Genomic DNA, 98,615 nt, shown 5'->3' on the forward strand with positions numbered 1-98,615 from the left:
CCCACAGCCCCACGAACCCGGAGGACCCACAGCCCCCTGACCAGCCCAAACCAGGCGTCCCCCATCGAACAGGACCCCCGACGCACACGCTACGACAAGGGTCCGACATTCCCCGGAACCCGACCCAGCCAGACGCCAACCCCCCGAACCACCCCCAAACACACCCGAACGCGCCACCGCACCACCAGAACCTTCCGCCAATTGCCCTATTGAGGGATTGTTCAACAATCCTCTACCGTGTGAGCCACAGCACAAACCCGTCCCCGGCTCACCGCTGCGAGGTGCCCATGAGCACGACACCCGTCACCCGAACAAACCCAGAGGGCTGGTTCCGATCACTCGGCCAGCGCGGCAAGCGCGCCTTCATCGGCGCCTTCGGCGGCTACGGCCTCGACTCCTACGACTACTGGATCCTGCCGCTGAGCCTGGTGGCGATCACGTCGTTCTTCGGCATCTCGAAGGGTCAGGCCGGGTTGCTCAACACGGCCACGCTGGTCCTCTCCGCCCTCGGCGGCGCGGTGGCAGGCGTGCTGGCCGACCGGATCGGCCGGGTGAGGACCCTGTTGATCACGGTCATCACCTACGCGGTGTTCACGGTGCTCTGCGGGTTCGCGACGAGCTACGAGATGCTGCTGGTGTTCCGCGGTCTCCAGGGCCTCGGGTTCGGTGGCGAGTGGGCGGCGGGGGCGATCCTCGTGGCCGAGTACTCGAAGCCGGAGTACCGCGGCCGGGCGGTGGCGTTCATCCAGAGCGCGTGGGCCGTCGGGTGGGGGCTCGCGGTGGTCGTCTACACGCTCGTGTTCTCGTTCGTCAGCGCGGACACGGCGTGGCGCGTCATGTTCTGGACCGGCGCGCTGCCCGCGGTGCTGATCCTCTACATCCGCCGCACGGTGCAGGACGCGCCGGGAACCGTCGAGCAGCGCGAGAGGAGCACCCGGAACTTCTCCGCGATCTTCACGGGCGGTCTCGGTCGGACCACGTTCTTCGCCGCACTGCTGGCGACCGGCGTCCAGGGCGGCTACTACACGCTGGCCACGTGGCTGCCGACGTTCCTGAAGACCGAGCGCGGGCTGACGGTCATCAACTCCACGGGCTACTACGCCTTCCTGATCTCCGGCGCGTTCATCGGCTACGTCTGCGGCGGCTTCATCACGGACCGCCTGGGACGCAAGAGGACCTTCGCGCTCTTCGCCGTCGCGTCCGCGATCCTGATCATGCTCTACACGCAGATCCCGACGGGCGCGAACACGGCCGTGCTGTTCCTCGGCTTCCCGCTGGGCTTCTGCGCCTCGGCCATCTTCAGCGGCTTCGGGTCGTTCCTCGCGGAGCTGTACCCGACGGACGTGCGCGGCACCGGCCAGGGCTTCACCTACAACTTCGGCCGCGCGGTCGGCGCGCTGTTCCCGGCGGGCGTCGGGTTCATGGCCGAGACGATGGGCGTGGGCGGCGCGATGATCTTCGGGGCCGCGGCGTACGGGATCGCGGTCGTGGCGCTGCTCGGCCTGCCGGAGACCCTGGGACGGGAGCTGACGTGACACCGGACGAGGTGCGGGCCCGCGCGAGCGGGCCCACCGCGGGACTGGCGGCGGGGTTCGCGCAGGCGAACCTGATCGCCGTCCCGGCGGACTGGGCGTACGACGTCCTGCTGTTCACCCAGCGCAACCCCAAGCCGTGCCCGGTGCTGGACGTGACGGACGCGGGCGGCCACCGCACCGTCCTGGCGCCGGACGCCGACCTGCGCACCGCGATCCCCCGCTACCGCGTCTGGCGGGACGGGGTGCTGACCGGCGAACCCACCGACGCGACGCCGTTCTGGCGCGACGACCTGGTGTCGTTCCTCATCGGGTGCAGCTTCACGTTCGAGGGCGCGCTCGTCGAGGCGGGCGTCCCGCTGCGGCACGTCGACCAGGACCGCAACGTGTCGATGTTCGTGACGAACCGCGAGTGCCGCGCGGCGGGCCGGGTGCACGGGCCGATGGTCGTGTCGATGCGGTGGATCCCGGCGGACCTGGTGGATACCGCCGCACGGGTGAGCGGACTGATGCCCGCCGTGCACGGGTCGCCGGTGCACGCGGGCGACCCGGCGGCACTGGGCATCGCCGACCCGTCCACACCGGACTTCGGCGACGCCGTGGTCCCCGAGGACGGCGACGTGCCCGTCTTCTGGGCCTGCGGAGTGACGCCGCAGGCCGCGCTGATGGCGTCGAAGCCGCCGTTCGCGATCACCCACGCCCCCGGCCACATGTTCGTGACCGACGTCCCGGACTCGACCTACCGCGTGGGCTGAGCGACCGTTTTGTCCTGGTACAGCACCGAAAATCCCCCTTGGACGACCGGTACCGGATGGTCCGACGGCCTGCCTGAGACGAATAAGGCAAGAAGGTTGCCTAATAGCGATCCAGTGGTCTACCGTGACCGCCATCACCCCCGGTCCCTGCCGGGTAGCTCACGGAAGACCTGAGACACCAGCCGCCGCAGCCGTGTGTCCCATCCCCTGTTTCGCGGAGGTTCTCGTGTTCATCTCAGGCAGGCTCCTGCGCCTGGCCGCGGTCACGACGATGTCGATCGCGCTCGTCTCCACGGCCACCAGCACGGCGGCACCGGCGAAACCGCTGACGGCGGACGGCGTCAGCGCCGCCGCGGTCGACCTGACCGACGCGGCGAAGAAGGAGATCGCGATGAAGCTGGTCTCCAGCGCCGAGAACTCCTCGCTGGACTGGAAGGCGCAGTACAGCTACATCGAGGACATCGACGACGGCCGCGGCTACACGGCCGGGATCATCGGGTTCTGCTCCGGAACGCACGACATGCTCGAACTCGTGACCGAGTACACCAAGCGGTCGCCGAACAACGTCCTGAAGAAGTACCTGCCCGCGCTGCGGAACGTGGACGGGTCGGACTCGCACGCCGGGCTGGACCCGAACTACACCAAGGACTGGAAGACCGCCGCGAAGGACCAGGTCTTCAAGGACTCGCAGAACTACGAGCGGGACCGCGTGTACTTCAACCCGGCCGTGAACCAGGGCAAGTCGGACGGCGTCCGGACGTTGGGGCAGTTCATCTACTACGACGCGATCGTGATGCACGGCGACGGCGACGACAGCACGAGCTTCCGCAACATCCGCAAGCGCGCGCTGAGCAAGGCCAAGCCGCCGGCGCAGGGCGGGAACGAAACGACGTGGCTGCACGCGTTCCTGGACGCTCGGGTGTGGGCCATGAAGCAGGAGGAGGCGCACTCGGACACCTCGCGGGTCGACACGGCCCAGCGGGTGTTCCTGAAGGCCGGGAACCTCGACCTCACCACCCCGTTGAAGTGGAAGGTGTACGGCGAGAGCTTCTCGATCAACTCCTGATCCCGGCGACGGACGAGCCCTCCCCGACTTCGGCCGGGGAGGGCTCTTTCCGTCCCGTGTAGACCGATCCGGCCCTGAGAACCGTTGCCGGTAAACATGTTGTGCTCACAGCGTTCTCATGGAAGGAAGGTTGCCCAACTCTGTGGAACGGGGTTACGGTGGCCGCCGCACGATCCGCCGCCGTGTCCCGTCCCCTGCTCCACGGAGGTGTGCGTGATGAGATCAGGCAGGTTCCTGCGCGTCGCCGCGGTCGTCGCCGCGTCGGTGGCGCTGGTGTCGGCGGGTACCGCGACGTCGTCCGCGTGGCCCGCGGCCGTCGGCGGTGTTCGCGCGCAGGCCGTCGATCTGGACGACCCCGCGAAGAAGGACATCGCGATGCGGCTCGTGTCCAGCGCGGAGAACTCGTCACTGGACTGGAGGGCCCAGTACGGGTACATCGAGGACATCGGTGACGGCCGCGGGTACACCGGCGGGATCATCGGGTTCTGCTCGGGGACGCACGACATGCTCGAACTGGTCGAGGAGTACACGGACCGGGCGCCGGGGAACGTGCTGGCGAAGTACCTCCCCGCGTTGAGGGCCGTCGACGGGTCGGACTCGCACGAGGGACTGGATCCGGGGTTCACCGGGGACTGGCGTGCCGCCGCCGGGGACCCGGTGTTCCAGGCCGCGCAGGACGACGAGCGCGACCGGGTGCACTTCGGGCCCGCCGTGGCGCGGGGTCGGGATGACGGGGTGCGGACGCTCGGGCAGTTCATCTACTACGACGCCATCGTGATGCACGGTGGGGGCGATGACGCCACGAGCTTCGGGGGGATCCGGGAGCGTGCCCTCGGGGTGGCTCGGCCGCCGTCGCAGGGCGGGGACGAGGGTGCCTGGCTGCACGCGTTCCTGGACGCACGGGTGTGGGCGATGCGGCAGGAGGAGGCGCACTCGGACACCTCGCGGGTGGACACGGCCCAGAGGGTGTTCCTGGATGCCGGGAACTTCGGGCTGGAGACGCCGTTGGAGTGGGCGGTGTACGGGGATGGTTATCGGATCGGGTGAGGGGGGTCTCGCCTCGACTTCGTCATCGGATGGGAGACCCCGCGCCCCCGCTCGCGTCATCGTCTCGATCGTTGATCGTGCTTGTCAAGGCGGGAAAGATGCCTTGACATGCACGATCAACGACGAGGGCGCTTCGGATCGGGGGTGCGGGAGGGGAGTGCGCTGGATCAGGTGGGTGGTCACGTTGTGCGGGCGCGTTCGGTTGGTGGCCAGCGCCGGGTGAGGGGCCGACCCCGGTTGAGTGCGTGAGTCCGGGTGGATGGGCGGAGCAGGTTGGGCGGGCCCGTCGAACGTGCGCGTTCAGTCGGGCTCGTCCAGTGGCAGGTGAGTCCAGCGGTCCCGGTGAGTCCAGCGGTCCCAGGGGTCAAGAGACCAGGGCCGGGGAGCCCAGAGGCCAGGTCCCAGAAGCCTGGGTGCTCAGCCCAGGCGGCGGCCCAGGTCGTCCAAGCCGTTCCACGCCGCCAGGCAGCCGTAGGCCAGTGCTGTTGCCATGGGCCAGGCGACCACGCCCCACCAGGTTTCCAGGATCGGTGCGGTCATGATGGTGTCGCCGATGGTGAGCTGGCCGGTGACGGCGTAGCGGTCGCCCGCCATGCCCGTGCCGGTCTTCTGGCCCAGGTAGGCCGCTAGGGCCGAGCCCGCCACCGCCGCCAGCATGACCACCGGGCCGCGGCGTTCGCGGAGCAGCCAGACCGCTATGCCGGTCAGCAGGCCCGCTCCCAGGCCGAGCATGACGAACACCATCAGCGCGTCTAGGGCGTGGTAGCTCTCGCCGCCCACCGGGATGAGCTTGCCGCCGTCCTGCACGACCTTGTTCTGGCCCGGCGCCAGCCTGGCCCACAGCCAGCCCAGCGGCAGGGCCAGGACGGAGAGTGCGCCCGCCAGGCAGAAGGACGGCAGGAGGTCGCGCTTGACGACCACCCGCGGCCTCCTCGGGTGGAAGTCGAGCACCCACTGCGGCAGCACTGGTGGGATGCGGGCCGGGACAGCCCTGTCGTCCACCGGTTGTTCCGCCACCCGCGACCTCCTCGTGCACCCAGAAGCTTGGGGCGAGGTTACCGCGCTGACGTGATCTCGCCGTGACGACTGCACCTGGCCGTCCACCCCGCCGGGGTGACCTGGACGACCATCCGGCGGGCGCACTCGGCGCAGTAGCGCGGCGGGTCGATCACGGTGAGGCGCTTCGCGCACACCTCGTGGTCGCCCTCCGCGCTCTTCCCGCAGTACGAGCAGTACGCCACGTCGACCGTCACAGGGTCTGGCTGAGCGCCTTGATGGGCATGCTCAGCTCGTCCAGCATCTCCAGGTCCTGCACGGCCGGGCGGCCCAGGTTGGTCAGGTAGTTGCCGACGATGATCGCGTTGATGCCGCCGAGCATGCCCTGCTTGGCGCCGAGGTCGCCGAACGTCAGCTCGCGACCGCCCGCGAACCGCAGGATCGTCCTGGGCAGGGCGAGCCGGAACGCCGCCACGGCGCGCAGGGCGTCCGCACCCTCCACGACCGGGTAGTTCTCGTACGGGGTGCCGGGGTTCGGGATGAGGAAGTTCAGCGGGACCTCGTCGGGCTCCAGCGACGCGAGCTGGACGGCGAACTCGGCGCGCTGGGCGAGGGTCTCGCCCATGCCGATGATGCCGCCGCAGCAGACCTCCATGCCCGCGTCGCGGATCATCCGGAGGGTGTCCCAGCGCTCCTCCCACGAGTGGGTGGTGACGACGTTCGGGAAGTGCGACCGCGCGGTTTCGAGGTTGTGGTTGTAGCGGTGGACGCCCATCGCCACGAGCTCGTCGACCTGCTCCTGGGTGAGCATCCCGAGCGAGCAGGCGATCTGGATGTCGTTGCCGTCGTCGCGGATGGCCTTGATGCCGTCGCGGACCTGCGAGAGCAGGCGCTTGTCCGGGCCGCGGACCGCGGCGACGATGCAGAACTCGGTCGCGCCCGTGTCCGCCGTCTGGCGCGCGGCCTTGACCAGGCCGGGGATGTCGAGCCACGCCGAGCGCACGGGCGACGGGAACTGGCCGGACTGGGAGCAGAAGTGGCAGTCCTCGGGGCAGCCGCCGGTCTTGAGGGACACGATGCCCTCGACCTCGACCTCGGGGCCGCACCAGCGCATCCGCACGTCGTGGGCCAGCGCGAGCAGGTCGGAGATGCGGTCGTCGGGGAGTTCGAGGACTTCCAGCACCTGTGCTTCGGTCAGCCCGACACCGCGCTCCAGGACCTGTTCACGGGCCACGTCCACGACGTCGGTGCTGCGGTCGACCTGCTCGGGTGCTGCGGTCACGACTTCTCCTTCGGCAGACGGGCGTTCGAGCAAGTGTGCCGCACGGCACGCATCGCGTCCGCGCGACGAACGTCACCCCCTACACGTAGTGCGAGGCGAACGCCTCCGGGTCGAACGTGCCGCCGAACCACGGCGACAGCGCGCCGCGCGCGACGTCCAGGAAATCGGCCGGGTGCAGGCTGGTCACGCCGTTGGGCAGCACGCCGAGCAGGGGGCCGCCCGCGGCTTCCGGCAGGTCGGTGAGGTTGCTGCGGGCCGCGAGGTCGGGTGCGGCGGGCCAGCGGCCGACCACGACGCCGAGCGACTCCAGGCCGCGGTGCAGGATCGCCTCGGCGGTCAGGGCGGTGGTGTTCAGCGTGCCCAGACCGGCCGCCGCGACGACGAGCACGGGGGCGTTGAGCGCCCACGCCGCGTCGGCGATGGTCGTGCCCTTCTCGTCGAACCGCACCAGCAGCCCGCCCGCGCCCTCGACCAGCACGAGGTCGTGGGTCGCGTCCAGCTCGGTCACGGCGGCGGCGATCTCCGACGGCGACACGGTGGGTCTGCCGGCGCGTCTGGCGGCCGTCACGGGGGCCAGCGGGTCGGGGTACCTGATCAGTTCACGGGTGGTGACGGGGCCCGCGAGGCGGACGACCTCGTCGACGTCGCCGGGTTCACCGGGCAGCAGACCGGTCTGCGCGGGCTTGAGCACGGCGACCCGACGGCCGTCGGCGGAGGCGACCGCGGCCAGCGCGGCCGTCACGGCCGTCTTGCCGACCTCGGTACCCGTACCGGTGATCACGAGGACGCTCACGGGGGAACACCCTACGGCGACGCGGACGGCCCGACCGGTCGGCGGGTGCTCCCCCTCCCAGCCATGCCCGGATCGTTATCCCGCTTCCGCCGCGGCGACGACGGCGGCGCAGATGGCGGACACGTCGTCGTCCGTGCAGACGAACGGCGGCATCGTGTAGACGAGGTCGCGGAACGGCCGCAGCCACACGCCGTGCTCGACCGCGGCGGCGGTCGCGGCGACCATGTCCACCTCGTGGTCGAGCTGCACGACCCCGATGGCCCCGAGCACCCGCACGTCGCCCGGCGCGTTCGCGAGACCCGCCACCAGGCCCGCCTCGATCCGCCGCACCTCGGCCCGCCAGTCCTGCGACAGCAGCAGGTCGATCGACGCCGACGCCACGGCCGACGCCAGCGGGTTGCCCATGAACGTCGGCCCGTGGGCCAGGACCGGCACCTCGCCCCGGCTGATGCCGTCCGCGACCCGCTCGGTGCACAGCGCGGCGGCCATCGTCAGGTAACCGCCGGTCATGGCCTTGCCGACGCACATCACGTCGGGGCTGACGTTCGCGTGGTCGGCGGCGAACAGCTCGCCGGTGCGGCCGAAGCCGGTGGCGATCTCGTCGAACACCAGCAGCACGTCGTGGGCCAGCGTCAGCTCGCGCAGCACGTGCAGGTAGCGCGGGTCGTGGAAGCGCATCCCGCCCGCGCCCTGCACGACCGGCTCCACGACCACCGCGGCCAGCTCGTCGGCGTGCTCCTCGATCAGGTCCGCGAGGTGCTGCACGTACGCGGTGTCCATCTCGGCGGGCGGCGCGTCGGCGAACACCTGCTCGGGCAGCACCCCCCGCCACAGCGAGTGCATCCCGCCCTCCGGGTCGCACACGGACATCGGCTGGAACGTGTCGCCGTGGTAGCCGCCGCGCCAGGTGAGCAGCCGCCGCTTGGCGGGCTTCCCCCTGGAGCGCCAGTACTGGAGGCACATCTTCACCGCGACCTCGACCGACACCGACCCCGAGTCGCACAGGAACACGTGCTGGAGCGGCTCGGGGGTGATGTCGACGAGCGTGGCCGCGAGGCGCACGGCGGGCTCGTGCGTGAGCCCGCCGAACATCACGTGGCTCATCCGGTCGAGCTGCCCGCGCACCGCCTCGTCCAGGACGGGGTGCCGGTAGCCGTGGATGGCCGCCCACCAGGACGACATGCCGTCCACCAGCTCCCGGCCGTCGTCCAGCCGGAGCCGGACACCCCTGGCGGACTCGACGACGAGCGGCTCGCGGGTGCCCGGCATCGGGCCGTACGGGTGCCAGACGTGGGCCTGGTCCAGTTTCAGCAGCTCATCGTGGTCCACGAGCCGACAGGCTAATCGGGAACCGCTCCAAGCCGTGCAGCAGCGTGCTGTCCTTCCACCGCAGCGCCCGTCCCGGTTCGCCCGCGAGGTCGACGTCGAACCGGTCCAGCAGCGACCCGATGGCGATGGCGCCCTCCAACCGCGCGAGCGGGGCGCCCAGGCAGAAGTGGACGCCGTGCCCGAAGGCGACGTGACCACCGGTCGCGCGGGTGATGTCCAGCTTCTCCGGCTCGGGGAACTTCTCCGGGTCGCGGTTGGCGCTGAGCAGCGACACCAGCACGAGTTCGCCCGCCGGAATCGTCACGCCACCCAGCTCGGCCTCCTCGGCGGTGTAGCGGAACGTCGCCAGGTTGATCGGCCCGTCGATGCGCAGGAACTCCTCGACCGCGTTGGTCAGCAACGACCGGTCGGAGCGCAGCAGGGCGAGCTGGTCCGGGTTGCGCAGCAGCCCCAGCACCCCGTTGCCGATCAGGTTGACCGTGGTCTCGTGGCCCGCGACCAGCAGCAGGAACGCCATCGAGATCAGCTCGGCCTCGTTGAGCCGGTCGTCGTCCTCGCTGGCGTGGATCAGCGCCGAGAAGATGTCGTCGCCGGGGTTCTCCCGCTTGGCCTGGATCAGCCCGGCCAGGAACGCGTACATCGACGCGGCGGCCTGGTTGATCTCCTCCTGCGTCGAGTCGGTGAGCAGCGTCCCCGACCAGATCCGGAAGTCGTCGCGCTGGTCCAGCGGCACGTCCAGCAGCTCGCAGATCACCGTGATCGGCAGCGGGAACGCCAGCGCGTCCAGCAGGTCGACCTCGGGCTTGCCCGCCATCGCGTCCAGCAGCTCGTCGGTGATCTCCTGGATGCGCGGCCGCAGGGCCTCCATGCGCCGCGCCGTGAACGCCTTGTTGACCAGCTTGCGCAGCCGCGTGTGGTCCGGCGGGTCCATGTTCAGCATGTGCGAGGCGAACGACTGGTCGAAGTCGCGCCGCGGCACGCCGGGCTGGAGGTGCCTGGCGAACAGGTCGTCCGCCGCGGCGAAGTTCTTGCTGAAGCGCGGGTCGGACAGCGCGATCCGCGCCTCCTCGTGCCGCGTCACCACCCACACCTTCAGGCCGCGCGGCAGCACCAGCTCGGACACCGGACCCGTCCGGCGCAGCCGCTCGTGCACCGCGTGCGGGTCCTGCTGGTACTCGCCCCCGAGTCGCTCAAGACCGGCCTCGGTCGTGTGCATGACACCCCTCCCGTGGTGAGTTAACTGTGTTAACTGAACGTCCGGGCATCCGTCCGTGTCCCGTGAACCCGACCTTGTCACTCGAATGGCGCAGCCACTTCCGACAAACCCGACCAAGCACCACCCGAGGTGTCCCGGAACCCCGGCACCTCACGCCCGGCCACCACCTGCTCCTCCTCCGCGCGGGGAGGCCGTCCCGCGCCCGGGGTGGCGGCCACACGACGATCACCCCGGACGGGTAGCGTTCGAAGCGTGGTATCGCCTGATCCCGTTGACGCCCGCCTCCTCGCCGTGATCGCGGAGATGGGCCGTGCGGCCGTGCACGAGGTAGCCGCGAGACTGGGCATGGACCCCCGCGAGGCCGCGTCGAGGTTGATCACCCTGTCGGGCAGCGGCCTGCCCCTGCTGGTCGGCGTCGAGTGCGACCCCAACGGCATCCGCCAGGCCCTGTCCAACAGCATGGTGTGGGGCTCCTACAGCGGTCCCCCGGCAGGCCCCAGGCCGTACCCGCCGTACCAGTCGCCCCCCAGCGTCCCGTTCCCGGCGCAGCAGGCCCCACCGCAGCAAACGTGGGGCCCGCCCCAGTCGGCGGGCTGGGCGAGGGGTGACCAGCAACCGGTGTTCGGCGGCTCGAAGGGGGCGACGGGCCAGCGCACCGGCAAGATCGGCACCTCGCTGGAGACGGAGGGCCTGGAAGGCGCCACCTTCTCCATCCAGCTGATCGAGGTGGTGGACCCGGCGGACTTCCTCTTCACCGCGGCGGGCTACAAGCTCGCGGACGGCGAACGCGCCGTGGTGGTGCACACGGAACTGACGAACACCGGCACCATCCCGTTCAACTCACTGCCGGACATGTACCTGGTGCTGATGGCCCGCACCGGAGAACCGGTGGCGAAGGCCCCCGTGTCCCTCTCGTCCCGCCCACCGCACAAGATCGGCGTGCAGCCGGGCGAGACAGCGGGCGGGCACACCGTCTACGTGCTGCCGGAGGACACCGCGATCACGGCGGTCCGCTGGAGCGCCAGACCGGAGATCGACCTCAACACCCTCGTCTGGACGATCGACGACTGACGAGCGGACCGCGAGCGAAACCGGCACGCGCCGCGGCCCCCGCCCACGACGAGCGGCCGCCGAGCCCCTACCCCTCGGCCCGCAGCAGCTCCAGGGCGTCGGCCAGGTCGGCCGGGTACTCGGACGTGAAGGACACCCACTGGCCGTCGGCGGGGTGGTGGAACCCCAGCGTCCGGGCGTGCAGCCACTGCCGGGTGATCTTCAACCGCTTGGCCAACGTCGGATCGGCCCCGTACGTCAGGTCCCCCACGCACGGGTGGTGCAGCGCCGAGAAGTGCACCCGGATCTGGTGCGTGCGCCCGGTCTCCAGGTGCACGTCCAGCAGCGACGCGGCCCGGAAGGCCTCCACGACCTCGTAGTGCGTGATGCTGGGCCGTCCGTTGGCCATCACGGCGAACTTGTAGTCGTGCTTGGGGTGCCGGTCGATCGGCGCGTCGATCGTCCCCTTGATCGGGTCCGGGTGCCCCTGCACCAGCGCGTGGTACAGCTTGTCGACCGTCCGCTCCTTGAACGCGTGCTTCAACGCCGAGTAGGCGTTCTCGGACTTCGCCACCACCATCACCCCGGTGGTGCCGACGTCGAGGCGGTGCACGACGCCCTGGCGCTCGGCGGCACCGGAGGTTGCCACGTGGATCCCCGCGCCTGCCAGGCCGCCGACCACCGTGGGTCCGGTCCAACCGGGACTCGGGTGGACGGCCACCCCCACCGGCTTGTCCACCACGATGATGTCGTCGTCCTGGTACAGCACGACGAGGCCCTCGACCGGCACGGCCTGGATCGACACCGGCCGAGGCGGCTCGGGCAGCGTCACCTCCAGCGTCGCCCCGGCGACCAGCCGATCCGACTTCCCGGCGGCCTGCCCGTCCAGCACCACGTCGCCGGACTCGGTCAACGCCGCGACCGCCGTCCGCGACAGCCCGAGCAACTTCGCCAACCCGGCGTCGACGCGCATCCCGTCGAGACCGTCCGGCACGGGCAGGGTGCGATACCCGCTCATCCTTTGTCCTTCTTCACGGCACGAGTGCCGTCGTAGTCGCGCTGGAGCAGCGCCATCGTCACGATGAGCACCCCGCCAACGCAGATCGCCGAGTCGGCGACGTTGAACACCGGCCACACCCGGCCGTAGGGGTCGAACAGGGACAGGAAGTCCACCACGTGCCCGCGCAGCGGCCCAGGGGCCCGGAAGATCCGGTCGCCCAGGTTGCCCAGCGCGCCGCCCAGCACCATCCCGAGCCCGAGGGCCCACGGGCCGGACCGCAGCTTGCGCGCGATCCACACGATGAACCCGACCACGCCGAGCGAGATCAGGGCCAGGACGGCCGTCCAGCCCTCGGCGAGGCCGAACGCGGCGCCGCCGTTGCGGATCAGCGGCAGGTACAGCGCGCCGCCCAGCAGCGAGACCGGCTCACGGCCCTCCAGGAGGGCCACCGCGACGATCTTGCTGACCACGTCGACGACGAGCACCACCACGGCCGCCGAGGCGAGCAGCGCCAGGCGCCGCCGGGGCAGCGCGGCAGGCGTCACGTCGACGTCGGGTTGGGTGGACACGCACCCATTGTCCCAGTCGCCGCTCAGGACAGGAACGGCGGGAGCGGACGCGGGTCGTTTTCCGGCTCCCAGCGCCCGTCGCGCTGGACGTAGCTCCACTTCGGCCCCTCCGACACGAGGGTGCGCAGGGCCGCGACCAGCCGGTCCACGTGGTCGACCGTGCTGCCGAGCCCCAGCGACGCCCGCAGCGCGCGGTGCTCGTGCGCCCCGACCCCGTCCAGCAGCCTGGTCACGGCGACGTGGGCGCAGAACGCCCCGTCCCGGACCCCGATGCCGTGCTCGGCGGACAGCGCGGCGGCGAGGTAGCCGGCGTCGTGGCCGCTGATCGTGAAGCTGACGACCCCGACGCGGTCGTGCTCGGCCCCGAACAGGCTCAGCTCGCTCAGGCCGGGGATGGTGGCCAGCCCGGCGCGGAGGCGGGCGAGCAGCACCCGCTCGTGCTCGACGGTCTGCTCCCAGTGGCGCCCGAGCACGTCGCAGGCGACGGCCAGCGCGTGCACGCCGACCACGTTCGGCGACCCGGCCTCGTGCCGCTCGGGCACGGCGGACCAGGCCACGCCGAGCCGGTCGCCGTGGTCGGTGACCAGCTTCGTGGCGCCACCGCCGACGAGGTACGGCTCGGCGGCCTGCAACCAGTCGGACCGGCCGACGAGCACGCCGGAGCCGAAGGGCGCGTAGACCTTGTGGCCGGAGAACACGGCGTAGTCCACGTCCAGCGCCCGCACGTCCACCGGGCGGTGCGGGGCGAGCTGCGCGGCGTCCAGGGCGATCCGCGCGCCGTGCCCGCGGGCGACCTTCGCGAGTTCGGCGACGGGCCACACCTCGCCCGTCACGTTCGACGCGCCGGTCACCACGACCAGCCTCGGTCCGACGGGGCAGGACGCGAGTTCCCGGTCCAGCACGGCGACGGCGGCCTCGGCGGAGGACGGGGTGGCGATCCGGCGGACGTTCGGGCCGCGCCACGGCAGCAGCGCCGCGTGGTGCTCGGCGTCGAACAGCACGACCGACGTGTGCCGGGGAAGGCTGCGCGCCAACAGGTTCAGCGCGTCGGTGGTGTTGCGGGTGAAGACGACGGCCTCGGTGGGGCGGGCGTTCACGAAGCGGCGCACGGAATCCCGCGCCTGCTCGTAGACCCGCGTCGACACCTGGGAGGCGAACCCGGCGCCGCGGTGCACGCTGGCGTACCAGGGCAGCAGCTCGTCGACCGCGTCCCGCACCTGCTCCAGGCAGGGCGCGCTGGCGGCGTGGTCGAGGTTGGCGTGCTCCACGCGCTCCCCGGTCACGAGCGGCACGCGCAGCGACGAGCCGACGACTCCGGGAACGGCGGGAGCGGTGCTGCGGGGGATGGCGATGGTCATGGTGACTGCCCTTCGGGTCCAGGACCCCGGCGAGGGCCCGCGCTTGCCCGGACGCGCTGCGCGCCGGACCAGGTCCTCACCGTGGGCACCCCACCGCGGAGGAGGGTTGCCGGCCAGCTAGCACGGGCTTCGCGCTGGCACTCATGACCTTTCGTGGACGACGCTAGCCGACGGGCACGCCGTCCGTCGAGCCCCGCTCAGATGCTGGGAAACGCCGGGCGCCCGCCGTCCTCGCCCTTCCAGCGGGCGTACCGGCCCGCCCTGTCGATCGACCGCAGCCGCTTCTCGGTCGCCTCCCGAGCCGCCTCGGTCGACACCACGAGCATCTGGTCCTCCACCTGGAGCCTGGTGGTCGGCTGGGGTGTGAAACCCTTGCCACCGCGGGAGATCAGGCTCACCACGGCCCCCTGCGGCAACCGCAGTTCCGACAGGTACACGCCGTGCAGCTTCGACCCCTGCTGGATGCGCACCTGGAGCAGCTCCGCCCCCAGCTCGTCCAGCGGCGCGGCGTCCACGTGCACCTCGTGCGCCTCACCCGTCCGCACCAGCCCGAGCAGCTTCGCCAGCGCGGGCAGCGTGCTGCCCTGCAGCAGGGTCAGCACCACGACGAGCACGAAGACCGCGTCCACCAGTTCCTGCGACCCCGGCACGCCCTGGATCACCGGGATGAGCGCGAACACGATCGGCACCGCCCCGCGCAGCCCGGACCAGGCGACGAACACCTGCTCCCGCCACGGCACCTTGAACGGGATCGCGGCCAGCGCCACCGACAGCGGTCTGGCCAGCAGCACCAGCACCGCCCCGGCGACCAGCGCGGGCACCAGCGCGTCCAGCACCCGCCCCGGCGAGGCGAACAGGCCGAGCAGCACGAAGAGGCCGATCTGCGCCAGCCAGCCGAGGCCCTCGGCGAACGACAGCGTGTCCGACCGGTGGGGCAGCCGGGAGTTCCCCAGCACCAGCGCGGCGATGTACACGGCGAGGAAACCGGACGCGTGCGCCAGGTCGCCCGCCGTGTAGGCGAGCACGCACACCGCGACGGTCGCCAACGGGTACAGGCCGGTGGCGGGCAGGGCGGCCCGGCGCAGCGCGGCGGCACCCATCCAGCCCAGCGCCACCCCGATCAGCCCGCCCACGACGAGTTCGTAGACGAGCAGCAGCGGGGCGGTCCACGTGATCGGGTCGGGCGAGGCGAGCAGCACGACGGCGATGTACACGGGCGCGTCGTTGATGCCGGACTCCAGTTCCAGCGCACCGGTCAGGCGTTTGCCGACACCCACCGCGCGCAGCACGCTGAACACGGCCGCCGCGTCGGTGGACGACAGCACCGCGCCCCACAGCAGCGCGATCCGCCAGTCCAGGCCGAGCAGGTGGTGCAGCGCCGCGCCGGTGACGGCGACGCTCACGCCGACGCCCACAGTGGACAGTGCGATCCCCAGTCCCAGGGCGGGTTTCACCGCCGACCACCGCGTGGTGAGGCCACCTTCGGCGAGGATGAGGACCAGCGCGACGGTGCCGAGCGACCGGGTCAGGTCGGCGTCCTCGAAGTCGATCCCGAGCACGCTCTCGCCCAGCACCACACCGATGCCGAGGTACAGCAGCAGCGACGGCAGGCCGAGTTTCGTCGACAACCTCACCGCGATCACCGAGACGAGGAGGACCGCCGCGCCTATGCCGAGGATGGCCGTGATTCCCAACGCGACCTCCCTGACGTGCTCGACGGTGACGCCATTGTTCCCCGTCACCACTGAATTGGACTAATCAGACAGCGGATCTTCCCGTGCTCCAGTGCTCAGGGTCACGGCCGATCCGGACACGAAGGCGTGAATCAGCCGAACGTACCTAGCGGCACGCGTCCGGGGCGGTGCAGGTTGGCCAGAGGGCCGCGCGCCACCCCCTGTCCGGTGCCGACCCGTTCCACCCACACCCCTGCATGGAGTTGAGAACGTGAAGCTGCGAACAACCCCAGGCCGGTCGATCCCGGCCCTGATGATCACCAGCGTGCTGATCGGCACCGGGTCCGCCACCGCGGCCCCCGCGCCCGCCGCACTGGCCGCGCCGAACATCTCGGTGGCCGCCGTCCAGGCCGACCTGAACCAGTTGCAGAGCATCGCGACCGCCAACGGCGGCAACCGCGCCCACGGACGGCCGGGCTTCAAGGCGTCCATCGACTGGGTCAGGGGCAAGCTGGACGCGGCGGGCTTCACCACCCAGGTGCAGACGTTCACCCGCAACGGCGCGACGGGCTACAACCTGATCGCGGACATGCCCGGTGGCGACCTGAACAACGTCCTGATGGTCGGCGGCCACCTCGACAGCGTCACCGCGGGTCCCGGCATCAACGACAACGGCACCGGCTCGGCGTCGATCCTGGAGGTCGCGCTGGCCGCGAGGGCGAGCGGGGCCGCGTTCACCAGGCACCTGCGCTTCGGCTGGTGGGGCGCGGAGGAACTGGGCCTCGTCGGCTCGACCTTCTACGTGAACTCGTTGTCCGCCGCCGAGAGGTCGCGGATCAAGACCTACCTGAACTTCGACATGACCGGTTCCCCGAACCCCGGCTACTTCGTCTACTCGGGCGCCAGTCAGCCCTCGGGCTCCGTCGCCGTGCAGCAGACGCTGGTCGCCTACTTCACCTCGATCGGCGTGCAGCCCGAGCTGACGGAGGTCGGCGGGCGCTCCGACCACGCGGCGTTCGCGCGGGCGGGCATCGCCACCGGGGGCACGTTCTCCGGTGCCGAGGTCGTCAAGACCGCGGCGCAGGCCGCCAAGTGGGGCGGCACGTCCGGGGTCGCGTTCGACCGCTGCTACCACCGCTCGTGCGACACCACGGCGAACGTCAACGCGACGTCGCTCGACCGGAACGCCGACGCCATCGCGCACGCCGTGTGGACGCTGGCCGCCTAGCGGTTCGGTGAGCCGTTCCACCGCGCCCGCCGGGGCGGGGTCGATCTCCACGACCCCGTCCCGGCCCGGTCGCCCCACCACCGGCACGTCCTGCTCGCGCACCCCGAAAGCCCTGGCCAGAGCCTTGCGCACGACCTCGTTCGCCTGTGCCCTCCGCAGCCGGTGCCGCGACCGGCGCGGCGTCGGCCCACCACCTCGCGCCGGGCGCCCGGCCCCACCCCGATGCCGAGCCGGAGACGCTCAGCCGTGCGCGCTCAGCGCGACGAGCGTGTCGTCGAGCAGCGTCAGGCTCCCGCTCACGACGTGCGGCGCCGTGGCGCGCAGCTGCGCCTGCCCGAGGTACACCGAGTACGCCAGCAGGGCCCGGCGGCAGCTCGCCTCCGCGGTGAAGCCGAGCGAGGAGAACAGGGCCTCCAGGTAGCGCAGGCGCCCGTCGGTGACCCGCTTGAGGATCGGCGCGACGATCGGGTCGTCCGCGGCGGCCAGCAGGGCCGCCTCGACCGCGCGGCCCCCGCCGCACTCGTCCAGCACGCGGCCGAAGATCAGCCTCAGCCTGGCGAGCGGGTCGTTCTCGCCGTTGACGAGCTGCCGCATCTCCGCGAGGTGCTCGCGCTCCCAGCGCTCGACCGTCGCCAGCAGCAGCGCGTCGCGGTTGGGGAAGTGCCAGTACGCGCTGCCCTTCGTGGCACCGACGCGGGCGGCCAGCGGTTCGACCGCGACGGCGGCCAGACCTCCCTCGGCCAGCGCCTGAAGCGCCGCACGGGTCCAGTCGTCCCGTGTCCGTCGTCTCCGCTCGGCCACGAGTCCATACGCTACCGTATGGTCGGCTCCGCACGGTGCCGTTCGGATGGTGGTGGACGTTGATCGAGACCCCTGACACCCCGTGGGAAGACCTGACCGGGATCGACCGGCACGCGGCGTGCCTCCAGGCCGCGCGCGGGGGCGACCGCAAGGCGCTCGACGCCCTCGTGGCCGACCTGACCCCGTTGATCTGGCACGTCGCCAGGGGCAACGGCCTCGACCGGCAGGCCGCGGAGGACGTCGCGCAGAACGTGTGGCTCGGCTTCCTGCGCCACCTGCACCGGATGCGGGAACCCCGCGCCCTCGTCGGGTGGCTCGTCGTGGCGGCCCGCCGCGAAGCCCGGCGCACGTGGCCCGAGTCGAAGCGCGTCACCACCGGGGAGACCGAGGAGGTGCCGTCGAACTTCGGCCTCCCCGAGGTCGAGGCGCTGCGCGACGAGCGCGACCGCACCCTGTGGGCCGCCTTCGCCCGCCTCCCCCGCCGCTGCCAGGAACTGCTCCGCCTCACCGTGCTGGAGGGGCGGGCGCAGTACGAGGCCGTGTCCCAGGCCCTCGTGATGCCGCGCGGCAGCATCGGCCCCACGCGGGGCCGGTGCCTGAAGAACCTGCGGGCGGAGCTGGAGCGGGGCTGACGCCCCGGAACGCCGAAGAGGGCGCCCGCCAGGCGGACGCCCTCCCCACGACGCTCGGGATCAGCTCCGGGTGACGTGCACCCGGACCTTCACGCCGTCGCCGACGACACCGTCGGACCCCTCGGCGACCTCACCGTGGACGACCACGTCCGCCAGCACCTCGCCCGCGAGGAACGCCTCGTGCGTGCGGACCGCACCGACGACCGACTCCGGCACCTGGAGGGTCAGCGCGATCCGGTCGGACACGTCCAGGTCGGCGTCCTTGCGGGCCTGCTGGACCACGCGCACCAGGTCGCGCGCCACGCCCTCGTCGGCCAGCTCGGGGCTGACGACGGTGTCGAGCACGACCAGGCCACCGCCACCCGGCAGCGCGGCCGTGGCGGCCGGGTCGGTGGCGACGAGCCGCTGCTCGTACTCCTCCGGGAAGAGTTCGATGCCCGCGGCGACGATCGCGCCGGACTCCGTCGTCGTCCAGTCCCCCGCCTTCACGGCCTTGATCACCGTCTGCACGTCGCGCCCGATCCGGGGACCGGCCGCGCGGGCGTTGACCGCGAGCTGGAAGTGGCCGTGCGCGTCGACGTCCGTGGTCAGCTCGACCGCCTTGACGTTGACCTCGTCGCGCAGGATCTCCGAGAACGGCTCCAGCGACGCGACCTCGTCGGCGGCGATGACGAGCTTCGCCAGCGGCAGGCGGACGCGCAGCTTGGCCGCCTTGCGCAGCGACAGCGCCGTCGACGCCACCTGGCGCACGCGGTCCATCGCCGTGACGAGCGCGGCGTCGGCGGGCAGGTCGGCGGCGACCGGGAAGTCGGCCAGGTGCACCGAACGGCCACCGGTCAGCCCCCGCCACACGACCTCGGTCGTCAGCGGCAGCAGCGGCGCGGCGACCCGGCTCACGACCTCCAGCACGGTGTGCAGGGTGTCGATCGCGTCGGCGTCACCGGACCAGAAGCGGTCGCGCGACCGGCGCACGTACCAGTTGGTCAGCACCTCCAGGAACTCGCGGATCTGCGCGCACGACCCGGAGATGTCGTACACGTCCATCGCGGCCTGCACGTCCCGCACCAGGTCGTGCGTCTTCGCGAGCACGTACCGGTCCAGCACGTTCTGCGAGTCGGTGCGCGAGGTGCCCTCGCGGCCCGCGGCGTTGGAGTACAGCGCCAGGAAGTACCAGGAGTTCCACAGCGGCAGCACGGCCTGGCGGACGGCGTCGCGGATGCCCCGCTCGGTCACCACCAGGTCGCCGCCCCGGAGGATCGGCGAGGACATCAGGAACCAGCGCATGGCGTCCGAGCCGTCGCGGTCGAACACCTCGTTGACGTCCGGGTAGTTCTTGCGCGACTTGGACATCTTCTGGCCGTCGTCGCCCAGCACGATGCCGTGCGCCAGCACGTTGGTGAACGCGGGCCGGTCGAACAGCGCCGTGGCCAGCACGTGCATCGTGTAGAACCAGCCGCGCGTCTGGCCGTTGTACTCGACGATGAAGTCACCGGGGAAGTGGTCGTCGAACCACTGCGCGTTCTCGAACGGGTAGTGCACCTGGGCGAACGACATGGACCCGGACTCGAACCAGCAGTCCAGCACCTCGGGGACGCGGCGCATGGTCGACTTCCCCGTCGGGTCGTCCGGGTTGGGACGGGTCAGCAGGTCGACGTGCGGGCGGTGCAGGTCGGTCGGGCGCGTGCCGAAGTCGCGCTCCAGCTCGTCCAGCGAGCCGTACACGTCGACGCGCGGGTGCTCGGGGTTGTCCGACACCCACACGGGCAGCGGCGAGCCCCAGAACCGGTTGCGCGAGATGTTCCAGTCGCGCGCGTTCTCCAGCCACTTGCCGAACTGGCCGTCCTTGATGTGCTCGGGCACCCAGTTGATCTGCTGGTTGACCTCGACCATGCGGTCCTTGAACTGCGACACGGCGACGAACCACGCCGAGACGGCCCGCTGGATCAGCGGGTTGTCGCAGCGCCAGCAGTGCGGGTACGGGTGGTCGTAGGTCTCGTGGCGCAGCAGCAGACCGGCGGCCTTGAGGTCGCGGATGATCGTCTTGTTCGCCTCGAACACGTGCACGCCCTGGTACGGCGGCACCTCGGCGGTGAACTCGCCGTTGGGGCCGACCGGGACGACGACCTCGATGCCCGCGGCGTCCGTGACGACCTTGTCGTCCTCACCGAACGCGGGGGCGATGTGCACGATGCCCGTGCCGTCCTCGGTCGTGACGTAGTCCGCCGCGAGGACCTGGTGGGCGTTCTCGCGGCCGACGAAGAAGTCGAACGGCGGCGTGTACCTCCGACCGACGAGGTCGGCGCCCTTGACCCGCGCGACGACCGGCGGCTCCTCGCCCAGCTCGCGGGCGTACGCGGGCACGCGGGCCTCGGCGAGCAGGTAGCGCTCGCCGTTCGCCTCGACGGTCACGTAGTCGACGTCCGGGTGCACCGCGGCGGCCAGGTTGCTCGGCAGCGTCCACGGCGTCGTCGTCCAGACCAGCGCCAGCTCACCGGTCTCCAGGCGCAGGCCGACCGTGACGGCCGGGTCCTGCCGGTCGCGGTAGACGTCGTCCATCTTGGTCTCGGTGTTGGACAGCGGCGTCTCGCAGCGCCAGCAGTACCAGAGCACCCGGAAGCCCTCGTAGACCAGGCCCTTGTCGTAGAGCGACTTGAAGGCCCACATGACGGACTCCATGTAGTCCAGGTCGAGGGTCGTGTAGTCGTTGTCGAAGTCGACCCAGCGGGACTGCCGGGTCACGTAGTCGCGCCACTGGTCGGCGTACTGGAGCACGGACGTGCGGCAGGCGTCGTTGAACTTCTCGATGCCCATCGCCTCGATCTCGCTCTTGTGCGAGATGCCGAGCTGCTTCTCCGCCTCGACCTCGGCGGGCAGGCCGTGCGTGTCCCAGCCGAAGCGGCGCTCGACGTGCTTGCCGCGCATGGTCTGGTAGCGCGGGACGACGTCCTTCACGTACCCGGTCAGCAGGTGGCCGTAGTGCGGGAGGCCGTTCGCGAAAGGGGGGCCGTCGTAGAAGACGAACTCGTTCGCGCCGTTGTCGCCCGCCGGGCGGGCCTCGACACTGGCCTGGAAGGTGCCGTCGGCCTTCCAGTACGCGAGCACGTCCTGCTCGACCTGGGGGAAGGACGGCTGGGAGGGGACTGCGCCCTCGCCCGCCTTGGGGTACGCCATCGTGCTGCTCCTCGCGCGTCGATCCGGCTCACGGGGACGACACGCCTGTTCGGCGCACCGCGGTACCACCCCGCTTGCCGACGCTCGCGCGACGGCCACTCTGTGACGGCTGTGACGGGCCGATCCCGTCCGGTTCTACTGAGGCCCTCGCGGGCCCGTTCTTCCGGAGGCTCCCCGGTGATGGCCGGATCGACGCCTGTTCTCGTCCAAGCCTAACGCCCGCGGGCAAGCGACTTGTTCCGGGCCGCTCGGAGTGGTCGTCCGACCACGCGGGGGCGGGGCACCGCACAACCCACGACCAACCACACGATCGAGTGAACCGTTCCGCGGTGCGGCTCGTGTTCCGGGTGTCGAGGGTGGCGAGCGGCTCGGAACCGGGCCGCGTGGGAACGGGCCTGGACCGGACCTCGGCGAGGGGTGGGGGTCGGGTCCGGGCCCGGCACGCGGGAGGAGGTGGCTCCGGTGACGTCAGGACCGCGCATCGGAGCGGTGGGCCTCGGCGAGGGTGTTGTCCGGGCGGCAGACGGCGCACGGGGTGAAGCCGAGCTGGCGGGCCTCGTTGACGGGCAGCCCCAGGGAGGGGCGCCGGTCCAGCCAGGCGCACGCGGCGAGGTGGTACCGGGGGCGCTCGTCGAGCACGCGGACCTCGGCCGTGAGATCGGTGACGATCAGCAGGTCGGCCGCGTCGGTGTCTTCCTCGACGGGCTCGGTGCCCTGATCGGGCGAAACGGGGGTGTCAGTTGGCACCCGGTCCAGGTGTCCTTGATCATCAGCGCTAATCTTCTGATCAAGGGACACCGGAGCGGCAGCCATCGGGGCGACCGCGGCCTCGTACCTCGACCGGCGGCGGAGCCACCAGTCGAGCACCAGGACGCACGCGGCCGCTCCGCTCGCTCCCACGGACAACCACGCCCAGACGTGCTCGGACGTGGTCAGCGCGGGAACGAGCAACCCGAGGGCTGCCAGCACCAGCAGCAGAACTATGTACAGCACGTTCCGCACCTTAGTTCAGCGCGGCACGACCGTTGTGGATCAGCCCGCCTCGGCGCGCGCACCGAACGAGTAGCCCTGCTGGCCACCTGCCCGACCGTCGGACGGCGCGGCGGGGCCGCGGTCCTGGAGGTCGCGCAGAGAGGACTCCAGCATGGTCTTGAGCCTCGTGCGGTACTCGCGCTCGAACGTCTGCAACTTGTCGATCTGCTTCTCCAGCGCGTTCTTCTCCGACGTGATGTTGCCCATCACCTCGGCGTGCTTGCGCTGCGCGTCCCGGTCGAGCGCACTGGCCTTCTCACGGGCCTGCCGCTCGAGCGTCTCCGACCGCGTGCGGGCGTCGTTCAGCATGGTCTCGGCACGCGTGCGCGCCTCGTTCACCATGGTGTCCGCCTTGGCCCGCGCCTCGGACAGCAACTGCTCGGACTTGGTCCGGGCCTCCGACAGCATGCCGTCGGCTTCGGCCTTCGCCTCACCGGTCAGCCTGTCGGCCATCTCCTGGGCCAGTCCGAGGACCTTGGCGGCCTGGACGTGGTGGTCACCACCGCCGCCGGGAGAGGTCTGCTCCATGACCGAGGGCGGTGGCACCGGCGCGAGACGCCGGGGCTCCTCCACGACACGGCTGGGGCCGACGGGACCGGCCGAGACCTTGGCGCGGGCGTCATCGAGGTCGGCACGCGCGGTCTCGACCTGCTGGTCGAGCTGTTCGACCTGCTGGCGCAGCTCGTTGTTCTCCTCGATCAGGCGGGCGAGCTCGCCCTCAACCAGGTCGAGGAACGCGTCCACCTCGTCCTCGTTGTAGCCCCGCTTGCCAATCGGTGGCTTGCTGAATGCAACATTGTGCACGTCAGCGGGGGTCAACGGCATCAGATCACCTCACGCACTCCTGGGCTGTTGGCATCCCTGGTCCCCGTCACCTGGGATCTGCCGTTCGCATCAGAATGATAACGAGCAGCAACAGCACAATAATGGACAAGTCCAGCCCGATGCCTCCGATCCGCACCGTCGGTATGACCCGGCGGAACAAGCGGATCGGTGGATCGGTCACTGTGTACACGGTCTCCAGGGCCACCGCGACCCCTCCAGCCGGACGCCACTCCCTGGCGAACGACCGGACGAGCTCCACCACGACACGTGCCGTGAGCAGCAGCCAGAACGAGAACAGCAGGTAGTACAGCACGAACAGGAGGACATCCACCCCTCAACTGTGCCACCACTCAGGTGAGACTTCCGAACCCACCCTCGGCTAGACGCCTGCGGTCCTCCGCCGTGACGTCGATGTTGGGTGGTGAGAGAAGGAACACCTTGTTCGTGACCTTGTCGATCGAGCCGCGCAGCGCGAAGGCCAAACCCGCCGCGAAGTCGACGAGCCGCTTCGCGTCCGCGTCGTCCATCTCGGTGAGGTTCATGATCACCGGGGTGCCGTCGCGGTAGTGCTCGCCGATGGTCCGCGCCTCGTTGTAGCTGCGCGGATTCAACGTCGTGATGCGCCCCAAGGGGTGGCCCGTCTGCTCTGCCGCAGGCCTCGGCCTGCTGATCGGCTCGCGCACCGGCTCGACAGCCAGTGCACCGTGGACGGGTGCGTCGGTGTTCCAGCTGCGGCGAGTGGTCCGCGACCGGGCCTCCGGCTCGAAGTCGTCGGACTCGTCGAGCTCCGACCGGTACTCCGACCTCGCCCCGCTGAACACGCGACGACGCCCTCCACGCTCAGGGTACGGGTCGTACTCCTCGGCCTCGGTGCCGTACTCGGACCGGTAGTCGGCTTGGTAGCGGCCTCGCTCGTCCTCGTAAGCCCCAGGGTCGTCCGCGTACTCGGCGGGAACCATCCCGAAGTAGGCCTTCAGCTTGTGAAATCCACTCATTGCCAGGGGACCCTTCCTCCGCGATTCCCACCACCAAGGACGGTGCGGCCACCCCTGAGGTTCCATACAGTTACGGCGAGGCTAGCGTTCGGCCTCCCAGCAGCGCCGTTCCGACACGCACGCAGGTACTTCCGTGCGCGATCGCATCTTCCAGGTCCCCGCTCATGCCCGCTGAGACAACAGTCGCAGCGGGATGATCACGACGCAAGCGGTATACCTCATCCGCGAGCACGGAAAACGCGCCTGCGGGGTTCATCCCGATCGGTGCGACGGCCATCACACCCCGCAGGAAAAGTTCACCCGTTCCAGCGACGTGGTCCGCGAGCGCCGACAGCTCGGGGACCGGACATCCGCCGCGGGCCGGATCGCCGTCGATGCTCACCTGGATCAACACGTCCAGCCGCCGCCCCCGCCGCGCCGCGGCCTTGGCCAGCGCGTCGGCCAACCGCACCGAGTCGATCGTGTCCACCCGGTCCGCCCACTCCACGACCGACCGCGCCTTGTTCCGCTGCACGTTGCCGACCATGTGCCACCGAGCGGCCACCTCCGGCCGGAGCCCGCCGAACTCGACGACCTTCGCGGCCGCCTCCTGGTCCCGGTTCTCCGCGAAGGCGGACAGGCCCAGGTCGCTCAGCAGTGCCACGTCGGACGCGGGGAAGGTCTTGGTGACGGCGAGCAGCTCAACCTCGGCCGGTGACCGCCCTGCGGCCCCGCAAGCCGCCTCGATGCGCGCGCGGACGTCGGCCAGGTTCGCGGCCAGCTCGTCACGACGGGTCAACCCAGATCACCCCTCCCAACCGACCGGTACCGGGCTCCCGCCGGTGGCTGAACAGCGTGCGCTCCTCGAAGGTGCACCGCGGGTCCACCCCCAGCTTGCCGACGCCGAGCCCGGCGAGCTGCGCCCAGAGGCCCGCCCGCAGGTCCAGCGCGGGCTTCGCGGCCCGCGACTTCGACGCGCTGCCGGGCAGGTGCTTCTCGACGTCGGCCATCATCGCTGCGGGCACCTCGTAGCACTTCCCGCAGACGGCGGGCCCGAGCAGCACCTCGATCCGCTCGACGGCGGCCCCCAGCTCGACCATCGCCTTCACCGCGGCGGGCACCACCCCGACCCGCGCCCCGACCCGCCCGGCGTGAACGGCCCCGACGACCCCGGCGACCGGGTCGCCGAGCAGCACGGGCACGCAGTCGGCGGTCAACACCACCAGCGCGAGCCCCGGCTCAGCCGTGACGAGCGCGTCGGTGGCCTCGGCGGGCGCGGCGAGCGGCCCGGACACAGCCGTCACGGTCCGCCCGTGCACCTGCTCCATCCACACCAGTCGTTCCCCGTCGAGCCCGATGCCCTCGGCCAACCGCTTGCGGTTGGCCGCGACGGCGGCCGGGTCGTCACCGACGTGGTCGCCGAGGTTGAAGGACTCGTAGGGCGGCTTCGACACCCCACCGTCACGGGTGGTCAGAACTCGACGGATACGCACGGGTACAGCTTTCCACGTGCCGGGGCGACGACGGCGACAGCGCCGGCCGAAGGGAACCCGCCCAAGGCGAGACACCACGCCAAGCAGACCACTCAAGCCACCTGACCACCGCAAAGCGGACCCCACAAAGCCACCCGACCACCGCAAAGCGGACCTGCTCAAGCCGCCCGACCTGCGCCCAAGCGAACCCGCTCAAGCCGCCTGACCACCGCAACGCGGACCCGCTCAAGCCGCCCGGCCACCGCAACGCGGACCCGCACAAGCCGCCCGGCCACCACCCAAGCGGACCCGCACAAGCCGCCCGACCACCACCCAAGCGGACCCGCACAAGCCGTGTGACCAGGGCAAAGCGGACCCGCCAAAGCCGACTGTCGCCCACACCCCACCCTGCCCCCCGATCCCCAGCGCCCTCATGGCCGGACGTGCCGGGTCAAGGCATCTTTCCCGCCTTGACGCGGTACGCCCGGCCATGACGACACTCGCGCATCGGGGGGACAGCCCCACCCAACAGCCCCACAGCCGCACAAACTCACCGAACCCGACCCACAACCCCGCGACCAGCCAGAACCAGGCGTCCCCCACCGAGCAGGACCCCCCGACACACACGCTACGACAGGGGTCTGACACTCCCGGGAAGCCAACGGAAGCCAACGGCGGCCAGCGGAGGCCAACGAATTCACCCGTGCCGCTCCCGCAGCCCCAACTCCGACCAGAACTCCCGCAACGACTCGTACCGGAGCGCCACGGCCTCCGAGTCCCCGGCCTCCAACGCGTCGATGATCGCGTTCACGTCCTGGGCCGACGTGTCCTCCAGCAGGTCCTTGTCCTCGACCAGCTGCACCAACCCGCCGTAGTCCAACTCCACGGCCGAGTGAGGGTGGAAGTTCTCCAGCCACCGTCCGGTGTCCGCCAGCACCCGAGCAGGCCCGTTCTCCCCGATCGAGCGCTTCACGATCGTGTGAGCCCGAGCGATCCGCCGCCGCGCGTCAGCCATCGCCACCCGCCAGGACAGCTGCCGGGCGGGATCGTTCTGCGGGGCCAGCACGATGCGCCTCGTGTCCGGGTCCACCAGCGCGAACCACGGCAGGGGCACGGTCCACGTCGTCGACACCACGTGGACGGCCCCGGCGTTCAGCTCGGCCATCACGAAGGCCGCTCGCGAGCGCGCCTCGTCGGCGCCCAGGTGCAGGGCCTCCTCGCGCAGCGGTCCGGTCGACTGGGCCAGGAAGCCGATGAGCCCGGCGGCCGACCTGGCCCGCAGGTCCAGGGGGCAGACCAGGGGCGGTGGCCCGACTCGGGCGGCGTCGCTGGTGGGCACCTCGGCCGGACTGATGGTCATCACGTCGAAGGGAGCGTTAGGGGCCGCGCCACGCCCGTCGGACCGATCTCCGGGCAGCAATCTCGGCGGCGTGGCCAACTGTGACCGCAACCACAGCTCGCGTTCGCGGTTCCCGGCGTCGGCTCGGCTCAGCGGTCCTTTTTCGAGCGCGCGACGCACCTGATCAGCCAACGCGGGTTCGAGTGCCGACAGCGGCTCGTACACCCGGAGGTAGGCGACGAACGGTCGAGGCACGTGTGCATCGTGCCATGGAGGCCCTCGGAGGAGATTGGGCGGTGCGTCTCACAACTCCCAGGGCCTACCGCGTCGCGAGGAACCCCATCGACACGGTACGGTAGTTACCAGGAACTAGTTGTCGAGACGAGTGGGGCCGCCGTTCCCCCGGCCGCCCCCGTCCCTGTCTGAGGGGGTCGAGCCATGGGGCGCGGCCGAGCGAAGGCCAAGCAGACGAAGGTGGCCCGAGAGCTTAAGTACAGCTCCCATTCCACCGACTTTGACGCCTTGCAACGCGAGCTGTCCAGCGGCGAGTCCGCGAATGGACACTTCAGCGACGAGCGACCAGACGATCCGTCGGAAGACGGATACGACGACTACCGTCGCTGAATCAACCTGGGACTCTCAAGGGTTGAGCTGCCACAAGCAGCTCAACCCTTGAAGTCTCGGGACCTTCTACAGCGCCCTCGCGTACTGCTTGGGTGCCCTCACCTCCGCCCCGAGCTGGCTTGCTGCGCGCAGCGGCCAGTACGGGTCGCGGAGCAGTTCGCGCGCCAGTAGGACGATGTCCGCCGACCCGTCGGCGAGGATCGTCTCAGCCTGCCGGGCGTCGGTGATGAGTCCGACGGCCCCGGTGGGCACTTCGGCCTTGTTCCGAACGGCGTCGGCGAACGGCACCTGGTACCCCGGTCCCAAGGCGATCTTGGCGTCCGGCACCAGGCCGCCGGTCGACGCGTCGATCAGGTCGGCGCCGACGTCCGCCAGGGCGCGCGAGAGCCGGATGCTGTCCTGCTCGTCCCACCCCCCGTCGACCCAGTCGGTGGCGGAGATGCGGACGAGCACGGGCACGTCCTCGCCGACCTCGGCGCGCACGGCCGCCGTCACCTCGACGGCCAGCCGGGTGCGGCCCTCGAAGTCGCCGCCGTAGGCGTCGGTGCGCTTGTTGGTGAGCGGCGACAGGAACTGGTGCAGCAGGTAGCCGTGGGCGGCGTGGACCTCGACGAGCTGGAAGCCTGCGTCGACGGCCCGCCGAGCGCCTGCGGCGAAGTCGCGGACGACCTGCCGGACGCCGTCCTCGTCCAGTTCGACCGGCGTGCGGTAGCTCTCGCTGAACGGCTCGGTGCCCACCCCGACGGGCGTCCAGCCGCCCTCCTCGTCCGGCACGCCGCCCTGCACGTCGTCGAACGGCGCGCGGGTGGAGGCCTTGCGGCCCGCGTGGGCCAGCTGCATCCCGGCGACGGCGCCGTGCTCGCGGATGAACCGGGCGATCGGCCGCCACGCCTCCCGCTGCTCGTCGTTCCAGATCCCGGTGTCGCCGGGTGAGATGCGGCCGACGTCCTGGACGGACGTGGCCTCGGTGATGACCAGGCCCGCACCGCCGACGGCACGGGAGCCGAGGTGGACCAGGTGCCAGTTGTCGGGCAGGCCGTCCACCGCCGAGTACTGGCACATCGGGCTCACGGCGATGCGGTTCGGCAGGGTCACCGACCGCAGGTCGAGCGGGGTGAACAGGAGGCTCACAGCGGGCTCCTTCTCTCGGGGACGCTGTGTCGTGCAAGGTTCGACGTCCGGCGTGTTGTTCCCCCGCGGACGCGGATCACACCTGGTGGGAGCAGCGGAATTCCAGTCCGTCCGGTATCCATTCCCAATAGAAGTTGATCATCAAATTGGTGATAAGCCGTATCACCTGCGCCGTGCGTCCAATTGGGTGTACTCTCCCCTGCACGTTCGGGGTCTCCGCCGCACACACTTACTCTCGGGTACGAGTGTGCGCTCACGATGAATTCGATTTTCACATCGCCCGCCGGTACCGACGAGTAACCAGGATCCAAATGCCATTGCCGACAGCAACACAGGATCTCGCGTGGCCGTCGAACAGCCTGCTGGGTCGCCTGCGCGAGGGCCCGAGACAGGAACTGCTGAACATCGGGACGGTCGTTCGCTATCCGGCGGACAAGGAAGTCATCGAGCAGGACGCGAAGGACACCCACGTCCTCCTGCTGCTGGACGGTGTCGTGAAGGTCCAGGCGTCGGACGAGACCGGCAACACGGCGCTGCTGGCCATCCGCGTCGCGGGCGACCTCGTGGGCGAGATGTCCGCGCTGGACCAGAAGCCGCGGTCCGCCACCGTGGTGACCTGCGGGGACGTGGTCGCCAAGATGATCAGCGCCGCCGAGCTGACCGCCTTTCTGCACCGCCGCAACGACGCGTTCCTCGAATTGTTCGCGATGACGAACGACCGGCTCCGGTGGGCCAATCAGCGCAGGCGCGATTTCCTCTCCCACCCCGCCGCCGAGAGGGTGGCCAGGGTGGTCTGCGAATTGGTGCAGACCTATGGCCGAGAAGAGACCGAGGGGTGGGTGCTGGGAATCCCGCTGACCAAAGTCGAACTGGCGTCGATCGCGGGCATGAAGCCGCGAACCGCCGAGAAGGCCTTCAGCGATCTGCGCAAGGCGGGCGTCGTGGTGAGCCACCTGAGGCGCAACGTGGTCGTTCCCGACCTGCGGCGTTTGCGTGAATTCGCGAGCTACTGAGACAAGACCGCACTTCTGCGGTTTTCCGTCCGATGCCGTACAGCACAGTGACTCTGCGCAGCAGCCTGTCGAATCCCCCGGAGGTCGTCCGCCATGAGCCAGGCCAACTTTCGGCGCAGTCTGCTCGTCTGCTGCGACCTGCGCAAGTACGGGGCGGCCGACGACCAGCTCCAGGGGATCCTCCAGGAACTGCTGGTCCAGAGCCTCGACCGGGCGGGCGTCGCGGCGGGCCTCGACCGCACCACGTGGCACCGCCAGCCCAAGGGCGACGAGGAGTTCGCCGTCCTGCCCCCCGACACCCCGGAGCGCCCCGTGGTGGACGACTACGTGCGGGCGCTGAACGCCGAACTCCGGTCGGTCAACCGCTACCGCGTCCCCGAGGCCAAGGTCCGCATGCGGATGGCCCTGCACCACGGCGCCGTCGTCGACGGCGCGAACGGCTTCCCCGGCAAGGACGCGGTCCTGGTCAGCCGCCTGCTCAACAGCGAGGCCGCGCACCAGGCGCTGGAGGACTTCCCCAACGCCGACCTCGTGGTCGTCCTGTCCGAACACCTCTACGACACGCTGGTCGCCGGGGGCCACACGTCCCTCAACCCGGCCGACTTCCGCAGGGTCGACGTGACCGTGAAGAACTTCAGCGGCCACGGTCGGATGTGGATCCCGGACGGCGACGTGCACGCGATGAACCTCGACGCCCCCGCGCCGCTCACCGAGCGGCCGCCCGCGCGAGCCGGCACGGTGAACCAGCACGCCGTGGCGAGCGGCGGCTCCACGGTCTACCAGGCGGGCAACGACATCCGCATCCCGCGAGCCGTGCAGAACGCGGACGTCATCCAGAACTTCGACCGCAACGACGTGAAGGGCTCGACCTTCGGCCCGAACTACCACGGGGGATCTGGCAAGAACTGATGGCGAGAACCAGGTTCGAGAGGAAACGGATGCCGGACGAAGGGCTCCGCCTGCTGGCGGGCACGGTCGCGGGCGCACTGGTCAAGGCGATGGACACGCACCTCTGGACGGGAGTCCGGACCGAGGTCGCGGGCGTGCTGGGCTCCGGCGAGCCGCGCAGGGTCGAGTTCGTCACGACCAGGCTCCAGGCCTCGCGCGACGAACTGGCCCTGGTACCGCTGGAGCGGCAGACCCAGGCCAGGGCCGAGTTCACCACGGAGTGGCGCGGCTCGATCCACGCCGTCCTCTGGGAGCACCCCGAACTGGAGGGTGAGCTGAGGGCCGTGCTCGGCGCCATCAGCCCCGCGCTGCCCCGCACCCCGGTCGACGCGGCCGTGCTGCACCCGGCCCCGCCAGGCCTCTAGCGACCGGGGGCCGCGGCGGGGTCACAGGTAGCGGACCTGCCGGGCCTTGTCCTGCCCCATCCGGTCGTGGGCGGCGTCGATCTCCTCGCGGTGCGAGACCGAGGGAACGGCGACCTCCCACCAGGCGCCCGCCTCGGTCCACGCGGCCGGGTGCGTCCGGATCACGACGACCGCGGGTCGCCGTTCACCGACGGCCGCCTCCCTGGCCCGCCGGTAGGCGTCGGCCAGGTCGTCCACCTCGTCGACCGCGAAGACCGCGCACCCCAGGGAAGCGGCGTGCGCGGCGAAGTCGGTGCGGGGCGGCGCGGCGTGCGCGCTCCGCACGTCCGCGTACATGTTGTTGAACCCGACCCCGCCCTGCCCGGTCTGCAACCGGTGGATCACCGCGTACCCGTCGTTGTCGCACACCACGGCCACGAACCCGTGCCCGGCGAACGCGGCCGAGAACAGCTCGGAGTTCAGCATCAGGTACGAGCCGTCGCCGACGAGGGTGGTGACGACGCCGGACGGCCGGGCGATGGCCGCGCCCCAGGCCCCCGCCAGCTCGTAGCCCATGCAGGAGAAGCCGTACTCGACGTCCATCGTGGACTCGCCGACGGCCCGCCACCCGCCGATCAGCTCGCCGGGCAGCCCGCCGGACGCCGTCATCACGTAGTCCTCGGGCGTGCTGAGGTCGTTGACCACCCCGACGACCTGGGCGTAGGTGGGCAGGTCCGTGTCCGGCGCGCGGAGCCCGTCGACGTGCTCGTCCCACCGGCACCGCTCGACCACCGCCTCGGCGGCCCACGTCGAGTCGGCCTGCCACTCGCCGAGGAGGTCGGTCAGCTCCCGCAGGCCCTCGTCGGCGTCCGCCAGCAGCGCCTGCGCGCCGTGCTTCACCGCGTCGAACCGGGCCGCGTTCAGCGTGAGCAGCGAGACGTCCGGGGAGAACACCGTCCACGACGCCGTGGTGAAGTCCTGCAACCGCGTCCCCACCGCGATCACGACGTCGGCCGCCGCGGCCAGCACGTTCGCCGACGTGGAGCCGGTGACCCCGAGCGGACCGGCGTTCAACGGGTGGTCGTGCGGCACCAGGGTCCGGCCCGCCGTGGTCTCCACGACGGGGATCCGGTGCTGCTCGGCGAACCTCAGCGCCCGGCCCGCCGCGCCGGAGTACCGGACTCCCCCGCCCAGCACCAGCAGCGGCTTGCGGGACCCCGTGATCAGCGCCGCCGCGTCGACCAGCGAGCGGAGGTCGGGGCGCTGGCGGACCAGCCTGTGCACCACGGGCCGGAACAGGGCGTCCGGGAAGTCGTAGGACTCAGCCTGGACGTCCTGCGGCAGGGCCAGCGTCACGGGCCCGCAGTCGGCGGGGTCGGTCAGCACCCGCGCCACCTGCGGCAGCGTCGACAGCAGCTGCTCCGGCCTGGTGATCCGGTCGAAGTACCGGCTCACGGCCCGGAAGGCGTCGTTGACGGTCGTGGTCGGGTCGTGGAAGTGCTCGACCTGCTGGAGCACCGGGTCGGGGGCGCGGCCGACGAACGTGTCGCCCGGCAGCAGCAGCAACGGCAGCCGGTTCGCGTGGGCGACACCGGCCGCGGTCACCATGTTCAGCGCGCCGGGCCCGATCGACGACGTGGCGACGCCGACCTGGCGCCGGTGCGTGGCCTTGCCGATGCCGACGGCGGCCAGCGCCATCCCCTGCTCGTTGTGGCCGCGCCACACCGGCAGCTCGTCGCGCACCTCTTCGAGGGCGTTGCCGATCCCCAGCACGTTGCCGTGGCCGAAGATCGCGAACACGCCGGGGAACAGCGGGGCCTCGGACCCGTCGAACAGCTCGGTCCGCTGCGCCGCCATCCACCGGACGAGCGCCTGCGCCGTGGTCATCCTCATGTCGTCCGTCCCTTCGCGGTCGTCACCGGGCACCGGGGGTCGAGCTGCTGGTCGGCCCAGCTCCCCCGCACCCACGTGTGCGCGGGGTCGTCGCAGAACGCCAGCGAGCGCTCCGCGCCGGGTCCGGCCAGGACGTTCAGGTAGTACATCGGGTAGCCGGGGGCGGCGACGCACGGACCGTGGTAGCCGCGGGGGATCAGGAACACGTCGCCGTCGCGCACGGCCACGTCCTCGTCCACCTCGCCGTCACCGGTGTAGGTCCTGTGCAGCCCGAACCCCTCGCGGGACGGCGTGACACCGTCGCGGCCCGCGATCCGGAAGTAGTAGACCTCCTCGTTCACGACCTCGCACGGCTCGGAGTCGTCGTGCTTGTGCGGCGGGTAGGACGACCAGTTGCCGTCGGGCGTGATCAGCTCGCAGGCCACGAGCTTGTCCGCGTGGTCCCACACGCCGGGCACGCCGAAGTTGGTGACCTGCCTGGTCGCGCTGCCCGCGCCGCGCACCTCGACCGGCACGTCCTCGGCCGGGCCGTACCTCGGGGCGAGCCGCCGGTCGCAGCGGGCCATCGGCAGCGCCACCTCGGCTCCCTCGGCGGACGTCAGCACGACGTGCGCGTCCCTCGGCACGTAGGCGAAGTCCGTGACCCTGGTGAACACCGACTCGCGGCCGGTCAGCTCGAACCGCTCGCCGTCGACCTCCACCGCGCAGCCGCCCGCGAGGGGCAGCACGAACGCCTCGAACCCGCCGGTGTCGACGGCGCGGCTCTCGCCCGCGGCGAGCACCAGCACGCGCAGGCCCGTGTAGGTCCACCCCGCCTCGGCCGGGCCGAGCCGGATCGGGTCGTCGCCGTCGGTCAGTGTCCCGAGTGGACGGTGCCAGCTCATGCCGTGACCTCCTCGTGCGCCGTGCGCAGCACGGCGGCGGCCGACGCGACCGCACCCGCCACGTCGCCGTCCGGTGGGTAGAGCAGGGCGCGGCCGACGACCAGCCCGCGCACGGCGGGGTGCCGCAGCGAGCGGCCCCAGGAGGCCAGGTCGTCCTCCGGCCGCGACGACGGCACGCCGCCGAGCACCAGCGCGGGCAGCGTCGTGCTGCCCAGCGCGACGTCCGGTTCGGCGGGCGCGGGGAGCTTGAGCCAGGTGTGCGCCGACGTCGTGCCCAGGCCGGCCGCGATGGCCGCGGCGCGGGCCAGTGACGCGGAGTCGTCGCGCAGCACCAGCTTCCCGGCGGCGTCCCGGTCGTACGGCAGCGGTTCGACCATCGCCATGAGCCCGAGCTGCGCCAGCGCGGACACGGCCTGCGCGCAGCCCTCCAGCGTCGGGGCGGTGCCCGCGTCGGAGTCGACCAGGCGCAGCAGCATCTTGCCGCCGTCGAGCCCGTTCGTGGCGATCGAGGGGGCGTCGTAGGCGGTGAACCGGTCGTCGACCTCCCAGTCCGCGCCCGCGAGGCCGCCGCGGTTCATCGACCCGATCACGACCCTCTCGTGCAGGCCGTCCAGCAGCAGCAGGTCCTCGACCACGTCCGGCGTGCCGAGCACGCCGTCCACCGCCGGGTCGGCCAGCGCGGTGAGCAGCCGGTCCAGCAGCGAGCGGCGGTCCGCCATCGCGAGCGGGTCCCCGCCCACGCCGAGCGCGCCGCGGGCGGGGTGGTCGGCCGCGACCAGGAACAGCGTCCCCCGGTCGGACAGCAGGGTCTTCCGGCGGCGACGGGCCTGGTAGGCCCGCCGGATCGAGCCGGGGTCGGTGGCGCGCGTGGTCAGCAGCTCCGCCCACCGCTGGTCGGTGATCACAGGTGCTCCTCGATCTCGTGCGGTTCGGGCATGGCGTCGGCGCACGCGAGCCGGGACGCCACCAGCGCGCCCGCGACGTTGGCGTAGCGGGCGATCCGCACCGGGTCCCAGCCCGCGAGCAGGCCGTGCGCCAGGGCTCCGCCGAACGCGTCGCCCGCGCCGAGCCCGCAGACCACGTCGATCGGGTGCGGCGGCACGGTCCACGACCCCTCGCGGGTCGCGACCAGCACGCCCTCCGCGCCCTTCTTCACCAGCGCCAGCTCCACGCCGCGGTCCAGCAGCCGCCGGGCCGCCTCGTCCGGGTCGGCGGTGCCCACGGCGACCTCGACCTCGGTCCGGTTGCCCACGGCCACGGTCACGTGGTCCAGCATCCAGCCGATCTCCCGGCGCGCACTGTCCACATCGGACCAGAACATCGGCCGGTAGTCGAGGTCCAGCACGGTGTGCGCCCGACGGCCGCGGTGCTCCAACACCCTGCGCTGGGTTCCCCGCGCGGGCTCGGTCGACACCCCGGTCCCGGTCACCCACAGCACCGGCACGTCCGCGACCACGTCCCACGGCACGTCCGCCTCGACCAGCGTCAGGTCCGGCGCGATCGGCGAGCGGTAGAACAGCAGCGGCGGGTCCTCCGGCGGGTTCAGCTCGCAGAACACCACCGGCGTCCGCAGGTCCGGCGAGGTGCCGACGTGGTCCGCCGACACGCCGAACCCCTCCAGCGCCTCCCGGACGTAGTCGCCGAAGCCGTCCGGGCCGACCTTGGTCAGCACGGCGGTCCGGCGGCCGAGGCGGGCCGCGGCCACGGCGACGTTGGTCGCGGTGCCGCCGAGCGACTTGGCGAACGTGCGCACGGCGGACAGCGGGACACCGCTCTGCTCGGGGTAGAGGTCGACGCCGACGCGGCCGACCGCGAGCACGTCCAGCGCCATCAGCCCGCGTCCCCCGTCCCGGCCGCCCGGAGTTCGTGGGACAGCGCGTCCAGCTCGGCGCCACCGGCCATCTGCCGGGTCAGCTCCTCGACGCCGATGTCGGCCTTGTCGTACGACCCGAGGGACCGACCCCGCTTGAGCAGCAGGAACCGGTCGCCGACCGGGTAGGCGTGGTGCGGGTTGTGCGTGATCAGCACGACGCCGAGGCCGCGGTCGCGGGCCCGTGCCACGTACTTCAGCACCACCCCGGCCTGCTTCACGCCGAGCGCGGCGGTCGGCTCGTCCAGGATCAGCACCTTCGCCCCGAAGTGCACGGCGCGGGCGATGGCGACGCACTGCCGCTCACCGCCGGACAGCGTGCCGACGGGCTGCTCGACGTCGCGCAGGTCGATGCCCATCTCCGCCAGCGCCTTCTTCGTGACGTCGCGGCCCTGCTTGCGGTCGAGCACCTTGAACGGCCCGACCCCCCTGGTGGGTTCGGAGCCCAGGAAGAAGTTGCGCCACACGCTCATCAGCGGCACCACCGCGAGGTCCTGGTAGACCGTGGCGATCCCGTGGTCGAGCGCTTCGCGCGGGGAGGAGAAGCTGATCTCCTCGCCCTCCACCCTCAGGCTCCCCCGGTCGTGCTGGTGCACCCCGGCGAGGATCTTGATCAGCGTGGACTTGCCCGCGCCGTTGTCGCCGAGCACGCAGGTCACCTCGCCCGCGTTGACGACGGTCGAGACGTCCCGCAGCGCGATGACGCTGCCGTAGGTCTTGCCGATCTCGGTGGTCTCGATCAGCGAGGTCATCGCCGCACCCTCTCCGCACGCCGCCGCAGGGCGTTGTTGACCAGCACCGCGGACAGCAGCATCACGCCGAGGAAGAGCTGGAACCAGTCGCTGTTCCAGTTGGCGTAGACGATGCCCTGGCGCGCCATGCCGAAGATCAGCGCGCCGATGGCCGCGCCCACCGCGGAGCCGAAGCCGCCGGTGAGCAGGCAGCCGCCGATGACCGCCGCGATGATGAACTGGAACTCCAGGCCGATGCCCTGGTTGGCCTGCACGCTGGTGAACCGCAGGATGTTGATCGACCCGACCAGCCACGCCGCGAACGCCGTGGTCATGAACAGGTAGATCTTCGTGCGCATCACCGGGACGCCGACCGCGCGGGAGCTGAGCGCCGACCCCCCGACCGCGAAGATCCAGTTGCCGAACCGCGTGCGCAGCAGGATCGTCGAGGCGACGACCGTGAACAGGACCCACCAGACGATCGAGATGTAGAACGACGTGCCGCCGAAGGTGAACGTCGAGGCGAACAGGAACCCGGCCGACTCGTAGCCGTCCGTCGTGCGCATCCCGGACACCTGCACGGTGCCGGTGACGACCCGCGTGATGCCGAGGTTGAGGCCCTGCAACGCGAGGAACGTGCCGAGCGTGACGATGAAGCTGGGCAACCCCGTCCGCATCACCAGCCACCCGTTGAGCGCACCGACGCCCAGCGCGAACAGCAGTGACGCGAACAGGGCCAACCAGACGTTCCAGCCGAGCTGGGTGGAGAGGATGGCCGTGACCAGGGCGGTGGACGCGGTCATGACACCGGCGGACAGGTCGAACTCGCCGCCGATCATCAGCAGCGCCACCGCCACCGCCATGATCCCCAGCGTGGACGCGTCGTCGAGCCAGGTCGCGACACCGCCGGGGCTCAGGAACTGCTCGGTCACGATGGAGAAGAACAGGAACACGAGCACCGCGCCGAGCAGTGACCCGATCTCCGGTCGGACGACCAGCCGGTCGAGCAGGCCGGGTCTGCGGACCCGCTCGTCGGCGCCGGACGACACCTCTGTTTGCGCTACCACTGCGTCCCCATCTCTCCCTTCCCGGCCGGTTCCTAGCGCGTTCCGCGCTTGGCGTACTCCTCGACCTTGTCCACGTTGGACTCGTCGACGAAACCGGGACCGGTCAGCACGGGCTGGCCGCCGCCGACGGTGTTCGCGTTGTCCTTGTAGAGCTTCAGCATCACGACCGGCAGGTAGCCCTGCTCGTACTGCTGCTGGTCGACGGCGAAGAGGACGTCACCGGCCTTGATGGAGGCGACCACGTCGCCGTTGAGGTCGAACGTCGCCACGGCGGCCTTGCTGGACGCGCCCTTGACCGCGCTCGCGGCGTTGACGGCGACCTGCGGGTTCAGCGCCAGCACGGCGTCGATCGACGAGTCGGTCTGGAGCGCGCCCTTGATGCGGGCCTCGATGTCGGTCGGGTTGTTGATGTCGACCTGGAGCGTCGACACCGCTCCGCCGAAACCGGTCTTCGCGCCGTCGCAGCGCTGGTTGAGGCCGATGTTGCCCGCCTCGTGGATCACGCAGAGCAGCTTGGCCTTGCCCGCTTCCTTGAGCTTCTTGCCCGCCTGCTCGCCCGCGATGCCCTCCTCCTGGCCGACGTGCGCGAGGGCGCCGAACGACGCGCTCCTGTCGCCACCGGAGTTGATGGTGATCACCGGGATGCCCGCCTTGACGGCGGCGTCGATCGAGGTCTTCAGCGCGTCCGGGTTCGCCATCGACACGACGAGGCCGCCGACCTTCTGCGACACCGCGTTGTCGATCAGCTTGGACTGCGCGGCCGGGTCGCCGTCGGAGTTGTAGTCGACGGTCACGCCGAGCGCCTTGCCCGCGTCGGTCGCGCCGTTCTTGACCACGTTCCAGAACGCGTCACCGGCGGAGCCGTGGGTGACCACGGCGACCTTGAGCGGCCCGCTGCTGGAGGCGGACCCGGTGTCCGGGCTGCCGGAACCGGTGGTGTTGCTCGCACCCGGCCCGCTGCACGCGGCCAGCAGGGCGGCCGCGGCGACGCCGAGACCCACGCGCAGAACACTTCGTCTTGCAGAGCGAACAGACGTCATCGTCCCTAGCCCTTTCCGATGATCTTGTTGAGGTGCGCCAGGCTGCGCGTGGTGTCCCGCACCGGGGTGTCGGTCGGACCGCCGTCACCGAGCGCGGTGTCCTGTTCGAGGACGAACCACCCGGTGTACCCCGCCTCGCGGACGAGGGTGACGAGAGCCTCCACGTCGACGTCGCCGTCGCCCAGCGGCACGTAGATGCCCCGCTGGACCGCGGTGGTGTAGCCGATCCTCCCGTCGCGCACCTGCTCCGCGATGTCGGCCCGCACGTCCTTGAGGTGCACGTGGCCGATCCTGTCCGGGTGGCGGCGGGCCAGGTCGACCGGGTCCGTGCCACCGATGAGCAGGTGGCCGGTGTCCAGGCAGAGCTGGAGTTCGGAGTCCGCGAGGAACCGCTCGACCTCGGCGGACTTCTCGACGTGCGTGCCGACGTGCGGGTGCAGCACCGTGCGCAGGCCGTGGCCCGCGGCGACGTCGGCGATCTTCGCGGAGGTCTGGACCAGCGTCCGCCACTGCTCGTCGGTCAGGGCGGGCCGCTCGTCGTACCCGTCGAGCCCGGTCGCGGCGGCCAGCACCAGCACCCCGGCGCCCGCGGCGGCCAGCAGCGCGGCGACCCGGTCCGCTTCCTCCACGGTGGCGGGCACCCGCGGCGGGTCGTGCAGCACGACCGCGAGGAACCCGCCGACCAGCCCGAGGCCGTGCTCCGCCAGCAGCGCCTTCAGCTCGGCCGGTTCGGACGGCAGGTAGTCGGGCGGGCCCAGCTCGGTCGCGGTCAGGCCGAGCGACGCCATCTCGCCGAGCACCTGGTCGGCCTCCAGCACCCGACCCCAGCCGGGTACCTCGCACACGCCCCAGGAGATGGGTGCGCCGGCGATCTTCGTCATGCGTCGACTCCTGTCAGGCGGACCGGTGCGCCCGAACGCCGGGAAGCCTCGCACGCCTCGGCGAGGCGGAGGCTGATCAAACTCTCCCGCGCGGGGGACGGGTTCGCCACTTCGCCCGCCACGACCTGCGTGAACACGGTCATCTCGTTGAGGTAGGCGCGGTGGAACCGCTCGGGGAAACCGGGGTACGCGTCGTCCGCGACGACGGGGCCGCCGGGTTCGAGCGAGGTCAGCGGGGTGCGGGCGTCGACGCCGACGGCGAGCGAGTCCTTGCTGCCGAGCACCTCGATGCGGTGGTCGTAGCCCAGCGGGTCGTGGCGGCCACCCGCCAGCGCGGCGTGCGCGCCGCCCGCGAACCTCAGCAGGACCACGGCGTTGTCCACGTCGTCCGCGTCGGCGAACGCCTGGTTCACCAGCACGGAGCCCGAGGCGTACACCTCGACGACGGGCTCGCCGACCAGCCACGGGACCGCGTCGAGGTCGTGGATCAGCAGGTCGCGGAAGATGCCGCCCGAGGCGGGCAGGTAGGCGAGGTCCGGCGGCTGGGCGTCGTTGCCGATCGCCCGCACCAGGTAGACGTCGCCGACCTCACCCGCGCGGATGCGGCGGTGCAGCTCGAACACCGCGGGGTCGAACCGGCGCTGGAAGCCGACCAGCACCTCCACCCCGGACGCCTCGACGTCGTCGACGAGGGCCCGCATCTCGTCCAGGTCGCTCGCGATCGGCTTCTCGCACAGGGCGGGGACCTTCGCGGCCAGCGCCGCCCGCAGCAGCGCCGGGTGCGTGTTCGTGGGCGTGGCGAGCAGCACTCCGTCACTCGCGGTGAGCAGGGCGTCCAGGTCGTCGACGGCCTTCGTGCCGGGCAGAGCGGCCGAGGCCAGCGCGGCACGGCCGGGAACGGGGTCGAAGAGGAGCACCTCGTCGACCTGGTCCAGCGCGGCGAGGTTGGTGGCGTGCATCGTGCCGATCCGGCCGACTCCAGCGACTCCGATCCGCATGCGGAGGGTCTCCGTCCTGGTAGGAGGTCTGTGGCGTTAGAGCGCTCTATTGGTTGGAGCGCTCCAATGCTGTAGCTTCCGTCACACGGGTGTCAAGGGGGCGTTTCCGGCTCGTGACCCGCGAACGAGGAGGTGGCGGTGGTCAGGCCAACCATGGAGGACGTCGCCAAGCGGGCGGGGGTGTCCCGCGCGCTGGTGTCGCTGGTGATGCGGGGATCACCGAAGGTGAGCGAGCAGCGACGCGCCGCCGTGCTGCGGGCGGCCGAGGAACTGGGCTACTCGCCGCACGCGATGGCGCGCTCGCTGGCCAGCCGCACCTCCACGGTGCTCGGCGTGATGGTCTCCGACCTCCACAACGCGTTCTTCGCCGAGGTGGTCGACGGCCTCGACGCCGTGGCGCGCGACCAGGGCTTCGAGCTCATCATCAACACCGGTGGCCGCAGCCCGGCGCGGGAGCGGCGAGCGCTGGACAGCCTGCTCTCGTTCCGCCCGGCGGGCCTGGCCCTGCTCAGCCCCGTGGTGCCGACGGCGGCGATCAGCAACGCCGCCGACCACCTGCCGATCGTGCTGGTCGCCAGGTCCTCGCGCGTGTCCGGCGTCGACACGGTCAACGACGACGGGGAGCAGGGCGCGGGCCTGGCCGTGGACCACCTGGTTTCCCTGGGCCACCGCGACATCGTCCACCTCGACGGCGGTGAGGGCAGCCAGTCCGGTCCGCGCCGCCGGGGCTACGTCAGCGCCATGGCGAAGCACGGCCTCGAACCGAGGGTCGTCGCCAGCGAGTACACCGACGCCGCCGGGGCGCGGGCGGTCGAGGAGCTGCACCGCGGCGGGCGCGTCCCGACCGCCGTCATCTCCTGCAACGACTTCAACGCCGTCGGCGCGATCTCCGCGCTGGAGGAGGCGGGCTTCCGCGTGCCGGGTGACGTCTCGGTCGTCGGCTACGACAACACGTCCCTGGCCGCGCTGCGCCACGTCTCGCTCACCACGGTCGACCAGCCCCGCAACCAGATCGGCCGGTTGGCCGCCGAAGCCCTGATCCAACGGGTGCGCGGCGAGCGCACCGAGCCGGTCCGCCACCTGCTGCACCCGTCGCTCGTCGTCCGGAACACCACCGCCGCCCCAGGAGGACCGTCGTGAGCCCCACCATCCCGCACTGGATCGACGGCGCCCGCACCACCGGGGTGTCGACCCGGACAGCGGACGTCTTCAACCCGGCGACCGGCGAGGTCACCGGCCGGGTGGGGCTGGCCGACCAGTCCGACGTGGACCTGGCGGTCGCGTCGGCGGTCAAGGCCGCGGCCTCGTGGTCGGAGTCCTCCCTCGCGACCCGCACCCGCGTCCTGTTCGACTACCGCCAACTGCTGCACGAGCACCGCGACGAGCTGGCCGCGATCATCACCAGCGAGCACGGCAAGGTGCTGGACGACGCCGCGGGCGAGGTCCAGCGCGGCCTGGAGGTCGTGGAGTTCGCGTGCGGCATCCCGCACCTGCTCAAGGGCGAGCACTCGGAGCAGGTGTCCCGCGGGGTGGACGCCTACTCGGTGCGGCAGCCGCTGGGCGTGGTCGCGGGCATCACGCCGTTCAACTTCCCCGTGATGGTCCCGATGTGGATGTTCCCGGTGGCCATCGCGAGCGGCAACGCGTTCGTCCTCAAGCCGTCGGAGCGCGACCCGTCGGCGGCGGTGCGGCTGGCCGAGCTGTTCGGCGAGGCAGGCCTGCCGGACGGCGTGCTCACCGTCCTGCACGGCGACGCGACGGCCGTGAACGCCCTGCTGGCCCACCCGGACGTGGCCGCGGCGTCGTTCGTGGGCTCGACGGCCATCGCCAGGCACGTCTACGCGCGCGGCACGGCGGCGGGCAAGCGCGTGCAGGCGTTGGGCGGGGCGAAGAACCACATGGTCGTGCTCCCGGACGCCGACCTGGACGTGGCCGCGGACGCCGCGGTGTCCGCCGGGTACGGCAGCGCGGGCGAACGCTGCATGGCCATCTCCGTGGTGGTCGCCGTGGGCGACGCCGCCGACGCGCTGGTGGACAAGATCGCCGAGAGGACCGCCGGGCTGGTCACCGGCCCCGGCACGGACCCCGCCTCGCAGATGGGGCCGCTGGTCACCGGCGCGCACCGCGACCGGGTGACGTCCTACGTGGACACCGGCGTCGCCGAGGGCGCGTCGCTGGTGGTGGACGGCCGGGGCCACGCGCCGGACGGCCACGAGAACGGGTTCTGGCTCGAGCCGACCCTCTTCGACCACGTCACCCCGGAGATGTCGATCTACCGGGACGAGATCTTCGGCCCGGTCCTCGGCGTGGTGCGCGTGCCGACGTTCGACGCCGCCGTGGACCTGGTCAACGCCAACCCCTACGGCAACGGCACCGCGATCTACACCGGTGACGGCCTGGCGGCCCGCGAGTACCAGCGGCGGGTGCACGTCGGCATGGTCGGCATCAACGTCCCCATCCCGGTCCCGATGGCCTACTACTCCTTCGGCGGCTGGAAGGACTCCCTGTTCGGCGACACCCACGTGCACGGCGCGGAGGGCGTCCGCTTCTACACCAGGGCGAAGGCGGTCACCGCCCGCTGGCCGCGCCAGCACGGGATCGACCTGGGCTTCCCGACCCACGGCTGAGGGGTTCCCCGGTCCACGGCGGTGCCGTGGACCGGGGAGCGCTCAGACCCCGACCTCCTCCCGGTCGGGCGCGGACGGCGGCGCGGGCTTCTCCGGCCGGACCGCCTTCCAGACCAGCGGGAAGAACAGCAGCACCGCGATGATCACGTAGACCACGATCGAGAACGGCGTGTTCACCAGCCCGACCAGGTCGCCGTCGGAGAGCTGGAGCGCCCGCCGCATCTGCTGCTCGGCGGCCGGTCCGAGGATCACGCCGATGATCGCGGGCAGCACCGGCAGCCCGTACCGGCGCATCACGAACCCGAGCACGCCGATCGCGAACATGATCAGCAGGTCGAACACGTCGGCGTTGACCGCGTAGGCCCCGACGCTGGCGAAGAACAGGATGCCCGCGTACAGGTAGGGCCGGGGGATCCGCAGCAGCTTCGCCCACAGCGGCGCCAGCGGCAGGTTCAGCACCAGCAGCAGCGTCAGGCCGATGAACAGCGACGCGATCAGGCCCCACACCAGCGAGGACTCCCGCTGGAACAGCAGCGGCCCCGGCTGGATGCCGTACTGCTGGAACGCGGCCAGCATGACGGCGGCGACGGCCGTGGTCGGCAGGCCCAGCGTCAGCATCGACACCAGGGTCCCGGCCGCGGACGCCGACGCGGTCGCCTCGGGTCCGGCGACGCCCTCGATGGCGCCCTTGCCGAACTCGTCCCGGTGCTCCTTCGACAGCCGCTTCTCCGCGACGTAGGACAGGAACGTGGGGATCTCGGCACCGCCCGCCGGGATGGCCCCGAACGGGAAGCCGATGAACGGCCCGCGCAGCCACGGCTTCCAGGCCCGCTTCAGGTCGGCCCTCCCGAGCCACGGCCGTCCGACCGGGATGGCCTGGCCGGTGGTCCGCCGCAGGTGCGCCGCGACCCACAGCGACTCGCCGACGGCGAACAGCGCCACGGCGACGATCACCACGTCGATGCCGTCCGCCAGGTGCAGCGACCCGAACGTCAGCCGCTGCTGCCCGGTCATCTCGTCCAGCCCGACCAGGCCGATGGTCAGCCCGATCAGCAGCGACGCGAACCCGCGGACGCGCGACGCGCCGAGCACGGACGTGACCGCGATGAACGCCAGCACCATGATCGCGAAGAAGTCCGGCGCGCCGATGTCCACCGCGAACTCCGCGACGGTGGGCGCCAGCAGGACCAGCATCGTCGTCCCGATGATCCCGCCGATGAAGTGGCCGATGGCCGCGGCGGCCAGCGCCTGCGACCCCCGGCCCTTGCGCGCCATCGGGTTGCCGTCGATGGCCGCCACCACGGCCGCGCTCTCCCCCGGCGTGTTCAGCAGGATCGACGTGGTCGACCCGCCGAACATCCCGCCGTAGTAGATCCCGGCGAACATGATGAACGCCCCGGTCGGCTCCAGCCCGTAGGTCACGGGGAGCAGCAGCGCCACGGCCATGGCGGGCCCGATCCCCGGCAGCACGCCGATGGCGGTGCCGAGCAGCACGCCCAGCGCGGCCATGGCCAGGTGCGTCGGCGTCAGCGCCGTCGCGAAGCCGTCCATCAACTGCTGGAACATCACAGCACCCCCATCAGCGGACCGCCGGGCAGGGGAACGCCGAGCAGGTTGTTGAAGACCAGGAACGTCGCCACGGACAGCCCGGCGGCGATCAGCGGGTCGCGGACGAAGTGCCTGCTGCCCAGCGCGTACGCCGCGCCCCAGAACAGCACGGCCCCGGAGATCGGGAACCCGACCACACCGATCAGCGCCGCGTTGGCCAGGAAGGCGCCGCACAGCAGCAGCACGGTCCGGAAGTCGGCGGGCGCGGCGAGGTCGACGTCCTCCCCGCCCTCGGCCTCACCCCGGCCACCGCGCAGGACGTCCCGCGCGAGGAGCACCGCGACGACGAGCAGCGCCGTCCCCACCACGATCGGCACGGCCCTGGGCCCGACGGGCCCGCGCTGGGCGAAGTCCGTGTGGATCCGCACCGCGTCCACCAGCACCACGACCCCGAGCACCACCAGGACGGCGGACACCCCGAGTTCGGAACGCTCCCTCAACCACGTCTTCGCAGTCGTCATGCCAACCCCAAGTCCTTCAGCACCGTCGCCACCCGCGTGTTCTCGTCCTCCAGGAACGAGCCGAACCGATCACCCGGCGCGAAGGCGTCGGTCCACCCGTTGCGCTCCAGGGCTTCCTTCCACTGCGCGGTGCCGTGGAGGGTCGTGAAGAGGTCCACCAGCCGGTCGCGGTCGGTGTCGGAGATGCCCGGCGGCGCGACGATCCCGCGCCAGTTGCTGAACTTCACGTCCACACCGGCCTCCACCAGCGTCGGCGCGTCCACACCGGGGATCCGGTCGGCGCTGGTCACGGCCAGCACCCGCAGCGTCCCGGCCTGGATCTGGTCGCGGTACTCGCCGATGCCGGACACGCCGAACGCGACCTTGCCGCCGAGCACGGACGCGAGCAGCTCGCCGCCGCCGTCGAACGGGATGTAGTTGACCGTCCTGGGCTCCAGCCCCACGGCCTTGGCCATCAGCATCGGGGCCAGGTGGTCCGGCCCGCCGGGGGACGACCCGCCGCCGACCGGGACGGCACCGGGGTCCGCCTTCCACGCGGCCACCAGCTCACCCAGGTCCCGGTAGGGCGACTCCTTGCCGACCACCACGATGTCGGGCTCCTCGATCAGCTTCGCGATCGGCGTGGTGTCCAGCAGGGACGAGGGGGCCTTGTTCGTGTAGACGGAGCCGACGACGCCGAGGCCCATCGACATGACGAGCTTCCCGTTGCCCCGCTCCGCCACGGTCCGCCCGAGCCCGACGGTCCCGCCTGCGCCGGGCAGGTTGAACACCTCGGCGTTGCGCAGCAGGTCCGCGTCCTCCATCGCCTTGGCCGCGGTCCGCGCGGTGATGTCGTACCCGCCTCCGGGGGCGTTGGGCACCAGCACCCGCAGGGCCCGGAGCTGGCCCGCGGCGCTGTCCCCACCGGGCGTGAGCAACGGCGGCAGGACGACCACGGCCGCCACCGCCGCCCCCACCGCCAGCCAGTTCCTGATCCGCACTGTGATCTCCGCCTCTCCTGCGCTTGGATGGGATGTTGCACCCGTGTTAACCGGATGTCCCGATTGCGGGCGTAGCGGTTCTTTTGGTCTTTGTGGTCCCGCGCACCGCCGCCGGGGAAGTCCTACTGTCACTCCCACGCGATCAGGCGGGAGGCGTGGATGGGCGGTCGGGGTTCGCTGGCCAGACAGCTGCTCGCCTGGCAACTGGTAGTCGTCCTCGCGCTGCTCTGCGCGGTGGGCGCGCTGTCGGTCGTCCAGGCGGGTGCGAATTTCGCCACCACCGAGGGACGCCGGATGCTCTCCGTGGCCGAGGACGTGGCCGCGACGGCGGGTGTGCGGGTGGCGCTGGAGGACCCGCTCCGGCACTACGCGCTGGCACCGTTCGCGGAGAGCGGCCGGAGCCTGTCCGGCGCGTCCTACGTGGTCATCACCGACGCCGCGCGCCGGGTGCTGACCTCGCCCGACCCCGCGCAGCTGGGGCAAGCCCTCGACGTCGGGTCCAGCACCGCCCTGTCCGGGCGGTCGTGGGTCGGGTCGCTCGGCGGCGCGATCGTGGCCCAGGTGCCGGTGATCAGCGACCGGGGGGCGGTGATCGGCCTGGTCGCGGCCGGGCAGGAGTCGCCGGGGTTCTTCGAGGGCGTGCTGGACTCCCCCGGTGACGCGCTGCTGCTGCTCGGGGTGGCGCTGGCGATCGGGGTGGTCGGGTCGGTGCTGCTGACCCGGCGGGTGAAGAAGCAGACGCTCGGGCTGGAGCCGCGGGAGATCACGTCGCTGGTGGAGCACCGGGAAGCGCTGCTGCACGGCATCAAGGAGGGCGTGGTCGGGCTCGACCCGCAGCACCGGATCACGCTGGCCAACGACCACGCGCGGTCGTCGCTGGACCTGCCCGCCGACTGCGTCGGCCGCGAGGTCGGCGAGCTGGACCTGGACTCGCGGCTGCTGGACGTGCTGACCGGGAGGTCCTCGGGGGCGGACCAGGTCGTGCTGCGCGCCGGGTCCGTGCTGACGCTGAACCGGATGCCGATCGCCGTGCACGGGGTGGAGGTCGGGTCCGTGGTGACGCTGCGGGACCGGACCGAACTGCTGGTGCTCCAGAACGAGCTGGACGCCAACCGGCACGCCACCGACACGCTGCGGGCGCAGGCCCACGAGTTCAGCAACCGGCTGCACACGATCTCCGGGCTGATCGAACTCGGCGAGTACGACGAGGTGCGCGGGTTCGTCCACCGGATCAGCTCCGCGCAGGGGCAGTGGCAGGTGGAGGTCGGGTCGCGGATCGCCGACCCGGCAGTGGCGGCCCTGCTGATCGCCAAGGCGAGCCTGGCCGCCGAGCGCGGGGTGGGGTTGAGGATGGAACCGGACAGCCGCCTCGGCGAGGTGGACGAGGTGCTGTCGACGGACCTGGTCACCGTCCTGGGGAACCTGGTGGACAACGCGCTGGACGCGCTGGCCGGGGCCCGCGGGTGGATCTCCGTCCACGTCGCCGAGGACGGGGGCACGGTGGTGGTGCGGGTGCGGGACTCCGGGCCGGGGGTGGCGCCGGAGATCGCCGAAGAGGTGTTCAAGAACGGGTTCACGACCAAGGCCGCCGAGCAGGGCCAGCGCGGCTTGGGACTGGCGCTGACCAGGCAGACGTGCCTGCGGCGGGGTGGGAGCGTGCGGGTGCACAACGACGACGGCGCCGTCTTCACGGCGCGGCTGCCCAGGGAGGTGGCGTTGTGATCCGGGTGCTCGTCGTCGACGACGACTTCATGGTGGCGAAGGTGCACAGCGGGTACGTGTCCCGGACGCCGGGGTTCGAGGTGGTGGGCGTCGCGCACACCGGCGCCGACGCGTTGCGCCTGGTCCAGACGTTGCGGCCGGACCTGGTGCTGCTCGACATCTACCTGCCCGACGTCGACGGGCTCGGGGTGCTGCGCGAACTGCGGGCCAGGGGCGACGAGGCCGTCGACGTCATCGTGATCACCGCGGCGACGGACGTGGACACCGTGCGCAGCGCCATGCGGGGCGGGGTGCTGCACTACCTGATCAAGCCGTTCGAGTTCGCGGCCCTGCGGGACCAGTTGGCGCACTTCGCCGCCCTGCACCGGAAGCTGGACCAGCTCGGGTCCGCGGGCCAGGCCGACGTGGACCAGGTGTTCGGCGCCCGGCCGACCTCCGCGCCCGTGCTGCCGAAGGGGTTGACGGCGCAGACGGCCAACCTGGTGGAACGGGCCCTGCGCTCGCGGCTGGACGGGTTGTCGGCCAGCGAGTGCGCCGAGCTGACGGAGCTGGCGCGGGTCAGCGCGCGGCGGTACCTGGAGCACTTCGTGACGACCGGGCGGGCCGAGGTGCGGTTGCGGTACGGCGGCACCGGCAGGCCCGAACGGCAGTACGTGTGGCTGGGGCGCTAGTCGTCGAACCCGCCGCTGCGCCCGCGCTTGGTGACGCCGCGGCGCTTCTTCTGGGCGATCCGCCGCTCCTTCGAGCCCCGGCTCGGCTTCGTCGGGCGGCGCACCGGGGGCGGGGCCGCCGCCGCGTCCCTCAGCAGGTTCGCCATCCGGGCCCGTGCCGCCTGGCGGTTCTGGAGCTGGGCGCGGTGCTCGCTGGCCGCGACCGTGAGGACACCGTCCACCAGGCGGCCCGCCAGGCGCTCGACCATGCGGGCGCGCAGCCACTCCGGCACCGACGGGGAGGACGCCAGGTCGAAGCTGAGCTCGACCCTGCTGTCCGCGGTGTTGACGCCCTGGCCGCCGGGGCCCGAGGACCGGGAGAACCGTTCGCGGAGTTCGGCCGCCGGTAGCACCAGCGTCCGCGTCACGGTCAAGTCCTCAGCCACCCGGCAACCCTAGAACCCACGACCCGGTGTCGTCACGATCTTTACCGGCCTCCCCGGCCGCCGTCGTCGACGAGCGGCCGGAGAGGGCGGACTCAGAACCTGGGGTGGTCGCCGGCCAGCGTGGCGCGGGGGGCGTCCGCGCCGTCGGCCTTGTTGACCTCGCCGAGCACCCACGCGGGCACGTGGCGGGCGGTGAGGACGGCCAGTGCGCGGTCGACGTCCTCGGGGGAGACGACCGCCATCATGCCGACGCCCATGTTGAACGTCTTCTCCATCTCCTCGCGCTCGACCCGGCCGCGCTGGGCGATCAGGGCGAACACGGGGTCCGGCGTCCAGGTGCCGCGGTCCAGGTCGGCGCGGACGCCCTCCGGGAGCACGCGGGCCAGGTTCGCGGTCAGACCGCCACCGGTGATGTGCGCGTACGTGCGCACGTCCGCTTCCGCGGCGAGCGCGAGGCAGTGCTTGGCGTAGATGCGGGTCGGTTCCAGCATCTCCTCGCCGAGGGTGCGGCCGAACTCCTCCACGTGGCCCTCCAGGGGCATCCTGGCGATCTCCAGGAGCACGTGGCGGGCCAGCGAGTACCCGTTCGAGTGCAGGCCGGACGAGCCCATGCCGATGACGACGTCGCCGGGCTTGACCCGGTCCGGACCGAGCATCTTCGACGCCTCGACGACACCGACGCCGGTGCCCGAGATGTCGTAGTCGCCGTCGCCCATGAGGCCGGGGTGCTCGGCGGTCTCGCCGCCGAGCAGCGCGCAACCGGCCAGGACGCAGCCCTCGGCGATGCCCTTGACCAGCGCGGCGATCTTGTCCGGCACGACCTTGCCGACGGCGATGTAGTCCTGCATGAACAGCGGCTCGGCACCGCAGACGACCAGGTCGTCCACGACCATCGCGACCAGGTCCTGGCCGATGGTGTCGTGCTTGTCCATGGCCTGCGCGACGGCGATCTTCGTGCCGACGCCGTCCGTGGAGGCCGCGAGCACCGGCTCCTTCCAGCGGTCGAGCTTGAGCTGGAACAGACCCGCGAACCCGCCGATGCCGCCCAACACCTCGGGCCGGTGCGCCTTCGCCGCCCAGGGCTTGAGCTTCTCCACCGCCTCGTCTCCCGCGGCGATGCTCACTCCGGCCGAGGCGTAGGTCGCCTTGGCGTTGTCGGTCTCGGCACTCACGTCAACGTGCTCCATCGTGGGGGGATTCAGGGCCTTTGCAGGGCGTCTTCGGCACCGTACCCGGTCGGCAGGACCGGGGCGGCCGAGCCCGCTACTCCCTTGATGCCCTCAAGCAGGTGCTTGCCCATCAGGGCGTCCGCGGGCAGCGGGATCGGGTAGTCGCCGTCGAAGCACGCGCTGCACAGCCGCGTCTTCGGCTGCTCGGTCGCCGCGATCAGCTGCTCCAGCGACACGTAGCCGAGCGAGTCCGCGCCGACCGAGCGGCGGATGCCGTCCAGGTCGAGCCCGTTCGCGACCAGCTCCGCGCGCGAGGCGAAGTCGATGCCGTAGAAGCACGGCCACTTGACCGGCGGCGACGCGATCCGCACGTGCACCTCCAGCGCACCGGCCTCGCGCAGCATCCGCACCAGCGCGCGCTGGGTGTTGCCGCGCACGATCGAGTCGTCCACGACGACGAGCCGCTTGCCGCGGATCACGTCGCGCAGCGGGTTCAGCTTCAGCCGGATGCCGAGCTGGCGGATCGTCTGCGACGGCTGGATGAAGGTCCGCCCGACGTAGGCGTTCTTCACCAGGCCCGACCCGTACGGGATGCCCGACGCCTGCGCGTAGCCGATGGCGGCGGGCGTGCCCGACTCCGGCACCGGGATGACCAGGTCGGCCTCGGTCGGGTGCTCGACGGCCAGCCTGCGCCCGATCTCCACGCGGGTGGCGTGCACGCCGCGCCCGGAGATCGTCGTGTCCGGCCGCGCCAGGTACACGTACTCGAAGACGCAGCCCTTGGGCTCCGGCGTCGCGAACCGCGTGGACCGCAGTCCGTTCTCGTCGATCGCGATCAGCTCGCCCGGCTCGACCTCGCGCACGAACGACGCGCCGACGATGTCCAGCGCCGCCGTCTCGCTTGCGGCGACCCAGCCGCGTTCGAGGCGACCCAGCACCAGCGGCCGCACACCGTGCGGGTCGCGGGCCGCGTACAGGGTGTTCTCGTCGGAGAACGTCAGGCAGAACGCGCCCTTCAGCGTCGGCAGCAGCTCAAGGGCGGCCTGCTCGATGCCGATGTCGGCGGCGGTCGCGGCCAGCAGCCCGCAGACCAGGTCGGAATCCGTCGTCGCGCCGTTGCGCGACACGATGCCCAGCTTCTGCGCCCGTTCCAGCAGCTCGGCGGTGTTCACCAGGTTGCCGTTGTGGCCCAGCGAGAGCCCGCTGCCCGCGGCCGTCGTGCGGAACGTCGGCTGCGCGTTCTCCCACGTCGTCGACCCGGTCGTCGAGTACCGGCAGTGCCCGACGGCCACGTGGCCCTTCAGCGACTGGAGCACCTGCTCGTCGAACACCTGGCTGACCAGCCCGAGGTCCTTGAAGACCACGACCTGGCTGCCGTCGCCCACCGAGATCCCGGCGGCCTCCTGGCCGCGGTGCTGGAGGGCGTACAGGCCGTAGTAGGTGAGCTTGGCGACGTCCTCGCCAGGGGCCCACACACCGAACACACCGCACTCTTCGCGCGGGTCCGAATCGAGTGTGTCTTCGAATGGGGTGGTTGTGCGGCCGGCGTCTGACTGGTCGGTGACCACCGAGTGCTCCCTAGCGACGATGTCGGTCGGCACCACGAGTGTACGGCGAACATGGGGTGAACCCACCCCATCCAACCGCCGCTGACGTGATGAAACGCACGCTCAAGGTCGCCTGCACGGCCCAACGGAGGTCCTGGTGTTGCCACCGTCCAGGTTGTCGTCGTCGGTCTGCTTGACCTGGCAGACCACCACTTCACCGGGTTTGACGTCGGCCGGGAGCTGGTCGGGCTCGGCACTGCCCGCAGAGATCAACTGCAGTCCTGTGGGCTTGTCCCCCTCGACGTCGAGGAAGACCATCGGCCCGCTGGAGATCTCGCGCACCTCCCGTACCTTGAACCGCACCTCCCCGCTCCACTCGCTGGCACAGCCCGACAGCAGCAGCACGACGGGGAGCAGCAGGAACAGCTTCCTCATCGGTCCATCCTCACCGCGCGCAGGACGGCTTCGTCACCCACGGACTTGAGCGGCAGGCGGCCCCACAGCCCGTAGTGGATCAGCTGTGCTTCACCGTCGACCTCGACGTCGGCGACCTCACCGGGGGCGGCCGCACGCACCTCGGGCACTTCACCGGGGGTCAGCCGGACGTGCCAGGACTCCGGCACGTCGGTGCAGCGCACGACCACCGTGCCGGTCACCTGGAGCGGGACGTCGGTCGTGTACTTCGCGGCGAGCAACGTGCCGAGCGCTTCGTCGATTCCGTCGGCCGCGAAGTCCGCGTCTCCGGTCACCAGTTGGCGCAACGCGGCCTGGGCGTCCCACCGGCGCAGGTCGAGTTCGTGGGCGATCCGCCGGTGCCAGACCCACGCCAGGTCGGGGGCCGCAGGAGAGAACGTCCAGGTGGGTCGGTTGCCGGGCACCAGCGGCAGCACCTCGGCGGCGTCGGCCAACTGGGCGTCCAGGTACTCGATCGGCGACGCTCCGACCGGCGGGGGCGGGGGCTTGAGCTGGACGGTGCTGCCGGTGCGGAGGTATTCGAGGGAGGTCTCCAGGAACCTGGCGACGTGGACCGCCAGTTCGGCGAAGTTCCAGCCCGGACAACTGGGGACGTTCGCGGCCGGGTCGGCTTCCGCGACCGCCTCGCGGAACATCGTCGACTGTTCGAGGAAGACCTCGGTCCACCGCTGCGTGGTCCATCCTGCTGGCACGTGCTGCCTCCTGGTTCGATCGTTCTTGGTCATCGTGCCGGAACCGGTCGCGGTTCGGGTGCGTCGCAGTGCAAGCGGTCGGTGTCACGAAGGGTGGGAAATCGTGTTCGGTGTGCAACCGGAGGCGTTGCGGAACGCTTCCAAGGGCTTCCACGAAGGAGCGGACGCCACCGCGGACGGCGCCGAACTCATCTCCATGCTCAGCCTTGACGCGGGGGCGCTCGGCGAGGTTCCGGCGGCGGCGGAGTTCGCGGACGCGCTGGCGAAGTTCACCAGCCAGCAGTCCGACGACCTGCGGCGCGGCTCGGCCTGGTACCGCGACGCGGGCGAGGGGCTCACCCAGAACGCCGACACCTACGAACGCACGGACGACGACTCGCACCAGAGCTTCCGCAAGATCGGTGGAGCGCAGTGAACGATCCAGAGGTCCTCTACGGCCAACTCGCATCGGGCGATGCCGGGCGGATCGCCGCTGCCGGCGACCCGATCAGCGGTGCCATCAGCGCGGTCGGCCGAGCACGTGATTCGGTGAGTTCCGGCGGCTCCACGGCCAAGTCGGGCTGGACCGGCCAGGCATCGGAGAAGTTCGGTGCCCGTGCCGAGCTGTCCACGAAGTCCGCGACCGTGGCGACCGAACGCCTCGGCGTCGGCGTCGACGTCGTGCAGGCCGCGTCACGGGCCTACTCGCAGATGCGTGGCAGCGCGGACCAGGTCATCGCCGTGTGGCGGAGCCGCTCACCGCTGATGGACGCCCAGCAGACCCTGGAGCTGGCCGAACGGGTCAACACGTCGCTGACCACCGTGAAGAGCGGCTACGAGCAGGTCCTCCGCTCGTACGCGTCGGCGTTGTCGCAGGTCAAGCCCGGTTTTGAGGAAACGGCCAAGGCCGACGCCGGGTGGGCGAGGACCGTCGCGGCGATGCGCACGTCGGCCACCGTGCCCGGCCCCGGCACGGACCCCAAGCAGGTCGCGGCGTGGTGGAAGTCGCTGACCAAGGAGCAGCAGGACGAACTGCTGCGGACGAAGTTCCAGGAACTCGGCCAGTTGCGCGGACTCCCGTCCGGTGTCCTCGACCAGGCCAACCGCGCCCGGATCAACGATGACGTCCAGCGCTTCGGCGCGGAGCGCGACCGGCTGGACACCGCGATGGCGCAGCGGGCCGCCGAGCTGGGCATCGACCCCACCACCTCGGACGGCCAGACCAAGCTGCTCAACGACCCGCGGTACGCGTCGCTCATGGAAGACCGCCAGGTGGCGGCCACCAAGGCCGAGAACGCCGCGGGCGCGCAGCAGAGCCTGAAAGAGGCAGAGCGTTTCGCCGGCGAGAAGAAGTGGCCCAACAGCGACGTTCGAGTTCTCGCCTACGACCCGTACGGCCCTCGCGGCGACGGTGGGATGGCCATCGCCTACGGCGACCCCGACACGGCCAAGAACCTCGCTGTCTGCGTCCCGGGCACCGGATCGACGGTGGACAGCTTCTCCGTCGAACAGGCGGCCAACCTGCGTGGGCAGATGGGTCCCGACGGCAACGCCACCATCCAGTGGCTCGGCTACGACGCTCCCGGTTGGACGCCGGGCGAGGTCGGCAGCCCCGAACTGGCCAAGGAGGGCGGCCAGAACCTGGTCGCCGACGTCAACGGCTACCGGGCAGCCGCTGAGGCGGCGGGCAACAACCAGCACCTGACGGTGATCGGCCACTCCTACGGCAGCACCACGGTCGGCTACGCGGGCATGAACGGGCTGGCCGCCGACGACATCGCGTTCGTCGGGTCGCCCGGTGTCGGCGCGTCGAACGTCGACCAGCTCTCGGTCGGCGCGGGTCACGTCTACGCGGGGGCCACGGAGCACGATCCCGTCGTGCAGGGCACCAGTTCCGACTGGTTCACCGCCGACGGGTCGTCCACCGGTCCGTACGACAAGGACTTCGGGGCGACGGTCTTCGGCACGCCGGAACCCGCCCACCTGGTCGACGCGCACTCGCAGTACTACGCCGAGGGCAGCGAGTCCGTCTCCAACCTGGCCAAGATCGCGACCGGCGACGGTGGGTCGGTGACGTCGCAGAAGTGGTACGACAGCCCGGTCGGCCCGTCGCTGCCCGGTTCGAACCTGCCCGGTGTGGGGCCGGTGGTCGACCTGGTCGGCGACGTCGGTGCCGGTGGCGCGGACCTGGTCGGCGACGTCGTCACGGGTGGCGGGCGGGTGGTCGGCGACCTGTTCTCCGGCAACTGGTCCGAGGCCGGGCAGGGTGCCGCGGACACCGGGGTGGAGCTGCTCAACGACGCCGGGGACATCGTGGTCGGCACCGTCGGCAACGTCGCGGAGTTCGGGCGGGACGTCTACGACGGGGCCGCGGGCGCGGTGAAGACGATCGGGTCGTGGTTCTAGTCGCGGGGCCTGAGGCGGGCGTTCGGCAGTTCCGGGGCCGGTAGGACCGAGGGCCACTCGGTGGGGAAGGTGCCGTACGGGCCTTCCCGCTCCGGGATCTGGGCCTGCCACTCGGCGCGGAAGCGCTCGACCTCGTCGTGGGTGCGGCCGATGAAGTTCCACCACATGACGATGCGCTCGTCGAGCGGTTCGCCGCCGAGCAGCAGGAGGCGGGCCGGGTGGTCGCCGACGGCGATCGTCACGGTCTCGGCGCCGGTGGGCAGGTAGAGGAGCTGGGCGTCGGTCACGGCCACGCCCTCGACCTCGACGTCACCCGAGTCGACGAGGAGCCCGTGCTCGAACGCGGGGTCGACGTCGAGGGTCAGCGTCGAGCCCGCGGGGGCGTCCAGTTGGGCTCCGAGCAGCGGCGTGCTGGTCTCCACCGGCGACGACGAGCCCGCCAGCGAACCCAGGAACACGGTCGCGGTGGCGTCGCCCACGGCCGTCGGGGTCGGGACGTGGTGCTCGAAGCGCGGAGCCGTGAAGCGGTCGCGGTCCGGCAGGGCCACCCAGAGCTGGACGCCGTGCAGGAGGTCCGAGTCCGCGGTGGCGTGCTCGGAGTGGGCGATGCCGCGACCGGCGGTCATGAGGTTCACCTCGCCCGCCCGGACCAGTGACCTCGTGCCGACGGTGTCGCGGTGCTCGATGGTGCCCCTGAACAGCCAGGACACGGTCTGAAGGCCGGTGTGCGGGTGGCCGGGGACGGCCATGCTCGGCGTCGAGGGACCGTAGTGGTCGATGAAGCACCAGGCGCCGATGAGGGACCTGGCGCGCTGCGGCAGCGTGCGGCGGACCGGCTGGGCCCTGGGACCGCCCAGCGGGACCAGGCGCGGCAGCAGGAGCTGGGGAGCTGAGCGCGTGGACTCGCAGGGCACGACCTCGGGGCTCGCTTCCGCGTTGCTCATGCCGGAATGGTAGATCGCGCTAGAGGCGCAGGACGGGCAGCAGCGCGGACAGGTCGGCGCGACTGCCCGATGCCGTGATCCTCGCGGCGTCGAGGCCGTCCGCCCAGGTCAGCCTGCCGGTCGCGAGTTCGAGCCAGGTGCGGGGATCGGTCTCGACCACGTTCGGCGGCGTGCCGCGGGTGTGCCTCGGACCCGCGACGCACTGCACCGCGGCGAACGGCGGCACGCGCACCTCGACGCTGCGGCCGGGGGCGTCCTGCTCCAGGGTGCGGAGGCTGAGGCGCACCGCGGCGGCGAGCACGGTCCGCTCCGGCTGGTCGGCGGCGCCCTCCAGCCAGGGCAGCACGGCCGCCACCGCGGCGCGCATCTCGTGTGGGTCAACGGTTTTCGACGGCACCCGTCCAGGTTAGTCGCGGTGTCGGCGGAGGTCCCGCTGCGCCGCGTGCAGGTTCGCGGGTCGTACGGCGGTCGTCCCGTGCAGCTCGATCCGCGAGCCGAGCGCGCCCGCGAAGTCGGGCTTGTCGACCTGGCCGAACTCGGTGCACTCGGAGATGGCCACGGTCGCGCTGGACGGCGCCACGGTGTCGATCTTCACGCAGCCCGCGCGGGCGTTGGTGATCGTCACGTTCCAGTGCGCGAACCTGGCCCCGTACAACGGACCCGCGTCCGCGCTGCCGCCGTGCTGACCGTCGTTGAACACCTCCACCTCGGTGCGGACGTTGCCGAACGGCAGCCCGCGGTGGGTGTCGAACGTGCCCGCCTCCATCCGGCCGCGCGACCAGACGTTGCCGCACGACAGGCCTTCGACGTTGATGCCGTGGTGGGTGGAGCCGGGTGTCGGCGGTTCGGTGAACGCCCCGATGGCGAAGTCCTGCACCAGGTTGTCGTGCGACTGCTCGCGGCACGCGTACGAGTGGTGCTGCCCGCGACCGCTCACGCCGGTGCGGGTGAGCGTGATCCCCTTGCTGGAGACCAAGAGGAAGCCGTTGTCGCTGTCCACAACGGACACGTCGTCAGCCCAGCAGTCCCACGCGCACTGGAACACCAGACCGTTGTACCCCTTGTCCAGCAGGTGCTTCGGCCGTGGGGTCTTCACCATCCGGATGGTCAGCCCCTCGACGCCCGCGCCGGTGACGACCGGACCGAACGTCGTCAGGCGCGGCCGGAACGCGGGCCGGGCGGCGAGCGGGAGCGGCTGTTCGAGGCGAACCCTGTTGCCGCGCACCGACTTGATCCGCACCGGCCACTGGAACGGGAAGTAGGTGAGCAGCTTGGTCTTGCTCGCCCAGTCGTAGGCGGCGGTGCCCTCGACGTCGCCGCACATGAGCTTCGGCAGCCCGTGCCGGCCGTCGTCGTCCAGCTTGAGCAGCACGCGCTGGCCCGCGCGCAGCTCGCGACCGTCGGTCACGGTGATCGTGAACGCCCCGCGCGGCGCCGCTTCCGCGAGCGTCGTCAGGTCCTCGCCGACGTCGCCCTCGTTGCCCGTCCAGCCCTCGAACGGCCACCGGCGGGCCTTGATGGCGTCGATCAACGGCTGGTAGCGGTCGCGGTGGCACACCCACACGAGTCCGCCGCTCCAGCTCCACGCGGAGTTCTCGCTGCCGTAGCGGCTGCGGTTGACGCCGACGACCTCCTCCAGCGAACGGGTCGCGTGCAGCACGGTCCGGCCGCTGCCCTCGCCGCGCAGCACGACGTCGTCGTGGCCGATGCGGATGATGTCGTCGATCCGGTACGTCCCGGCGGGGACGAGGACGGTGCCACCGCCTCGGCGGCCGACGGCCTCGACGGCCCGGTTGATGGCGGCCGAGGCGTCGGCCGACCCGTCGTTCCTCGCGCCGAAGCTCAGGACGTTCGCGCGGACCGGGCGGCGCGGCGGCCGTTCACCGGTCCGGTAGCCCGCGTAGGCCACGTTGGGGATCTGCGGGTGGTCGTACGGGTCGGCCGCGAACTCCCGCCAGAGGGCGGCCTTCTCCGCGGGTGGCTGCTCGGTGGCGCTGGCGTGCGCCGGGGGCCCGAACGGGGCCCGGAGTGCCAGGCCGATCCCGGTGCCGATCAGGAAGCGCCTGCGCTCGATGGTCATGTCGCCGTCTCCTCGTGCAAGGGGGCGGCGGCGGTGAGGGTGATCAAACCCCATCGGCGGGGTGTGCGCCAGGGCTGGTCCGGGCCCGTGGCACTCCTGCGGCACGGGCCCGGAACCTCAGCCCTTCGCGCTGCGCACGGCTTCCGCGAGCAGCTCGTCGACCTGGAAGGTCAACCTGCGCAGGTCGGTGGGGGTGAACGTGCTCCAGGGCTCGGTGCCGCCCGACGCACGGCGCTGCTGGAGGTAGCGGCCGTCCTCGGTGTCGAAGAACGCGACCACCCGCTCCGGACGGCAGCGCTTGCCGTACCGGTCGCGGGCGGCCGCACCGAAGTTGCCGGTGTGGACGAGGTTGGTGAACATCTTCACCAGCGTCTTCGCGTCCTCGTCCCGCACTCCGTGCTCCCGCAGGGAGTTCTCCAGGCTCTTGGGCGTGCCGTCGGACTTCTGGACGGCGGCCTCCAGGTCGGCGCTCGGCATGGTCACCGAGTGCCCGCTCCCGGCCGGGTGCTGCGGCAGCGCGGCGATCACCGCCGTCGGCAGACCGGACCCCGCCGCGCGCTGCAACGTGATCCGGTCGCCGGACAGCGTGGCCACCGCGCCCGCGTCGCCGTTCGCGACGGCGAGCACGCGGACGCTCCTGCCCGTCCACACCCTGGCGTCCACCTCCACCTGGGGGCGGACGAACATCCTGATCAGGTGGTCGAACTCGGGGTGCAGCGCGATCGGCCGCCCCAACCCACGCGACTCCAGCGCGTGCCAGACCCGCAGTTCCAGGTCGCGGCGTTCGCGCTCGGTCTTGCCGGGTGAGGGCACCTTGATGACGAGGGGCATCGGCCCCAGTCGCAGGTGCTCCCACACGACGTCGAACTCCTCGGTGGAGAGGACCACGGGCTCCCTCTCCACCGGCCCCCCGAAGTACGTCACTGCTGCGGCGTCTCCCCGATCACGGGCGGCGCGACGAGGCGCTCGTCGCCGAACACGTCACCCGTCTCCACCAGGTAGTCCGCGATCTTGTGCTCGCCGTCCTCCTCGCCGTCGCCCCCACGACCGGCACCCATGCCACCGGCACCCTGGCCCGGACGGCCACCGGGGCCGTTCGCGCCAGCGGGGCCGAAGCCGCCGCCGGGACCACCGGGGCCGCCGGGACGGCCGGCGAACTGGCCACCGGGGCCGTTCGCACCGCTCATGCCCTGGCCGGGACCGCCGGGCACGCCGCCGAAGCCGCCGCGACCGGCACCCGGACCACCCTGGCCACCGGGACCGCCCGAGGAACCGCCGGGGCCTCCAGGACCGCCGGGACCCACGGGTCGGAAGCCGCCGGGCACGCCGGGACGGCCACCGGGACCGGGCTGACCGGTCGGCCGGAGACCGCCGGGCGGAACCGGGCCGGGCCTGACCGGGGGCCGGACCGGGCCGGAGCCGGGAGGCGGGAACCCACCGGGCGGCGGGAAGCCACCGGGCGGCGGAGGCGTCGGCTGGACCGGCGGCAGGTTCACCGGCGGCTGGACCGGCGGAGGCGTCCACGACGGGTTCGTCGTGCCGCCACCGGTGAACACCGGCGGCTGGCTGATCGGCGTGCCCGTCGGCGGTGCCGCGAACGAGGTGCTCGTGGTGCCGTCGCCGCCCTTGGGCGTGAAGGTCGACGAGTCCGTGCTCGTGTAGTTCGCGCTGGTGCTGTTGTACGAGCCCGCGCCGCTCGGCGGCGGCGTGTCGATCACGACCTGCGGCGGCGGGACGAACTCGCCCAGCGTGTCGCTGTTCCACTCGCTGCTGGACTGGTAGTTGTTCATGACCGTGACGGCCTTCTGCTCAGCGTTGTCCTGAGCGGCTTCCTGGGCCTCGTGGTCCTTCTGCTGGTTGATCACGTGCATGATGCCCACGGGACCGGCCAGCGCGCCGAGCACCTTGTCTCCGGTGGACGGTGCCTCGGTCGTGATCGGCAGCGGCTCGGGCATCTCCTTGCGCGCGTCCGCGATGTAGCCGCCCTGGAGGTGCGCGGAGGCCTTCATCGTGTCCGCGCCCTGGCCCGCGTCGGTCGCCCACGCCGCGAGCGGCGACAGGGCGGCGGTGGCGGCCTCGGCCGAGGAACCCTCCCAGCTCGCGCCGACCTTCGTCAGTCCTTCTTGGATGGACGCGTCGATCTGGGTGAGCGTCTCCGACAGCGCCTTCCAGCTGTCCTCCAGCGGGATGGACGCGGCCACGCCAGGGCCGCCGTTGATCATCTTGTGCAGTTCTTCGTGGGTGTACCCGCGCCAGCGGTGATCGCCCATGGTCCTTCGCCCCCTCGGGTGCGGTCGTACGGCTGGCCGGTTCAGGCCGGGTTGACGCGCCCCCAGGACGCGACGTTGTCACCCTCGACCCTGCGGTAGGTGGCCTCGATTTGAGTGAGCTGACTCACAACTCCGCTGAGCTGTTCGCGGTACGCCAGGATCGCGGCGGTGGCGGCGGTGTCCCCGCCCTCGAAGGTGCGGACGTTGAACTTCTCCGCCGTCTCCGCGCTGACCGGGTCGCGCGCCCACTCCTGCGCCTTGAGCGAGGCGCGGGTCGCCCTGATCTGCTCGTCCAGCACGGTCAGGGCGTCTTCGAAAACCTTCCGAGCAGCGGGAATGGCCGAGGGTTCGATCTTGAGCCCCTGCTTCGAACCGCTGTACGCAGGAACCGAGGGCTGCGACGAGCCCCCACCACCATCCGCGATGAACACGGCACACCCTCCTCAGTCCTGCACTTACCCCAGTGAGTGCAATTGAGACGACTTTAACTCTGATGCAGGGCGCGCCGCGACGGTTCCACTGGTATTCGCGCAGTTCTACTCAGGACGTCCGTCACTTCGCGCTGATCGTCTGGACGACCGCTTCGGCGATCTTCGTGGCGCGGGTGCACAGTTCGGGCATCGGGAGCTTGGAGCCGTCGACCTGGACCTCGACCATCTGGCCGTCCGCGACGTCAAGGCCGACGAAGCAGGCGGGCAGCGCGCCGGGGAACTCGCTCAGGACCGCGGGGAAGCCCCCGACCACGGTCGCGGAGGCCTTGCCCGACTCCAGCCCCTCGGCGTACATCTCGATGCCCTCGCTCGTGATGACCGCGGCCCCGACCCCGTAGGAGAAGTCGCTCGACCCGAGCGAGCACAGGACCGCCTCGGGATGGGTCGGGTACGGCAGCCTCGCCGACTCCCTGACCAGGTCGAACTGCTTCTTCTGGGCGTCGGTGAGCACGGAGCACGAGTCGACGCCGGTGAGGTCGACCTCCTTCGGCCGGGTGACCGGTGGCTTCGCGCTCGCGGACGGCCGCGCGGCCGAGGTCGCCGAGGTGGCCCCGCCCGACTCGGACGCCCCGGAGGACGCGGAGCCCGAGGTCTTCTGCGAGCAGCCCGCGAGGAGGGCGACGGCGGCGGCGAGTGCCGCGGCGCGGTGCCAGTGGCTCATGGGGGCAAGGTATCGGATCCCGAGTCGCGGAGAGTGCCGGTTCGGAATCAACACCGGTCCGCCGCCGTTCGCCCGACCACCGCGGCGGGCGTGCACACGTTCCTCAAGCTCAACGGCGGCGTGATGTCCCGCGGCGAGGTGCGGCTCAACGGCACGGGGGTCGCGGGCCCGGACCAGGTCGTCGGCACCTGCCCGACCCACGACTTCGACGTGACCCGTTGCTGCGCAAGGGGACAACGCGCTGGCGATCAAGGCGTTCCCGTCGGACCGGGCGGACGACCTGGCGATCCACTTCACCGACCGGTCGCAGCTCCCACCGGACCGCGGCCAGGGGCTGTTCCGGGACGTGCAGCTCGCGCGGCGCGGTACCGCGCGTCCGCCCCAGGAGGCGAGGTGCCCGGCAACAACGCGGGGAAGGTGGTGGCCGCACCGGTCCGCTAGGCGAGGTCCACGACCACCTTCACGTCGTCGGGCTGCCGCTCCATCGCGTCCACGAAGCGGTCGAGCGGCACCCGGCGGGTGATCAGGCCGCCGAGCCACGAGCGGTCGGCGGCGGCCAGCGCCGCGGCGGCGGTGCGCCAGTCGGGCAGGCCCGCGTTGACCGAGCCGACGACGGAACGGTTGTGCAGCACCAGTTCGTCGAGCACCAGGCGTTCGGCGGGGAACGCGCCGTGGTCGCCGGACAGTCCCGTCAGCACCGTCACGGCGGCGCGGCGGACGGTTTCCCAGACCAGTTCGGCGACACCGGTGCACTCCAGCGCGACGTCCACCTCGGGCACGGTGTCCACAGTGGAGTGGTAGGTCGCGCCGAGCCCGCGCACGAGGTCCGGCTTGCGGCCGGAGGTGGCCCGGTCGACCACGTGCACGGCCAGGCCGCGCTGCACGGCGAGCATCGCCGCCAGCAGGCCGATCGGGCCCGCGCCGGTGACCAGGACGGTCCGCGGCGTCAGGTGGGCGCGGCGGCAGTTGAGCAGCGCCTGGTCCCACGCCTTGGCCACGATGGACGTCGGCTCGGTCAGCACGCCGAGGTCGCCGAGGGTCGGGTCGAGCTTGATCGCGTACTTCGGCGGCACGCTCCACCGCTGCATGCCGTAGCCGTCGAGCTCCTTGATGCCGCGCTCGGTGTACTGCCCGTTCTGGCAGAAGTCCCACGCGTCCACGGCGCACGCCGAGCACGGCACGGCGTCCGGCCGCCGCACCACCCCCGCGACCAGGTCGCCCGGCGCCAGGTCGCCGCCCATCGGCGCGGCCACGACCCGGCCGAGCGACTCGTGGAACAGCACGAACCCCGTCCGGCCGGGCGGCGGTGTGCCGAAGCCGTCGCGGACGATCTCCACGTCGGTGCCGCACATGCCCACGAGCAGGCCTTCGACCTGCACCTCGCCGTCGGCGGGCACGGGGTCGGCCCACTCGACGACCTCGGCCAGCTCCGGCTTGCCCGGCACCACGAACGCTGCCCTCATCGGTCTCCTCCGTCGCGGGTGCGGCCCTGGTCGTCGGGCACGGCGGTGCCGGTCACCGACGTGCGTCGGGGTGCGGTGTCGTGTGCCACCCGGCGAGGCTAGCCGGACGGGCGCGTCCGGGCCGGACGGGTGATCAGCGGAACACCCGCCCGTGACCTGGTGGTCGGCACGGGTTCGGCTCCTCGGTCGGGGAGGGGCAGCGCGGCCGGGGTTGGTCTAGCGGGCGGGCTGGCCGGTCGCGAACGCCCACACCTCGGCGAGCAGCGCGTCGGGGGTCTCCACCTGGGGCACGTGGCCGGTGTTCGGGAGCAGGCGGAACTCGGCGCCGGGGATGGCCTCGGCGTACTCCCGGCCGTAGTCCGGGGTGACGACCCGGTCGGACTCGCCCCAGAGGACGAGGGTGGGGACGGAGGTGCCCCGCAGGCGGTCGCGGAGCGTGGGGTCGGTCATCGCCGTGCCCGCGTAGGTGGCGAGCGCTTCGCGGTTGGCCTTCGCCGCGGTCAGCTGCGCCCCGGTCATGGCGGCGGGGTCGAGGGTGAACCCGGCCGGGTCGTGGAAGCTCAGCGCGGCCAGCTCGGCGGGGGCCAGCGGGAAGACGTCGACCACCCGGTGGTTCGGGCTCTCCAGGCCCACGGCGTTGACCAGGACGACGCCGGTGACGCGGTCGCTGCCCGCGGCCCCCATCTCGGCGGCGATCCAGCCGCCGATGGAGTTGCCGATGACGGTGACGTCGCGCAGGTCGAGGTCGTCCAGGAGGTCCAGGTAGAGGTGGGCCAGGCCGCGGATGTCGGTCAGGTCGGCGGGGCGCGGGGTGCCGCCGAAACCGGGGTGCACCGGGGTGACGACCCTGGCGCGTTCGGACAGGAGGCGGGCGAACCCGGCCACGGTTCGAGGGCCTCCGCCGCCGTGCAGCAGGAGGAAGGGGCGGCCCTGGCCTTCATCGGAAAACATGCGGGAGACGCTATATCAACATGTTTATATAAACAAGTGGACTACGGTGGTGGCCGTGAGCAGATCTCCCCAGGACGTGGCGCACGCGGTGAAGCGGCTCCAGATGCGGCACCACCGCGCGATGACGGCGGAGTTGGCCGAGCTGGACATCAGCCTGGTGCAGTGGGACGCGTTGCGGCACTTGGACGAGAACCCCGAGGCGTCGTTGCACGACCTGGCCCTGTTGACGTTCCAGAGCGATCAGGCGTTCGGGACGTTGGCCGGCCGGATGATCGGGAGGGGGTTGATCGAGAGGGTGCCGGGGCCGGGGAGGGCGGTTCGGCATCGGCTGACCGCGCTGGGGGTGGAGTTGCGGTGGGCCGGGGCGGAGGTGGCCGCTCGGGTGGCCGCGGAGTCGTTCTCGGTGTTCAGCTCGGAGGAGTTGGAGCGGTTCGACGGGATGTTGCGGGTGTTGATCGAGGGGCGGGGGTGAGCGGTTGCCAGTCCTGGGGGAACGGGTCGCTGCTGGTCCCCGAGATCGGTAATTGCGAGTCCCCGAGATCGGGTAACTGCGAGTCCCAGGGGATCGGGTGGCTGTCGGTCCCAGCCGGGGTGGCCGATGTGACTCGGGGCCCCCTCGATCTGACCCTGTGATCGGGCTCAGGGGCAGGTGGTGACCACCTGCCCGGTCTACCAGGGCAAGGGTCACATCCCCCGAGTAAAATCGGCCGTGGCTCAGGGAAGGCCCTGGCCTGCTTTTGTTGTGGCGAGCTTTTTAAAGGCCGCCGCGTAGTAGGTGGTCCACGTCCTCGGGGCGACCCGGTCGGGCGAAGAACCAGCCCTGACCGGTGTCGCACCCGATTCGGTGCAGCCTTTTCGCCTGGGCCGGGGTTTCTACTCCCTCGGCCGTCACGCCTAGGCCCAGGGCGTGGGCCAGCTGCACCAGGGTCGACACGATTTGGGCGTCCACGGCGTCTTCCTCGTCCGCCGCGCGCAAGCCCTCCATGAACGACCCCGCGATCTTGAGTTCGTGCACCGGCAGGTGCTTGAGGTACGCGAGGTTCGAGTAGCCGGTGCCGAAGTCGTCGATGGCGATCCTGACACCCATGTCCGACAGGGCTCGCAGGGCTTCCAGCGGTTCGTCCGCCGTGCCCATGATGGCGCTCTCGGTGAGTTCCAGTTGGAGGTGGTGGGGTGGTAGGCCGCACTCGTCGAGGATGCGCTTCACGTCGCGCACCAGTTCCGGGTCGCGGCTCTGCCGGACCGCCAGGTTGACGCTGACGAAAGGGGCCGCGTCACCGAACTCCTCCAGCCAGCGGCGGCCCTCCTCGCACGCCTTGCGCAGCACCCAGCGGCCCAGCGGGACGATGAGGCCGGTTTCCTCGGCCAGTTCGATGAACCGGTCCGGTGCCAGCCTGCCGAACTCGGGGTGCTGCCAGCGGACCAGCGCCTCCACGCCGGTGATCCTGCTGTCCGCGAGACGCACCAGCGGCTGGTAGTCGACGTAGAACTCGTCGCGCTCCAGCGCCGCGGGCATGGTGGCCGAGAGGGTGAAGCGGGCGACCTCGCGGGCGTTGCGCTCCGGGTTGTAGAGGGCCCAGCGGGACTTGCCGTCGGCCTTCGCCCAGTACAGCGTGATGTCCGCGTCGCGCATCAGGTCGGCGGCGGTCGTGCCCAGGAGGGGGCGTTCGACGATGCCGATGCTGGCGGACACGGTCAGTTCGTGGCCGCCGATCTTGATCGGGGCCTCCAGCTCGTGCAGGACGCGGTCGGCGACGTTGACGATGTCCTGGGTGCTGTCCGACCCCTCGACCAGGATGACGAACTCGTCGCCGCCCATGCGCGCGACCAGCTTGCCGTCGCCGGAGACCGAGTGGTCCAGGCGGCGGCCCACCTCCACCAGCAGCTGGTCGCCGATGTCGTGGCCGAGGCTGTCGTTGATGACCTTGAAGCCGTCCAGGTCGAGGTAGCAGAGACCGGCCCTGCGGCCGGTGGCGCCCGCGGCGGCGGCGAACACGCGGCCGAGGCGTTCCAGGAACAGCGCGCGGTTCGGCAGGCCGGTCAACGGGTCGTGCAGCGCCTGGTAGCGCAGGCGGTTCTGGAGCAGGTGGCGGTCGGTGACGTCCTCGATCATCGCGACCTGGTACTGCGGCTCGCCGTGGTCGTCGCGCACGAGCGACAGCGTCAGGTGTGTCCACACCTGCTCGCCGTCGGCGCGGTGGAAGCGCTTCTCGGCGCGGTAGTGGTCGCAGTCGCCCGCGATCAGCTGGTCGTAGAGCCGCCAGACGGTACCGCTGTCCTCGGGGTGCATGAGGTCGCGGATGTTGTACTGCCGCATCTCGTCGACGGTGAACCCGAGCATGTCCTGCAACGCCTGGTTGACGTCGAGGATGCGGCCCTCGATGTCCGCGATGCCGATGCCGATGGCGGCCTCGGTGAACATCGCGCGGAACCGGGCCTCGCTGGCCCGCAGCGCCGCCTCGGCCTGGTCGCGGGCGTCGAGGACGGCTGCCCGGATGGCCTCCTGCTCGGCCAGCGTCCGCTCGCGCAGCGCGCGGGCGTACCCGGCGGCCAGCGCGCCCTGGAGCGCGGCGAGGCGGGGCGCCATGCGGTCGTCCAGGGTGATGCCCAGCTCGGTCAGCAGGTCGTCGCCGAGCAGCTGCACGGTGCGGCCGAGCGTGTCCGTGCCGGTGAAGTGGGCCTCGACCAGGCGGGCGCCGATCTCGTGGCCGGGGGCCGTGCGGAACGGGTTCGCGAACAGCGCGGTGACCAGCACCTCGGTCAACGCCTGGAGGTGTTCCGCCACCTCGGCCCTGGTCATCGGCACGTAGCTGCTGCCGATCACCGCCGTGGCCCACGTGCGCGCGAACGCCTCGGCCCCGGCCACCAGGGCCGGGTCCAGTTCCGATCGGCTGCTGGGCACCCGCTGGTCAACCCGTTCCGTCATGTTCGTCGGCCTGCCGCCACAAACGCAGAGGATACGGCCGGTTGCCCACTGGAGTCGACCATTACCGCTTGCGCCCCAGCGCGGCGAACCCGGGGAAGCGCGCCGCGGCCTCGTCGACGTCGTCCGGCGACTCCGGGTGCCAGTAGGGCATCCGCACCACGCCGGGGTCCACGATCTCCAGGTCGCCGAACAGGCCGGCGAGTTCCGCCCGGTTGCGGTGGGTCATCCTGGCCACCTCCTCGCTGTAGGTCCGGCGCGCCCGTGCGGCGCCCTCACCCTCCTCTCCGTCCTCGTAACCGGAGTGCGACACGCCCAGGTAGCTGCCGGGGACGAGCGGGTCGAGGTACTCGGCGACGAGGCGGTGCGGCTCGTCGGAGTCCGGCACGAAGTGCAGCAGCGCGATCATCAGCACGGCGATCGGCTGGTCGAAATCCAGTGTCGACCGCACTTCTGCGGACTCCAGCACGGTTTTCGCCTCGCGGACGTCGGCCCGCAGCGCGGTCGCGTTCGGCACGTCCACGAGGATCGACCTGCCGTGCGCGACGGCGACCGCGTCGACGTCCACGTAGACGACCTTCGACGAGGGGTCCACGCGGTGCGCGATCTCGTGCACGTTGCCCGCCGTGGGGATGCCGGAACCGAGGTCGAGGAACTGGCGGATCCCCAGGCCCAGCAGGTGGCGGACCATCCGGCGCAGCAGCGCCCGGTTGGTCAGGACCACCCCGCGCAGCTCGGGCATGGCCCGCAGCGTCCTGTTCGCCACGGCCCGGTCCGCCGCGAAGTTGTGCGCACCGCCGAGGAAGTAGTCGTAGATGCGAGCGACGCTGGGGCGTTCCAGGTCCATGTCCCCCGACGCCCAACCGGGCCGCTCAGCCACGTGCTCCCCCTCGTCACCACCGTTGCCCGCCCATCATGGTCCACAGCGGTGAGTTGGCACACCGCCCGCACGAACCCCCGGTGGTTCCGGGGACAGCGGTGGCGCCCACCGAGCACAATGCCCGTCTTGTGAAGTACCTCTGGATCGCGGGAGCGGTCGTGCTCGCCGCCGCGGCGGCGTTCGCGGTGATCAGGCTCAAGGGCAGGCGCAACATGCTGGCGCCGACGATCGTCGGCGCCGTGGGCGCGTTCCTCCTGGTGAGCGGCTGGCTGGTCGTGTTCGACCCGAACGCGGCCAAGAACGAGGCGATCAAGACCGGCGGCCTCGCGGGCGGCACGGTGATCGCCCTCTACGCGCTGTGGCTCAACGACCGCAGGCGGCGGACCGAGGAAGCGCGGCAGGACCTGGAGAACCAGCGCGCCGAGCACGACCGGTCGCGGGTCGCCGACGAGCGGTTCGCCCGTGCCGTGGAACTGCTCGGGCACGACACGGACCAGGTCCGGGTCGGCGCGCTGCACGCGCTGGCGGGGCTGGCGCGGTCGCGCACCGAGTACACGCAGACCGTGCTCGACATCGTGTGCTCCTACCTGCGCAGGCCGTTCGAGCTGGGGGACGACCAGGACGAGGCCGAACTCCAGGTGCGCCGCACGGCCCAGCGGCTGATCGCCGACCTGCTGCCCGAGGTCGGCGAGGTCGACGCGCCGCACTACGAGGTGGACCTGTCGAAGGCGACCCTGTCGTTCCTGGAGCTGTCCCACCGGCGGATCGGGCGGCTGACGCTGCGGGACGCGGTGCTGCGGCACTCCAACTCGCTGCACCACTCGCACGTGCACGGCGACGCGTTCCTCAGCGGTTGCCAGGTCGAGGGGCGGCTGCACCTGCACGACGCGGTGTTCCACGGGAAGGTCTCGTTCCAGGAGGCGTCCGCCGACGACTGGGTCGACTTCCGGGACACCCGCTTCCTCGGGCCGGTGAAGTTCACCAGGACCGAGTTCTCCGGACCGGTGTCCTTCGAGCGGGCCGTGTTCGACCAGCCGGTCGAGCTGAGCGGGACGAAGTTCACCGGTGGTCTCGACCTGCGGATGGCGGGCGGCCAGGTGGCCCGCACGCACTCGATGTTCGTGTCCCTGAACCACGAGAACCAGCTGCCGGACGGGTGGGTCGTCGACCAGCGCCCCGACGGCACCGGACTGGTGAGGAGCTGATGGTGCGCGGACGCGGGATGTTGTTGGCCAGCGTGCTCGGGGCGGTCGCCGTGACCGTCGCGACGGTCGTGGTGCTGCTGCTGGTGGAGCCGAAGCTGTCCAAGGCGGAGGCGGTCAAGACCGGTGGGCTCGCGGGCGGCGCGGTCGTGGCGCTGTACGCGCTGTGGCTCAACGACCGCAGGCGCCGCACCGAGGAGGCCCGGCACGAACTGGAGAGCGACAAGGTCGCCGACGAGCGGTTCGCGCGGTCGGTGGAGATGCTCGGCCACGAGGCGGACCAGGTGCGGGTGGGTGCGATGCACGCGCTGGCCGGGCTCACGGCGGCGGCGCCGCGGTACAAGCAGACCGTGCTGGACGTGCTGTGCGCGTACCTGCGCAGGCCGTTCCACCACGCGGGCTTCACCGGCGACTACTCGGGCGACCCCGACAAGCTGCCGAGGGAGTCGACGGACGAGGAGCTGGCGAGCAGCGACCGGGAGCGCGAGGTGCGGCGCACCGCCCAGCGGCTGATCACCGACCTGCTGCCGTGGGGCGCGGACGAGGACCCGACCGCCTACCACCTGGACCTGACCGGGGCACGGCTGGAGTACTTCCGGCTGTCGGGCAGGAGGATCGGGCGGCTCAACGCGCGCCGGGCCCACTTCTACGGCATCACCATGATCAACGAGTTGCGGGCGTCCAAGCCCGCGCTGTTCTCCGGGGCGGTGTTCCACGGCCGCGCGTCGGCGGCCGAGGCGAGGTTCGCGGGCGGACTGTCCCTGCAGGACGTCACCTTCGCCGACGAGTTCGACGTCCGCGGCGCCGTGGTCGGCACGTTCCTGCACCTCGGCACCGACCTGCCGAAGCCGGTGAGGGGCGCGCTCACCGTCGAGCCCGGCACCGCCATGAGGATCGCGCCGCCCGCGGGCTGGGAGCTAACCGGCTCGTACGAGGTCCAGCAGCGCCCTGGCGGCGGCGCTGACCGTCGTGCCCGTGACGACGACGGTCTCCGCGACCGGGCCGCCGTCCAGGTCGACGAACCGGACCAGGTCCGTCTTGAGCGAGAACGACCGCGGCACCAGCGCGACGCCGAGACCGAAGCCGACGAAGTCCAGCAGTGAGTGGACGTCGTTGACCTCCACGCCGACCCGCCGGTCCACCCCGGCCGCGGCGAGCGTGCGGTCGACGACGTCCCGCGTCCCCCAGCCCTCGTTGAAGTCCACGAACGACTCGCCCGCCAGCTCGGGCAGCGCCACCGACGGCCGCCCGGCCAGCGGGTGCTCCGGCGCGCACGCCAGCACCAGGGGTTCGGTGGCCAGGGTGGACATCCGCACGTCCCGGTCGGGCGAGCGCGTCACGAACGCCACGTCGACCCGGCCCGCCCGCACCTCGTCCACCAGGTCGGCGGTGCCGCCCTGCCGGAGCCGGATCTCGACGCCGGGGTGCGCGTCGTGGAACGCGGCCAGCACGGCGGGCAGGTGGACGACGTGCAGGCACTGGAGGCTGCCGACCGACAGCGACCCGCGCAGCAGGCCCTGCACGGCGGCGACGGCGTCGCGGGCGGCGTCGACCGAGCCGAGCGCGCGCCGGGCCTCGACCAGCAGGGCGCGGCCCGCCTCGGTCAGCTCGACCTGACGGGTGCTGCGGACGAACAGGGGCGCGCCCAGCTCGGCCTCCAGCGAGCGGATGGAGGCGGACAGACCCGATTGGGCGACGTGCACGCGTTTGGCGGCCCTGGTGAAGTGGCACTCCTCGGCCACGGCCACGAAGTACTCGAGCTGGCGCAGTTCCACGACTAATCACCCAAACTGCTGAATGTCATAAGCCTGTTCTGTTGGACAGCTTAATTCTTCGGGCGCAGACTCGGTCCACCACTTTCGTCCCAGGAGGTACACCTGATGCGCACCCGCCGGATCGGCGACGTCGAGGTCAGTGCGATCGGACTCGGCGGCATGCCGCTGTCCGTCGAAGGCCGCCCGGACCGCGAACGCGCGCTGGCCACGGTCCGCGCCGCCGTGGAGGCGGGCGTGACCCTGATCGACACCGCGGACGCCTACTCGCTCGACGACACCGACTTCGGTCACAACGAGGAGCTGATCGCCGAGGCCCTGCGCGGGCTCGGGTCGGCGGCCGACGGCGTGCTCGTGGCGACGAAGGGCGGCCACACCAGGGTCGCGGGCGGCGGCTGGGCGCTCAACGGCAGCCCCGAGTACCTGCGGTCGGCCTGCGACGCGTCGCTCAAGCGGCTCGGCGTCGAGGCGATCGACCTCTACCAGTTCCACCGCCCGGACCCGACCGTCCCGCTCACCGACTCGTTCGGCGCGCTGGCGGAGCTGCTGGACGCGGGCAAGGTCAAGCAGGCGGGCATCTCGAACTTCAACCCCGACGAGATCCGGCTCGCGAACGAGGTCCTCGGCGGCAGGCTCGTCTCCGTGCAGAACCAGTTCTCCCCGTCGTTCCGGTCGAGCGAACCCGAGCTGGAGCTGTGCGCCGAGATGGGCATCGCCTTCCTGCCGTGGAGCCCGCTCGGCGGCATCGGCAAGGCCGGCGAACTGGGCGAGCGGAACTCGGCGTTCGCCGAGATCGCCGAGGCGCACGGCGCCAGCCCGCAGCAGGTGTGCCTCGCCTGGATGCTGGCCAAGGCCCCGGTCGTCATCCCGATCCCCGGCTCGTCGCGGCCGGAGAGCATCCGCAACTCGGCCGGGGCCACCCACGTTGAGTTGACCGCCGACGAGCTCGCACGCCTGGACTAGTCGGAGGCCGTCCCCGAACGTGCCCTTCGACTGGTCCACTCGGGTGATCACCGGGTGCGGTTCGCCCGATCCGGACGGATGATCTAGGCCTAACGGCTCAACGATCTACGACCGAATGGGGGCGTCCCGTGGTCGACCGACCCCGCTTCCGCGCCTGGACCACCCGGCTCGGCGTCATCACGCTCGCGGCGAGCGCGCTCGTCGCGACGCCCGTGTCGAGCACCACCGCGGCACCGCTGCCGGAAGGGTCCGCCGAGCACCACGCGGGCTCGCAGATCGCCAAGCACGAGGGCACGACCAGGACCGCCCGGTCCCTCGCACCGTTCGGCGAGGTACCGGGCATGGACGTGAGCAGCCACCAGGGCGACGTCGACTGGGAGCGGTCGTGGGCGGACGGCGCCCGCTTCGCCTACGTGAAGGCGACCGAGGGCACCGGGTACCGCAACCCGAAGTTCGCCCAGCAGTACATCGGCTCCTACGAGGTCGGGATGGTCCGCGGCGCGTACCACTTCGCGCTGCCGGACCGCTCCGGCGGAGCCGAGCAGGCCGACTTCTTCGCCGACAACGGCGGTGCCTGGTCGGCGGACGGCAAGACGCTGCCCGGCGCGATGGACATGGAGTACAACCCGTACGGCGACGCCTGCTACGGGCTGGACCAGGCCGAGATGACCCGGTGGGTGCTGGACTTCAGCAACCGGATGCTCGCGCGCACGCAGCGGTACCCGACGATCTACACCTCCGCGAGCTGGTGGAACAGGTGCGTCGGCGGCACCGTCCACTTCGGCCGGACGAACCCGCTGTGGGTCGCGCACTACGCCGAGGTCCTCGGCCCGCTGCCCGTGGGCTGGGACCACGAGACCATCTGGCAGTGGGACGCGGCCGGGCTGTTCCCCGGCGACCAGAACCTCTTCAACGGCGACCACGACCAGCTGGTCCGCCTGGCGCTGGGCTGAGCGCGGCCGTGAGGCAGGTGGAGAGCGCCGTGTCCGGCGTCGACGTGAGCGCGCAGGAGCCGACCGAGGCCGACTGGACGGCCCTCTGGCAGCAGGGGAAGAGGTTCGCCTACGTGCTGGCGACCGAGGGAGTGGACCGGGTGAACCCCGGTTTCGGCGGCCAGTACGCCGAGTCGTTCGACGCCGGCCTGATCCGCGGCGCCTACCACTTCGCGCTGCCGGACCGGTCGAGCGGCGCGGACCAGGCGGAGTTCTTCGTGGACAAGGGCGGGGCGTGGACGAACGACGGCATGACCCTGCCCGGCGCGCTGAACCTGGAGTTCAACCCGTACGGCAAGGCCTGCTACGGGTTGTCCAGGGCCGCGCTGTCGGACTGGGTGCTGGACTTCGGCGACACCTACCACGAGTGGACCGGCCGCTACCCGGTCGTCTACACGTCGACGACCTGGTGGAGCCAGTGCGCGGGCGCCGAGGCGGGCCCGGTGAACCCGCTGCGGGTGGACAAGCACTCGGCGACGCCGGGGGCGCTGCCCCGCGGCCGGGGCGTCTACCCGCTGTGGCTCCGACCGTCACCGTCCGTGGAGCGGCACCCGCGGGACAGGCTGCTCGCGCTCGTCGGCGAGTGAGGCGCCTGGTCCTTCCGGTGACCCGTTCACCGGAGGCGGGGCAAGCGGTTCGCGTACGTCAAGGCCACCGAGGGCACGGGTTACCGCAACCCGTGCTTCGCCCAGCAGTACAACGGCCCGTACGACGTCGGCATGATCCGCGGCACCTACCACTTCGCGCTGCCGGACCGGTCGAGCGGCCAGGCGCAGGCGGAGTTCTTCCTCGCCAACGGCGGCGGCTGGTCGAGGGACGGCCGAACCCTGCCGGGTGCGCTGGACGTGGAGCACAACCCCTACGGCGGCACCTGCCACGGCCTGTCGAGGGCCGCCATGACGTCCTGGGTGCTCGCCTTCAGCGACGCCTACCACGCGCGGACCGGCGTCCACCCGGTCATCCACACGTCCACGAGCTGGTGGGACCAGTGCGTCAACGCCAGCTTCAAGACCACGAACCCGCTGTGGGTGGCCGGGTACGCCTCGACACCCGGCGCGCTCCCGTTCGACCGGGACTTCCACACGTTCTGGCAGTACTCGTCGACGCCTGTTGACCAGAACCTGTTCAACGGCGGCTACGACCGCCTCCAGGCGCTGGCCAACGGCTGACCCCGAGGTGGTGGGGAGACCACCACGGCCTCCCCACCACCACCGGTGCTAGTCGAACAGCGCGGGGAGGGTGCCCTCCCAGGCCGCGCGGAGCTCGCCGAGCGGGAGCTGGCCGAGGTCCTGGATCTCCAGGGACTCCGACTCCGGGTCGACGACGCCGACCTTGCGCCACGGCAGCTGGCGCGCGGTGCACATGTCGGTGAACCGCAGCTCCTCGCTGCGCGGCACGGCCACGAGCACGCGGCCGGCGGACTCGCTGAACAGCTGCGTGAACGCGTCCTGGTCACCGTCCAGGAACACCCGCGCGCCGGTCTCGCCGATCAGGCAGGCCTCGACCAGCGCCTGGGCCAGACCGCCGTCGGACAGGTCGTGCGCGGCGGACACCATGCCGTCGCGCGACCCCGCCAGCAGCACCTCGCCGAGCAGGCGTTCCCGTGCGAGGTCGACCTTCGGCGGCGTGCCGCCCAGGTGGCCGTGCACGACGTGGGCCCACTCGGAGCCGCCGAACTCGTCGCGGGTGTCGCCCAGCAGCAGCAGGGTCTCGCCCGCCTCGGCGCCGATGCCGGTCGGGATGCGGCGACGCACGTCGTCGATCACGCCCAGCACGCCGATGACCGGCGTCGGCAGGATCGCCGTGCTGCCGGTCTGGTTGTAGAAGCTGACGTTGCCGCCGGTCACCGGGATGCCCAGCTCGCGGCAGCCGTCGGCGATGCCCTTGACGGCCTGCTCGAACTGCCACATGACGGCCGGGTCCTCGGGCGAGCCGAAGTTCAGGCAGTCCGACACCGCGATGGGCGTCGCGCCGCTGACCGACACGTTGCGGTAGGCCTCTGCCAGCGCGAGCTGCGCGCCTGCGTACGGGTCGAGCTTGGTGAAGCGGCCGTTGCAGTCGGTGGCCAGCGCGATGCCGCGGTTGGTCTCCTCGTCGATGCGGATCATGCCCGCGTCCGACGGCTGCGCCAGGACCGTGCCGCCGCGCACGTAGCGGTCGTACTGCTGGGTGACCCAGCGGCGCGACGCGAGGTTCGGCGAGGCGGCCATCGTGACGATGGTCTTCAGGATGTCGGCGGCCTCGGTCGGCCTGGCCAGCGACTCGGGGCCGTTGGCCACGAGCGCGTCCTGGTCGGCCGGGCGCTCGATGGGCCGGTGGTAGACCGGGCCCTCGTGCGCCACGGTGCGCGGCGGCACGTCCACGACGACCTCGTCGTTCCACGTGATCACCAGGCGGTCGCCCTCGGTGACCTCGCCGATCTCGGAGGCGATGACGTCCCACTTCGCGCAGACGGCCATGAACGCGTCGACGTTCTCCGGCGCGACGACCGCGCACATGCGTTCCTGCGACTCGCTCGACAGGATCTCGGCCGGGGTCATGCCCGTCGCCCGCAGCGGGACCCGCTCCAGGTAGACGTGCATGCCGCCGTCACCGGCGCTGGCCAGCTCCGAGGTCGCGCAGGACAGGCCCGCGCCGCCGAGGTCCTGGATGCCGACGACGATGCCCTGCCCGAACAGCTCAAGGCAGCACTCGATCAGCACCTTCTCGGTGAACGGGTCGCCGACCTGCACCGCGGGCAGCTTCTTGCGCTTGCCGCTGCCGTCGTCGCCCGCGAACGTGTCGCTCGCGAGGACGGACACGCCGCCGATGCCGTCCAGCCCGGTGCGAGCACCGAACAGGATGATCTTGTTGCCCGCGCCGGACGCGTGCGCCAGGTGCAGGTCCTCGACCCGCAGCACACCGACGCACAGGGCGTTGACCAGCGGGTTGCCCGCGTACGACTCGTCGAACACGACCTCGCCGCCGATGTTCGGCAGGCCGAGGCAGTTGCCGTAGCCGCCGACGCCCGCGACGACGCCGGGCAGCACCCGGCGCGTGTCGGGGGCGTCCGCCTTGCCGAAGCGCAGCGAGTCCATGACGGCCAGCGGCCGGGCGCCCATCGCGATGATGTCGCGCACGATGCCGCCGACGCCCGTCGCCGCGCCCTGGTACGGCTCGACGTAGGACGGGTGGTTGTGCGACTCGACCTTGAACGTGATGGCCCAGCCGTCGCCGATGTCGACGACGCCCGCGTTCTCACCGATGCCCGCGAGCATCTTGGCGCGCATCTCGTCGGTCAGCGACTCGCTGAAGTGCCGGAAGTGCACCTTCGACGACTTGTAGGAGCAGTGCTCGCTCCACATGATCGAGTACATCGCCAGTTCCGCGTCCGTCGGCCTGCGGCCGAGGATCTCGCGGATGCGGGCGTACTCGTCGTCCTTGAGACCCAGCTCCCGGAACGGCTGCTCCTGGTCCGGCGTGGTCTCCGCGTGCTTGACGGTGTCGGTCGTCATGCGTTCACCACCGCATCCATCAGGGACAGGAACATGCCCAGTCCGTCGTCCGTCGGGCCGGTCAGCGCGTCGATCGCGTGCTCCGGGTGCGGCATGAGGCCGACGACCCGGCCGTTGGCGCTGGTGATGCCCGCGATGTTGCCGCGCGACCCGTTGGGGTTGTCGCCGACGTAGCGGAACACCACGCGGCCCTCACCCTCCAGTTCGTCCACGGTGGACCGGGTGGCCTGGTAGCCGCCCTCGCCCGACTTGAGGGGCACCAGGATCTCGGCGCCCACCTCGTAGCGGCTGGACCAGGCGGTGGTGTTGTTCTCCACCTTCAGCCACTGGTCCTTGCACACGAAGTGCAGACCGGAGTTCCGGACCAGCGCGCCCGGCAGGAGACCCGCCTCGCACAGGATCTGGAACCCGTTGCAGATGCCCAGGACCGGCATCCCCTTGCCCGCGGCCTCGACCACGGACTGCATGACCGGCGCGAACCGGGCGATGGCGCCGCAGCGCAGGTAGTCGCCGTAGGAGAACCCACCCGGCACGATCACCGCGTCGACACCCTTGAGGTCCGGGTCACCGTGCCACAGCGGCACGGCCTCCGCCTCGGCGTACCGCGCCGCACGAGCGGCGTCCACGTCGTCCAGCGTGCCGGGGAACGTGATCACCCCAACGCGAACGCTCATGCGTCGACCCGCCGAACCACCCAGTCCTCGATGACCGGGTTCGCGAGGAAGGTTTCGGCGATCTTCTCGAGCGTGGCGTCGTCGACCGAGTCGTCGACCTCCAGCTCGAAGTGCTTGCCCTGGCGGACACTGGTGATTCCCTCGAACCCGAGCCGGGGCAGCGCATTGGCCACCGCCTGACCTTGCGGGTCGAGAATCTCGGGCTTCGGCATGACGTCGACAACGACACGAGCCACAGCAGGCTGCTCCCTGTTACAGAGGGCGGGGGATACCGCACAGCCTACCTGACCTGCACGTTCACCCCGGCCACGGGTGCGCTGGGCCACATCCGCAGGTCATCACACGTTCGGGTTACACAGCTTGATCGGCGGAGACGGGGATGCATATTTGAGGAGCCGAGGCCAGTAGGCCGAGGAAGTAGGCGCGGTTCCCAGCCGGACGGCTGGCAGCCGCGCTTTGCGCTGTCAGGACCAGGTGTCGAGATCAACCACCCTGGCCACCAAGGGCGTGACCCGCCTCCTCCACCCACCTCCCGCGCCGTAGCACCACGCGACGACGTCGGCGATCCACAGCATCTGCTCCTGACCGCTCACCACGTGCTCGTGGACGACGGGTTCCTTCGCCTCCTTGCCCAGGACCGCCCGGATGGTCCGCTTGTCGTGCCGGTCGCGCTCGCGACGGGTGTCCAGGACCATCCTGGCCACGCCCAAGGCGGTCAGGTCGACCACCACGGCGACCAAGCACTCCTGCCGAGCGCGCTCCTCCCCGGTCGCGCAGGTGCGCTGGTAGACGTGCACCAGCGCACCAGACACGACCAGGCGCGACAGGACGATCTTGCGGCGGTCGTTCTTCTCGTTGTGGAAGTGGACCTCCTTCTGCCCCGGCAGCAGCAGGCTCCTGAGCAGCTTGCGCGGCCTGGCCGGGTCTCCGGCACGAGCGGCAGTCCGAGCGTTGTGACCAGTCGTCCGCAGGTCTGCGGTTTCGTTGCCCTCTTCGCAAGTTTCTCGAAGATCACTTAACGCCATCGGACGATCACTTTGGTGCAAATCGCCAGGTGGTGCCGTTCGCCCTCTGCGAGACCGGTGGCGGAACCACGATCGGGTCGTCAGTGTTACGGGTATGCGAATCCTGGTGCTGGGTGGAACCGTCTTCCTCAGCAAGGCGGTGGCGACGGAGGCCGTGCGTCGCAACCACGAGGTTGTGTGCGCGGCACGTGGTGCTTCCGGGTCCGTGCCCGAGGGTGCGGACCTTGTTGTTGTCGACCGGGATCAGCCGGGGGCCCTGGAGGTTCTGCGGGGCGAGCAGTTCGACGCCGTCGTCGACGTCGCGAAGATGTCGGTGAACTGGGTGCGGGAGGCGCTGCACGTCCTGGCGGGGAGCACGGGCCACTGGACGTTCGTGTCGAGCTGTTCGGTGTACCGCGACCACTCGTCCGCCGGTCAGACGGTGCAGTCGCCGACGCTGCCGCCGCTGGAGGACGACCCGACCGCGCCGTTCGACGCGAACCGGTACGGGTCGGTGAAGGTGGCGAGCGAGCACGCCGTCCTGGACCAGCTGGAGGACCGGGCGTTCATCCTGCGGGCCGGGTTGATCACCGGGCCCGGTGACCCGAGCGACCGGTTCGGGTACTGGCCCGCGCGGATGTCGAAGGGCGGGCAGGTCGCGGTGCCGGACTCGCCGGACCAGGCCGCGTCGCACGTCGACGTGCGCGACCTGGCGGCGTGGATCGTGGACGCGGCGGAGAACCGGCTGGTGGGGACGTTCGACGGCACCGGGCCGTCGGAGCCGCTGAGCTTCTTCCTCGGTGAGATCGCCGGGGCCGTGGCGCCCCCCGGCACGCAGCTGGTGCGGGTCCCGCTGGAGGTGCTGGACCGGTTGAAGATCGCGCCGTGGGCCGGTCCCCGGTCGCTGCCGCTGTGGCTGACCGAGTCGCACCTGGCGATGATGTTCCGCGACGCCCGTCCCGCGATGGCCGCCGGTCTGCGGGTGCGGCCCGTCGGCGAGACGGCGAAGGACGCGCTCGCGTACGAGCACGAGCTGGGGATCGACCGGGTGCGGCGGGCGGGCCTGACCGCGGACGAGGAGTACGAGCTGCTGTCAGCCCTCTGACCACGAGGTTCGGCGCGGAGGAGAGCCCTCCGCGCCGAACCCGGTCAGGAGATCCAGTCCGCGAACGACCGGCCGGAGATCCGCTCGTACGCCTCGACGTAGCTGGCGCGGGTGGTCTCGACGACCTCGTCCGGCAGCGCGGGCGGCGGCGTGTCGGACGCGCGGTCCCAGCCGGAGGCGGGCGAGGTGAGCCAGTCGCGGACCTGCTGCTTGTCGAACGACGGCTGCACGCGGCCCGGCTGGTAGACGTCGGCGGGCCAGTAGCGCGACGAGTCCGGGGTCAGGACCTCGTCGCCGAGGACGAGCCGTCCGTCGCGGTCGTGGCCGAACTCGAACTTCGTGTCGGCCAGGATGATCCCGCGCTTGCGGGCGAAGTCGCGGCCCTCGCGGTACACGGCCAGCGTGGTCTCGCGGAGCTGGTCGGCCAGTTCGGCGCCCACCTCGGCGCTCACGGCCTCGAAGCTCACGTTCTCGTCGTGCGACCCCAGCTCGGCCTTCGTGGCGGGCGTGAAGATCGGCTCCGCCAGCTCGGCCGCCTCGACCAGGCCGGGCGGCAGCTCCACGCCGCACACGGCGCCGGTTGCCCGGTAGTCCGACAGGCCGGAACCGGTCAGGTAGCCGCGCGCCACGCACTCGACCTGCACCATCTCCAGGCGCTTGACCAGCAGTGCCCGGCCGCGGACCTCGGCCGGGATGCGCGGGTCGTCGTAGGCGACGAGGTGGTTCGGAACCACGTCGGCGAGCTGCTCGAACCAGAACACGCTCATCGCGGTGAGCACCCGGCCCTTGTCCGGGATCTCGCTGGAGAGCACGTGGTCGTAGGCGGAGATGTGGTCGGTCGCGACGAGCAGCAGCAGCTCGTCGTCCACGGCGTACAGCCTGCGGACCTTGCCTACGGCGACCTGCGGGTAATCGGCGAGCTTGGGCACGCGGGCCAGCGTACTTCGCGCCCGGACCCCGACCGCTCGGCGGACGGTGGTGTCAATCACGCAGGCCAGCCCCGGTACGGCCAAGTTGTTCAGACCATTTCTTTGCCCGATGGAAAGCATCCGCGCAGGTCACAGGCAGATTTCGGATTTCCCAGATGGCGGGTCGACCTCCAAAAGAGCCTCGTGGACGGCTAGATTCCCGACATGCGCGCACCCGCCCTGCTCCTCGCAGCCCTGCTGCTGTCCGCCTGCGCCCCGGTGGACGAGAACACCGGACCCACCGGGCCCACGGCCGTCGACGGCGTCCCCTGCACCAAGGACAACCTGACGACGTTGACCAAGGGCAGGTTCACGTTCGGCACCGACCAGCCGGTCTACCCGCCGTGGTACCAGGACGACGACCCGACCAACGGCAAGGGCTTCGAGTCGGCCGTCGCCTACGCCGTCGCCCAGCAGCTCGGCTACGCGAAGGAGGACGTGGCGTGGGTGAGGGTGCCGTTCAACGCGGCCATCCAGCCCGGCGCCAAGACCTACGACGCGAACCTGACCGAGTTCTCGATCACCGACGAGCGCAAGCAGGCGGTGGACTTCTCGGCGCCGTACTACACCGTCGCGCAGGCCGTCGTCTCGCTGAAGACCTCGCCGGTGGCCGGTGCCAAGACGCTGGCCGACGTGCGGAAGGCCAAGATCGGCGCCCAGGTCGGCACGACGAGCTTCACCGCCGCGAAGCGGCTGGCCGCCGAGCAGGACATCGCCGTCTACAACACGAACGACGACGCCAAGGCCGCGTTGACCGCCGGTCAGGTCGAGGCGATCGTGGTGGACCTGCCGACGGCGTTCTTCATCACCAGCTCGGAGTTGCAGGACACCACGATCGTCGGCCAGATCCCGGCCGGTGACGGCAAGCCGGAGATGTTCGGCATCGTGCTCGACAAGGGCAGCAAGCTGACCGGCTGCGTGTCCACGGCCGTGGAGGCGCTGCGGTCGCAGGGCAGGCTCGCCGAGATCGAGAAGCAGTGGCTGACCACCGAGGGCAAGGCGCCCGAACTCAAGTGATGAGCGACCTCCAGCGGGAACGCTCGGCGTACAAGCGTTCCCGCGCTCGTCGCTCCACCGCGGTCGCCCTGCTGTCCACCGCGGTCTTCGCGGCCGTCGTCTGGTTCTCGGTGCGCGGCGCACCGGGTTGGCCCAGGGTGCGGCAGTCGTTCTTCAGCCTGGACACGGCGTGGCGCACCCTGCCCGCGGTCCTCGACGGGCTGTGGCTCAACGTCCGGGTGCTCGTCGCCGCCGAGGCCGTGATCCTGGTGCTGGCGCTGGGGATCGCCGCGCTGCGGACGTTGCGCGGCCCGGTCTGGTTCCCGGTGCGGGCGTTCGCGACCGGGTACGTCGACCTGTTCCGCGGACTGCCGCTGATCATCTGCCTGTACCTGGTCGGCTTCGGCCTGCCGGGGCTGCGGCTGTCCGGTGTCCCGAACGACCCGGTGCTGCTCGGCGGCATCGCCCTCGTGCTCGTCTACTCCGCCTACGTGGCCGAGGTCTTCCGCGCGGGCATCGAGTCGATCCACCCGTCGCAGCTGGCCGCCGCCCGCTCGCTCGGGCTGAACCACCGCAGGACCATGCGGCTCGTCGTGCTCCCGCAGGCGGTCCGCCGCGTGCTGCCCGCGCTGCTGAACGACTTCGTGGCGCTCCAGAAGGACTGCGGCCTCATCTCGGTGCTCGGCGCGGTCGACGCCGTGCGGGCCGCGCAGATCGAGTCGTCCACGTCGTACAACTTCACTCCGTACGTCGTGGCGGGGCTGCTGTTCGTGCTGCTCTCCGTGCCGTCCGGGCGGCTGGCGGACTGGGTGTCGCGGCGCGCCGCGCGCAGGCAGGGGGCGTGATGTCGGGGACCGATCCGGTGCTGGGTGTGCGCGGACTGGTGAAGCGGTACGGCGCCACGACGGTGCTCGACGGCATCGACCTCGACGTGCACGAGCACGAGGTCGTGGTGCTGATCGGGTCGTCGGGCTCCGGCAAGTCGACCCTGCTGCGCTGCGCCAACCTGCTGGAGGAGCTGGACGACGGGCAGGTGCTGCTCGACGGCGTGGACGTGTCCGACCCGCGCGTGGACGCCGACGTGGCGCGGCGGGCGATGGGGATCGTCTTCCAGGCGTTCAACCTGTTCCCGCACATGTCCGTGCTCGACAACGTGACGCTCGCGCCGCGCGTGGTGCACGGCGTGCCGCGGTCGGTGGCCGACGACCGGGCCCGTGAACTGCTGGACCGGGTGGGCCTGGCGGACAGGGCGGGCTCGTACCCGGACCGGCTGTCCGGCGGCCAGCAGCAGCGGGTGGCCATCGCGCGGGCGCTGGCCTACGACCCGCGGCTGCTGCTGTTCGACGAGATCACCAGCGCCCTCGACCCGGAACTGGTCGGCGAAGTGCTCGCGCTCGTGCGGGAACTCGCAGGTCAGGGCCGCACGATCCTGATGGCCACGCACGAGATGGGGTTCGCGAAGCAGGTCGCCGACCGCATCTGCTTCCTGGACGGCGGCAGGCTCCTGGAGTCCGGTCCGCCGGAGCAGGTGCTGGGAGACCCGACCCACGAGCGGACGCGGCGGTTCCTCAGCCGAATCATCGACGCGGGCCGCCTGTAGCCCGATCGGGGGTTCAGGTCTCGGCCGTCCGCACCTATGGTGCACCTCGTGCTTTCCCCGAAGAAGGCCTGCGGAACAGCGATCACCGGTCTCGCGCTGGTGCTCGTCGCGACCGCGTGCGGCGCCCCCGACGCCGCCCCCAGACCGTCCCCGAGCATCCCGACCATCTCGCCCGCCCCCACGTCGGCGCAGGCCAGCTCCCCACCGGTGCCGTCGAACGACGTCATCGCGGTGCAGCCGCCCGTCGCCCCGGAGCCCGCTCCGGTCGAGGTGGAGCCCACCACCGAGGCACCACCGCCCGCTCCGCCGCCCCCGGCCGAGCCGCCGCCACCGCCTCCACCACCGCCGGAGGAGCCCGCTGACCCCGAGCCGCCGGAGGAGGGGCTGGTCGTGATGCAGGGCACGGCGTGCCCGGTGGAGGGCGCGATAGCCGTGAACCGCAGGCTCAAGCCGATGGTGTGCACGGCGGGCAGCGGCGACAGGCTCCGCTGGCAGCCGCTGTAGCCGACCCCGCGGCGGGCCTCACGCCCCCTGGCCCGGCGCTCCGGCGTCGTCGAGGGCGGCGAGCTTGCCGTTCACGCGCTCCTCCTCGTCGTCGCACTGCTGCGCCCGGTAGACCGCGAGCGCGTCGAGCAGCAGGGCTCGGGCGTCGGCGCGCTGCCCCAGTGCGAGGTGGAGGTCGCCGAGGAACTCGACGGTGCCCGCCTCGGCGTAGGTGTTGTCGAGGTCGCGGTAGACGGCGAGCGCCCGGTGGTAGTGCTCCAGCGCCTCGCGGTGCTGTCCGGCGTGGTGGGCGATGTAGCCGAGGGACTTCAGCGTGGCCGCCTCGCCCTCGGGGTTGTGGATGCGGCGGTGCAGGGCGAGCGCGGCGGCGCAGTGCTCCCGCGCCCGGTCGAGTTCGCCCAGCACAGCGGTGTACATGCCCGCCTGGTTGAGCGCGTTCGCCTCCCACACGGGGTGGTCGGCGCCCCGGTGCAGGTGCAGCGCCCTGGTGGCGTGGTCCACCGCCCGGCGGAAGTCCCCCCGCTGCTCCCACGCGCTCGCGAGCAGCCGGTGGGTGTGGGCCCGGCCGGTGCGGTCGTCGTGCCGTTCGGCCAGGTCGAGTGCGGCGTGCAGGTGCTCGACGGCCTGGTCGTGCCGACCGACGACCAGGCTGGTGGCGCCGAAGAACCTGTTGGCCACCGCGTGGACCACGGGGTCGGGGTCGTGTTCGGCCGCCGCGAGCCCGGCTCGCCAGGCGGCCACGTCGTCGTGGTGGTGGCCCCGGCGCGAGCGGAACGGGGTCAGCGTCCACGCCAGCTGCCACACGACCTCGTGCCAGCCCCGGTCGACGACCTCGCGGTGGACGGCCAGCAGGCACGCCTGTTCGGTGTCGAACCAGGCCAACGCGGCCCGGCGGTCGGCGGGCGGGTCCGGTGGGCGGGTCGGTGGGGCGAACCGGACCGGGATGCGGTGCGGGTCCAGGAGTTCCGCGCCCGCGCGTGCCGTGTGGAGGTAGTGGTCGACGATCCTGCGCAGCGCGGCCGTCCGGGTGTCCGGTGGCAGCTCGGCGGCGACGTCCGCGCCGTACCCGCGGATCAGGTCGTGCATCGAGTAGCGGCCGTGGGCTTCGCGCCGGAGCAGCGACGCCTCCTCCAGGTCGGTGAGCAGCTTCCTGGTCGTCGGCACGGGCAGGTCGGCGAGGTGGGCCGCGGCGGCCAGGCCGATGTCCGGGCCGGGAGCGGTGGCCAGCAGCTCGAACAACCCGCGCTGGTCGGCGCCCAGCGCCCGGTGCGACCACGACAGGACGGCGCGCGAGCTGGCGGCGGGATCGTCGTCGTCCAGCGCGCCGAGCCCCTGCTGGCGCAGTTCGGCGGCGAACTCGGCGAGCGGGACGCGTGGACGGGGGATCGCGCGACCCGCGATGATCGCGAGCGCCAGCGGGTACCCCCCGCAGAGCCGGGCCAGCTCCGCCGCGGCCCCCGGTTCGGTCGCCACGCGCGCGGGGCCCAGCCGGTGCGCCATGAGGCCGCGGGCCTCGTCGTCGCCGAGGACGTCCAGCGGCAGGTGGTGGGCGCTGTGCCGGGTGATCAGCGTGGTCAGGGTTCGGCGGCTGGTCACGACGACCGTGCACGTCGACCCGCCGGGCAGCAGCGGCACGACCTGGTCGGCGTCGGCCGCGTTGTCCAGCACCACCAGCATCCGCCGCCCGGCCACGAGGCTGCGGTAGAGCGCCGCCTGCGCGTCCAGGTCGACGGGGACGCGGCCGGGGTCGACGCCCAGCGCGTCGAGGAAGCCGCGCACCGCGACCGCGGGCCGCACCGGGTCACCGTCCGGGCTGAACCCGCGCAGGTCCACGAACAGCTGGCCGTCCGGGAACCGCTCCAGGCGTTCGTGCGCCCAGCGCAACGCCAACCACGTCTTGCCGATCCCGCCCGCGCCGCCGATCGCCGAGATCACCGCGAACGACGCGTCGTCGAGCGCGGCCAGCTCGCGGACCCGGCCCGCGAAGGGCCCCGGCGCCGCGGGGAGCTGGCGCGGCACCACCGGGGCGGGCCGGGCGGGGCGGTGGACGTGGACGACGCCCGCCTGCACCACCGACTGCGCCGTCGACGAGATCACCCTGTTGCGGATCATGGCACTTCAGAATCCACCGGCGGCGGCGTCCCGCACACCGTTCGCCGGTGGATTTCACCCGTCAGCTTGAACAGGAGCCCACTCGGTGACGTCGACCGGGTCACCGACCGACACCGTGCCGCGGCGGAGGACCTTCGCCTTCATGCCGAAGGTGACGCCGCCCTGGGCGCGGCGGTAGCCCGCGAGGGTCTTGGTCGGCTCGTGGCCCGCCTTCAGGCCCGTCTCCTGGTCCACGGTCGGCACGACGCAGCGCACGCAGATCCGCGAGTAGCCGAACGACGCCGTGCCGATCGACACCCGGCGGACGAGGTCCTCGGTGTGCGGTTCGGGCCAGCCGCTCACGACCACGTTGGGGCGGAAGCGGTTCATCGGCACGGGGTCCGCGCCGGTCCGGACGATCCGCTCGTTGAGGCCGTCCAGGGAGGACAGCGACGTCACCAGCAGCGCGTGGGCGTCCGCGAAGCCGACCCGGCCCTCGTCGTCCAGCTGCCGGTCGAGGTCGGGCGGCACGCGCACCAGCCTGCACGGACGGCCCAGGGCGAGCGTGAACCACTCGGCCGCCTCGTCGCCCTGGTCCACGCCCTCGCCGGTCCACCAGTGCACGGTGACCTCGCGCCGGTCGCCGTCGGGGCGGGTCTTGTGCTCGTAGTCCTCCAGGCCCGGCGCGGTCACGAGCAGGCCCCCGTCGACCACGGTCGGGCGGATGACGGCCATCGCGGGCAGCTTGCGCTGGCTGATGAAGTGGCCGTCCGCGGCGTCCACCAGCATGAAGTCGCGGTCGTGGAGCAGGCCGGTCTCGACGACCGCGCTCGTGGTGAGCGCGGTCGCCGTGCAGCCCTTGATCGGGTGGACGAAGAGGCCGTGGACGACCGGGGTCACAGGATGGGCTCCGGGACGTAGCCCGCCGCGGTCGGGAACTTCGTGAGCACGTTCTCGACCTGGCCGACGACGGACTCGACCTGCTGGGCGGCCACACCGGTGAACGACAGCCGGTCGGCCAGCAGCGCGTCGAGCTGGGCGCGGTCCAGCGGCAGGCGCTCGTCGGCGGCGAGGCGGTCGAGGAGGTCGTTCTCGGCGCCCTGCTCCCGCATCGCGAGCGCGACGGCGACCGCGTTCTCCTTGATCACCTCGTGGGCCGTCTCCCGGCCCACACCGGCGCGGATGGCGCCCATCAGCACCTTGGTGGTGGCGAGGAACGGCAGGTAGCGGTCCAGTTCCCGGGCCACGACGGCCGGGTACGCGCCGAACTCGTCCAGCACGGTCAGCAGCGTCTCCAGCAGGCCGTCCAGCGCGAAGAACGCGTCGGGCAGGGCCACCCGGCGGACGACCGAGCACGACACGTCGCCCTCGTTCCACTGGTCACCGGCCAGCTCGCCGACCATGGACAGGTAGCCGCGGAGGATCACGGCGAAGCCGTTCACGCGCTCGCACGAGCGGGTGTTCATCTTGTGCGGCATCGCGCTGGAGCCGACCTGGCCGGGCCTGAAGCCCTCGGTGACCAGCTCGTGCCCGGCCATCAGGCGGATGGTCTTCGCCAGCGACGACGGGCCCGCAGCGAGCTGCACGAGGCTGGAGACGACGTCGAAGTCGAGCGAGCGCGGGTACACCTGGCCGACGCTGGTCAGTACCTTCTCGAAGCCGAGGTGGCCCGCGACCGTGCGCTCCAGCTCCACGAGCTTCGCCGGGTCGCCGCCGAGCAGGTCGAGCATGTCCTGGGCGGTGCCGACCGGCCCCTTGATCCCGCGCAGCGGGTAGCGGGCGATCAGCTCGTCGAGCCTGGTGAACGCCACCAGCACCTCGTCGGCGGTGGTCGCGAAGCGCTTGCCGAGCGTCGTGGCCTGGGCGGCCACGTTGTGCGACCGGCCCGCGATGACCAGGTCGGTGTACTCGGTGGCCAGCCGCGCCAGGCGCGCGAGCACGGCGGCGGTGCGGCCGCGGACGTGCTCCAGCGACCGCAGGACCTGGAGCTGCTCGACGTTCTCGGTCAGGTCGCGGGAGGTCATGCCCTTGTGGACGTGCTCGTGGCCCGCGAGGGCGTTGAACTCCTCGATGCGCGCCTTCACGTCGTGGCGGGTGATCCGCTCGCGGGCGGCGATCGAGGCCAGGTCGACCTGGTCGACGACCCTTTCGTAGTCGGCGACGGCCCCCTCCGGGACCTCGATGCCGAGTGACGCCTGTGCCCGCAGCACGGCGAGCCAGAGCCTGCGCTCCAGCACGATCTTGTGCTCGGCGGACCACAGGGTCACCAGCTCGGTGGAGGCGTAGCGGCCTGCGAGGACGTTCGAGATCCGGGGCTTGCTCACGGGACGAGCCTAGTCAACGCGGGAGGGCGATCATCTCGTTGGTGGCCAGGTCGACCAACTGGTCGAAGGTGAGCGGGATCCCGGTGTTGGCGTAGACGGTCGAGTTCACGAAGTTCGCCCTGGACTCCATCCCCACCACCGAACCGTCCTTGCGGTAGTGGTAGATGGACCGGTAGCCCGAGTAGAAGCCGTTGCTCGTGGTCTTGTCGGCGGCGAACTCCACCGCGACCACCATCGAGCCGTCGGACCTCCTGGTCGCGTTGCACGTGGTGTTGGCGTCCTGGCGGATCGCGCAGAACTCGTCCGGCGGCGGCCCCCACGCGCTCACGCCCGCGATGGTGGTGCCCAGCTGCGCGGGGCCGCCGGGACCGACGTAGGAGACCGACCCGTACAGCACGTCGGCCGCCGAGTTGTCCCGCTCGTAGCCCGTCCCCTGGTAGGTCGGGCTCCACACGCCGATGCTGCTGGGATCAGCGCCCTGGCGCTGGAGGGCGGGGCTGATGACGTTGACCCACATGTTCTCCAGGTACGGCTGGTCCTGCTCGTACGTGTGGTTCCTGCGGGGCTCGTCGTTGGGCGGCCACGGGAAGTTCGCCGTCGAGGGGCCGGGGGTGGCGGTCGTGGACACGCTGGTGGCCGACTCCACCCTGGTGCGCCCCGAGGTCAGGACGGCGGGCAGCGTGGCGACCGCGGCGATGATCAGCGCGGTGGCGACGCCGACGCTCATCAGCGCACGCCTGCGCTTCGTGAGCTGCTCGGCGCGGGCCATGAACGAGTCGGGGTCGAAGTCCAGCGGGGGTTCGTCCCACACGGCTTGCTGCATGGAATCCCGCAAGTCCTGTTCACTCACGACGCCACCTCCGTCTCCATGGCCGAGCCGTTGTTCTCCAAAGCGTCGACGGCCGCCCGCAACGCCACGAGCCCTCTCGCCGTCTGGCTCTTCACCGTTCCCTCGGTGCACCCCATCACCGCCGCGACGTCCGTGACGGACAGATCCTCGAAATAGCGCAGGACGAGCACCGCCCGTTGCCGCGGCGGGACTTTGATCAAGGCTTTCTGGATCAGGTCCCGTGCCCACAGCCGACCGCTGACCAGGTCCGGGTCCGCGTTCGAATCGGCCGTCTCCGGCAGTTCGCCGTCACGCTGCTCCGCACGCCGCCACGGTCTCCGCTTCTCGTCCAGCCAGGTGCGCAGGAGGATCTTGCGGGCGTAGGCGCCCGCGTGGTCCTGCTGCTGGACGCGGTGCCACGCCTGGTAGAGCTTCATCAGGCTCTGCTGCATCAGGTCTTCCGCGGTGTGCCAGTCGCCGCAGAACAGGTACGCGGTGCGGCGCAGGGACGCGGCATGGGTCACCGCGAATTCACGAAAGCCCGGTTCTTCGGCCTTGCGCATGCATACCCCTTCCGCGCACTCACCCCCTACCACGCGCGGTGCGCGAGCGGGGTTGCACGAAAGCTCAGGCGGTTCTCGCGAGCGCCGCGGCGAGCTTGCGGCGCGCGGCGGCCCTCGGGTCCGGGCTGACCTCCACCAGCGCGTTCACCACGGTGCCGTCGACGATCGCGATCAGGTCCTCGACGTGCTCGGGGGTGATCTTCTTGCCCGCCTTGGTGAAGATCGCCAGCAGCAGGGAGCGCAGCTCGACGGTCAGCTCGCGCATCAGGGGGCGCAGGAACGGGCGGCGGCCGGTGGCGACCAGCCGCTCGTAGCGCAGCACGACGGCCTCGACGTCCTCGGCGGGCCCGAGCAGCAGGTCGAGCACCAGTTCGGTGAAGGCGTCGCCGCCGCACTCCTCCGGGTCGAGCTCGGCGAGCCTGGCCTTGCCGTACGCCAGCTCGGCGCGGCCGTGCCGGTCGAGGGCGACGGTGATCAGCTCGTCCAGCGAGTCGAAGTAGTACGTGGTCGAGGCGAGCGGCAGGCCCGCGCGCTCCGCGACCGCGCGGTGCCGGACCGCGTCGAACCCGCCGTCGACCAGAAGGCCGATCGCGGCCTCGACGAGCGCCTGGCGGCGGCGCTCGCCCTTGGGGGTTGCAGCGGTCATGGGGGCTGATTGTCCCACGTCAGTGTCCACCGCCCGCGAGGTTGAGGCCGATCACACCACCGACGATGAGGGTGAGCGACACCAGCTTGAGCGTGGACACGCCGTCACCGAGCCAGACCATGCCGATCACGGCCGTGAGGGCCGCGCCGATGCCGGTCCACACCGCGTAGGCGGTGCCGACCGGGAGCTGCTTCAACGCCCAGGCGAGACCGCCGACGCTGATGACGAACGTCACGGCGAAGACCAGCGAGGGCACCAGCCTGGTGAAGCCCTCGGACTGCTTGAGCGAGATGGCCCACCCGGCCTCGAACAGGCCTGCGACCACCAGGACGAACCACGCCACGACGACACCTCCAGAAATGTGGCACTATCGTACCAAATTTCTGGGACACTCGTGCCAGATTGCCCTGGGTCAGAACCTCCCGCGCAGGTTCGCCGCGATCCCGTCGACCCGGTCCGCGAACTTCGGCGACTCGCTGACCACGTACAACGTGGCGTCGCTCAGCGTCGGCTCCGAGGTCAGCGCCGCGCCGGGAGGGGCGACCAGCGCCGCGCCGCCGGGCACCACGACGGCGAGGACCCGCCCGCCGTCCACGTCGAACGCCGCCGACCTGGACCCGGACGGGCACGCCAGGCCCGCGGGGGACGCCTGGTCCGGAGCGACCGAGAGCTCGCCAGCGAGGGCGTTGGCGAGCTCCCGGTCGACCGTGCCGCACCCGCTGGGGGTGCCGTCAGCCGGAGGGCTGACGTTCCCCGAAGGCTCTGCTCCCTGCGTGGAAGAGCTTTCGGGGACGTTCTGGGTGAGCGGTCCGTCGCGCTGCACGGAGGCCTGCGCCGAACCGAGGTCGTAGGGAGCCGCGGGCTTCTCGGCGGCCTCGCCCGACCCCGCGTCGGCGACCGCACCGGTGACGCTGTTCGACGACCGGTCGACGAACAGCCCGGCACCGAGGGCGGCGCCGCCGAACACCAGCACCGCGGCCAGGGTGGAGCCGAGCGCGACGGCCGACCGCCGCCGCACGGCCGCCCGGTGGGACGCCGCCCGCACGTCACCCGCGTCGAAGGACGCCGGTGGCGCGTTCCGCACCGCGTCGTTGAAGAGCTCGGCGAGCTTGTTCTCGTCCACCTAGAGCCACCTCCTCGGCGCGGTCATGAAGCCGGTCGCAAGTCGTCGATCGCGTCGCCGAGGGCTTCGCGCAGTGCCGCCAGCCCGCGTGCGGTCTGGCTCTTCACGGTGCCCTCCGAGCATCCCAGCGCCTCGGCGGCAGCCGCCACGTCCAATCCCTCCAGGAACCTCAGCACGAGCACCGCCCGCTGCCGGGGAGGGACCCGCCGCAAGCCCTGGACCAGCGCTTCCCGCGTCGCCACGGACTCGCCGACCTCGCCGTCGCCCGCGGGCACCTCGGGGAGCCGGTCCACGAAGCGCTCCCTCCGCCACGGCCGCCGGGACTCGTCGATCACCGCGCGCACCACGGACCGGCGGACGTAGGCGTCCAGGGCCTGCTTGTCCCGGATCTTGCGCCACCTGCGGTGCAGCGCGACGAACGCCGTCTGCGCGAAGTCGTCCGCCCGGTGCCAGTCACCACAGAGCAGGAACGCCGTTCGGCGCACGGCCTCCCGGCGAGCTGCGAAGTACTCCGCGAACTCCTGCTCGTCGTGCTGGTCCACGCGGACTCTCTCCGCTCGTCGTGCTTGCGAGTAAGGGACGGAACTGACGGGGCCAACGGTTGCACGACCCCCTCGGGAGACGTGCGTCACCCCTACCGTCCTACTGCCGATCGCGTTCGGTGTGCGGCCGCCCGGTGTGATGTGATCCATTCGTGACCCAGATCGCACCGATCGACCTCCGCTCCGACACCGTGACCCAACCGGACGAGGCCATGCGGCTCGCCATGTCGGTGGCCGAGGTGGCCGACGACGTGATCGACCACGACCCGACCATGCGGGCGCTGGAGGAACGCGTCGCCGACCTGCTGGGGGTGGACGCGGCGCTGTGGGTGCCCTCCGGGTCGATGGGCAACCTGATCGCGCTGATGATCCACCTGAACCGGGGCGACCGGTTCCTCGCGCCGGTGGGCGCCCACGTGCTGGACGCCGAACTGGGCACCGCGGCCTGGCTGGCCGGCGGGATGCCGGAGGCGCTGGCGTGGGACGCGGCGCCGGGCCGGGCCTCGGCCGACGCGGTCCGGGCCGCCGCGGGCGTGGAGGGTCCGTACTACAACCTCCGCACGACGGTGCTGTGCCTGGAGAACACGCACAACTACGCGGGCGGCACGGTCACCCAGCCCGACGAGCACGCGCTGCTCGTGTCCGTGGCCAGGGAGACGGGGCTGCGCGTGCACCTCGACGGCGCCCGGCTGTGGAACGCCGCCGTGGCGCTCGGCGTCCCGCCCGCCGCGCTGACGGTGGGCGTGGACAGCGTCCAGGTGTGCCTGAGCAAGGGTCTGGGCGCGCCGGTCGGCTCCGTGGTCGCGGGCTCGCCGACGTTCGTCGCGGAAGCCAGGCGGATCCGCAAGATGCTCGGCGGCGGCGTGCGGCAGGGCGGCGTCCTCGCGGCGGCGGGCCTGGTCGGCCTCGACCGCATCGACGACCTCGCGCAGGACCACGCCAACGCGAGGGTGCTCGCCGAGGGCCTGGTCGAGCTGGGGTGGACCGTGCCGATGCCGGAGACGAACATCGTGCTGGCGGAGGTGCCGGACCTGGAGGTGACCATCGTCGGGCTCCGGCACCTCGGCGTCTACGCGGGTCCGATGGCGGGGAAGCTGCGGTTCGTGACCCACCGCGACGTCACCGAGGCTGATATCAAGGAAACGTTGCGCCGGATCTCGTCCGCGAGTTGAGGGAGCGTTCGTCCATGTGGATCGTGTTCGACTACGGCGAGGTCATCAGCACCCGGACGGCGGCGCTGCCGACGTTGGCGTCGATGCTCGGGGTCCCGGTGGACCGGTTCGACGACGCGTACTGGGCCGCCCGCGACGCCTACGACCGCGGGCAGTCCGACCTGGACTACTGGCGGGCCGTCGGCGACGTGCTGGAGACCCCCGTGTCGCCGTCGCTGGCGGCCTCGCTGACCGAAGTGGACACGGAGGGGTGGCTCCAGCCCGACCCGGAGTCCCTGGCGCTGCTGGAGGAGCTGGCCGACCTGCCGCTCGCGCTGCTGTCCAACGCGCCGTCGTCGTTCGGCCGGGCCGTCGAGGAGCAGGCCTGGGCGAAGAACTTCCGGCACCTGGTGTTCTCCGGTGACCTGGGCGTGGCCAAGCCGGACCCGGCGATCTGGGCCGCGCTGGCCGAGCAGCTCGACACGACGCCCGACGACTGCGTGTTCTTCGACGACCGGCAGAGCAACATCGACGGCGCGGTGGAGGCGGGCATGGGCGGCGTGCTGTGGCTGGGCGCCGTGCCCGCGCGCGAGCAGCTGGTGCGCCTAGGCGTGCTCGGTTGACCCGGCGTTCAGCTCCGCCCGCATCTCGGCCAGTTCCGCGCGCAGCGAGCGGACCTCGGTGAGCAGCGCCTCGTCCGCCCTCTCCAGCTGCTGCTCGACCCCGCTGAGCTTCTCCACCAGCCACGACGCGATCGTGCCGGTGATGACGCCCAGCAGGGCGATGCCGCCGACCATGAGCAGGCCCGCGACCATCCGCCCCTCCCAGCTCACCGGGTAGCGGTCGCCGTAGCCGACGGTCGAGATCGTGGTCAGCGTCCACCAGAGGGCGTCGCCGAACGTCGTGATGGTGGCGTTCTCCTGGTGCCGTTCGGCGTCCAGCACGGCCAGCGACGCGCACAGGCCGACCATCAGCGTCACGCCCGCCACGTAGATGCCGACGCGCTGCCGGATCCTGCCCGCGAGGCGCTTGTTCAGCACGTTGAGCACGGTGACCAGGCGCAGCACCCGCAACTGCCGCACGACCGGCAGCACCACGGCCAGCAGGTCGAACAGGTGCCGGACGACGAACTTCCGCTTGTCCACCGCCAGCTTCAGCCGCACGACGTAGTCGACCGCGAACACCAGCCAGACCACCCAGAGCGCGATCTCCAGCCCCGTCCGCACGCCGGGCGTGGCGCCGTCGTCCAGCACCTGCCAGGCGTACGCGACGAGGAAGACGACCGCCAACCCCGTCAGGGGCCACTCGGCGCGCGCCTCCCACTCGGCGAGGCGTCGTTCGTCTGCTTGGAGCATCGCCCCATAGTGAACGCTCGACCTGCGGTTATCCAGCGTTTCAGGGCACCGGGTTCAGGTCTTCGACCGGCCCTTGACCGCTCCGTAGGCCGCGGTGCCGAGGAACAGCACACCTCCGACGACGGCCAACCAGAACACACCCTTGACCACTGCGCCGAGGATCGTCAGCGCCAACCAGATCGCCAACAGCACCGCGATGATCCGGACCATGTCGCGCCTCCCCCTGGGTCTCTTACTTCGTGAACGATCGCCGTGACCGGGAAGTTCCTCAGGCCAGCCACGACTTGAGCCGCCGCATCCCCTCCAGGATGTCGGCGGTGGCGCCCGCGAACGAGAACCGGACGAACTCGTGCCCGTGCACCGGGTCGAAGTCGACACCGGGCACGATCGCGACGCCGGTGTCGTCCAGCAGCCCGCGGCAGAACGCCAGCGAGTCGTCGGTCAGGTGCTTGACGTCGGCGTAGGCGTAGAACGCCCCGTCGGCGGGCGCGACCCGGTCGATCCCGACGTCGCGCAGGCCGCTCAGCAGCAGGTCGCGGTTCTCCCGGTAGCGGTCCACCAGCGCGCCCATCTCGGCGTACGACTCGGGCTCGAACGCCGCCACGGCCGCGTGCTGCGCGAGCGCGGGAGGGCACAGCGTGAAGTTGCCGGTCAACCGGTCGACGGCGCGGTGCAGCCGCGGCGGCACCAGCATCCACCCGAGCCGCCACCCCGTCATGGCGAAGGCCTTGGAGAAGGAGTTGACCACCACGGCCTCGCGCGAGGTCGTCCACGCGCACGCGAGCGGACGCCCGTAGCTGATGCCGTGGTAGATCTCGTCGCTGACGAGCTGGACACCGCGCTCGACGCACCACTCGCCCAGCGCGGCCAGCTCGGCGGCGTCGAGCACGGTCCCGGTCGGGTTGGCGGGACTGGCGACGATCAGCCCGTCGAGCGGTCCGACGTCCGCCAGCATCTCCACGGTCGGCTGGAACCGGGTCTCGGGCCCGCACGGCAGCTCGACGACCTCGCACCCCAGGGCGCGCAGGATGTTGCGGTAGGCCGGGTACCCCGGCCGGGCCAGTGCGACGCGGGCCCCTGGGTCGAACGCGGCGAGGAACGCCAGCAGGAACGCCCCGGACGACCCCGTGGTCATCACGACGTCGTCCGGGCTGATCGACAACCCGTACTGCCGCGCGTAGTGCCCGGCGAGGGCCTCCCGCAGCTCCAGGATGCCGAGCTGCTCGGTGTACCCCAGCGGCTGGTCGAGCAGCGCCCGCCGCGCCGCCTCGACCACCGGCGTCGGCGCGTGGCTGGACGGCTGCCCGGCGGCGAACGAGACGACGTCCCCGTGCGTCCGCTGCCGACGGGCGGCGGCGGACATCACGTCCATCACGTGGAACGGCGGCACGTCCGCCCGAGCGGCTGTGGTCAGGCGGCGCAGGTCATCCGGCATACCGCCAGGCTAGTGCCGCGCGGCGCGACCGGGGCCGGTTCGCCTCAGTACCCCTGGTACCCGCCGCCACCGGCCATGGACGCCAGTCCGGGATGCCCCTCGAACCCGCCGTAGCGCGAGAACGTGTACCGGACCCCGGCGATGATGTTGTCCACCGGGTTGTAGATGTCGTCGTGCCCCGGCAGCTTGTGCGCCTGGAACGTGGGGTCGATGCACTGCATCAGCCCCTTCGACGGCGTGCCCGCGGCGGCGTTGGAGTCCCAGTCGTTCAGCGCGTGCGGGTTGCCGCCGGACTCCTTCTCGATGATCGTCCAGATCTCGTCGATGTTCTCCTCGGTGACCGGGATCCCGTTGGCCTGCAAGATCTTGATGGCTTCCCGGATCCACTGGTCGACGTTGCCGGGGGGCGGGCCGCTGGACGGGGGTGGGCCGCTGGAGCCGAACCCGCCGAAGCCACCGCCTCCTCCTCCGCCACCACCGCCGCTGAAGCCTCCTCCTCCGCCACCGGAGCCGGAGCCGCCGCCGGACGACCCGCTTCCGGTCTGCTGGGCCGCGGCGGGCGCGGCCTCCTGCGGCACGGGCGCGGTCCCGGCCGCGGAGGTCGTGGTCCCGGCCTCCGGCGTGGGGGTCCACTGGATCGGGTTGTCGGGCGCGGGCACGAACACCTGCACGCCGGGGTCGGCCATGGTCGAGAACTTCGGCGCGATGCCCGAAGCCCTCCCCTTCAGCGCTCCCGCGGCCGTGCTCACCGCGTTCTCGACCGTCTCGATCATCGGCCCGGCGTCCCCCGCCGCGTCGGCGCACAGCGCGCTGATGATCCCGTCGACGTCCTCGGGCGGCATCGCGGCGTTCTTCTGCCGGGCCTGCTTCGCGGCGCTCAACAGGTCCTCGCAGATGCGGGTGATCGAAGTCTTGGCCGTTTCCAACGCCCCGGCCACCGATTCCAGATCGGCGGCGGCATTGGTCAACGCGTCCTTGAGCGAATTGCCACTCTTGGTGAATTCACCCATGTAGGCGACAAATCCATCAGCCGACCCGCCTTCCCAGGCGCCGTCGAGCTGGTTCACCGACCGCTGCACCGCGTTCCCGCTGTCGCCGCACTTCGCCGCGGCCTCCTTCCAGCGGGTGGCGATCTCGCGCACCGCCTCGGGCTGCGCCGCGTCCACCTTCTCCGCCAGCGCGGCGACCGCCTGCCCGCCGGGCAGGGCCGCCACCTCGTCCTTCGCGCTCACAGGTCACACCGCCCGGAAGTTGTCGGCGCCGTCGACGTCGATGTTCGCGACGGCCTGCTGGATCGTGTCGAGCGCCCGTTCGACCTTGCCGAGCAGCGTCTCGGCGGCGGCGAACTCGGTGCCCGCGGCCTCGTCCACGCCCGACGCGGCGGACGCCACCGCACCGGAACCCGCCAGCGTGCCGAAGATGCCCGGATTTCCGTACAGGTTGGTGAACCCGTCCCCCACCGCGCCGAATTGTCCGGCTTGACTGGAGACCGTGCTCCGGCACTGGTCCATCGCTTCGGCGTTGAACTTCGCGACCGCCACACCAACCCCCTTCGAATGGTTCATTCGAATGCTAGAGCCGTTCCGCGGCGCGGACGCGGCTTATCGCGGAAAGTCATCCGGAGAGGTCGCTCGGTTCACTCGACACCCGGAGTCCCACACCGGGATCGACGCGGTGGCGCGCGGCGCGGTTCCGCGGTCAGACCTCCTGCACGAGCTCCCACACGCAGGCCGCGAGGCGCGCGTTGTCGACGGGCGTGATCGTGCTCCAGTTCCGACCGTCCGTGCTGGGGCGGACCTGGTGCAGGAAGCGGCCGGAGGTCGTGTCGTGGAACGCCACCACCCGCCCGGCGCGCACCGGGGGTCCGCCGTGCTGCCCGCGTTCGGCACCGAACTGGCCGCGCGTGCCCATGCCCTCGGCCATGCGCGCCAACTCCTGCGCGTCGCTCAACGGCAAACCCTTGCGCTCCAAGGCGAGCACCAGCTTCTCCGGGTTGCGGCCCGCCTCGTCCGACGCCTCGCGCAGCACGTCGTTCGGCAGGCTGATCGAGCGCCCGAAGCCCGCGGGCATGTCGCCCGCGACGGACACGGCGGCCTCCGCCAGCGCGCTGCCCCGTGCCTCGATCAGCCACACCTCGGCGCCGTCGACGACGGCGAGCACCGCGTCCTCACCCGCCGAGGCCGCCAGCCCCTTGATCTTCCGGCCACCCGCCCAGATCCAGAGGTCGATCGACACCTGCGGGTTGCCCAGCAGCGCCAGCGCGTCCGCGATCTCGGCCGCGACCCGACCACCACGGGCCAGGTCACGACCTTCGAGCGACGCCCACGCGTTCCGCACGAACTCCGCGCGTTCAGCGTGGGTGATCCCAGGGCTGGGCACGTCGAGGGCGACGTTGCGCCGAGTCAGGCGGGCGGCCTCCCACACGACGTCGAACTCCAGGGTGGAAAGCACGACCGAGCCCGTGGACGTCACTTGTTCTGGGGTTCCTCACCGATGACGGACTGCACGACCATCCGATCGTCGCCGAAGACGTCGTCCGAGTCGACCCCGTACTTGCGCACGTGCTCCTCGTCCTCGTCACCGCCGGCACCCCGCCCGCCCGCCGCGGCGGCGGGCTGCATCATCGACCCGGCACCACCGCGCACGGCGCCACCGCGAGCAGCCGCCCCGGCCGCACCCGCCGCACCCGTGCCGCGGTTCGCGCGCTCGTCGCCGTCCACCGGCACACCGGGCATCCCGGCGGCACCGGACTTGCCCGCGCCACCGATCGTGCCGTTGCCACCCACACCGGGCACACCGGGCTTCACCACAGGAACCTTCGGCGCGGCACCGGTACCGGGTCCACCGGTGCCCCGCACGAGCCGCGCGCCCTTGGCCGTGGCGGCCACCGCACCCAGCCCCGCGGCACCGGCCAACCCGAGCCCGATCCCCAGACCGGGACCGATACCGCCACCCCCCTTGGGGATGCCCGCCGCGGCGGGCGGGTTGACGACCGTGCCGATACCGGGAACCGGCGGCGCGATGCCCGTGCCACCACCGGGGGGCAGCTGCGTGCCGCCACCGGGGAGCTGCGGGGGCGGCAGGACACCGCCACCGGGAACACCACCGACACCACCGACCGGCGACCCGACGGCACTGCCGCCGGGGATGCCGGGGGTGGCGTTGCCGAGCCCGGGGATACCGGTGCCCACCGGGGCACCGACCGTGGAGGAGGTCGCGGTGACCTCGAAGTTCGGCGGCTGACCGGGCACCTGGAACTGGTTCAACGCGTCCCGGCTGGCCTCGGTGTACTGG

Annotated in this window: 99 protein-coding genes, 1 pseudogene and 1 riboswitch; of the genes and pseudogenes, 30 read left to right on the plus strand and 70 right to left on the minus strand. The window is 71.6% G+C overall.

Annotated elements, in window-relative coordinates; translation table 11 throughout:
* Positions 1-287 precede the first annotated feature (287 nt).
* The 4 genes from VFZ92_RS17305 (at position 288) to VFZ92_RS17320 (ending at position 4,400) form a co-directional block, all read left to right on the plus strand.
* Positions 288-1,535, plus strand: a complete 1,248-nt coding sequence (locus VFZ92_RS17305) for an MFS transporter (RefSeq protein WP_330876972.1) — start codon at positions 288-290, stop codon at positions 1,533-1,535.
* Positions 1,532-2,287 carry a putative hydro-lyase gene (locus tag VFZ92_RS17310; protein WP_330876973.1) on the plus strand — a complete coding sequence of 252 codons (756 nt, stop codon included), beginning with the start codon at positions 1,532-1,534 and terminating at the stop codon, positions 2,285-2,287. Before VFZ92_RS17305 ends, VFZ92_RS17310 begins: the two co-directional genes overlap by 4 nt.
* A 271-nt stretch (positions 2,288-2,558) precedes the next feature.
* A complete protein-coding gene (locus VFZ92_RS17315; RefSeq protein WP_330877063.1) occupies positions 2,559-3,353 on the plus strand; it encodes a chitosanase in 795 nt (264 codons plus the stop codon).
* A gap of 213 nt (positions 3,354-3,566) precedes the next feature.
* Positions 3,567-4,400 carry a chitosanase gene (locus VFZ92_RS17320; RefSeq protein ID WP_414719918.1) on the plus strand — a complete coding sequence of 278 codons (834 nt, stop codon included), beginning with the start codon at positions 3,567-3,569 and terminating at the stop codon, positions 4,398-4,400.
* A gap of 417 nt (positions 4,401-4,817) precedes the next feature.
* Here VFZ92_RS17320 and VFZ92_RS17325 read toward each other — a convergent pair whose 3' ends face one another.
* The 6 genes from VFZ92_RS17325 to VFZ92_RS17350 all read right to left on the minus strand — a co-directional run bounded on the left by VFZ92_RS17325 (position 4,818) and on the right by VFZ92_RS17350 (position 10,016).
* Positions 4,818-5,417 (minus strand): DUF2567 domain-containing protein, encoded by a 600-nt coding sequence (locus tag VFZ92_RS17325; RefSeq protein WP_330876975.1) that lies wholly within the window; start codon positions 5,415-5,417, stop codon positions 4,818-4,820.
* Between the two features lie 38 nt (positions 5,418-5,455).
* Positions 5,456-5,653 carry a hypothetical protein gene (locus VFZ92_RS17330; protein WP_330876976.1) on the minus strand — a complete coding sequence of 66 codons (198 nt, stop codon included), beginning with the start codon at positions 5,651-5,653 and terminating at the stop codon, positions 5,456-5,458.
* Positions 5,650-6,678, minus strand: a complete 1,029-nt coding sequence (gene bioB / locus VFZ92_RS17335; protein ID WP_259623820.1) for a biotin synthase BioB — start codon at positions 6,676-6,678, stop codon at positions 5,650-5,652. Before bioB ends, VFZ92_RS17330 begins: the two co-directional genes overlap by 4 nt.
* Positions 6,679-6,757: 79 nt before the next feature.
* The gene (gene bioD / locus VFZ92_RS17340; RefSeq protein WP_330876977.1) at positions 6,758-7,471 is read right to left on the minus strand and encodes a dethiobiotin synthase; all 714 of its coding nucleotides are present in this window, start codon (positions 7,469-7,471) and stop codon (positions 6,758-6,760) included.
* Positions 7,472-7,546: 75 nt separating this feature from the next.
* Positions 7,547-8,800 carry an adenosylmethionine--8-amino-7-oxononanoate transaminase gene (locus VFZ92_RS17345; protein ID WP_330876978.1) on the minus strand — a complete coding sequence of 418 codons (1,254 nt, stop codon included), beginning with the start codon at positions 8,798-8,800 and terminating at the stop codon, positions 7,547-7,549.
* Positions 8,787-10,016, minus strand: a complete 1,230-nt coding sequence (locus tag VFZ92_RS17350; RefSeq protein WP_330876979.1) for a cytochrome P450 — start codon at positions 10,014-10,016, stop codon at positions 8,787-8,789. The genes VFZ92_RS17345 and VFZ92_RS17350 overlap by 14 nt, the downstream gene beginning before the upstream one ends.
* Positions 10,017-10,268: 252 nt before the next feature.
* Here VFZ92_RS17350 and VFZ92_RS17355 point away from each other — a divergent pair, with 252 nt between their 5' ends.
* Positions 10,269-11,087, plus strand: a complete 819-nt coding sequence (locus VFZ92_RS17355) for an AsnC family protein (RefSeq protein ID WP_330876980.1) — start codon at positions 10,269-10,271, stop codon at positions 11,085-11,087.
* Positions 11,088-11,154: 67 nt separating this feature from the next.
* On the opposite strand, the gene VFZ92_RS17360 is transcribed toward VFZ92_RS17355, so the two are convergent.
* The 4 genes from VFZ92_RS17360 to VFZ92_RS17375 form a co-directional block, all read right to left on the minus strand.
* Positions 11,155-12,084: an RluA family pseudouridine synthase gene (locus VFZ92_RS17360; protein WP_330876981.1), complete on the minus strand. Its 930-nt coding sequence runs from the start codon at positions 12,082-12,084 to the stop codon at positions 11,155-11,157.
* Positions 12,081-12,635 (minus strand): signal peptidase II, encoded by a 555-nt coding sequence (gene lspA, locus VFZ92_RS17365; RefSeq protein WP_330876982.1) that lies wholly within the window; start codon positions 12,633-12,635, stop codon positions 12,081-12,083. The genes VFZ92_RS17360 and lspA overlap by 4 nt, the downstream gene beginning before the upstream one ends.
* A gap of 23 nt (positions 12,636-12,658) precedes the next feature.
* Complete coding sequence (locus VFZ92_RS17370; RefSeq protein ID WP_330876983.1) at positions 12,659-13,993, minus strand: aminotransferase class V-fold PLP-dependent enzyme; 1,335 nt, start codon at positions 13,991-13,993, stop codon at positions 12,659-12,661.
* 34 nt (positions 13,994-14,027) lie between these two features.
* Positions 14,028-14,142: riboswitch (SAM riboswitch) on the minus strand.
* 48 nt (positions 14,143-14,190) lie between these two features.
* Positions 14,191-15,681 (minus strand): potassium/proton antiporter, encoded by a 1,491-nt coding sequence (locus VFZ92_RS17375; protein ID WP_414719924.1) that lies wholly within the window; start codon positions 15,679-15,681, stop codon positions 14,191-14,193.
* Between the two features lie 256 nt (positions 15,682-15,937).
* Between VFZ92_RS17375 and VFZ92_RS17380 the strand changes: the two genes are divergently transcribed.
* Complete coding sequence (locus VFZ92_RS17380) at positions 15,938-16,894, plus strand: M28 family metallopeptidase (protein ID WP_330876984.1); 957 nt, start codon at positions 15,938-15,940, stop codon at positions 16,892-16,894.
* A gap of 240 nt (positions 16,895-17,134) precedes the next feature.
* Here VFZ92_RS17380 and VFZ92_RS17385 read toward each other — a convergent pair whose 3' ends face one another.
* The gene (locus tag VFZ92_RS17385) at positions 17,135-17,695 is read right to left on the minus strand and encodes a TetR/AcrR family transcriptional regulator (protein ID WP_330876985.1); all 561 of its coding nucleotides are present in this window, start codon (positions 17,693-17,695) and stop codon (positions 17,135-17,137) included.
* Positions 17,696-17,754: 59 nt separating this feature from the next.
* Between VFZ92_RS17385 and VFZ92_RS17390 the strand changes: the two genes are divergently transcribed.
* Positions 17,755-18,327 (plus strand): RNA polymerase sigma factor, encoded by a 573-nt coding sequence (locus VFZ92_RS17390; protein WP_414719919.1) that lies wholly within the window; start codon positions 17,755-17,757, stop codon positions 18,325-18,327.
* 60 nt (positions 18,328-18,387) lie between these two features.
* Here VFZ92_RS17390 and ileS read toward each other — a convergent pair whose 3' ends face one another.
* The 8 genes from ileS to VFZ92_RS17430 all read right to left on the minus strand — a co-directional run bounded on the left by ileS (position 18,388) and on the right by VFZ92_RS17430 (position 27,161).
* Complete coding sequence (ileS, locus tag VFZ92_RS17395; protein ID WP_330876986.1) at positions 18,388-21,498, minus strand: isoleucine--tRNA ligase; 3,111 nt, start codon at positions 21,496-21,498, stop codon at positions 18,388-18,390.
* Positions 21,499-21,966: 468 nt separating this feature from the next.
* On the minus strand, positions 21,967-22,491 hold the full coding sequence (locus VFZ92_RS17400) for a hypothetical protein (RefSeq protein ID WP_330876987.1): 525 nt from the start codon (positions 22,489-22,491) through the stop codon (positions 21,967-21,969).
* A 39-nt stretch (positions 22,492-22,530) separates the two neighbouring features.
* Complete coding sequence (locus VFZ92_RS17405) at positions 22,531-23,355, minus strand: DivIVA domain-containing protein (RefSeq protein WP_259623835.1); 825 nt, start codon at positions 23,353-23,355, stop codon at positions 22,531-22,533.
* A gap of 46 nt (positions 23,356-23,401) precedes the next feature.
* Positions 23,402-23,686, minus strand: coding sequence for a YggT family protein (locus tag VFZ92_RS17410; RefSeq protein WP_259623836.1), 285 nt, complete (start codon positions 23,684-23,686; stop codon positions 23,402-23,404).
* A 19-nt stretch (positions 23,687-23,705) separates the two neighbouring features.
* Complete coding sequence (locus VFZ92_RS17415) at positions 23,706-24,350, minus strand: cell division protein SepF (RefSeq protein ID WP_330876988.1); 645 nt, start codon at positions 24,348-24,350, stop codon at positions 23,706-23,708.
* A 70-nt stretch (positions 24,351-24,420) separates the two neighbouring features.
* Positions 24,421-25,128: a YggS family pyridoxal phosphate-dependent enzyme gene (locus VFZ92_RS17420; protein WP_330876989.1), complete on the minus strand. Its 708-nt coding sequence runs from the start codon at positions 25,126-25,128 to the stop codon at positions 24,421-24,423.
* Positions 25,115-25,822, minus strand: coding sequence for a peptidoglycan editing factor PgeF (gene pgeF, locus VFZ92_RS17425; RefSeq protein WP_330876990.1), 708 nt, complete (start codon positions 25,820-25,822; stop codon positions 25,115-25,117). Before pgeF ends, VFZ92_RS17420 begins: the two co-directional genes overlap by 14 nt.
* 676 nt (positions 25,823-26,498) lie before the next feature.
* Positions 26,499-27,161, minus strand: coding sequence for a hypothetical protein (locus VFZ92_RS17430; RefSeq protein ID WP_330876991.1), 663 nt, complete (start codon positions 27,159-27,161; stop codon positions 26,499-26,501).
* 417 nt (positions 27,162-27,578) lie between these two features.
* Between VFZ92_RS17430 and VFZ92_RS17435 the strand changes: the two genes are divergently transcribed.
* Positions 27,579-27,764: a DUF3073 domain-containing protein gene (locus VFZ92_RS17435; protein ID WP_106196235.1), complete on the plus strand. Its 186-nt coding sequence runs from the start codon at positions 27,579-27,581 to the stop codon at positions 27,762-27,764.
* Positions 27,765-27,830: 66 nt separating this feature from the next.
* On the opposite strand, the gene VFZ92_RS17440 is transcribed toward VFZ92_RS17435, so the two are convergent.
* Positions 27,831-28,895: an NADH:flavin oxidoreductase/NADH oxidase gene (locus tag VFZ92_RS17440; protein WP_330876992.1), complete on the minus strand. Its 1,065-nt coding sequence runs from the start codon at positions 28,893-28,895 to the stop codon at positions 27,831-27,833.
* Positions 28,896-29,206: 311 nt separating this feature from the next.
* Here VFZ92_RS17440 and VFZ92_RS17445 point away from each other — a divergent pair, with 311 nt between their 5' ends.
* The 3 genes from VFZ92_RS17445 to VFZ92_RS17455 all read left to right on the plus strand — a co-directional run bounded on the left by VFZ92_RS17445 (position 29,207) and on the right by VFZ92_RS17455 (position 31,221).
* Positions 29,207-29,908, plus strand: coding sequence for a Crp/Fnr family transcriptional regulator (locus tag VFZ92_RS17445; protein ID WP_330876993.1), 702 nt, complete (start codon positions 29,207-29,209; stop codon positions 29,906-29,908).
* A 93-nt stretch (positions 29,909-30,001) separates the two neighbouring features.
* The gene (locus VFZ92_RS17450) at positions 30,002-30,817 is read left to right on the plus strand and encodes a hypothetical protein (protein WP_330876994.1); all 816 of its coding nucleotides are present in this window, start codon (positions 30,002-30,004) and stop codon (positions 30,815-30,817) included.
* Between the two features lie 29 nt (positions 30,818-30,846).
* Positions 30,847-31,221, plus strand: a complete 375-nt coding sequence (locus tag VFZ92_RS17455) for a hypothetical protein (RefSeq protein ID WP_330876995.1) — start codon at positions 30,847-30,849, stop codon at positions 31,219-31,221.
* Between the two features lie 21 nt (positions 31,222-31,242).
* Here VFZ92_RS17455 and iolD read toward each other — a convergent pair whose 3' ends face one another.
* From iolD to VFZ92_RS17500, 9 genes are read right to left on the minus strand one after another with little or no spacing between them, the layout of a single operon-like run.
* Entirely contained in the window at positions 31,243-33,093 is a 1,851-nt protein-coding gene (iolD, locus tag VFZ92_RS17460; RefSeq protein WP_330876996.1) for a 3D-(3,5/4)-trihydroxycyclohexane-1,2-dione acylhydrolase (decyclizing), read from the minus strand.
* Positions 33,090-33,977 (minus strand): 5-deoxy-glucuronate isomerase, encoded by an 888-nt coding sequence (gene iolB / locus VFZ92_RS17465; RefSeq protein WP_330876997.1) that lies wholly within the window; start codon positions 33,975-33,977, stop codon positions 33,090-33,092. The genes iolD and iolB overlap by 4 nt, the downstream gene beginning before the upstream one ends.
* A complete protein-coding gene (locus VFZ92_RS17470) occupies positions 33,974-34,882 on the minus strand; it encodes a Cgl0159 family (beta/alpha)8-fold protein (protein WP_330876998.1) in 909 nt (302 codons plus the stop codon). The genes iolB and VFZ92_RS17470 overlap by 4 nt, the downstream gene beginning before the upstream one ends.
* Positions 34,879-35,808, minus strand: a complete 930-nt coding sequence (iolC, locus tag VFZ92_RS17475; RefSeq protein ID WP_330876999.1) for a 5-dehydro-2-deoxygluconokinase — start codon at positions 35,806-35,808, stop codon at positions 34,879-34,881. Before iolC ends, VFZ92_RS17470 begins: the two co-directional genes overlap by 4 nt.
* Positions 35,808-36,599 (minus strand): ATP-binding cassette domain-containing protein, encoded by a 792-nt coding sequence (locus tag VFZ92_RS17480; RefSeq protein WP_330877000.1) that lies wholly within the window; start codon positions 36,597-36,599, stop codon positions 35,808-35,810. The genes iolC and VFZ92_RS17480 overlap by 1 nt, the downstream gene beginning before the upstream one ends.
* The gene (locus VFZ92_RS17485; protein WP_330877001.1) at positions 36,596-37,645 is read right to left on the minus strand and encodes an ABC transporter permease; all 1,050 of its coding nucleotides are present in this window, start codon (positions 37,643-37,645) and stop codon (positions 36,596-36,598) included. The genes VFZ92_RS17480 and VFZ92_RS17485 overlap by 4 nt, the downstream gene beginning before the upstream one ends.
* 32 nt (positions 37,646-37,677) lie before the next feature.
* Positions 37,678-38,685 (minus strand): sugar ABC transporter substrate-binding protein, encoded by a 1,008-nt coding sequence (locus VFZ92_RS17490; protein ID WP_330877002.1) that lies wholly within the window; start codon positions 38,683-38,685, stop codon positions 37,678-37,680.
* A 5-nt stretch (positions 38,686-38,690) separates the two neighbouring features.
* Positions 38,691-39,566 (minus strand): TIM barrel protein, encoded by an 876-nt coding sequence (locus tag VFZ92_RS17495; RefSeq protein ID WP_330877003.1) that lies wholly within the window; start codon positions 39,564-39,566, stop codon positions 38,691-38,693.
* Complete coding sequence (locus VFZ92_RS17500; RefSeq protein ID WP_330877004.1) at positions 39,563-40,564, minus strand: Gfo/Idh/MocA family protein; 1,002 nt, start codon at positions 40,562-40,564, stop codon at positions 39,563-39,565. Before VFZ92_RS17500 ends, VFZ92_RS17495 begins: the two co-directional genes overlap by 4 nt.
* 138 nt (positions 40,565-40,702) lie before the next feature.
* On the opposite strand from VFZ92_RS17500, the gene VFZ92_RS17505 reads away from it, so the two are divergent.
* Together VFZ92_RS17505 and VFZ92_RS17510 are read left to right on the plus strand one after the other, a co-directional pair.
* Positions 40,703-41,704 (plus strand): LacI family DNA-binding transcriptional regulator, encoded by a 1,002-nt coding sequence (locus tag VFZ92_RS17505; protein ID WP_330877005.1) that lies wholly within the window; start codon positions 40,703-40,705, stop codon positions 41,702-41,704.
* Entirely contained in the window at positions 41,701-43,191 is a 1,491-nt protein-coding gene (locus VFZ92_RS17510; protein WP_330877006.1) for a CoA-acylating methylmalonate-semialdehyde dehydrogenase, read from the plus strand. The genes VFZ92_RS17505 and VFZ92_RS17510 overlap by 4 nt, the downstream gene beginning before the upstream one ends.
* A gap of 42 nt (positions 43,192-43,233) precedes the next feature.
* Here the strand turns inward: VFZ92_RS17510 and VFZ92_RS17515 are convergent, their stop codons facing one another.
* Genes VFZ92_RS17515 through VFZ92_RS17525 form a run of 3 tightly spaced genes read right to left on the minus strand, consistent with a single transcriptional unit; the run spans position 43,234 to position 46,240 of the window.
* Positions 43,234-44,757 (minus strand): tripartite tricarboxylate transporter permease, encoded by a 1,524-nt coding sequence (locus VFZ92_RS17515; RefSeq protein ID WP_330877007.1) that lies wholly within the window; start codon positions 44,755-44,757, stop codon positions 43,234-43,236.
* Positions 44,757-45,260, minus strand: coding sequence for a tripartite tricarboxylate transporter TctB family protein (locus VFZ92_RS17520; RefSeq protein ID WP_330877008.1), 504 nt, complete (start codon positions 45,258-45,260; stop codon positions 44,757-44,759). The genes VFZ92_RS17515 and VFZ92_RS17520 overlap by 1 nt, the downstream gene beginning before the upstream one ends.
* The gene (locus VFZ92_RS17525; protein WP_330877009.1) at positions 45,257-46,240 is read right to left on the minus strand and encodes a Bug family tripartite tricarboxylate transporter substrate binding protein; all 984 of its coding nucleotides are present in this window, start codon (positions 46,238-46,240) and stop codon (positions 45,257-45,259) included. The genes VFZ92_RS17520 and VFZ92_RS17525 overlap by 4 nt, the downstream gene beginning before the upstream one ends.
* Before the next feature lie 159 nt (positions 46,241-46,399).
* Between VFZ92_RS17525 and VFZ92_RS17530 the strand changes: the two genes are divergently transcribed.
* Entirely contained in the window at positions 46,400-47,962 is a 1,563-nt protein-coding gene (locus tag VFZ92_RS17530; protein ID WP_330877010.1) for a sensor histidine kinase, read from the plus strand.
* Positions 47,959-48,633: a response regulator gene (locus tag VFZ92_RS17535; protein WP_330877011.1), complete on the plus strand. Its 675-nt coding sequence runs from the start codon at positions 47,959-47,961 to the stop codon at positions 48,631-48,633. Before VFZ92_RS17530 ends, VFZ92_RS17535 begins: the two co-directional genes overlap by 4 nt.
* On the opposite strand, the gene arfB is transcribed toward VFZ92_RS17535, so the two are convergent.
* From arfB to VFZ92_RS17560, 5 genes are all read right to left on the minus strand, one after another.
* Positions 48,630-49,058, minus strand: a complete 429-nt coding sequence (gene arfB / locus VFZ92_RS17540) for an alternative ribosome rescue aminoacyl-tRNA hydrolase ArfB (RefSeq protein ID WP_330877012.1) — start codon at positions 49,056-49,058, stop codon at positions 48,630-48,632. The two genes, VFZ92_RS17535 and arfB, sit on opposite strands and share 4 nt — an antisense overlap.
* A gap of 92 nt (positions 49,059-49,150) precedes the next feature.
* Positions 49,151-50,245, minus strand: coding sequence for a phosphoribosylformylglycinamidine cyclo-ligase (gene purM, locus VFZ92_RS17545; protein WP_330877013.1), 1,095 nt, complete (start codon positions 50,243-50,245; stop codon positions 49,151-49,153).
* Between the two features lie 11 nt (positions 50,246-50,256).
* A complete protein-coding gene (purF, locus tag VFZ92_RS17550; protein ID WP_330877014.1) occupies positions 50,257-51,795 on the minus strand; it encodes an amidophosphoribosyltransferase in 1,539 nt (512 codons plus the stop codon).
* A 102-nt stretch (positions 51,796-51,897) separates the two neighbouring features.
* Complete coding sequence (locus VFZ92_RS17555) at positions 51,898-52,209, minus strand: hypothetical protein (protein ID WP_330877015.1); 312 nt, start codon at positions 52,207-52,209, stop codon at positions 51,898-51,900.
* Entirely contained in the window at positions 52,206-52,940 is a 735-nt protein-coding gene (locus tag VFZ92_RS17560) for a maleylpyruvate isomerase N-terminal domain-containing protein (RefSeq protein ID WP_330877016.1), read from the minus strand. The genes VFZ92_RS17555 and VFZ92_RS17560 overlap by 4 nt, the downstream gene beginning before the upstream one ends.
* Before the next feature lie 103 nt (positions 52,941-53,043).
* On the opposite strand from VFZ92_RS17560, the gene VFZ92_RS17565 reads away from it, so the two are divergent.
* A complete protein-coding gene (locus VFZ92_RS17565) occupies positions 53,044-53,355 on the plus strand; it encodes a type VII secretion target (protein ID WP_330877017.1) in 312 nt (103 codons plus the stop codon).
* Positions 53,352-55,325 (plus strand): alpha/beta hydrolase, encoded by a 1,974-nt coding sequence (locus tag VFZ92_RS17570; protein ID WP_330877018.1) that lies wholly within the window; start codon positions 53,352-53,354, stop codon positions 55,323-55,325. Before VFZ92_RS17565 ends, VFZ92_RS17570 begins: the two co-directional genes overlap by 4 nt.
* On the opposite strand, the gene VFZ92_RS17575 is transcribed toward VFZ92_RS17570, so the two are convergent.
* The 9 genes from VFZ92_RS17575 to VFZ92_RS17615 form a co-directional block, all read right to left on the minus strand.
* Positions 55,322-56,269, minus strand: coding sequence for a pirin family protein (locus tag VFZ92_RS17575; protein ID WP_330877019.1), 948 nt, complete (start codon positions 56,267-56,269; stop codon positions 55,322-55,324). The genes VFZ92_RS17570 and VFZ92_RS17575 overlap by 4 nt on opposite strands.
* Positions 56,270-56,288: 19 nt before the next feature.
* The gene (locus VFZ92_RS17580) at positions 56,289-56,636 is read right to left on the minus strand and encodes a sterol carrier family protein (protein WP_414719921.1); all 348 of its coding nucleotides are present in this window, start codon (positions 56,634-56,636) and stop codon (positions 56,289-56,291) included.
* A gap of 39 nt (positions 56,637-56,675) precedes the next feature.
* Positions 56,676-58,349, minus strand: coding sequence for a glycosyl hydrolase family 28-related protein (locus VFZ92_RS17585; protein WP_330877021.1), 1,674 nt, complete (start codon positions 58,347-58,349; stop codon positions 56,676-56,678).
* A 117-nt stretch (positions 58,350-58,466) separates the two neighbouring features.
* On the minus strand, positions 58,467-59,273 hold the full coding sequence (locus VFZ92_RS17590; protein WP_330877022.1) for an ESX secretion-associated protein EspG: 807 nt from the start codon (positions 59,271-59,273) through the stop codon (positions 58,467-58,469).
* Positions 59,270-60,619: a PPE domain-containing protein gene (locus VFZ92_RS17595; protein ID WP_330877023.1), complete on the minus strand. Its 1,350-nt coding sequence runs from the start codon at positions 60,617-60,619 to the stop codon at positions 59,270-59,272. The genes VFZ92_RS17590 and VFZ92_RS17595 overlap by 4 nt, the downstream gene beginning before the upstream one ends.
* A 41-nt stretch (positions 60,620-60,660) precedes the next feature.
* Positions 60,661-61,050: a transcriptional regulator gene (locus VFZ92_RS17600; protein ID WP_330877024.1), complete on the minus strand. Its 390-nt coding sequence runs from the start codon at positions 61,048-61,050 to the stop codon at positions 60,661-60,663.
* A 121-nt stretch (positions 61,051-61,171) separates the two neighbouring features.
* The gene (locus tag VFZ92_RS17605) at positions 61,172-61,771 is read right to left on the minus strand and encodes a DUF3558 domain-containing protein (RefSeq protein WP_330877025.1); all 600 of its coding nucleotides are present in this window, start codon (positions 61,769-61,771) and stop codon (positions 61,172-61,174) included.
* Positions 61,772-62,208: 437 nt separating this feature from the next.
* Positions 62,209-63,234 (minus strand): glucose 1-dehydrogenase, encoded by a 1,026-nt coding sequence (locus tag VFZ92_RS17610; protein ID WP_330877026.1) that lies wholly within the window; start codon positions 63,232-63,234, stop codon positions 62,209-62,211.
* A gap of 216 nt (positions 63,235-63,450) precedes the next feature.
* The gene (locus VFZ92_RS17615; protein ID WP_330877027.1) at positions 63,451-64,185 is read right to left on the minus strand and encodes an alpha/beta hydrolase; all 735 of its coding nucleotides are present in this window, start codon (positions 64,183-64,185) and stop codon (positions 63,451-63,453) included.
* Positions 64,186-64,240: 55 nt separating this feature from the next.
* Between VFZ92_RS17615 and VFZ92_RS17620 the strand changes: the two genes are divergently transcribed.
* On the plus strand, positions 64,241-64,657 hold the full coding sequence (locus VFZ92_RS17620) for a MarR family winged helix-turn-helix transcriptional regulator (RefSeq protein WP_330877028.1): 417 nt from the start codon (positions 64,241-64,243) through the stop codon (positions 64,655-64,657).
* A 282-nt stretch (positions 64,658-64,939) separates the two neighbouring features.
* Here the strand turns inward: VFZ92_RS17620 and VFZ92_RS17625 are convergent, their stop codons facing one another.
* Both VFZ92_RS17625 and VFZ92_RS17630 read right to left on the minus strand, forming a co-directional pair.
* The gene (locus VFZ92_RS17625) at positions 64,940-67,111 is read right to left on the minus strand and encodes a putative bifunctional diguanylate cyclase/phosphodiesterase (protein WP_330877029.1); all 2,172 of its coding nucleotides are present in this window, start codon (positions 67,109-67,111) and stop codon (positions 64,940-64,942) included.
* A 61-nt stretch (positions 67,112-67,172) separates the two neighbouring features.
* Positions 67,173-67,988, minus strand: a complete 816-nt coding sequence (locus VFZ92_RS17630) for an SAM-dependent methyltransferase (RefSeq protein ID WP_330877030.1) — start codon at positions 67,986-67,988, stop codon at positions 67,173-67,175.
* Between the two features lie 128 nt (positions 67,989-68,116).
* On the opposite strand from VFZ92_RS17630, the gene VFZ92_RS17635 reads away from it, so the two are divergent.
* Entirely contained in the window at positions 68,117-69,193 is a 1,077-nt protein-coding gene (locus VFZ92_RS17635; protein WP_330877031.1) for a pentapeptide repeat-containing protein, read from the plus strand.
* 914 nt (positions 69,194-70,107) lie between these two features.
* Here VFZ92_RS17635 and VFZ92_RS17645 read toward each other — a convergent pair.
* Entirely contained in the window at positions 70,108-70,965 is an 858-nt protein-coding gene (locus tag VFZ92_RS17645) for a LysR family transcriptional regulator (RefSeq protein WP_414719922.1), read from the minus strand.
* Positions 70,966-71,070: 105 nt separating this feature from the next.
* Between VFZ92_RS17645 and VFZ92_RS17650 the strand changes: the two genes are divergently transcribed.
* The 4 genes and pseudogenes from VFZ92_RS17650 to VFZ92_RS17665 all read left to right on the plus strand — a co-directional run.
* Positions 71,071-71,925 carry an aldo/keto reductase gene (locus VFZ92_RS17650; protein WP_330877033.1) on the plus strand — a complete coding sequence of 285 codons (855 nt, stop codon included), beginning with the start codon at positions 71,071-71,073 and terminating at the stop codon, positions 71,923-71,925.
* A 128-nt stretch (positions 71,926-72,053) separates the two neighbouring features.
* Positions 72,054-72,878, plus strand: coding sequence for a lysozyme (locus tag VFZ92_RS17655; RefSeq protein WP_330877034.1), 825 nt, complete (start codon positions 72,054-72,056; stop codon positions 72,876-72,878).
* An 8-nt stretch (positions 72,879-72,886) separates the two neighbouring features.
* Complete coding sequence (locus VFZ92_RS17660) at positions 72,887-73,504, plus strand: GH25 family lysozyme (protein ID WP_330877035.1); 618 nt, start codon at positions 72,887-72,889, stop codon at positions 73,502-73,504.
* Positions 73,505-73,540: 36 nt separating this feature from the next.
* Positions 73,541-74,086, plus strand: a pseudogene (locus VFZ92_RS17665) (GH25 family lysozyme); the annotation flags it as partial.
* A gap of 48 nt (positions 74,087-74,134) precedes the next feature.
* Here the strand turns inward: VFZ92_RS17665 and purL are convergent.
* From purL to VFZ92_RS17685, 4 genes are all read right to left on the minus strand, one after another.
* Positions 74,135-76,411, minus strand: a complete 2,277-nt coding sequence (gene purL, locus VFZ92_RS17670; RefSeq protein ID WP_330877036.1) for a phosphoribosylformylglycinamidine synthase subunit PurL — start codon at positions 76,409-76,411, stop codon at positions 74,135-74,137.
* Positions 76,408-77,085: a phosphoribosylformylglycinamidine synthase subunit PurQ gene (gene purQ / locus VFZ92_RS17675; RefSeq protein WP_330877037.1), complete on the minus strand. Its 678-nt coding sequence runs from the start codon at positions 77,083-77,085 to the stop codon at positions 76,408-76,410. The genes purL and purQ overlap by 4 nt, the downstream gene beginning before the upstream one ends.
* Positions 77,082-77,321 (minus strand): phosphoribosylformylglycinamidine synthase subunit PurS, encoded by a 240-nt coding sequence (gene purS / locus VFZ92_RS17680; RefSeq protein WP_330877038.1) that lies wholly within the window; start codon positions 77,319-77,321, stop codon positions 77,082-77,084. Before purS ends, purQ begins: the two co-directional genes overlap by 4 nt.
* A 228-nt stretch (positions 77,322-77,549) precedes the next feature.
* Positions 77,550-78,110, minus strand: a complete 561-nt coding sequence (locus VFZ92_RS17685; protein ID WP_330877039.1) for a hypothetical protein — start codon at positions 78,108-78,110, stop codon at positions 77,550-77,552.
* 94 nt (positions 78,111-78,204) lie between these two features.
* Between VFZ92_RS17685 and VFZ92_RS17690 the strand changes: the two genes are divergently transcribed.
* Positions 78,205-79,194 carry an NAD-dependent epimerase/dehydratase family protein gene (locus VFZ92_RS17690; RefSeq protein WP_330877040.1) on the plus strand — a complete coding sequence of 330 codons (990 nt, stop codon included), beginning with the start codon at positions 78,205-78,207 and terminating at the stop codon, positions 79,192-79,194.
* Between the two features lie 44 nt (positions 79,195-79,238).
* On the opposite strand, the gene VFZ92_RS17695 is transcribed toward VFZ92_RS17690, so the two are convergent.
* Positions 79,239-80,123, minus strand: a complete 885-nt coding sequence (locus VFZ92_RS17695) for a phosphoribosylaminoimidazolesuccinocarboxamide synthase (RefSeq protein ID WP_330877041.1) — start codon at positions 80,121-80,123, stop codon at positions 79,239-79,241.
* Positions 80,124-80,327: 204 nt separating this feature from the next.
* Between VFZ92_RS17695 and VFZ92_RS17700 the strand changes: the two genes are divergently transcribed.
* Genes VFZ92_RS17700 through VFZ92_RS17715 form a run of 4 tightly spaced genes read left to right on the plus strand, consistent with a single transcriptional unit; the run spans position 80,328 to position 83,262 of the window.
* Positions 80,328-81,179, plus strand: a complete 852-nt coding sequence (locus tag VFZ92_RS17700) for an ABC transporter substrate-binding protein (RefSeq protein WP_330877042.1) — start codon at positions 80,328-80,330, stop codon at positions 81,177-81,179.
* On the plus strand, positions 81,179-82,003 hold the full coding sequence (locus VFZ92_RS17705; protein ID WP_330877043.1) for an amino acid ABC transporter permease: 825 nt from the start codon (positions 81,179-81,181) through the stop codon (positions 82,001-82,003). The genes VFZ92_RS17700 and VFZ92_RS17705 overlap by 1 nt, the downstream gene beginning before the upstream one ends.
* Entirely contained in the window at positions 82,003-82,758 is a 756-nt protein-coding gene (locus tag VFZ92_RS17710; RefSeq protein WP_330877044.1) for an amino acid ABC transporter ATP-binding protein, read from the plus strand. The genes VFZ92_RS17705 and VFZ92_RS17710 overlap by 1 nt, the downstream gene beginning before the upstream one ends.
* 48 nt (positions 82,759-82,806) lie before the next feature.
* Complete coding sequence (locus VFZ92_RS17715; RefSeq protein ID WP_330877045.1) at positions 82,807-83,262, plus strand: hypothetical protein; 456 nt, start codon at positions 82,807-82,809, stop codon at positions 83,260-83,262.
* Between the two features lie 18 nt (positions 83,263-83,280).
* Here VFZ92_RS17715 and VFZ92_RS17720 read toward each other — a convergent pair whose 3' ends face one another.
* From VFZ92_RS17720 to VFZ92_RS17760, 9 genes are all read right to left on the minus strand, one after another.
* The gene (locus VFZ92_RS17720; protein ID WP_330877046.1) at positions 83,281-85,374 is read right to left on the minus strand and encodes an ATP-binding protein; all 2,094 of its coding nucleotides are present in this window, start codon (positions 85,372-85,374) and stop codon (positions 83,281-83,283) included.
* Positions 85,375-85,428: 54 nt separating this feature from the next.
* Positions 85,429-86,253, minus strand: coding sequence for an MOSC domain-containing protein (locus VFZ92_RS17725; protein ID WP_330877047.1), 825 nt, complete (start codon positions 86,251-86,253; stop codon positions 85,429-85,431).
* The gene (gene purB / locus VFZ92_RS17730) at positions 86,250-87,677 is read right to left on the minus strand and encodes an adenylosuccinate lyase (protein WP_330877048.1); all 1,428 of its coding nucleotides are present in this window, start codon (positions 87,675-87,677) and stop codon (positions 86,250-86,252) included. The genes VFZ92_RS17725 and purB overlap by 4 nt, the downstream gene beginning before the upstream one ends.
* 13 nt (positions 87,678-87,690) lie before the next feature.
* The gene (locus VFZ92_RS17735) at positions 87,691-88,527 is read right to left on the minus strand and encodes a hypothetical protein (protein WP_330877049.1); all 837 of its coding nucleotides are present in this window, start codon (positions 88,525-88,527) and stop codon (positions 87,691-87,693) included.
* On the minus strand, positions 88,524-89,069 hold the full coding sequence (locus tag VFZ92_RS17740) for a SigE family RNA polymerase sigma factor (protein ID WP_330877050.1): 546 nt from the start codon (positions 89,067-89,069) through the stop codon (positions 88,524-88,526). The genes VFZ92_RS17735 and VFZ92_RS17740 overlap by 4 nt, the downstream gene beginning before the upstream one ends.
* A gap of 64 nt (positions 89,070-89,133) precedes the next feature.
* Complete coding sequence (locus tag VFZ92_RS17745) at positions 89,134-89,715, minus strand: TetR/AcrR family transcriptional regulator (RefSeq protein WP_330877051.1); 582 nt, start codon at positions 89,713-89,715, stop codon at positions 89,134-89,136.
* 19 nt (positions 89,716-89,734) lie between these two features.
* Positions 89,735-90,058, minus strand: coding sequence for a multidrug efflux SMR transporter (locus VFZ92_RS17750; RefSeq protein WP_330877052.1), 324 nt, complete (start codon positions 90,056-90,058; stop codon positions 89,735-89,737).
* Positions 90,059-90,127: 69 nt separating this feature from the next.
* Positions 90,128-90,838, minus strand: a complete 711-nt coding sequence (locus tag VFZ92_RS17755) for a hypothetical protein (protein WP_330877053.1) — start codon at positions 90,836-90,838, stop codon at positions 90,128-90,130.
* A gap of 23 nt (positions 90,839-90,861) precedes the next feature.
* Positions 90,862-91,380, minus strand: coding sequence for a SigE family RNA polymerase sigma factor (locus VFZ92_RS17760; protein WP_330877054.1), 519 nt, complete (start codon positions 91,378-91,380; stop codon positions 90,862-90,864).
* Between the two features lie 152 nt (positions 91,381-91,532).
* On the opposite strand from VFZ92_RS17760, the gene VFZ92_RS17765 reads away from it, so the two are divergent.
* Both VFZ92_RS17765 and VFZ92_RS17770 read left to right on the plus strand, forming a co-directional pair.
* Positions 91,533-92,552, plus strand: a complete 1,020-nt coding sequence (locus VFZ92_RS17765; RefSeq protein WP_330877055.1) for a GntG family PLP-dependent aldolase — start codon at positions 91,533-91,535, stop codon at positions 92,550-92,552.
* Positions 92,553-92,566: 14 nt separating this feature from the next.
* Entirely contained in the window at positions 92,567-93,154 is a 588-nt protein-coding gene (locus VFZ92_RS17770) for an HAD-IA family hydrolase (RefSeq protein ID WP_330877056.1), read from the plus strand.
* Here VFZ92_RS17770 and VFZ92_RS17775 read toward each other — a convergent pair.
* From VFZ92_RS17775 to VFZ92_RS17805, 7 genes are all read right to left on the minus strand, one after another.
* Complete coding sequence (locus VFZ92_RS17775; protein WP_330877057.1) at positions 93,137-93,886, minus strand: potassium channel family protein; 750 nt, start codon at positions 93,884-93,886, stop codon at positions 93,137-93,139. The two genes, VFZ92_RS17770 and VFZ92_RS17775, sit on opposite strands and share 18 nt — an antisense overlap.
* A gap of 54 nt (positions 93,887-93,940) precedes the next feature.
* Positions 93,941-94,096 (minus strand): hypothetical protein, encoded by a 156-nt coding sequence (locus VFZ92_RS17780; RefSeq protein ID WP_330877058.1) that lies wholly within the window; start codon positions 94,094-94,096, stop codon positions 93,941-93,943.
* A 58-nt stretch (positions 94,097-94,154) separates the two neighbouring features.
* Positions 94,155-95,321 carry a pyridoxal phosphate-dependent aminotransferase gene (locus VFZ92_RS17785; protein WP_330877059.1) on the minus strand — a complete coding sequence of 389 codons (1,167 nt, stop codon included), beginning with the start codon at positions 95,319-95,321 and terminating at the stop codon, positions 94,155-94,157.
* 44 nt (positions 95,322-95,365) lie between these two features.
* Complete coding sequence (locus VFZ92_RS17790; RefSeq protein ID WP_330877060.1) at positions 95,366-96,553, minus strand: transglycosylase SLT domain-containing protein; 1,188 nt, start codon at positions 96,551-96,553, stop codon at positions 95,366-95,368.
* A 3-nt stretch (positions 96,554-96,556) separates the two neighbouring features.
* The gene (locus tag VFZ92_RS17795) at positions 96,557-96,862 is read right to left on the minus strand and encodes a hypothetical protein (RefSeq protein WP_330877061.1); all 306 of its coding nucleotides are present in this window, start codon (positions 96,860-96,862) and stop codon (positions 96,557-96,559) included.
* Positions 96,863-97,019: 157 nt separating this feature from the next.
* Positions 97,020-97,772 (minus strand): ESX secretion-associated protein EspG, encoded by a 753-nt coding sequence (locus VFZ92_RS17800; protein ID WP_330877062.1) that lies wholly within the window; start codon positions 97,770-97,772, stop codon positions 97,020-97,022.
* 17 nt (positions 97,773-97,789) lie between these two features.
* Positions 97,790-98,615 (minus strand): hypothetical protein (locus tag VFZ92_RS17805; RefSeq protein ID WP_414719923.1); only part of this gene is annotated, 826 nt, incomplete at its 5' end.

Origin of the sequence: Umezawaea sp. (assembly GCF_036375055.1) — a bacterium.
GTDB lineage: Bacteria > Actinomycetota > Actinomycetes > Mycobacteriales > Pseudonocardiaceae > Umezawaea.

Bases quoted from the DNA above. Each gene is read 5' to 3' on its own strand.
- VFZ92_RS17305 (WP_330876972.1), top strand. From the start codon at position 288: ATGAGCACGACACCCGTCACCCGAACAAACCCAGAGGGCTGGTTCCGA.
- VFZ92_RS17315 (WP_330877063.1), top strand. From the start codon at position 2,559: ATGTCGATCGCGCTCGTCTCCACGGCCACCAGCACGGCGGCACCGGCG.
- VFZ92_RS17350 (WP_330876979.1), bottom strand. From the start codon at position 10,016: ATGCACACGACCGAGGCCGGTCTTGAGCGACTCGGGGGCGAGTACCAG.
- VFZ92_RS17360 (WP_330876981.1), bottom strand. From the start codon at position 12,084: ATGAGCGGGTATCGCACCCTGCCCGTGCCGGACGGTCTCGACGGGATG.
- VFZ92_RS17370 (WP_330876983.1), bottom strand. From the start codon at position 13,993: ATGACCATCGCCATCCCCCGCAGCACCGCTCCCGCCGTTCCCGGAGTC.
- ileS (WP_330876986.1), bottom strand. From the start codon at position 21,498: ATGGCGTACCCCAAGGCGGGCGAGGGCGCAGTCCCCTCCCAGCCGTCC.
- VFZ92_RS17405 (WP_259623835.1), bottom strand. From the start codon at position 23,355: ATGCCGTTGACCCCCGCTGACGTGCACAATGTTGCATTCAGCAAGCCA.
- VFZ92_RS17415 (WP_330876988.1), bottom strand. From the start codon at position 24,350: ATGAGTGGATTTCACAAGCTGAAGGCCTACTTCGGGATGGTTCCCGCC.
- VFZ92_RS17430 (WP_330876991.1), bottom strand. From the start codon at position 27,161: ATGACCATCAGTCCGGCCGAGGTGCCCACCAGCGACGCCGCCCGAGTC.
- VFZ92_RS17435 (WP_106196235.1), top strand. From the start codon at position 27,579: ATGGGGCGCGGCCGAGCGAAGGCCAAGCAGACGAAGGTGGCCCGAGAG.
- VFZ92_RS17445 (WP_330876993.1), top strand. From the start codon at position 29,207: ATGCCATTGCCGACAGCAACACAGGATCTCGCGTGGCCGTCGAACAGC.
- VFZ92_RS17450 (WP_330876994.1), top strand. From the start codon at position 30,002: ATGAGCCAGGCCAACTTTCGGCGCAGTCTGCTCGTCTGCTGCGACCTG.
- VFZ92_RS17455 (WP_330876995.1), top strand. From the start codon at position 30,847: ATGCCGGACGAAGGGCTCCGCCTGCTGGCGGGCACGGTCGCGGGCGCA.
- iolD (WP_330876996.1), bottom strand. From the start codon at position 33,093: ATGAGGATGACCACGGCGCAGGCGCTCGTCCGGTGGATGGCGGCGCAG.
- iolB (WP_330876997.1), bottom strand. From the start codon at position 33,977: ATGAGCTGGCACCGTCCACTCGGGACACTGACCGACGGCGACGACCCG.
- iolC (WP_330876999.1), bottom strand. From the start codon at position 35,808: ATGGCGCTGGACGTGCTCGCGGTCGGCCGCGTCGGCGTCGACCTCTAC.
- VFZ92_RS17480 (WP_330877000.1), bottom strand. From the start codon at position 36,599: ATGACCTCGCTGATCGAGACCACCGAGATCGGCAAGACCTACGGCAGC.
- VFZ92_RS17490 (WP_330877002.1), bottom strand. From the start codon at position 38,685: ATGACGTCTGTTCGCTCTGCAAGACGAAGTGTTCTGCGCGTGGGTCTC.
- VFZ92_RS17495 (WP_330877003.1), bottom strand. From the start codon at position 39,566: ATGACGAAGATCGCCGGCGCACCCATCTCCTGGGGCGTGTGCGAGGTA.
- VFZ92_RS17500 (WP_330877004.1), bottom strand. From the start codon at position 40,564: ATGCGGATCGGAGTCGCTGGAGTCGGCCGGATCGGCACGATGCACGCC.
- VFZ92_RS17515 (WP_330877007.1), bottom strand. From the start codon at position 44,757: ATGTTCCAGCAGTTGATGGACGGCTTCGCGACGGCGCTGACGCCGACG.
- VFZ92_RS17520 (WP_330877008.1), bottom strand. From the start codon at position 45,260: ATGACGACTGCGAAGACGTGGTTGAGGGAGCGTTCCGAACTCGGGGTG.
- VFZ92_RS17530 (WP_330877010.1), top strand. From the start codon at position 46,400: ATGGGCGGTCGGGGTTCGCTGGCCAGACAGCTGCTCGCCTGGCAACTG.
- purM (WP_330877013.1), bottom strand. From the start codon at position 50,245: ATGGAGCACGTTGACGTGAGTGCCGAGACCGACAACGCCAAGGCGACC.
- VFZ92_RS17555 (WP_330877015.1), bottom strand. From the start codon at position 52,209: ATGAGGAAGCTGTTCCTGCTGCTCCCCGTCGTGCTGCTGCTGTCGGGC.
- VFZ92_RS17575 (WP_330877019.1), bottom strand. From the start codon at position 56,269: ATGAGCAACGCGGAAGCGAGCCCCGAGGTCGTGCCCTGCGAGTCCACG.
- VFZ92_RS17580 (WP_414719921.1), bottom strand. From the start codon at position 56,636: ATGCGCGCCGCGGTGGCGGCCGTGCTGCCCTGGCTGGAGGGCGCCGCC.
- VFZ92_RS17585 (WP_330877021.1), bottom strand. From the start codon at position 58,349: ATGACCATCGAGCGCAGGCGCTTCCTGATCGGCACCGGGATCGGCCTG.
- VFZ92_RS17595 (WP_330877023.1), bottom strand. From the start codon at position 60,619: ATGGGCGATCACCGCTGGCGCGGGTACACCCACGAAGAACTGCACAAG.
- VFZ92_RS17605 (WP_330877025.1), bottom strand. From the start codon at position 61,771: ATGAGCCACTGGCACCGCGCCGCGGCACTCGCCGCCGCCGTCGCCCTC.
- VFZ92_RS17610 (WP_330877026.1), bottom strand. From the start codon at position 63,234: ATGAGGGCAGCGTTCGTGGTGCCGGGCAAGCCGGAGCTGGCCGAGGTC.
- VFZ92_RS17615 (WP_330877027.1), bottom strand. From the start codon at position 64,185: ATGTTTTCCGATGAAGGCCAGGGCCGCCCCTTCCTCCTGCTGCACGGC.
- VFZ92_RS17625 (WP_330877029.1), bottom strand. From the start codon at position 67,111: ATGACGGAACGGGTTGACCAGCGGGTGCCCAGCAGCCGATCGGAACTG.
- VFZ92_RS17650 (WP_330877033.1), top strand. From the start codon at position 71,071: ATGCGCACCCGCCGGATCGGCGACGTCGAGGTCAGTGCGATCGGACTC.
- purL (WP_330877036.1), bottom strand. From the start codon at position 76,411: ATGACGACCGACACCGTCAAGCACGCGGAGACCACGCCGGACCAGGAG.
- purQ (WP_330877037.1), bottom strand. From the start codon at position 77,085: ATGAGCGTTCGCGTTGGGGTGATCACGTTCCCCGGCACGCTGGACGAC.
- VFZ92_RS17685 (WP_330877039.1), bottom strand. From the start codon at position 78,110: ATGGCGTTAAGTGATCTTCGAGAAACTTGCGAAGAGGGCAACGAAACC.
- VFZ92_RS17690 (WP_330877040.1), top strand. From the start codon at position 78,205: ATGCGAATCCTGGTGCTGGGTGGAACCGTCTTCCTCAGCAAGGCGGTG.
- VFZ92_RS17700 (WP_330877042.1), top strand. From the start codon at position 80,328: ATGCGCGCACCCGCCCTGCTCCTCGCAGCCCTGCTGCTGTCCGCCTGC.
- VFZ92_RS17705 (WP_330877043.1), top strand. From the start codon at position 81,179: ATGAGCGACCTCCAGCGGGAACGCTCGGCGTACAAGCGTTCCCGCGCT.
- VFZ92_RS17710 (WP_330877044.1), top strand. From the start codon at position 82,003: ATGTCGGGGACCGATCCGGTGCTGGGTGTGCGCGGACTGGTGAAGCGG.
- VFZ92_RS17720 (WP_330877046.1), bottom strand. From the start codon at position 85,374: ATGATCCGCAACAGGGTGATCTCGTCGACGGCGCAGTCGGTGGTGCAG.
- VFZ92_RS17740 (WP_330877050.1), bottom strand. From the start codon at position 89,069: ATGCGCAAGGCCGAAGAACCGGGCTTTCGTGAATTCGCGGTGACCCAT.
- VFZ92_RS17745 (WP_330877051.1), bottom strand. From the start codon at position 89,715: ATGACCGCTGCAACCCCCAAGGGCGAGCGCCGCCGCCAGGCGCTCGTC.
- VFZ92_RS17770 (WP_330877056.1), top strand. From the start codon at position 92,567: ATGTGGATCGTGTTCGACTACGGCGAGGTCATCAGCACCCGGACGGCG.
- VFZ92_RS17775 (WP_330877057.1), bottom strand. From the start codon at position 93,886: ATGCTCCAAGCAGACGAACGACGCCTCGCCGAGTGGGAGGCGCGCGCC.
- VFZ92_RS17780 (WP_330877058.1), bottom strand. From the start codon at position 94,096: ATGGTCCGGATCATCGCGGTGCTGTTGGCGATCTGGTTGGCGCTGACG.
- VFZ92_RS17785 (WP_330877059.1), bottom strand. From the start codon at position 95,321: ATGCCGGATGACCTGCGCCGCCTGACCACAGCCGCTCGGGCGGACGTG.